We start from the raw sequence: 115343 nt of genomic DNA, 5'->3' as shown, positions 1-115343 counted from the left end.
AAGTCCCAGCTACGGATTACACCGGCAGTAGGTTGGAAGCGGGTTGACAGGGATTTGGCTCCCTGATAGAGCACCTGTTTATAAGCCTCATTGCCCGTCAGCCGGAAAGCATTCCCATAACTGCAGTTCAACTGGAAACCTACATCGTGATCTCTGGTCACGTACTGTATAGAGTCGAGTTTCAGCGTATTCTTCTCGGCCAGCGCCTTCACGGCATCGTTCCGGGTATATTCATAGATATACCAGAGGGAGCCGGGATAGAACCCGCTGCACCACCAATAGATATTCGAAGGGACAAACTCACCCTCGGCAGAGAGCGTGCGGGGAAGTGTCTTTTCCGTCAGGCGGGTATCCATATTCGTGTATTGTTGCTCTGCAACGGTAAACACACGGTCAATCAGCGCCTCCATTGGCTCCTGCCTGGAGCAGGATGCCAATGTTAGAAGTCCTAGTATAGATAATAATAAGATTCTCATACGTTCAATTCATTTTATTTGGGGGACAGGGTTGTAGTAAATGTGGCAGTCTGGTTGGCTGTGACCGTTGCTTCAAAGCCGACCATATAAGTACCCGGATTAGCCTGGTCATAAGAGTTTTCACTGGTAGTACTCCATGTTTTGTAGGTAGGCTTCACGGTTCCGCTGGCTGTGAGATACATCACTTTGCTTCCGTTAGTTAGTACGATGCGGTTACTTTCCACCGTCGGGACGGCAGGGGTCACCATACACCAGCGCACTTTGGCGGATTTATCCGTTCTTGCCCTTATCTCATCCATGACCACTAAATCTTTATCGTTCACGATTTTCACGGTACGGGTAGCGGATGCAGCCTGATCGGACACTACTTCTGTCAGATCGAAAGTGGCTCCCAATTCCGTAGCAGTGTTGATGGTAGTGGTCAGGGTAGCCGCACCGTCCACCCGGTGACGGGCATCATTGATTGAGATCGTGCTATGATTGAGATTATTCAGGCGGAATACATCCCAACGCATCGAATTCTGTCCCATATCCCAAAGATTACCACCCAAACCGGCCAGTACCGACTCAAGAGTTGTATAACTTTGCAGACCGAAATCCATCGACCAACGCACTCCATACGCATCGTATACAAATGAACCGGCATCCATGTGTCCATGACTAGAACCGGCCTTGCCGCCTTTGATACCGAGGTATTTATCCGTATCCGTGTATGTCCAGTCGGTATGCACCATCACGACGGGCGTTTCCCCTTTTCCACTCCATAGCTTATTGGAAGGGGCGGAGATCGCATCCAGATTCAGATTATTGGCGAAAGCCATAATCATTGGCAATAGGCGGTTTTCGGCACAGGAAGCATATTCACCGTTCTTCAGCATTTTCAGTTCATTATAGAGCAATGACGGGTTACTGTATTTATCGGCAAACCACCACGAAGCGAGTGCTGCGGTAGAAGAGGGAGCACAGTCCGAATAATTAAAGAACTTGCTGTTCAGCCCTGTCATATACAACATATATTCTGCCGTTTTGGAGAATCCCGGTGTATCGGAAAGTCCGTTATCCGTGCCAAGCGTACTGTTGAGGGCGGCAAGCATCAACACCTGATAAAGTGTGCCGTAACACCAGTAACCGCTGCCCTCCGGATAGTTGCCGTCGGGAGAATACATCACTTCCAATGCAGGTTTATTGGATGCTAAAGCCTTTTCAATCATGTCCTTTGCTTCGGAAGGATTGTTTTCATAAGAAGCCAGTGCCGCACAGACCAGTCCGCCATTACAAACCTGGTTCCAGTTGTTGGTAGCTTCATAGAAGTTCAGGTTCCAGTTCTTGTTCTGTGCCTGTTGGAAAGCAAACTTCAGCAATGCGTTGGCTGCTTTCGTACGGGTGGAGGCGCTTAGTTCGTTATAGAGCCAGTCGTAGCCGAAAGCAACGGCCGTAGCCATTTCGCCCACATCGAGAAAATGACGTTTCGAGTTCCAGTCGGGAAAGTTGCATACAGCATTGATATCGGTTTCCGCTTTAGTCAGGTATTTGGCATCGCCAGTCATCCGGTAGGCATAAGCACAGGTGAAAATACGCAATAGAGCATCACGGGAAACGTCGAGAATACGTTTGTTGCTAGCATCCAGTTTATAAGTCAGTGCCGTTGCATTCATCCCTTTGCTGTTGCACACTCCCATAATGGTGTTATGCAGCAAAGTCAGATTGGCACTCGTATTTGCATCCACTTTGGCTTTCAATGCAGTGAAAGCCTCGGCGTTCATCAACAGACGAGGATGGTTATCCGCAGTCAGTCTGGAATAATCCAGTCCACCCTCCGGCTCCGTAGGATTCGGTTTCTCATGGGTAGATCCCGGACGGAATCTGTTCTCATCCTCATCAGAACAACTTACGGCTGTTCCTACGAAGAAAGCTATGATGATTGTTTTAAAAAGAATCGTTTTCATGGTTCAATGAATTTATTTGTATTACTTCAAAGGAATAAGTCGTACTTTCAGTTGCGAGGCACGATGGGCAGGAATCACCGTTTCAAAGCCAACGCGGATGGTTCCCGGATTGCGGAAATCATATTCATGCGGGGGCACGTTGGACCAGATTTTCATTTCTACTTCCGTACCGGTATCTGCTGTCAGGAGCATCCGTTGTCCGTCTTTAGTCAATTCTATGCGGTTCTTGCCCGTAATCTTGGCTTCTGCCGGGGTGACCATCATCCAGGATACGGTAGCTTCCTTATCGCCCGTCTCCAACCGGTCTATTACCTCCAGATGGTCTTTCCTGTCCAATATCACGGTGCGGACAGCTTTCTTCACACTGTTGGCAAACACACTCGACAGGTCTACTTCCGCCCCTTTCTGTTTCTTCGACTCGAAAGTACGGGTAATCGGGGCATTGCTCTCTACCAAATGGCGTTCTCCGTTAATCGTCAACGTATTGTGAGCGATATTGCTTAACCGGAATACTTCCCAGCGTTGTCCGTTCTGCGACATATTCCACAGGTCCACTCCCTTACTTTCGAGTGTGATATAACTCTGCATCCCCAAGTCCATCGCCCAACGCACTCCGTCTCTCTCGAAGATAAACGACCCGGCATCCATGTGTGCATGAGAGGTAGAGGGCGAACCTCCTTTCACTCCCAGATAGGTGTCTTTCTTACTGTCCCATCCGCCACGGTAGATAAACACAGGCGTATCTCCGCGGTTAAACCAGAAGTTTTTCTTCGGCTTTCCGATCCGGTTCAGGTCGAGCTGTGAACAGAACACCATCAGGCTGGGCAGTAAACGGTCTTCGGCAAACTGCATATCCGGACGGTCGAGATACTGACGTTCAATCCACAACAGGGAAAGGTCTTTCTCCTTGCCTGCAAACCAGAACATCATCATGTTACATTCCGCCTCTACCGGAGAATCCGAGAAACAGAAGCAGTCTCCACTCGGAGCCGTCATATACTGCATGAAACGGGCAGACTTCTTAAATCCGGGGGCTTGGGAGAGCCCATTGTCTGTGCCGAAAGCACTTTCGAGCGCAGCAATGAGCATTACCTGAAAACTCGTCCCGTACCCCCAATATCCGAATCCTTCGGGATAACCTCCATCAGGACCATAGCCTACCATCGCTTTCGGATTTGTCTCCATGCATTTCTCGATAATACCTTTCGAAATCTCCGGAATCTCTTCGAAAAGAGCCAGTGCACCATACGCCAATCCACTATTACATACGGAATTCCAGTTATTCTTGGCAGTGTAGAACCAGGCATGACGAGTATTCTTTGCCGCATCAAATCCTTTTTCGATGATTGCTTCACGCACCACCCGGCGGGTGTCGGGCTGCAAAGAATCATAGAGCCAGTCGTAACCGATAGCCAATGCCATTACCATCTCGCCTACATCCAGGAAATGAGTAGGGTTCCAGTCCGTGAAACGGCTGACAGCGAGCATCTCCTGTTCCGCACGGTGAGCGTATTTCTTATCTCCCGTCATACGGTAAGCGTATGAGAGGTAATAGATACGCTTCAATGCGATGCGCGAAATCGCCAACAGGCGTTTGCCCTCCTTGATACGTTCCACAGGTGGTTCTGTAAGTGTCCGGTCGCAAAGTTCCATGATCCGTTGGTGAACTGCTGCCAACGGGGGATACTCCGCAATAGCTTTCTTAATAGCTTCTTCTCCGCCCTCCGGCAATAACAGACGGGGATGAGGCGCTATCTTGCCATAATCAAACTGTTGTGCAAACGCACCTGTGCAACCGAATACAAAAATGAGTAATAGTAAAAGTATTTTCTTCATCCTTATTCAAATCTTTATGATTAATACGCCCAACCGCTTCGTTTAGTCAGGTTCGGGTTCTTCTGCGTTTCAGAGATAGGAGCAGTCCACGGCCACATAGATTCGGTGTAATACCAGTTATACTCTACCATATCGCCCCACCAGGACTTGCCGCCATTCACGTCTTTCCCCTGGAATTTGGTTTCCTTATAGGTTCCCCAACGTACTTCGTCGAAGAAGTTGATTCCTTCCAGACAGAATTCCACGCGACGTTCATAGCGCACTCTTTCGAGCATGTCTTCTTTTCCGTTCACTGCGCACGGACCGCTTCCGCCCTCTGTCAACACAGGCATATGGGCGCGGGTACGTACTTTATTCACCAGGCGGATGGCTTCTCCTATCTGGTCGGTCTGTGCCAATGCTTCCGCATACTGTAACAATACATCGGTATAGCGAATCAACGGCCAGTCGGTATGACAACGGCTCCGGCTAATCAAGCGGCCTTTCTCAAACTCATTGTATTTACGATAGCAGTAGAAAGCGGAAGTACGTTTATCGAGCCAGAAGTCTCCTCCATTCGTGCCTTGTTCCTTCAACGGCCAGCGGAGTTGTTTACCGATTTGGTCGGCATCTCCGGCATAGTTAGGCTTGTAGCAATCTACCGGGATATAAGGGGTAACGACTGTCTGTTGCAAACGTGGATCGCGGTTGTCATACGCCTTTTTAATGCGGGCTTCGTTACCACTGTTCAGGTAGTATTTCTGATAAATATCTTCACCTACGCGTTTGATAAGGGCATTCTTTTGTGAGGACATGGATTCCAACCCGTCACGGCAGAAGAAGATTTCACGTTGTTGCGGAGTCAATAAGTCCCAATCTTCCAAACCGTCTACTTCCGACCATTTGAAGTCCGATCCGTCGGCATTCTTATAATAGTCTACAAAGTCTGCGGAAGGTTTTATTTCCGTCCATCCGTCATACGTATCACGCGCACCGGTCATTTGCTGAATGTTGTCACAGTAACCGGTTTCTTCGCTAAACTGGAGTGAGAAAATCATTTCTTTGTCTTTCTCGTTTTCATATTTGAAGAAGTCGGCATATTCGCCTGTCCACAAGCCGTAGCCGCAGGTTTCCACTTCTTTGAAATCGTTGCCTGCTTCCTTGTATTGCTTCTTCCACATATACACCATGCCACGAAGCGCATAAGCAGCTCCCTTGGAGGGGCGTCCGTAGTTTTCGTTCAGCGTGTTATGGGGGAAATCGGGATTATTGATACAATACGTCAAATCGTCCAGAATCACTTGCCAGACTTCATCTACCGAAGATTGACCACGCGTACAGTCTTCATTATTGATGGGTTCCAGATAAACGGGAACACCCTGATAAAGCATATTCAGCCGATTGTAGGCCCACGCACGGAGGAAACGGGCTTCGCATTGATAACGCGCCAGTTTACCGGCAGCCATATCCGCTTTATGCAGATTGGCAATCGCATCGTTACACGCATGGATGATGGTGTAACAGAACTTCCATTCATACCACACCTGAAAGTCATTGGCAGGTTTGGTAGCCAGCGAAAGCAGTTCCACCGGATAGTTGTTGGAATAATAATCGGTTGCGAAGCTCATGGCTTCGATTCCCTGGCGGTTCAAACCGTCGGCACGCCGGAGCTGGGTAGACGAGAGTTGGGTGGCATAGAACGGATAGTAGAGTCCTGCCATTCCCTTGTCGGCAAGCTCCTCCGTAGTCCACATGTTTTCACTTGCGATCTGGTCTTCCGGGGCTACATCGAGAATATCCATGCAGGAGGTAGCAGCCAGAGCCATCGTTAAAATCATTAATATCTTTTTCATATCAGATTCTGTTTTTTAGTTCTACATCATTAAAAGGTAATCTGTCCGCCAAAAGAGATCTGACGCATCAATGGGTAGCCGATTTCAGTTCCTATTTCCGGATCAAGTCCCGGGTAACTGGTAATCGTCAGGATGTTATCCATCGACACGAAAGCACGGAGCTTGCTTACAAAGAACTTACTGGAAATCCTCTGCGGCAATGTATAGCCTATCTGGATATTCTTCAACTTGAAATAGTCGGCCTTATATTCGTTCCAATCACTCTGGATTCTGTTATTATACGTAGTTCCATACGTCAGACGGGGGTATTTGCCCGACTGGTTGGTGCGCGAATCGTCCGGATTGGAAGGATCGAAGAAGTAATGATTGTCGGCAATATGTTCGATAATGCCATATCCGTGACTCACGAGCGTGGAGTTGTAGTAATCCGTATTCCAGTTGAGGTAATGTCCGAAAGCTCCCGACCACAACATGGAGAAATCAATATTCTTGTAAGAGAAAGCACAGTTGAAGCCCAGGTTGAATTTCGGCACACTGGTATGACCGGAGAAATCCCTGTCGTTCGTATCACCATAGTTCATATCCCCATTGCTGTCGGCATAGAGAATGTCACCATACCAAAGCTGGTCTTTGGCAATCGTCTTCATTCCTCCGAATGAATAACCGGAGTCAATCATGGCCTGTACCCATACCATGTCTTCCTTTGTACGTATCATTCCGTCCTTCGGTCCCGCATGGACGTCCACCGCACCTCCGGTATAGCCTTCGCCGGAACCTCTGTACACCTTATACATATAGGTTTCACCCAGTTGGCGACCTTCACAGATGTATCCTCCGAATCCGGATTCGGACACATCACTGAAGTTGTTGACATAGCTGACTTTGTTTCCCTGTGCATCATACGTCCAGTATTTCTGGAGATCGCCCTTGAATTTCATTACCTTATTGGCATTGAAAGAGAAGTTCATGCCTACCCGGTATTCAAAGTCTTTTCCGATACGGTCGTTCCAGTTCAGGGTAAATTCTACACCGCGGTTGCGCACTTCACCCAGATTTTCGGGAGCAGAGCCGACAACACCCATCGAGAGATAGAGTTCGGGATGGTAGAGAATGTCTGAAGTATATTTATTATAGTAGTCTATTTCACCCGTCAGGCGGTTGTTGAAGAAACCGAAGTCCAGTCCGATGTCGGTTGTTGCGGTACTTTCCCAATGCAGTTTGTCGTTGCTTAGTTTTTTACGTACCAGTCCTTTAGTTCCTTCACCATCGATTACGACATTGCCTGTGGCATAATTTGCCTGCCAGTCGTAGTTGCCCGTAGAGTTGTTACCTGTCTTTCCCCACGAAACACGCAGTTTCAAGTTGGAGAGATAGTCGGATGCTCCCTGCATGAACGATTCTTCCGAGATACGCCATCCACCGGAGAACGAGGGGAAATATCCCCAACGCTGGTTCACACCGAAACGGGAAGAGGCATCGGCACGGAGGTTGGCTTCGAAGAGGTAGCGTCCTTTATATCCATAGTTGACACGGCCGAAATAGGAGAGCAGTCCCCATTTGGCAGGTGCCGAGCTGGAAGAGCTGACGAGCGTTTCATAGGTGCTCAATTCGTTCAGTGTCCAGTCAGTAGCTCCTTTACGGGAAACGGCAAAGCTCTTGCTGTAATATTCCTGTGCGGAATATCCGAGTAATGCACCCAGATCGTGGTCTTTCTTGATGGTGGTATGATAGCGTACCAGTATTTCGGCACTCTGACGCCAGGTGCGCGCGCTTGTATTGGTAATGGAAGCGTTCTCCAGTGCGCTTTCGCTGACACGTTGGTCGGTCACGTAGTCCCAATAACCATTCTGGCGGCTATAGGAAGACTTGTCGGTAAATGTCGGCGAATAGTTGAATGTACCTTCGATGTTGAGGCCTTTATAAGGAGTGATAATTCCGTAGACTGAAGCGTTGAGACGCCATACGGTATTGAAACCGGTAGCTCCCGCCATCTGCCCGAAGATATTATTGGCATTGGAAGATTCTTCACTTGCCAGTGCGGGACGTCCCCAGTAGTTCGGTTCGCCCGGATATACACCCGGAGTAGTCTGGTAGAGATACTTGAATCCATTGCTGATGTTTGCCATCCCGTAATCCTGCTTTTGTCCGTAAAGGCGGGTACCGACGGTCATCCACTTCACAATCTTGGCTTCCAGATTGGTACGGAAATTGATTTTCTGCGTACTTGAATCGAGGTTCCAGCGGTTCATGACTCCCTGATTGTCGAGATAGCCCAAGGAAAGCATATACTTCACTTTCTCCGAGCTGCCGGAGACAGAGAGGTTGTGTTCCTGCGAATATCCGGTGTCGAATACTTCGTCGAACCAGTTCGTGTTCGGATAGGCCACGTAATTGGGCACTCCGTATTCGTTCAGTCCGTTCGGATCGGCAGAAGCAGCCCTCCAGCGGTCAATGCTTTCCTGCGAGAAAATGCCTTTGGTATTCACATTTTCGCAAGCCTCGTTGACCAGTCCCATATAGCGGGCGTAGTCGCTTACGAAAGAGAGGTTGTTGTAAGGCATTTGCACGACTCCCGAATAAGAATAGGAGATTTGCGGCTTGCCTTTTCCGCTTTTGGTGGTGATGAGGATCACTCCGTTAGCGGCACGCGTACCATAAATAGCTGTTGAGGCAGCGTCTTTCAGTACGGAGATGCTTTCAATGTCGTTGGGATTCACGTTGTCCATGCTCCATTCAATACCGTCTACCAGTACCAATGGGGAGTTGGTATTAAACGTACCGTTACCACGCACGCGGATGGTGGCGCCGTCCGATCCGGGTTGTCCCGAAGCCTGCGTCACGTTCATACCGGCAGCGAGTCCCGAAAGAGCGGAAGAAACACTCATGATGGGACGTCCCTCCGTCTGGTCGGCAAAGTTGATGGAAGTCACGGAACCGGTCAGGTTCACTTTCTTCTGCACACCGTAACCCACTACCACTACTTCATCCAGTACTTTCGTTTCCACCTTCATCCGGACGTCGAGTTTCGTGCGTCCGTTCAGGGGAAGCGTGGTGGTTTGATAACCAATGTAACTGAAAGAAACAGAAGGTTTGGCAGAAGTTGTTTTTAAGGTGTAGTGCCCGTTCAAATCTGTCAAGACACCGTTCGTTGTACCTACTTCGACGACGGAAACACCCGGCAGGGTTTCTCCATTCTCATCGATCACTACTCCACTTACTGTAGCAGATGTCTGTGCCCACACCACATCTGTCAGTAAAAAAGAGCGAAGCCAATAAAAATAATAGATAATGCTTCTTTTCCATTTGATTAGATTTAATGAAACAATTAGGTTGTTAAATACTCACAGTGCAAAGAAATGGGATATTTAACCAACCTAATAATACTGTTTAGGCGATTGATGCCACTAATTAAGAAAATTCGGCCGAGAATGAAAAGGAAAAACCAGCTTTTAAGATTTCGACTAGCTTTTATCAGAAAATGACCAGCTATTCTTATTCCATATTTAAAAATAGATTGTATTTTTGCCCGATACCTAATAACTATTCGTCGAATATCTAATAAAAAACAGTATGAAAAAACAATTTCTACTTCTGATTTTATCACTTTTATTCCTACCGCTTGCACAAGGCAAAGTAAAACTTCCCGCAATGATGGGAGATCACATGGTACTTCAACAGAACAGCTCCGTTAAATTATGGGGTTGGGCAGACGGCAAAAAAGTAACCGTCACTACTTCATGGAACAACCGGACTTATCAGGCATCTACCGACAAAGACGGGGCATGGCTGGTGAAAGTAGATACTCCCAAAGGAGGATATACACCTTATTCTATTACAATCAGCGACGGAACTCCGGTCACTCTCTCGGATATACTGATAGGGGAGGTGTGGATCTGCTCCGGACAGTCGAATATGGAAATGCGCATGATGGGAAATGCCGCACAGCCCATTGACAACTCGCTTGAAACGCTTCTGAACACAAGCAATTACCGCGACAGAATCCGTTTTATCACTGTCCCGAGAACAAAAGACGAGAAACAGCGGGCAGACTTCGAAGACAGGAAATGGGAAGTTCCCGCTCCTGAAACAACCATTGATTGCAGTGCCGCAGGTTATTTCTTCGCCCGCCAACTGACTGAAAGCCTTCATATCCCCGTAGGACTGGTTATCAACAGCTGGGGCGGTTCACGAATCGAAGCATGGATGGACGAGAAAACATTGGCTTCCGTTGAAGGTATGAACGTGAAAGCAGCCGGCAATCCTAAATTAAGTATGTCACAGCGGTTATCGGGACTGTACGACACCATGCTATGGCCTGTAAAGAACTTCACGGCACGCGGCTTCCTCTGGTATCAGGGAGAATCGAATATATCCAACTACCAGTTCTATGCCCCGATGATGACTGCTATGGTGCAGCTATGGAGAAATGTATGGGAAGCTCCTGATATGCCTTTCTATTACGTACAGATTGCCCCTCACCAATATAAAGACAGCCGTGACACAGGTGCCGCCTTATTGCGGGAGGCACAAATGGAAGCCTTGAAAACAATTCCCAACTCCGGCATCATACCGACCACCGATATCGGTGACGAATTCTGCATCCACCCATCCCAGAAAGAAGTAGTGGGCCTCCGCCTGGCTACACTTGCACTAACCAAAACTTACGGTGTGCGCAGGCTGCCATCTACCGGTCCGGTGATGACCAAAGTAGACTATTCCGGCAACAAGGCCATAGTGACATTCAATAACGCTCCTGCCGGACTGTTCCCCACTTTCTCTGAACTGGAGGGATTCGAGATAGCGGGAGCCGACAAGAAGTTCTATCCGGCAAAGGCAAAGATTATAGGACGCACCAACACGGTAGAAGTGTGGAGTGAAGAAGTTGCCCAACCGGTTGCCGTGCGCTATGCCTTCCGTAATTATGTAGGAAATATCACCCTGCGTAATACTTTCGGATTGAGTGCTTTCCCGTTCCGTACAGATACGTGGGACGACGTGAAGTAGAGACCTCTACAGAGGGGATAGTTACCCGGTTTACAGGATCTATATCTCCTGTAAACAGCATATAAATGAACCGAACCTGATAACAAAGAAAGGAAATTATGAAACGGTCCGTCTTATCCATATGCATACTGCTGGCATCGGTCTCTCTGGTCTTCGCCAATATCTACAAGAAATATGACGTTAGATCGGGGCTATCGGGCAATTGTGTCCGGAGCATCCTTCAGGATAGCATCGGATATATGTGGTTTGCCACACAGGACGGACTGAATCGTTTCAACGGCATCGAGTTTACCAACTACGGACATTCGTCAGAAAACGGCGGAAACAGTTATATGAATATAGTAACCATCTGCCGACATCCGGATAACAATCTGATTTGGGTGGCAAGCACGGAAAAACTGTATTTATTCGACTCGCGGGAAGAGAAATTTTCCGTATTCGACCGCCGGACAGAAGATGGAGTGACAGTCAACAGTGTCTTCGGGATGGCTTATGACAACTCCGGACAGCTATGGATCGGAACAGCCAGCGGATTGTTTGTCTACAACGAGAAAAGGGGAACATTGAAGCAGTATCTACATTCTCTCTCCGACCCTCACTCATTGCCGGACAACCATGTGTGGGTGGTCTGCAATGATTCATTCGGGACAATCTGGATAGGCACGCGGAATGGCCTTGCGAAATACAACCAGCGCACGGACAACTTCACAGGGTATATATCCGAAGAGACTTCTTTCGGACGTCCTGCCTGCAACGAAATTATTTCTTTGATGGAAAGTTCGCAGGGAGTGCTATGGGCGGGTACATGGTACGGAGGACTGGCACGTTTCAATAAGGAGACAGGGCAATTCCGCTATTACTTCGGAGAAGGGGACACACTCACCATCCCACGCATCCGCACCCTGTTTCAACGGACAGCCAACTCTTTCTATCTCGGCTCCGATGACGGACTTTACACATTCAACACCACCACAGGAGAGTGTCTGCCGACCGACGATGAACAAAGCAAAGAAAGTATCTATGCCTGTTATCAGGACAGGGAAGGGGGAATCTGGATCGGGACATATTTCAGTGGAGTAAGTTACCTGTCTCCCAAGCATAAGGATATCGAGTGGTATTATCCCAACGGTACGGAGAATTCTCTTTCGGGAAATGTTATCAGCCAATTTTGCGAAGATCCTGACGGCAACATCTGGATTGCTACCGAAGACGGCGGATTGAATCTCTTTGATCCCCGCACGAAGAAGTTTAAGAATCATCTATTGAGAAGCAATAATCCCAATATCGGTTATCACAATATCCATGCGCTGCTCTACAACGAAGGAAAGCTGTGGATCGGCAGTTTCTCACGGGGGTTATATATCCTGGATATCCAAACGAGAAAAACGAAGAACTATCGCCACAACCGTACTAACCCGCATTCCATTCCTAACGATCATATCTATTCCATTTATCAAACGAAAGATGGCAGTATTTATTTGGGCACTCTGTCCGGGTTCTGCCAGTATGATCCGAACAGTGATTCGTTCCGGACACTGGAACCTTTAAGTCATATCTTTATCTACGATATGGTGGAAGACCAGTATGGGGACTTATGGCTGGCAAGTAAAAGGGACGGCATCTGGCGTTATAATCGCCAGACCGGTAAGCTGCACAACTACCGTAACGATCCGGCTGACCCTGCTTCTCCCTGTAGCAACTGGGTTATCCGTGTGTATATCGACCATAAACAGAATCTATGGTTTTGTACCGAGGGAGGCGGCATCTGCCGTTATCACTATCAGGAGGACCATTTTGAAAATTTCTCTACCAAAGAGAATCTGCCGAACAATATCATTTACGGCATACTGGACGATCAATCGGGTAACTATTGGCTTTCTTCCAACAGGGGACTGATCCGTTATGAGCCGCAAAACAAGCGGGCACAACTTTATACCATTGAGGACGGATTGCAAAGCAACCAGTTCAACTTCCGTTCTTCCATGCAAGCCCGTGACGGGAAATTTTATTTCGGTGGGGTGAACGGATTCAACAGTTTCTATCCGTTCAAATTATCGATCAATAAGGTAAAGCCCACGGCATCTATTTCGGCAGTGTATATGCACAGTCCCGATGATAAGGTGAGCCTTAGCAAACGCATTCCTGCCCTTAGCGGACAGGTTACCATTCCTTATCAGGTAGTTTCGTTCGACATCACATTTGAAAGTCTAAGTTATGTGGCTCCCAGCAAGAATTTATATGCCTACAAACTGGACGGCATCCACAAGGAATGGATATACACGGACAAACATAACGTATCCTTTCTCAACCTGCCTCCGGGTGAATATACGTTCCGTGTGAAATCCAGCAACAACGATGAATATTGGAGCAATGACGACTGCTGTCTGCATATTGAAGTTCTTCCTCCACCCTGGAAGACGATCTACGCCAAGATTTTCTATTTACTAATTGCATGTGGATTCACTTATTTTCTGGTAAGGCTTTATCTGCGTAAGCAACAGGCCGTGAAATTAAGGAAGATGAAAGAGATGGAACAAATCAAGAATCAGGAATTGTTCCAGTCAAAGATAACGTTCTTTACACAGGTTGCGCATGAAATCAAGACTCCGGTAAGCCTTATCAAAGCTCCGCTGGAAGCTATTTTGGAAACACATGAATGGAACAGTGAAGTAGAAAGTAACCTGTCGGTGATACGGAAAAACACCAACCGCCTGATGGAACTTATCAAACAATTGCTCGACTTCCGCAAAGTGGATAAGGAAGGATATGCGCTTTCATTCAATGAGGTAAATATCAACCGGATGACCGAGGAAATCATCGACCGCTTCCGGGCCATCTCGCTGACCGGAATATCCTTCAGTGTCTCTCTTCCGAAAGAACATCTGCAATATAATGTAGATCAGGAAGCACTGACGAAAGTCGTCAGTAACCTGTTGACGAATGCCATGAAATATGCCCGCAGCCGTATTATGGTGATTCTGGACGAGCATTTGTCCGCCGAAGGACGTACTCTTTCCATCTGTGTACGCGATGACGGGCCGGGAATTCCGCAAGATGAATGCAGCAAGGTGTTCGAACCCTTTTATCAGGTGGGAAATGCCGGCAATAACGGATCGGGAGTAGGTATCGGGCTAAGCCTTGTCAAACTATTAGTCGAAAAACATAACGGGAAAGTTTTTATTAACCCTAATTATGCCGAAGGTTGCGAAGTGTGTGTGGAAATCCCTTATTTAGAGAAAAGTATTCCGGCAACCCACGCCGTCACTTCTATGCCCGATGAAGGTCCCGCTCCGGAAGAAGAAGCCGAATCCGGCGGTTACTCCCTGCTCGTTGTGGAAGATACGACGGATATGCTGGAATTTCTGGCTAAGAATCTGGGAAATGCCTATACCATCCACACAGCGACCAATGGCAAGGAAGCATTGGAATGTCTGGAAACAACGACAGTAGACCTTATTATCAGTGATATCGTCATGCCGCATATGGACGGATTCGAATTATTAAAAGCCATCCGTTCCGACAATATGCTTTGCCATATCCCGTTTATCTTGCTTTCGGCACTCGACAGCATCGATTCGAAAATTGCAGGTCTCGACTATGGAGCAGATGCTTACATAGAAAAACCTTTCTCCCTAAGTCATATGAAAGCCACTATCAATAATCTGCTGGAAAACAGGCGTATGCTGTTCAATCACTTCACAACCGTGCCGAATATGTCATACGACCAGACATTAATGAATAAAACGGATGTGAAATGGCTTACCACGATTAATGAAATTATTACCCGGAATTTCACCAATGAAGAATTTACCATCGACAAGATGGCGGAAGAAATGGCAATCAGCCGTTCTAATCTGCAACGCAAGTTGAAAGGATTGACCGGAATGCCACCTAATGATTATATCCGGTTGATACGGCTCAAAACGGCCGGAGAACTTCTGCGTGAAGGAGAATACCGGATTAATGAGGTTTGTTTCATTGTCGGATTCAATAATCCTTCGTATTTTGCCCGTTGCTTCCAAAAGCAATTCGGGATATTGCCGAAAGATTATGTGAAGAAAGGAGGATAAGATTCTTCTATTATACTTATATTTATGTATTTGTGCCGCCTCAACAAAAAGAGGCGGCATTTTATGAAAAAACTAATAAGAAGCTGTTGCCGAAATCCCTTCTTTCTCCAGTAAAGCTACAATACGGTCTAATTCTTCATGCGTAGCTTTCTGTAAGTCATGGTCGGGTGTTTCCCGGTCAATCGTATAAATCATCACTTGACGGGGAGCGATTTCCTTCACTGCTTCTATCCAGGGAAGCACATATTTATCAGATGTATTATCCATGTCCTTTCCCTGATAACCTCCTTTCAGAAACATCGTTTGCACAATGCAGTTTCCTTTGAACTCTTTCATCTTTCCGATGATCTTCTTAACGGAATATTTTCCATTAGGACGATCTAATAAATGAATATATTCTTCATCCACTGTATCCAGTTTCAATATATTATTATCTATCTTGTTCAGTGCTTCGAATACAGCAGGACGGTCTATAAATGTAGAGTTACTCAATACACTTACTTTCGCTTTCGGGAAATACTGATCGCGAAGCGCAAGCGTATCTTCTATAATTTCCGGGAAATGGGGATGAGCAGTCGGTTCACCGTTTCCGGCAAACGTCAGCACATCAGGGGCAGGACCGTTCGCCTGCATATCTTTCAGTTTTTCTTCAAGAGCCGCACGGACTTCTTCACGGGTTGGGAGAGGCTTCTTTGCACGATGATCGGCATTGAAACCACATTCACAGTAGATGCAGTCGAATGAACAGACCTTACCGTCACCCGGTAATAAGTTAATTCCCAAAGAAACACCCAGACGGCGGGAATGTATAGGACCGAAGATGGGTGAAGGAAAAATAATAGTCATCTTTTTATTATCATTTACTTCATAAATCTTTGCAAAGATAACCCAAAACTTACAGGTTATCCTACCTGTACCACCATTTTTTCATCATCCCCAATAAATCATCATTATTCAATGATACTCAAGAAACCACATGGAAATATTGGCTCATTCTTTCCACAAGCAAAATATACATATCACGCACTTCCACCTGGGGATGTGTTGTACTAAGCTTCTCCAACCTACCACACAGATGATACAATTCATCCTTTAAACGTTTCGCCATACCATTATGTTTAGCGTCTTCCTGTATCATATCCAGCCATGTTTCCAGACATATCAGCTGCATATCCATCTGTTCATAAGTAACGGCAGACGACGGATCAAAACCATTGAACAACCCTTCATAAAGATCCTGGAAAAAATCAATATCATCATAGGCTTTCCTGTCACTTCGCAATGCCTGCAATCGAAGAGCCGAAATTGTCTTAACACTCAACAATTGCTTAAACAATTTCACCAATTCCGGATATAGGATATGGTTCCTCACTTCCAACAAATTCTCTTTTACATAAGCACATTCCATCTTTTTAGCAGGATGAAATAAATATGTATCCAGATCAAGCATTGCCTGATGCTGTATCTCCGCCGGCTGAGAGCTGCCTACCGCTTTCGCTATTTCCACCAGATAACTTCCATACAAACGAATAGCCTTTCTATATATATCATTGAGTGAACTTCCCCTATCTCCTTTTTTTCCTTTATATACAATCTTATCCAACCGGCTTACTACGGTCTGCAAATCCGATATTCTTATTGCATAATCCTTTGAAAACCCAGTATCAAGCTTCTCTTCTTCTGATGATCGGAACAAACGAATACGATCCGGCAAATAATGATCTATCCATTGGCGAAGCTGCTCTCGTTCATCATAGCAGTTCTCACATCCTTTGAAAGGATGATAACCAAAGTAAACGGCCAGACAATCATCATCCCCAACTTTTAAAGTCGTCCCACATGAACTTTCCGACAAACTTCCGCGCAAACCCAAAAGATGCCCGATCTCTTCCGTTATTTCATTTTGCAGTAACTCTTTTTCCACTTCTTTAGAATAACGGTCAGCCAGAATACGCGGATCCGAGGCACCGCAACTTAGCAGATAATCATCTAATCGCCCTTTCAGAAATCCATGTCCGATATTCAGACGACATGAAAGTATCTCTCCCGTACGAGGATGATGTGTAAGGTCACTTTTTATCCCCGGCATTTTCAAGTCATAAGATATAAAAGCACGTTGTTCCGCCGGAATGATCTTCTTGTTTGCATACTTCACTTGCAAGGCATCATGGATGCCTGCCTTGCGGAATGCGGTATTCCATGCCGACACCCCTTCTTTCACCGCCTGAAAATATTCCTTCGGAAAAAGAGTATCTACATAGAAAGTGAGTGTCTTTGACATATCCCAACGAAGAATCAACGAATCTTCTGCCATACAGTAAGGATCTTGGGAATAATCTTTAAAACGTAATGTTTGATAAGGTATCCTGTAATCTGCCAGACGAATTCGATCCCTTTTCCGGGGAAGTAAGCGTATTACACAGGTAACCTCCAAAGGCATACTGCCGTCAGGCAATATGACAGTAGAACTGGAAAACATATATCTTTCCGATTCAGCTCCGTGATAGCGCCTGATTGTCAACGATACGCCTTCTTCGAAGGGATGTATTTTCGTTACTTCCGACAATTCCGGAACCAGAGAACGGATAAAACCATAATTATTATAACTGAACCAATCATCACCGTCCATCAGGTGCTCTGTTATCCGGATAACAGCTCCCCGCTCTTTTGAATAGGTTACCACCGGATAACTTTTACCGGCAGGTTGCACGTTTGACAAAGAGAAAGATGACTGATATGCGCTCGTTTCATCCAGAATACGTTCTGCATAAAAAGGTTTCTGAAAACAGATTGTAGCCTTATCAGGGGATACAATACGCACTACTCCCAGTCCGTCGACCGGACGATTCAGTAAATCAAACCCTCTATCTATCTGACCATTCACTTCGATTTCCCGACCGATATATTTTTCCGGTATTTCCAGATAGACTTCTTTCTCCGCCACATATACCGGAAATACACCGTCAAACTTATTCATCCCGGTAACCCAAAACTCATCGAATGGCTTGACGGAATTCTGCGCCTGAAGCAAAGCTGCAACACACAACAATATAAAAATTACATATTTTCTCTCCTTCATGAGTTTCTTTATTTGCTTTTCATCATTAAAATTAAATACTATCTACGAGAAACATTGCCCGTTTTTTAGCAACCGGATCCGTAATTCTATGACTATAATCAAGACCTTCTTCCTTCATTCTATTCAAAGTCTGCATAATGGAAACCAATAACCTCGACGAAGTTACCTTTTCTGATCTATCCAATAATTTAGAAAGTTTATTCACATAAAGTAGCTGCACTTTATATCGGGCATCACTTACAAAAACGTTATCATCCCATTCGGTAAATAATCCGTTATGTATGCTTTCCAGAAAATCATCTACAGACAACATATCCTCGCAGGCATTCTCCGTCTCCCCCACTTTCTGAAGAGAGCAGATTATTTCTGACATAAGCTCTTCATAAAAGCGGTCGAACTCACGACTACCATCTATTTCCAGATTGGTGGTCAATGTTTTATCAAACATCCACACAGGAGGCTGTAATACATAAGTCTGTATAAAGTTCATAACCTTTTGATTGTAAGCGGCTTTTTCTGGTATATAAATATTCTCATCCTCCGTTTCAGCAAGACGTTTCCCACCCAAATGAGACAAAACATGCCGCACCCACTGTTTATAATGATTTAATACCGCTTCATAACGTCCCTGCAATACGCGCAAAGACGTTTTATCCGTCACCTTCCAGGCATCAGGATGTTCACACAAATATTTCAGATTCTCTATCCCCTGTGCATTAACCACAACATGGTCATTACCTAAATCTTCCGCCTGCGCCCGTACATCCACTCCACCCGAGAAATGTAATGAAGAATCTTTCTGCTTTTCCTGATTCCACAAATCCCTGTTCTTCTCTCTTTCGGCAACATTCTTACCCGGGAATATGCGGTATCCCCATTCAATGGCCCATTTGTCATATTCACCGACACGTACCCACCTGTTTGTCAAATCAACCTTATCTTGAGGACGCAAAGCGTAATTACACCGCACATAGTCCATAATGGAACTTCCTATGCTATACCGGCTCAAAAAATCATTATCACGTAACTGGTCTATGGAATAATGGGAACTACCCAGAAAATTATGTTTCAACCCCAATGTGTGGCCGACTTCATGCGTCAGCACTTTTTTTATCTGTTCGTATTGCAAAGAGTCCGGCAACTCTATATTCCATGCCTGCGGATCATTCGCTCCACATTGAGCAAAATACCATTTCTGCTCCAGATTCAAGACACTGCTGAAAATTCCGATATGACACGCAATAATTTCACCGGACCGAGGTTCGCAAGGCGTTGGCCCATAGGCGTTATTTTGCCCTGATATTTTCCATGAAATAAACGGATAACTGCTATCATAAATACTAAAATCAGAATCTTCTTCAACGGTAGGAACCAGTCGCGCATCAATGGCGTTCTTAAAACCGGCTTTCTCAAAGGCCGGACGCCAGTCGCGCACTGCTTCAATGATACAGCCGATGTACTTTTCCGGTGTATTACGATCTATATAAAAGATAATAGGTTGTATGGGTTCCACCAATTCTCCCTTCATGTATTTTTCTTCATCTTCCGGCCTTATCTCCAGCCTCCATCGTTTGATAACAGCCTTCCGGTCGGCAGGCTGATCGCCCTGAAAGTAATTTTTGTCGATTACAAAATACGCTTCGGTATTAGCAAAAACGGGATCCAGCGGTTCTTTTGATAATAATTTTATGCAGATACCTGTATCCCAGTCTCCTATATAAGGAGGGGCAACAGGCTTACCGCGCATTCCCATTGATGAACTTTGATAAGTTCGTGTCGCATGTATCAACAGACGGTTATCAAATCCTTTGATTTCCTTGATACAGTCTTTTTCCCTTAAACGTGTACCTATCAACAAATCAAAAGACACAATATCAAGAGTAAACAAAGGAAAATCTTTTAATACTTCACCAATCTCTACCAGGTTACTTTCCGGATTCTTTGCTTTGACCGGCAATATTTTATAAAGTCTTTCATTTCCACGTCGGGCGGCGATCTTTGCATACACTCCTTCGGGATCTTCTATCACCCTTTCATGTTGTGGATCCAGCATCCACAATTCGTTCCCGTGTTTCCGGAAACTGAAGAATACCGGACCGATCATATCACCCGAATATCCGAATTTCTTTTCCATATCCCGATCCGGACGGGCAGGAGCAGCCAGAATAGTAGTCGTAACGACAAACTCGCGTCCAATCAATGAATCCGGAACTTCCCAATAGATACGACCGTTACTGCGATAAGTGGTAAACATACCGGGAATCACTTCTACAGATGCCCCTTCTTTAAAAAAAGCAGCAATGTCCGGCTGCTGACCGTACAGACAAGTACAGACAACAGCCAGAAATATTGCACCGATAATTCCTTTCAACATAAAAAACGATTTATACTATTCATAATTATAGGTAATATCTACAATCTTGCCAATGGGATGATCGGTGTCTTCGTACATACAAATACTATTCTCTTCACGCGAAACATCACCCGCCACCGTCAGTTGCAACTCTACAACTACACCTTTACCAGCAGTATTAATACCTAGTCCGATAGACATACCTATTTTCTCCTTATATTTGCCTGTCTCCTCATCATCATCTTCCGCTCTCACACTTTCAGGATCCTTAAATTTCAAACTGGCTATCTGTGCTGACGGATCTGCCCCGTAAGCATAAAGTTCAACCACCCTTCCACGATCAAGGTCAATGCGGTACAATCTATTACCTGACGTCATAAATATAAGATTTGCCGTATAAGCATAAGAAGCGGCGAATTTTGCTGTTTCTACATCCACTTCAGACGGCAGAGAAATTATATATCGGGCAGCACAAACAGGATCTTCATCCTGCGCACTGAATTTAAATACAGTCAATTCTTTCCCGTTTCGTGGAGCGGCAACTGCATAAGCGAAATTTCCCCAGTTTCCCCCTGTAACAATATCACGTACTTCTAAAGACGGATCAATCACATCCGGATCAAACACATTAGCTTCATCTGACATTGAATATGTGGAGACAGGTTTCTGGTCACTCCATTTAGTTCCATAATTACGTATATTTTGAGTGGCTGAATTCATCATATAATCACTGACACCTGGAATAAATGATCTAAGAAAGCAATGATTTTCAGGATCAAAAAATAGCATACCACCACTATACGAACCATAAGCGGAAATAGCAGGAAAGTCGCTCCCCTTTTTCACAGAGAATGGTACGCAAAATCCATCCATAGGAGCACAATATGCCCTTTCACTATTTACAAACAACTCACCATAAGCAGTCATCTTATAATATTCGATATTCAACGGTTCACCTTTTTCCACCGGTTCAAAAAGTATTTTATTTGAAGGATATTTCGTCATTAGTGTACTTGGAGTCAACAATGCCAAATCCTGATCCGTCACTAACATTAACGCCGGACTTACTTTAAAACCCATAAAAGACAGCATACCACTTAAAAGCGAATTCCCATACTCTTTTCTTGCACTTACCGCCAAAGGTTTCCCATCTAACGGAAAAGATTGATTCGATTCTGACTTAAATACATCCGGATAAACATAATATCCTTCCGGAGTACCTTCTATTGCTCCTAATACACCTTTTCCTTCTTTTTCCTGCAATACAAACCAGCAAGGATTCAAAGGACGGATAATTACAACCTCACCTGTCTGATACCAAGTTGTTCCGTTTATTTTATCCGTAATGACCAACATCAAACCTATATTTTCCGACTCATAAGCCTCGATTGTTACTTTACACTCTTTACCTATGGAATAATCTTTATAATCACTAAGTCTGTCCGAACCTGCTTTCTTCCCTTTTATCGTTTTCTTCCATTGAAACACTAGATTCTCCTCATTTTGCTCCAAAGTTTGAGAAATCTCGGGTATAATTGAAATTTCCACCGCTTCCTCCTTTGGCATACGCACTTTTGTTTCAGGTATTACGATGTCCATTGTATTCACATCATGATAATCGTAATCTCCCTTATCATCATAACAGCTTGTCTGTAACAAAGCTGCTCCAATAAAACTTACTATACAGATGATATATTTTCTCATAACGTTTCCTTTAATCTTATTCATATTCAATTTCATCACCATCGTCACCCAAAATGGGAGGATTTCCAGCCTCTATATACTCTTTATAAGCCTGCTGGATTTTTACCACGTCATCATCTTCCAAATCATCCCACACACGCTGGCACACATCCATAATAAACATATATTTATTATCACTATAACTGCCGAATCCTACATAATCACTCCATTCGGCCGGTTTAAGTTCCCATCTGACATTCAGCACCACCTGATTCTTCTCCACCAGTCCTTTATCAAACTGATGAAGAGGATTATCCAGATCAAATTCCAGATAACAACCATATACGTTTCTACCTGACTCTACTTTCGGACGATTGATCTTATAATAAAATACCTGATAAACAGTGTCCAGTTTGGTGTATGTATACTTATCTTCCAATATTACATCCACCGGATTTCGATAATCACTATTTGGAGTTACTTTCACACAGAAATCGCGATTTTCTTTTAAAAGGTCTCCTTGTATACTTACCGTAAAACTATCTATAGCATAAGGTTCTGTCTTCACATAATCTGTATCAACCAAAGTACGAATATATGTACTTCCATAAAAATTAATACGGGATGTCTGGCTATATAAGTCTATCTCACTCTCACTGCATCCTGCATAGATGCCGCAAACAAGAATAGCTAAAACAAAGTATATAATACGTTTCATAAGACTTCATCATTTAGAGTTGTTACCAAAAATATACTCATCATCCGGTAATGTCATCTGATAATGAGCTTCAGTCATTGCTTCCAGCCCACAACCATAATAAGTGCTATAATTATGTGCTTTCAAAAAATAAAAAAGCTGGCCTTCCGCAAAATATTCTTTTCTATATTCTTTCATGATTTCATTGATACGCTTAGTCTGGTCTTTATTTTCTTCCGAAATAATATCAAGATCATCATATCCGGTAGTCAGAATCTCATCACTGTAAGAGATACCACGTGCAAAACGCACAGTATTTAATGCGTCGGCACTTTCCGATGCCGAAGATGCACATTCTGCTACAATGTAATACATTTCGGGCAAACGGATCAAAGGAACAGCATCAGCACCGGAATAGGTATATCCGGCATTGAGGGGTTTTTGATTATATTTTCTGCAGAAAACGTTTGTGCTGCTTGCCCCATTAATGACCTGAAACATTTCCGTATTTTTTCTCCAGTCAGTATTCCCTACATCAGCTGTTTCATAGAAGAGACTGAATTTATCTCCATCCAAATAAAAATGTTGCTGAGTATTCGTATTTTCCATATCCATATAGTTTTCAATAAGCAGATTAGAAAATTCATTTACAGTGATTCCGAATATCTGCTCTGCGTAACGTATGGAATTATAATTAGAAGCAGTTTGTGATTTGTACAACGTAAAATACTTAGAAGCAGCAATCACTTGTTTTGCATATTCTGTAGCCAATCCACGGCTTTCAACATCACCTTTATAACAATATACACGAGCTAGCATCGCTTTTACTGCATACAGATTCATACGAAACTCACGATTAACAAGGAAATGGTTTTTCTCTCCATATTCCTCATCCGTTTGGTTTGTGAAGAAATCAAGCGGATCACTTTCCTTCAGCAATTCTTCAGCCTCATTCAAATCTTTAAGAATAGCGATAACCACTTCGCCGGCTGATAAAACAGGGGTGGCATCTTTATTAAAAGCAGTTCGATAGGGGATAGCCTTTGATGCAGGGTGTTCCTTATAAACAGGACCGAACATGCGCAACAAATCAAAATGAAGAAAAGCACGAAGCCCCAGTGCTTCTCCTTTCATTGTTCCGTAATACCGTTCGGTAACTAGAACATCTTTATTCCTGTCTACGTACTCCAGAAAATTATTAATGTTAGCAATGATATTATACATAGTCGAGTAAATTGCATTTTTCTTACTCAAGAACATATTTTCATAATCGAATACGATACTCTGTTCAAAAACAGCATTGGTATTATATCCGGGATAATCGGAGTATAATCCGGCCAATTCATCCAAGTAAGCATAAGTCAAATCTCCGGCGTATAAGGTAGTAGTTCCCAGCTTCAAATAAATACCTGTAAGAGCATCCTTGAATCCTGATTCCGATTCAAATTGTTTCTCGGTAGGGATAGAAGTCTTCGGAGATACATCCAACCAGTCGCTGCAAGACGTAAGCCCCAGCATTGTTGTTGTCAATAGTATATATATTATCTGTTTCATACAAATATGTTTTTAATTAGAAAGCAACATTCAAAGCAAATGTAAACTGACGGGAATACGGATAGTATAAACCTCTTTCGCGTTTCACTGTAGACCAATAGAAAAAGTCCTCCATATTAAACGTTACCTTAGCAGAACTCAATCCCCAATGAGTGATAAACTTCGTATTAGTACGGTCCATACGATAATAAACAGACAATGAACTTCCCTGAAATATATTTTCATCCATAATGAACCGTGAAGTAGCTTTCGTCTCCCATCCGCCAGGGTTAAGCCCACGGAATTGTGCCTTGTCACCCGGCTTCATCCAACGCAGTTGGGTCACCCGCCGGTCTACATTGTATTTCAAATTGGCATTTTCCACTTTGTCAAGCAGTGTCTGATTGTATACCTGACCACCAAATTGATACCTGAAACTAACATCTGCTCCCCATCCTCTGTACGTAAAAGAAGAATTAATATATCCCTGCCATTTAGGTTCTGTATTTCCAACAGGTACTACATCATTGGCATTCCAGTTAGTGGCATTTGTCATTTCTCCATTACTTTTCAGTAATATTTCATCTCCTGAAGCCGGGTCAATACCCAATGAACGCACTACCCAAATGCGAGAAAGAGATTCACCTTCTTCGTAGCGTGGCAGTGGTGTATCCTTTAGTTTTAATGCATTCTGATCGTTCACATATTTCATCGCTTCTGATATTTTGAGTAATTTGTCTGTATTATGAGAACCGTTTACCATAATTGTCCAATAAGCCTGTTTAGCAACGTTCTTATAAGGAATAGCAGAAAAAGAAAGTTCCCAACCCTTATTTTCAATCTTTCCCAGATTTTCCGGATAACTGCTAAAACCAAGAGAAGGAGCAAGACTTATATCTGTAATCATATTGTCTGTCACTTTCCGGTAGTATTCCACACGTGCGGTAAAACGCTGATCAAAAAGTCCTAATTCCAATGCAAGATTCGTGCTTTTTGTAGTCTGCCACTTTAAGCCTTCATTGTGCATGGCCAAAATTTCCGATCCTGTCGCATCGGATGAATAATAAGGAAGCAATAAATTGGAATAGGTGTAATAGCCATGTGCCTGATAAGGGTTGAAACCTTGTGAACCGGTCGTACCATACGTGCCTCTTAAAATCAAGTCAGAGATGAAAGAAACATCTTTCAGGAAATTCTCTTTTTTCAAATCCCAACGTAATCCCGTCGACCAGAAAGGTGCCCACCGATTGTCTTTTCCAAACTGGGAGGAACCGTCCAGACGCACATTAAAATCAAATGAATACTTATATTTATAAGAATAACCTCCGGCAACAACCCAACCAATGGAACGTGTTGTACTTTCCAACCCATCTACTTTCTCATTGTACTTCTTACCAAATAACAAGTTGTCCATATTATCATTCGGAAAACCCGTCACATAGTTTCCATACGTCTCCGAATTATTTTCCAATACACTCATACGGGCATTAGCGGTCAGATAATGATCTTTCAACTGTTTGTTCCAGCTTCCTGTCAAATCTATTCCCCACTTGACAGATTCACTCTGGCTTTTGCGATAATCACCTCTTAACGTAGGATCAGTCACATTATCAAAAAAAGTATGTTGCGCAGGACGGAACATATCGCGATGTCCCACACTTTTGGACAAAGAGAATGCACCTTCAAACCGCAATTCTTCAGTAGGATTATATTCTAACTTGAAAAGTTCGCGCACTGTAAAATTCTTACTCTGGTCTTTACTGTTGAACGTTGTATTATACATGGGGTTCAAATAACTCGATTCACCACCTAGTCCTTCAAAATTATCAAGACGTTTCTGTATCTCTCCATTTTCTCCATAAGGACGCAAATAAGGATTCAAGCGGGTGTATTCGCTAAAACTTCCCCATGGAGATTCATCAGCCACTGAATTATCCAATGTAATGCTATTCTTTAACAATACTTTTTTCAGACGATACTGAAAATCAAGCGAACCAGTCAATACATCACGATTACTGCCCTTCATCACACCCGGAGAACTGTTATATCCGACATACATACGATAACGCAAAGCTTCGTCACCTCCTTCCAGTGTAACTGTATGACGTTGTTGAAAAGAAGTCTGCAAAGGTTTATCCAACCAGTAGGTATTTACTCCCGCCAAAACTTCACGCAACTTTGATTGATAAAGTCTCCATTTTTCAACTGTTTCACCACCGTATGTATAAAGCCCGCTCTGTAATTCCGCATCTATCTTTTCTCTTGAATTCATCAGGTTATATCCAGTCATATCCGGAGCTTCAATACGAAGTTCACCGCCATAAGTTACCCAGATACGCCCCGGTTTAGGCGTCTTACTTTCGATGACAATTACCCCATTTGCCGCACGCGATCCATAAATAGCTGTAGCCGCCGCATCTTTTAGCAAAACAATGGAAGAAACCCGGTCGGGGTCCATATCGGCAAGCGCCTGTATACTGATTTCAAATCCGTCCATGATAAGCAATGGTTGATTGGCATAAGTCTCATATTCCCCTTGGACCGCCAATACGTCATTACTGGCTGAATTAAAGTCTACCGTAGCTTGTGCATTCAAATCCATATTTGCACTACCACGCATACGCATATCAGGTAGATTATTCGGATTTGACCCCATATTAATATTATCTACGATACGAAGCCCGGGAGCAACAGCCGCAATTGCTTTAGCTACATTATTCGTACTATATTTTTTCAGATCTTCGCCCTTTATAGTAACAGCAGAGCCGGTAAATCCTTCTTTTTTCCTATTAAACATACCTGTTACCACCACTTCATCCAGTGCTTTTGTATCAGACTTCATCACTACTGACATAAATGTTGAAGGATTCAACAACTGAGTTTCCAAACCTACATAAGAAATCCTCACCTGACTATCTTCCGGAACATCAGAAAGCTGGAAATTACCATTATTATCTGTGATGGTACGGATATTGGCATCTTCCACTATAATAGTGGCACCGATAACCGGAAACCCGTCTTCTTCGGAAAGCACTTTTCCTTTTACTTGTGAAATATTCTTTTTAGGATTCTTTTTAGTGATATTGATAAATTGTCCGTCAATGTGATATTTCAATGGATTTTTCCCGATAATCACCTTTAAAGCTTCACCAATAGTAGCTTTCTCAACTTTCCCGGTAGAAGTATAAGAACTAATCTCATCGTAGATAAAAAGAACTTTATATCCCGATACTTTCTCCAAATGTTTAAAAATAGAAGGTAATCCTTCATTTTTAAACTCCATCGTTATTTGCTTTTCTTTACCTGTTTGTGCTTCAATGCGCCACGAATACGCAAAAAGGAAAAGCAAGAACAAAACAATGAACTTTTGTGCCTGATTTTTTTTCATAAGCCTGAATAGTTAAATAGTATTTCATTCTTTTAATTGTATACGAAGTTTAAAAAAGAATGGTTACCCTTAAAAGAATTTATTTTCAGAAATATGTATTCCTATTCAGATTTATGACGTTTTGCTCGTTTTTTATTCAATAATAAGTTTTCCTGTTTCAAAATAGGCATGAATTCTCTCCATTCGATTCAATAATTCAATCAAATTAAAAATGTCTTGATGACGATTTGCAAAGAAATGCATACGGAGATCCATAATTTTACTGTTGCGGAATTCTATATCTATATTGTACCAACGCCCTATCTCTTTCATCATGTCAGCCAGAGGGATATCATCAAAATAGAAAAATCCTTCCTTCCAATACAAAAATGATTCTATATTAACTTCACTCACAGCAAATGTTCCGTCAGTAGAAAGTTGTGCACTTTGTCCCGGCTCCATTTCAACGTTATGAGTTCCGCAGGTATCGCTGACAGCTACTTTTCCTGTAATTAATGTGATACGGACATCGGCAGGAGAGTATCCACGTACATTAAACTCTGTTCCTAAGACACGAACCTGCACATTTCCGGTTTTTACAATAAAAGGATGTTCGACATCTTTACTTACTTTAAAATAAGCTTCCCCTTCCAACGAAACGATCCTCTCTTTTCCCTTAAAAACGGTAGGATAAACCAACCGGCTGTCCGAATTCAAAAAGACTTCAGTTCCTTCGGATAAAACAACTTTGAATGTTTCTCCCCTGGGAATACTTAATCTATGTATTTGTACTTTCTGTTTTCCGACCTCTTTATTTTCTGTCTGAATAGTACGATGATAGTCAATTTTTTGATCTTTCAAAGGTCTTATTTCCTTTTCGTCATCAATTTGCAAAGTAGCTTGTGCGATGGCATGGTTTGCTTCAAAAATTTTAATACTTTCCAGTTTTGGTTCCGGTGAAATCATCATTGTACGTAAAATCAGGATTACAATGACAGTTGCCGCTACTCCTGCAATAGCAGTCCACAGAATACGCGTATTCTTCTTTTTGTTATTATTCAAACGTTTATTATGAAAGTCTACCAATTCTTTCTGAACATTAATTGCCAGTGTATTTTGCTTTTGCCGCATCTCCATCACAACCTCTGCAATATCAACACATGCCTGGAAACATTCTTCATCTTTCTCCAAGCCATGTAATTGGTCAGAAGTTATATGGGAAACATTCTCCATAATTTTCAAAGCTTCTTCTTCCGACTTATTTATATTTATATTCTTCTCATCCATAAATAATTCATTCAATATATAATATTTACGTTTTAAAGTCCATCCCGGTTACCTTTCCGGCCTAATTCTTCACGAAGAATACGCAAAGCCTTCACTATATTCTTATGGATAGCCGCAACACTCACATTTAATTCTTCAGCTACCTCCTTGTACTTTTTATTATGAATATAACAAGCTTCCAGAATATGGCAGTTGTAAGGAGTCAACTTTTCCATCGCCTTGCGTATCTGAGAAATACGTGTATCTGTCTGCTGCGAACCAGACTCTATGATTTTATTGGTTAATCGTGAAGCAAATTCCACATATTCTTCATGAATATTTTGTTTACGAAGATAGTCGATACAACGCGTGCGGATAATTGTATAAAGATAAGTTTTTGCCGTAGCTTCTTCTATTTTATCATAATTACGCCACAAATATTCAAAAGCATCACTTACAATATCTTTGCATACTTCAACATCGCTTATAAAATAGTATGCAAAATACACGAATTGTGCATACCATTCATTAAACATTCTGTCAAAAGTAGTCCGGTCTTTCATTCAATATCGTATTCTTCTGTTATTTTTTGGCAGACAAATATACATTAAAACTTGATACGCAGTTGCATTTGTACATCTGCTTTTTTATTTCCACAGATCAAATTATTGCCGGAACCGATTTCGTTACGGTCGAAATAGACAGTTTCACCGAACTTGGTTATCAACAGGAAATGTTTGTTCAGTTCATATCTTAAACGAACGGCACATCGGAAGCCACGCCCTTGAAATGACGGAGTGTAAAACGTATAAAGCAGTCCGCTTTCCGAAACATATACACGCGAATCATAATCATCTGTAAAAAAATAACTGCCTTGAACGTCAGCAAACAGCCTGGCCCAAGGCAGTTGGGAGGATATCATTTGTGTAACCTGATATCCTTTATTAGCAGCTCTGTCCTGAGAATGAAAATGATTATAATCTAAAGTTGTACGACTGCTTAACACATCTCCCAAAGAATAGTTCAAACGATAGCGAAGCTGATGATGAAAAATAGGAAGCGTTAGCGTTCCTTTACTACCTGTCCAATCACGTTCTTTTTGTTTATAGCGATACTTTAGATACATGGATAGATTACTAAGTGGAGTGAAAGTAGCTTGAACCAGACCGTCTGTTCCACGGGAGGGTTTATTTATTCTGTATTTTTTCCATGGGAAGGAAAACAAATCGAATGATGCAAAGAACTTCCAATAGGCAAAAGGAGAAGTCTCCAATCCGATATAATATCCCTGTTCGTTTTGAGTCGTACTTCCCTCACCGAATGAATGGGTGAACATAGCCCAATAATTATAGGAATAGAACCGATGTATCAACATGATTTGGGTGTTTTGAACCGGTGAATACTGCAAACGGTTCAAAGAGGCCCAACCTTGTTTTCCTATCGCTGTCTCTCCCTGAAAAGAGAAACGATGCCAACGATAAGCATACTCTATTCCTAAATTGTAGAAGTTATTGCCGTGGAGATTGTATTTGGAATAGCCTGTTAATTCCGGTTCATAAGATCGGTTGAAAAGGTAGTAAATAGCGGTGATACCCAGTCTGATACGGTTGTGTTGATAACTCACATTTCCACCTGTTAATTGCATAGTGAACAGATGCTTTTTATCTGCTTCTTTCCGGCTCCGGTGTAATCCGGTTTTATAGATAGAGGTAATTTCTCCATCTGTTATCACGCCATCCAATGAACGATGCGAATAAAAACCGGAAATGTCCCAATCCTTAGATAAAGCAACTGTGGCAGCCACTCCTCTGAAATAATTGTATTCATCACTGGAAGAGTGTTTCTTTATCCTGCTGCTACGATTGTTGAAAGAAGAGGCATAGACTGTTTTTCCCATCAGATAATCAGTGCTAATCACCAATCCTTGTCCAAAACTAAGCCGATAGTTACCAACAGCTAATGCTTTTAATCGCCCACAATCTTTTAATAACAGATAAAAGGAATAATAATCGTAGCCATAGCGATTGTGTAAAGCTCCCAAAGGTTCTCCGGCATCTTTTTCTGCAACGACTCCTGCATAGAGTCGGTCACTATATCGGAAACTGTATTTCACAGAGTTATAAACAGAAGGTCCTAAATAAGTATGTTCATAACCTTTTCGTTTATAAAGTGGTATATCAAAGCGAGTTAACAGTTCATTTTTTCCATACTTCGCTGCGCTTTTCAACATAGTTTTCCACCGAAAAGAAGATTCATTGTTAATAGCTTTTATACAGACGAATGGTAGTAAATACTGAATTGTCTGCTTATCCATATCTTCCACTAGTTGAAGTTCATAGATAGTTTTCATCTGTCCGTGTATATAGATGTAAGCCAGCAGATGTTCAATCTGAATATCACTAAGGAAAGGAAACTGTTCGAGTTGTTCACGGGTAGCAACATTCAAATTAATAGGTTCTTGCAGACGATTGGAAAGTTCTTCCAATTCATTCTCCCAATTCAAGGTATTAACAGAGTTATTAATATCGTTATTAACAGATAAATCTTCAAGAACATCCTCTAAAAGACTTTCAGAAAGGTTTTGAGCACTACAAGCAGGAATTATGAACAGGCTGTTTATAATACTTATCAACCGGATTAGTTGAGTAGTTTTCATCAATAAAATGTGTATTATCTTCTCGCTTTTTTACATACAAGGGGGCAAAGATACTTTAAATAGGTTAACGTCTGAAAGATATGTCTGAATAATAAAATTTTAATTCTATTTTTGTATCGTGAAAAGAAGGCTTAACATAGTAGTAATGACACTGTTTGCCACTGTTTGCTGCTCACTACATTTGCAGGCACAGGAAAAACAAAGCATCAATGGATATTTGGTTCCGATGTGTATCTACAATGGAGATACAATCCCAAGTATCCAACTACCGACTGTGTATATCTTCAAACCACTTAAGTTCAAAAATGAAAAGGAACGTCAGGAGTACTATCGATTGATTCGGAACGTGAAAAAGGTATATCCTATTTCCAAAGAAATTAATCAGGCTATCATCGAAACTTATGAATATCTTCAGACTCTACCCAATGAGAAAGCCCGCCAAAAACATATCAAACGGGTTGAAAAAGGATTGAAAGATCAATATACTGCCCGAATGAAGAAACTCTCTTTTGCACAGGGAAAATTGTTGATAAAGCTTGTGGACCGTCAAAGTAATCAGACTAGTTATGAACTGGTAAAAGCGTTTATGGGACCTTTCAAGGCAGGGTTCTATCAAGCATTTGCCGCACTATTCGGGGCCAGTTTAAAGAAAGAATATGATCCGCAAGGTGAGGACAAACTAACGGAACGCGTGGTATTGATGGTGGAGAACGGACAAATCTGATACCACAAGTCTTTACCGGTGCAAAAGCAAGCTTTATCTACGTTTTTTTTGTTTATCTATATATCTTTTCAATTTGCTGGTCCAATCAGATACTCTCCCGTCGGACACATCTTTCAAAAACCATTTTTGTTGATATACCAAAGACTCTCCGGGTGACAGTTCTGTATATCTTCCGTGATTTTCAAGTTCCAGATACCGCCCCTTCGGTGCTACGAAAATCTCTGCTTCACCTTGTCCGGAAGGAACTTCACCGGGTCCAATGTCCGGGAAACATTTTATAAACAGAAGCTCCTTATAATAATGAGCGATCCAACCTTCATAAGCAGTCGAGTATAATTTCTGACCTCTCTCATTGGTACCATCCGGACATGGAACCCACATTATACCCTTATCCTCATATGCTCCCGTGACATCAGACTTATTCATCTGATCTGCCTCTCCTACAGGGAAAAAGCTCAAACCTCCATGCACTCTCACCACATCCCAGGGGGCAAATCTCTTTAGCTGGCAAGATACATTCCGAACAGAATAATTAATCAATATAGATGAATCTCTTTCTGATACAGAAAACTCCTTAATGATAGAGATACCGCTTAAAGAATCCGGCGAACTCACCAGTCGAAGAATTTGTCCGTCTATCTCTGCCTTATAAGGAAGCTCATCGACACACCGATATTGTGGCCAATAGTTTGACTGTGGAGATAACCAGAACGTTGCTCCGTAATACTTACTATGTACCAAATCAGAAGTCAGCAGTTCCTTATCTCTGCATTTAAAAGAAATAATCCGTCCCCCCTTTTTTGCCGATACGCTGAAAGAGAGGTCAGCAAAAGACAAAACATACACATCATTTTGCTTATTTATCCGGCTTTTTTTGGGCAAAGAAGACTTGCAACCAAAACACAAGCAAGATATAAACAGATATAACAGGAGCTTCAGACTTCTCATTATTCACTTAGAATTTCGGATAAAGACGGAGGTAAAACCGAATCCCCAAAGTTACCCGGAACCGAACCCATCGTAAATTCCAAGATTCCTCCATCCACTATATCGGTATGTGTAATAAAAAGCTTATTATAAACCTCACCATTAAGTTTCACCGATTGCACATATATGTTCTCATCATTCCACCCTGCTGTTTTCACTTTAAAGAGCTTGTTTCCAATGGTAATTTCAACATTTTCTACCATCGGTTTACCCAGAATATATATTCCTTCCGCGGGATTCACAGGATAGAATCCCATCGCGCTGAAGACATACCAAGCCGACATTTGCCCGCAATCCTCATTACCACATAATCCGTCCGGCCGATCAGTATACAAAGTAGACATGATTTCATGCAACCGTTGTTGAGCTTTATGAGGCTGGCCCGCATAATTATAAAGATAAGCTACATGATGGCTAGGCTCATTGCCATGTGCATACTGGCCGATAAGTCCGGTTATATCTATCGGCACATCATGGCCTGACATACCCATAGGCATGGAAAATAAGGTATCGAGAGCATTGACAAATTCCTCACTGCCCCCATATAGATTTATCAACCCTTGCACATCGTGAGGAACAAAGAAAGAGTATTGCCATGAATTTCCTTCCACCCAATCACATTCCCCATAAGATGAAAAGAAAGGATCAAACGGACGGCGGAAACTGCCTTTGCTCGAAAAACCGTTCATTAGTTTATATTCTTTGTCAAAATATGTTTTATAACCGGAAGACCGGCTTATAAAATAGTTATAATCATCCATCTTACCCAAGTCCTTGGCCATTTGAGCTATACACCAATCGTCATAGCAATATTCCAAAGCCGCAGAAACCGATTTATTGTAAATGTCATAAGGAATATAACCGTATTGTTTCAGCTCTTTCACACCAAAGTTATCCTGCATAGCCGATGTCCTCATGGCTTGATACGCCTTTTCCACATCATAATTTCTTATACCTTTGAAGTATGCGTCTACAATAACCGGAATGGCATGATAGCCAATCATACAATTTGTTTCACTCGACCATAATGGCCACACCGGCAGTAATCCATACTGATCATACTGCGCAAGCATAGATTGTACCAGATCGTTCGTTTTATCTGGAGCAATCAACGTTAATAACGGATTCTCAGCACGAAAAGTATCCCACAGCGACAACACTGTATAGTTATTGAACCCTTCGGCTGTATGTATCTGTTTATCAAGGCCCAAGTACTCTTTATTCACATCATTATACAAATAAGGGGCCAATAAAGAATGGTACAGCGCTGTGTAAAAAATTATTTTATTCTTATCAGAAGCTTCTACCTTAATCTTTGATAATTCTTTTTCCCATATCGACTGTGTCTCGCTAAGCGTTTTGTTAAAATCCCAATGCGGTATCTCTTCCGAAAGATTTTGAAGTGCATTTTCTGCACTTATAGCAGATATTCCCACTTTTACTAACACCATCTCATTAGAGGAAGTTTCAAAATTAAGAATAGCTTTTATATTTTTGCCGGAAGCTTGTTTTTCCTGAATAAACAGATCATCCACAGCAACAGACAAGTCAAATGCCTTAGATACTTTCAAAGCAAAAAACAATTGTTGTTCACTCCAGTATTTTTCTCCGGGCTCACCCCAGCCTTTTGTCCTCCTTTCACCTATTATTGTACAACTGTCTATCCTATTCATGGAAGTAAAAAGAACAGAATCAGTTGCGAAATGATGAGATAAATCCAATATAATATGAGAAGATTTACTTTCAGGAAAGGTATAACGATGAAAACCGCATCGAGGAGATACGGTCAATTCAGCCATAATATCATAATCTTTCAACCTTACTTTATAATATCCCGGAGATGCAGACTCCTCATCATGTGAAAAACGGGAGCGATATCCTTCATCCGGTTTATCTTTCGATCCCGGATTCAATTTCAAATTTCCCGTCGCAGGCATCAACATCACATCCATCAGATCGGAACGTCCTGTACCCGAAAGATGCGTATGAGAAAAACCAATGATGGAACTATCGGAATAATGATAGCCGGAACACCAATCCCATCCTTCAAGTCCTGTGTCAGGACTTAATTGTACCATTCCGAAAGGGTATGCTGCCCCCGGAAACGTATGTCCATGTCCACCTGTACCTATTAATGGGTCGACAAAGTCCAACAAACTATCTGCACTGATAGTACTATTTTCGTATCTGCACCCGGACAGGGCACATAACGCCATGATGGTCCATATTATTTTTCTCATCTTTTTCTTTAGATTATTATGAAGCAAATTTATCCCAAAATCTCCATATATATGTCTACAAAAAGCTAAGAAAGAAGAGAAAAAGGAAAAACAAAACGCGAACAAAACATAAACAAAGTACGATAATGACCACGCACATAAGCGATTGCTCCCAACCTTACCTCTATTTGATTTATAGCATCCCCAAAAAGAAACAAATTTCCGGTACAGTCATCCAATAATAGAATATATTTGTCTTGAACAAAGACGAGAGAAACCCTCTATTATCCGCCAAACCCTTGGCCAAAGCACTTTTGTTTGTATTTTGTTCATGTTTTGTTTTTACTTTATTGCTTTTTTCATTCGGTCACATTGATCTAAATGCAATACTTTTACAGCAAAATTCGTTTTGTATAACTTTAAAATTTAAAACAATGAAAAAGTACTTAAAAATTAAGCTTCTGATATTGATATTCCTGACGGGAATACAATATACGAACGCACAGGGTACAGCAGTCGTCAATGGAGCTGTTATTTCCGATCAGAATGATCCTCTGATAGGTGTTACAGTGACCGAGACGGGAACTACAAACGGGGTAATAACCGATATAGATGGTAAATTCTCGATTAAGCTGAAAAATGCTACCGGGAAACTGACTTTCAGCTATGTAGGATACATTACACAAACAATCGCTGTAAACAACCAAAGTAAAAATCTGAAAGTTGTATTAACAGAAGACTCTAAGCAGCTGGAAGAAGTCATCGTCGTAGGTTATGGTGTACAAAAGAAAGCGAATGTATCCGGATCTATTACATCTTTGGGCACACGAGACCTACATACGATGGCCACCAATGATGCCTCTCAAGCCCTACAAGGAAAAGCACCCGTCTATGTATCAAGGAAAAGCGGATTACCCGGTGAGGGTTCCTCTGTATATATGCGCGGTGTAGGAACACTAAATAATGCCGCTCCACTCTGGATTATCGATGGAGTGCCTGGAATGCCACTGGATAATTTTAATGAAGTGGAGTCTATCCAATTATTAAAAGATGCCGCATCCGCCGCCATCTATGGAATTGAAGCAGCCAATGGAGTCGTATTGGTGACAACCAAGAAAGGTGCTAAAGGAAGAATAGCCGTGAACTACAACGGATACGTAAAGATAAACCATGCCCTCGGACTTCCTGAAATGCTGGGAACCCAAGGTTACATTGATATGTACAAGGCCAGATGGATGTCCAACAATCCGGATAAGGGCGAACCTACAACTAATGATATTAAATCGTTCTATTTCCTGACTCCAAATGAAGTATCGCAATTACCTAATACTGATTGGGTAGACGTTATGTTTGGCACCGGAATAGAACATTCTCATAGCATTGACATCTCCGGAGCTTCCGATAGATCATCTTATTTCCTTTCTGCCATGTACGAGAATGACGAGGGTACCTATGTGAATACAAACTACGAGAAATGGGCCATTAAAACCCGATTCGAACAAACTCCATTGAAATGGCTAAAATTCAGTCAGACAGTAAATTTCAGTCACTCAAAAAGAAAACATAATGCATTGAACTGGCAACACGTCCTTCGCGCTAATCCAGCCATGAATGTATACGATGACACCAACCCGATGGGTACAGGATATGGATACTTCACTGATGAATTTGCAGGAACAATCGACTGGCAGGGAGGAAACCCATTGGAAAGCGCTGACTTGAAAGATCATTGGGAGAAATGGAACGTTGCATGGGGAAATTTGCAAGTAATCATCACCCCGATAAAAGGACTGGTATGGACTACCAACCTGACAGGAACTCTTAGCAATCATGCGACTTCAAGCTTCTTATATAATACATTTGGAGGCATATCAACCAACTCTATTGACTTTGTGGAAGGAAAAAACATCCAAGGACACCAATTGGATTATTCTCACAATCAAAGTACTTCCTACTTGTTGAATACATACGTAAACTATAATAAATTGATTGGTAAACACGATCTTGGAGCAATGGTCGGTTTCGAAGTAAGAGAATCACGTAATGATGACGCATCAGGATATGCTGAATGGGGTATACCGGCTCAAGACTTAAGAAGTACTGCTCTTACCGATCACAGAGACGGTACCAACTCTTGGGCTACAGGAAGTAGCTACTCCATATTCGGACGTGTTACCTATGCTTATGACAACCGCTATCTGCTAACAGCGAACTTTAGAAATGATGCCACTGATATATTTGCTCCGGGCAAAAGAAGCGCTTTCTTCCCATCTGTGTCTGTTGGTTGGAACATAGCCAATGAGAAGTTCTTTAAAGTAGAAAAGATTAATGACTTGAAACTAAGGTTTGGTATCGGAGAAATTGGCAACAACAGTATAGACAAAAACTGGTGGAGACAAGAATATAAATTACAAACGAATGGTACTTGGTTGGCCCAGAAAACTCCGAATAAAGACGTAACATGGGAAAAAACAAGAATAACTAACATCGGAATAGATCTTGGAGCATGGAATAATGCTTTTACAGCCACTATCGACCTATACAACAAGAAAACACGCGATGCATTGATTGAACAAAAAATGCCTTCACATATCGGTGTTGGTAGTAGTACTTATAAGTTGAACAAAGGAGAAATCAGCAACAAAGGTATTGAAGTGGCTTTGTCATACAGAGGATCAATCAATCATTTCAACTACCTCGTAAGTGGAAATATCTCGTACAACAAAAATAAAGTACTAAACATCGGTAATGCCAGCTATTTGTCCGGAGGAAGCTTCAATCGCACACTCGTAGACGGACCGGTAGCAGCATTTTGGGGATACGTAGCAGACGGATTGTATCAAACACAGGCAGAAATAGATGCCTTGAATGCGATATCAATGGAAAAATGGGGCGTAGCATACGATGCAGGAAATATAGGCCCGGGAGATATTAAATTTAAAGACCTGAATGGAGACGGACGTATCAATGATGAAGACATGACTTCAATAGGTAACCCTTGGCCAACATATGTATATGGATTCAATGTGAACTTGGAATACAAAGGTTTTGAGTTCAACATGAACTGGCAGGGGGTAGCTGACAGAGATATATACAACAATACCAAACAATGTCTTGAAAATATGAATGCTGACTGGAACTCAACTCCGGATGTGTGGAATGCATGGACACCCAACAATACCCAAACCAGCCAACCTCGTCTGGGTAATGCTACCCACAACTATCAATTGCCTAACTCATATATGGTTGAGGATGGTTCATACTTGAGATTAAAAAACATTCAGCTAGGATATAACTTTAAGAAATCGGTAGTATCTAAAATGAAATTATCAAAACTGAAAATCTATGTAGGAGTAGAAAATGCACTGACATTCACTAAATTCAAAGGATTTGATCCTGAATTTATAGGTAATAACAATGCCGAACAGGGAGTATATAGCTTAACTCAATATCCTCAGTCCCGTTCTATTTCATTTGGTCTTAATGTTGGTTTTTAATCAGATAAAAATATAAATATGAAAATTAAATATATGTTCATAGCAGGATGTCTGCTTCTGACATCAGCATGCAGTGATTTTCTGGATCATCCTCTAACAACGTCTGTATCAGACGATAATATTGGAGAAATCATACAAAAAAACCCCGCAAAGTTAGGCGAATTTTTGGGAAGCGCTTACAGGTCTCTAGGTTCTATCATGCTTTATGGAAGACAGACGGAATATATGTCAACCATGTCGCACGAAATGGATATTGATTGGCTGGGCGAAGAACAACGTAATCAATGGGCCATCAATGGGCTCACTTCCAGCAACAAGAATGTAGAAGAGGCCTACATAAAATACTATAAAGCCTTGGCTTCTGCCAATCTCATGCTAGACTTGATCGACCATGTAGACTTGGAAGCGCTGGATGAAGAGAAAAAAACAATGGTAATGAACTTCCAGGGTGAAAGTTTATTTTTAAGAGCATTCATACATTTCGATCTATTACGCCTGTTCGGAGAACAAGGACCTTCTTTCGGGGGAATGTATCCAAACAACAAGGATGCGAAAGGAATCATTCTGATGGAAGGTATTGCAGACGCTAGTAATGCAATTACAGCCAGATCAACTATTGAAGAATGTTATCAATTGATAATCAAGGATCTGAAAAAAGCCGAAACCTGCATTGGAGACAACCAGATCCCGGTCAATACTGCAGTACCCGGTCCCGGCTATACAGACACTGATTATACAAAAGACCAGGGATGGGCCCAAAAACCGGCTGTACATGCATTACTCGGGAAAGTGTATCTGTATATGAGCGACTATGCCAATGCCAAGACAGAATTTGAGAAAGTGATAGGCGACAGCCGCTTCAAATTGGACAAACCGGTCAACTTTACAGATTACATTCAGCATACGGACAACAATCCCGAATGTATCTTCTCCCTGCAATATTACCTCTCGTCAGGAAGTGCCTATGATGATGCCCCCCAACATCACCTGGTTCGTATCTTCGGAGGAGCTCCGGGTGCCTGGAACAACTTTTTCGTCGATCAACGTACTGCTGCACGATTCGGAGACGATCCACGTCTGTATGAAGCTACATTATACGATTATACATGGCAGGCTTGGAGTACAGCCACTACCGGCATTACATTTATAAAGGCGGATACGGATGTGCCCGATTACAGATATTACGCACGTAAGTATACCGACTTCTATAACGTGTCTTCACCTGTATTCTCAACCAAGAATGTAGATATCATCCGCTTGGCGGATATTTATCTGATGTATGCCGAAGTAATGCTCAAACTGAACTCTGTAGATGTGGCCACCGAATATGTGAACAAAGTCCGTCGCCGGGCATGGGGAGAAAGTAACTACGACGTACCCGGTACAAAAGGAGAAGATTTTTCGACTGTCACCATGGAAATCCTTCAGGAAGAACGTTACAAAGAGCTATTCTTTGAAAATATCCGTTGGTATGATATTTGCCGTTGGGGAATATTGGAACAGGAATTGGCCAAATATCCTTCAACAAAGGCAGGAACTGTACATTACGATCCACAAGACTATTATCTTCCGATACCTGAAAGTGAATTGAGAACGAATCCATTAATGAAACAAAGTAAAGGATATTAAGTATGAAAAAGCTGTTGATTTTACTGGCATTTGCTTTTCTGTTTCTCTCTCTCACCTCTGCGTCTTCTTTTGACGAGCGGAAAAAATATCTCCTTGATTATTACTCCAAAGCCCGTCCAAACGACCAATATTGGGGAGATAACGACATCAAGACAGCAATGGGATTTGTTTTAGCTCGCCTGGAAACAAAGAAAGATGTCAAGTATGCTCTGGATATGCTGAACCGGATGCAGGAAGATGCACCCTTCGACATGTTCGATTGTCATCAGAATATCGACGCGTATCTACGCTTTCAGTCTGTATACCCGAAAGAGCTGAAAGAGAAGGTACGGAAACGTATGACAAGCGAGGATTATTTGGCAGATGGAAGTACCGAAAATCATAGACTGATGTTTAAAACAGCTGGATATCTTACCGCACTGGCTTTCCCCGACTGGGGGAAAGCCGACACGGTAATGGCACATTGCCGTTCAGTACTTATGGATGTAATGGATAAGACGGTACGTTATGGTATCAAAGAGTTTGATTCTCCTACGTACGGCACATTCTATATCACTTGCCTTCTTTCTTTGTATGACCACAGCAAGGATGCTGAATTTAAGAAACAGGTACAAATGACTCTTGAATGGCATTTACTCAACATGGCACCCGAATGGTTGAATGGTTATTTCATATCTTCCTCTCTACGGGAATATTATTTTGCTTGTTCTCCTCATATGATGAGTCCTTATCCACTTTTAGGCTGGTTGTTTTTTGGTGGCGGTCCCAATCCGGTATTAGAGCAAAAGTATGAAAACGGAGAGTTGATTGTGAACAATGAAGGCTTTTACTCTGTACTGGCGGCCGTTTCTTCCTATCGTGTACCAGAGATTATACAGCATATAGCATCGGATAGAAAAAATGCATACGTACATAAAGAATCGCATGATATGACTCCATTTGCACAACTCAACTATCCATGGGGATTCAAGAAATATACATATATCAACAAAACGTATGGATTAGCCAGTCAATGGGATGGAATCAGTCTGGGATGGAGCGCGCAGATGCGCCGGTGGAAACTAGTATGGGAATCGGATGCACCCGCAAGTACTTTCTTCCTGACTCATATCAGTCATTATGGTAGATCAGCCGAAAGCCTTTTCGGAGCTACTTGTCGCGAACAAGTATTACAACATAACGGCACGTTGCTGGCCATGTATAAAATAGAATCGGAAGAACCCCATCCGTATGTGACAGGAGTAGTGCCTATTGATGCAATAAAACAAATGAAAGAGGACAAATCCGGCTGGATATTCTTTGACGGAGGAAGTGTTCTGTTTGCCGTAAAATTCTGTCATCCATACACATGGGACGAAGACCGGATGTTCCGCGGGGTAAAACATAAGATGTTACGCTGTGACCAACGTGGCACTGCCGCAGTCATAGAAACCTGTTTGCCGGATAAATATCAGCCTACAGGAACGCAAACAGCTTTGGACCTGTTTGCAGAAGATATACTGAAAACAACGAAACTGGAATACATCGTTACCAATCCGGAATACCGACAGACCATTTATCACTCACTTAGCGGTGATACACTAAAAATTATCTACAACTACGGACGTTTCGTCAACGGAGAAAAGGTGGATTATGAAAATTGGCCTTTGTATTCAAACCCATGGATGGAACAAGCGGTGAACGGACGTTTCCTGAATGTTTCGCATGGAAAAGAATCACGCGTGTATGACTTCAGAAATTGGAACGTGACAGATAGTAAAGAGGATTAATAATATGACGAAATCTATCTTATTCAGCTTGACACTGGTATTCATCACAATCGCTTGTTTTGCACAAGACTATTATGGGAACAACCGTAAGCAGTGGCTACAAAAAGCAGAGCAATATAAACCGAAACTTATAATCACAGAGAAAAAGCCACTGAAAGTAGTGGATATTGTACCCGACGCACAATCGTTTCAGAAATACAAAGCAGTAGATGTCAGTCCTATCGACTCCTTGTACTCTATGCCTTTCAGACTGAAAAAAGAAATTACGATTGACTTCGGAGAGCATCTGACCGGATATTTCAGTTTCTCTGTAAGGAGTACCGGGCTTGCAGCCGACGGTCCGTTAAGGTTGAAATTGACCTTCGGGGAAGTTCCTTCGGAAGTGGCTGTCCCTTTTGATTCTTATAAAGAAGGCTTAAGCAGGGCATGGCTGCAGGACGAAGTTGTTTCTGTAATGTATGTGCCGCAAACAGTCAATCTTTCACGCAGGCTGGCTTTCCGCTATGTGAAAATAGAGTTGCTGGGCAGTTCCCCTTATTATGATTTCAACATACATGATATAAAATGTATGGCTCAAACTTCTGCCAGAAACATACCTGAAGAGCTTCCGCAGACAGTTGATCCCATGATAAGGAAAATAGATCGTGTCGGACTCAATACACTGAAAGAATGTATGCAAACCGTTTACGAGGATGGTCCGAAGAGAGATCAGCGTCTTTGGATCGGTGATTTATATCTGGAAGCTCTTGGCAACAATTATTCTTACAAGCAGCACGACCTTACAAAACGGTGTTTGTATTTATTGGCCGGATTGAGCGATCTGAACGGATATCTGTTGGCTACTGTAATTGAAAATCCTGTGCCAAGAGCCCAGGACAAACAGTTTCTTTATGAATATGCGCTATTATATAATGTAACATTGAAAGACTACCTGGAAGCAACAGGCGATATGGAAACTGTCAAAGACTTGTGGCCTGTGGCTAAAAAGCAGCTGGATATTGTCCGTACCAATGTCAAGACGGACGGATTGATGGATTTTGAGAAAGTAAAGAAAGACTGGTGGGTATTTTTCGATTGGAAAGAGGATTTGTATAAAGAGGTTCCCTTACAAGGAGTATCCATATTCGCACTAAAGGAATCCTACAAGCTGGCTCAACTGCTCGGAAAAGAAAAAGAAGTTGCCGACTTGCCTCAATTAACTGATAAAATGATAAAGGCTGCCCGCAAAAACTTATACAACCGGAAAACCGGCTTTTTCGTCGGAACAGGCGACAAGCAGATTTCCTATGCTTCACAAATATGGATGATCTTAAGCGGAGTTGCCAGTAAAGCTGAAGGCAAAAAAGCTTTATCAGCATTGACTACAACACAGGATGTTTGTTATCCCGGCACTCCTTATATGTATCATTATTATATTCAGTCGCTGATAGATTGTGGAATGAACCTCGAAGCAAAAGAGGCTTTAGTCAATTACTGGGGAGGAATGATTGCCAAAGGAGCCGATACATTTTGGGAGGCATACGATCCTACAAACGACTTTATTTCTCCATACGATTTTTATCCTATCAACAGCTATTGCCACGCTTGGAGCTGTACGCCTGTTTATTTTATCAGGAAATACCCTGAAATATTTCAGAAGTAAGGTGTTCAATACAAACCACTAAGAATACTTTTAATTCTGTATATCGCAAAAATTTGGAAACGCTCTTTTTATGTTGTATATTTGTAGAACAAGGTGCGACAAGAAGTCGTACAAGTAATTGTTCAGCATAATGTCTGAACCTGTTGTTCCGTCAACAGTAGCCTAAAGAGGCGTGCTTTACGAGTAATTGTTTGGTGCGAAGCCCTCTTGACAATATGGTTCTATGCAGAAATATCCAATGTATAGGCTGTTAGGCTGACCGATATGAGTAACGTATGTGAACCGCTGCACCATCGTAACAAAAGAATAGCTTACGGATATTTACAAGCTATAGCCAAAATGGCGGGCAGTCAGGATAGTTCTCTCTTTTTCAGGACTACACGGATGCAGCACTGCCGGTGGATGGGCGGACTTTAAGTCGGTCGTAAGTTACTTGTACGGAACTTGGTAAGCCCGTATCTCTCCTGTCCTTTATCGGACAGGTAAGCCAATCGCAAGAGAAGCCGAATGATGTGCGGGTAAAGGATTGCGGAGAAAGCGAACGCTTCCGTGTAATGCGGAAGATAGAGGTTTAAACGTCACCTCATGCGAAAGCAGGCAGACTTCCGCAGGGTAATTCTTTGTGAAACGATTGTAGAACTTTAACGAAATGAAGAAACAGCAAAGGAGCAAGGCGAAAGCCGAGTGTGCATCTTCAGCCGAGCGTAACACAACATGGAAAAGCATTGACTTCTCCAAATGTGAACGAAAGGTCAGAAAGCTGCAAGTCCGAATAGCAAAGGCTCATAAAGAAAAGAGGTACAACAAGGTTAAAGCCTTGCAGCACCTGCTTGTCACTTCGTTCGAAGCCAAGGCATTGGCAGTAAGGAAAGTGACCTCCAATAAAGGTAAACGCACGGCAGGGGTTGACCACATAAAGTGGGATACCGATGCCAATAAAATAGAAGCTATACGTTCTTTGACACGGAGAGGATATAAAGCCCTCCCATTGAAAAGAGTTAACATACCTAAGGCAAACGGCAAGACAAGACCGTTGGGAATACCGACCATGAAAGACAGAGCCATGCAGGCACTGTATCTTATGGCATTGGAACCCATAACGGAAAGTGAAGCGGATGCAAACTCTTACGGATTCAGAAAGTTCAGAAGTACGGCAGATGCGATAGATGCGCTTCACAGATGGCTAAGCAGGGATTGCTCTCCCGAATGGATATTGGAGGGAGACATAAAAGGCTGCTTCGACCATATCAGCCATGAATGGCTTCTCGATAACGTACGAATCGACAGGCAGATATTAAGAAAATGGCTGAAAAGTGGAGTTGTATTCAACAGACTGCTTCAACCGACTATTGAAGGGACACCACAGGGCGGCATTATTTCACCGACACTTGCAAATGCAACTCTTGACGGCATGGAAAGGATGCTCAAAGAGAAGTACAAGGCAAGTTATGTCAATGGAAAACTTTACTGCCCCAAAGTCAATCTCGTAAGATATGCGGATGACTTCATTGTCACTGCTGACAAAAGGAAAACGTTACTTGAAATAAAGGAAATGTTGACAGTTTTTCTAAAGGAAAGAGGACTTACCCTATCCGATGAGAAGACACTGATAACACATATCAGTGACGGATTTGACTTTTTAGGTTTCAATGTCCGGAAGTACAACGGCACATTGTTAATAAAGCCGTCAAAGAAAAGTCAGAAACGTTTCACTGACAAGCTGCATGAGGTTGTGCTGACCAAAGGTAAGGCATCATCCCAGCAGGAGCTGATAGAGAAACTCAATCCTATAATAAAGGGATGGGGTAACTACTACAGCCATGTGGTATCAAAGGAGGTGTTCTGCCGATGTGACCATATCTTAATAAATCAACTTAAAAGATGGTCATATCGCAGACATACCGACAAGTCAAGGAAATGGATAAGGAAGAAGTATTTTATCCGAAAAGGTGGCAGAAATTGGATTTTCGGTTTTGAATATGTATGTGGAGAAATAAAGGATAAGTTCACATTACAGCAACTGACAGAAATTCCAATCAAGCGACACACAAAGATAAGATGCGAGGCCAATCCGTTCGACCCATCATGGGACGAATACTTCGAAAGGCGGAAACTCAAAAGTGCCCGTCAACGTGCGTGAAGAAAACTTTATCGGAAACAAGTCATCGCAAGATGATTATGAGCCGATTTAATTTTATGAGAATTAAATTTAGAATTATCGGAGCTGTATGCGGTGAAAGTCGCACGTACAGTTCTTAATGGGGAAAGCGGCAGCAATGCCGCCGACCTACATAACAATATAGATCATCAATCAAAAAAGACGAATAAAGTATGGATTTAAAAACAAATAAATTGAAACAAATAAACTAAGTAATTATATAAAAATACAGTGGACAGAAATCCTGTCAATAGCTAAGGCTGCGAAATTCTATGAATTCTGCAGCCTTTCTTGTTACATAAATTCAATATAAATGCCGATAAAATCTTCCATATAGTTTTTAATAAACTCAAACAACGTTTCTAATAAACTCTTCAAAAATCTATTAGAAACGATAAAGCTGTTTATGCATAAACAATAAAGATATTTCAATAAAATAAATATCGTAAGAAACAAACAACCGTGTACTATATATATAAACGATAAATTTATGATACATACACACTATTCAATTTATTATACAAATACACTTTCAGGACCGTGTACAGTTGGCCATTTTCATCACTGAATTCTAAATGACCAATGCTACACCTTATTCTGACGAGAGGATTGAAAGTTCCTGAAAAAAGAAATCACCTTTGCTACGATATGCTGTAGCAAAGGTGATTCATTAGATCAAGACTTTTCGGACGACCCTTTTATAAATTTAAAAGCTTATTGGACAGCCTTTTGATTAAGAACCGGATAAATACAAAAGCTAAAAGACACAGGTTCTGCAAAAAGTACATATTGTTCGAGTGGGGGGAGGTCCGCAACTCCTATTACCAATCGGATATGTTTTATAATCGATATTCCACGTGACGTTGTCAGTACGCTTTAATTGGCTCTCATCTATAGCTTCAGACAGGTTTTCAAGGGAGTAATGCATTACGCTGGATTCAATAAATGGCATACCTTCAACAATAAGTCCAATTCCCTCATTGTCGGTCAATGAAACCCATGAACAATGATATTTGTTTCCATTCTCTTGAGGATACGCATGATGCGTAAACTGTTCATCTACAGTTCCTGAGAATTTACCCAAACGAGCTCCCGAATGTCTGTCGTTATATGTGTCATACGGTCCGTAGCCATACCATGAAAAAGTATCATTGCCAGACTTTACAGTCATAGTATAGCCTATACGGGGGAAGCTGATTATATTGCCAAATGGCTTCAGATCAGTATCTATCTGTACTTTTCCGGAAGAATCAACAATATATTTAGTGATATATTCCACATACGACTTATTTCCCGTTTTTTGTGCAATAAATGTTGTTGCCACACTGACTGTACCATTCTTTTCTTCAGTCAGCTTAAACGATTTCAATTTATGTTGCAAACTATCTAGTCCGGCTTCTACCCATTGACGAGAAATTTCATTCTCTGTTTTAGGACGGTAACCGCCATCATTATGGGTCGGAGCCCGCCACAGACTGATTCGAGGACCTCTCTCCAAAAATTCCTTACTACCTACGATCCAACTTTGAATGAGCCCCGTTTTCTTGTTGAACACAATATTTATACGATCATTATAAATACCTATTTCATTCGCTTTCTTCTGTACAGTCAGCTTTCCGCCATTTCCTGTGTTTCCTTCCACCGTAGGATTTACCTTTCCTTCTTGCAAGGTGAATTGCTCCCATGCGATTTCAAATCCCTTAGGTGCCCAAATAGTACCCTTCTTTAAATAAGCACTGATTTCGAGTATGACTTCCCCTTTCTGTCCGGAATCAGGATATCCGGTATCTATTTTCACTCTGGCAGAAGTGCCCGGAAAAGCCTCAATATCGGTCAATTCGCCATTTTTTATCAATTCACCGTTTAGCATTAATTTCCATGAAAAATTAAATGCGGAAAGCGGCAGATAATTATATTCATTTTTGATAGTCAGTTCTCCGTTAGTATAATCAAAACGAATATGCTGATAGATCTTCTTACATTCATTAATAGCCGGCTTTATTTTCCGGTCTGCAAAAACAAGCCCATTAGTGCCGTTGAGGGAAGAGAAATATTCTTTGCCTGTTACATCGTCTTTTCTAATTACACTTTGATCCACCCAATCCCAGATATAGCCACCTATCAGGCGTGGATATTTTTTCACTGCATTCCAATATTCCTGATGATTACCCAATGCATTACCCTTAGCGTGAGCATATTCGCACATCAATACCGGACGTGTTTCACCTTCTTGAGTAGCAAGCTTTATAATCCCTTCTACAGACGGATACATGGTACTGACAACATCTACAGCCGGAGGTTCCGGAGGATTCACCGCCGGACGGTTGGTCTTCATAAAATCGATGCCATAACCATATTGCCTTGAACCTCCATTATGCATATAGGCCTCGAAATGTACAAGGCGGGTAGGATCGTAATCTTTGACCCACGAGGCTCGTGCGGCATTGTTTGCTCCAACACCCGATTCGTTCCCCAACGACCAGAAAATAATAGACGGATGGTTCTTATCTCTTTTTACCATTCCGGCAACACGTTCCATTTGAGCAAAAAGCCATAACTCATTATTTGAAAGTTCAGCATCTGCGCCACACGTTTCCACATTAGCTTCATCCATCACATAAATGCCATATTCATCGCATAAATCATAGAATGCCGGATCTGCAGGATAGTGGGAGGTTCTTACAGAGTTAAAACCGAACTGTTTCATTAAAGTCACATCCTGTACCATTCTTTCATAAGGAATGGTTTTTCCTTCCCAGGCGTCATGATCGTGCCTGTTTACTCCATAGATGTATTCACGTTTTCCATTCACGCACAGTTCATGGTTGTTCTTGAATTCAACTTTGCGAAAACCGATACGGGAACTTCTTGATTCTACTACGTTGCCTTTATTATCCTTTAATGTCAAGACTATGATATATAAGTTAGGCGTTTCGGATGACCATAATAAAGGAGCCTTTACATTTGTTTCCAGATATTTTGCCAATGAAAAATTCTGTTGATACTTTTCGGTCGTAATCGTCTTGACCGGCATTGACATATCTACTCCAAGAGCAGGATTACCTTCTTTAGTATATAATCTGGCTTCAAGCACCCAGTCCGAAACATCTACTGTTTTCTTGCTGGATATGACAGGGCGTATACGCAGTTTTGCGTCTTTATAATCCTTGTCCAAGTCTGTAATTACAGCAAAATCCTGTATGAAAACATCAGGGCGTGATTCAATATAAACATCCCGGGTGATGCCGTGAAAGCGCCAATGATCCTGATCTTCAAGATAGGAACCATCACTCCATCTCAACACCTGAACTGCCAATTGATTCTTTCCTCTTTTCAGAAAAGGAGTCATGTCGAATACTGCAGGCAGAGTGCCGCCATCTTCATTATAACCGACTTTTTTCCCATTGACATATAAATAGAAAGCCCCTCTGACTCCGGCAAAATGAATCAATACATTCTGTCCCTCCCATGATGCAGGTACTTCAAACGTCTTCCGGTACAATGCTATATGATTATCTTTACGTGGCACAAACGGAGGATTGACAGGACGAAATTCATAACCTTGTCCACAATAAACCTGATCGCCATATCCTTTCATTTCCCAGGTAGACGGAACAGGTATATTGTCCCAGGAATCATCATTTGTCTCTACTTTCATAAAATCAGACGGAAGATTGTCCCAATCTGTAATAAACTTGAATTTCCATGTTCCATTCAATGACTGATACCGGGAGGACGAAGAGCGTTTTACTTGCAACGCTTCTGTTTCAGTAGGAAATGAAATAGATGTTGCACCGTATGGTTCCCTGTTAATACTGTTGATTAAAGGGTTTTCAAATTCACTTTGCCCGAATCCTATGGGTGGCGTAGCATAGCTATCACTGCCATCAAAAGGTATTTGTGAAATCCCTTTAGCAGCCAGACATAATAGAAATATGATTATTAGTTGTTTTTTCATTTTCATTCTATCACTTTCAATAATTATCATTCCGATATCCTTTATTTCTCTACTCCAAACTCAACCTCGTTTGCCCAATGCTCTTTCCAGTCCGGATGGAATGCTCTGGAGTTTTTCTTCGAAACACTTCGTCCGCGTGCTATTTCCATACAAGCAGCCCCGGCGCCATCATCATTGATTCGGGCAGAGAATTTAATTTTATCGCCTTTATCAATGGCTTTTTTCACATCGGGTATTTCGGACCATGGAATGGCACATTCATAATACAATGTATTACCTTCACGTGTGGTAATCAATTTTCCATCTTTTACAGCCCCGTCAAATGGAGATTTGGGTTGGCGAGGATAGAAGTGTTTTCGCGGCATGCCCGGAACAAGCATTCTCCATATTTCAAAACCACCGCCATATTCGGGAGCAACAGTATTCAAGGCGTATTCATAATCTGTGCATTTATAACCGATGTAACGCGGCATGGTGCCTTTCGTTTCAGCTTCCATACCATCTTCGCCGATTGGAATTACATTAAAAGCAATAAGTATATTATCCGTTGCTATCCCATTGGTGCCATCCGGTAATGTCGGGCGTTTACGGTAAGTGAAACGACGTACCTGTTCCGGCCATACCAAAGGAACCAAATCATCTTGAGAAACAACATTGCAAGTAACATCTTGAGGCAAAGAAGAATCTGCACCAATCAGATAATATCCTAATTGCCCGTATTTACCAATCCAGTTTCCGACAGTATCAAAATCACGGTTTACAAGTTTTGCTGAAGCACCGGTATTACCCGAGTTAACAACATTGTCTGATGAATCAAAAAAGATACCTGATAATTTCGTTGTGTACCACCAACCATAAGATGAACAACGTATGCGCACATTACCACATAAATCCAATGTCAGATAAGTACCATTCCATAGCTTGTCTATCTTGGTAGAAAGTAATTCTTTGCCACTTTCTTTGTCATAAACAGTAACAGATAGCCCATTCTGATTTATACTTGGGAAATAAAGAGAAGTGCGGACATATTTATCTTTTGGCAAATGAATATCCATACCCATCGACAGAGTAGTAGATGTATTTTCCATATAATTCATCATGCGCCCTTTTGCCGAAGGCAATTGCAATGCTTTTGGATCGGATTCTGCCGCAGGCTGTGTCACTATGGTAGAATGCATGGCATATATGGTCTGCATATAAGCTGTGTCAGGATAGAAATAATCATCATCATTGCGAGTCTCAAATCTCAATGTTCCCTTATTAGGAGTTTTGTCCGCAACTTTTGCTGCAAAATAGAAATAGTCATCATCGTAAGCCAGGTAGGTATGTGCCAATCCTTCCGCATTACTATCAAACTTTTGATATGGATACCATGCAGCTTCCGTCAAAGAAATGCTGGCCTTGGAAGAACCTTCTATCGTTTGTGAGATCATATTTTGCCAGTCATTCAGATTACCATCTATCTTCATTGTTTTCTTTGCAATGTAATTGACATGCATATTTTCCCAATGTACGGCGAATCCATCTTTTCCGGCATCGAAATGAACTTCAAGCGGATAGTTATTATCTACACTGGCAGTCCCATTTGCCACTTTCACTCTGATTATTTTTGTCTCATTAGGCTTAAACGATACATTCTGCGGATAAGATATATCCAGATTACCAATAGAAACAGACAATACACCTTTCACCGGACGATTGAGGATATTGGTCAGTTGAAGTTCCATTTCCGGTTTGCTGGCAATGGGAGCTGTAAAGTCTTTCGCAATTATTTCTACAGGTTCATACCCCACGATGTCTGCCTTACTAATGGCAGAAACAAGTTTGTCAAAAGCTCCCTTCTCACCATTTACACGCATATAATATCCCTGATAATTAAGAGGGATTTCGTAGATTCCATTTTTAGGAGCAATGACATTTCCATAGAAATCATAAAGCAGGAAGGAGGGATTGGCTTTCAATATCATTTTCCCGTCAGTGATGGGATAGTAGGTATTCAGTTCATTTTCTATCTTTTTACGTTCAGCACTATTTGCAGGTAATGTTTTCAATTTATGATGCAAGTCGATTTTTTTTCTCGCTTCGCTTAGGCTACGCACATTTCTGAAAAGGATATTCTCTGCACCGAATGCTTCACCCAAATCTCCGGTAATCACAATTGTTCCGTCGTCTTTCTTATTTTCATACCCATCAAAGATCATTACCCAAGGCAACCCATTTTTAAAAAGAAGCCTGTCAAACTCTCTTTCTCCGATCATACTTTGTGCTGCTCCCACAGCAGCTGCCGCAGACCATGTATTGTGGAGTTTAGGCATTGTCTCCTTTCCTTTTTCGGTACGAACCTCCATACTACGCACTGACCGGTTCGGATCCCCGGAATACATATAACCTCCAAATATACCCATCGATCTGTCATATCCGGCGGAACGGTTGGCTGCAATAACAAGCCCCACACGGTCGTCGGTATTTCCTACCCAACTTTCGGTATCCCATATTTTCACACGCCCCTTGTTATCCTTACGCTTATTCCACTCGGGATATAATACCGGTGCCTCCATACCTTGATAGTGAATGGAGAGAAAATCAAAGATTGGCAACATATCCATTGTTCCATCAGCAAAAAACTTATCCAACGCATTCGAATTAGAGTCGCCTCCTCCCACAAGAACATCTATGTTTTTCTTCCGGGCTTCAAGCACCGCTTCAGCCATTTTCGTATATATCTCTTTATATCTTATCATATCAGCCTGCCAACCGGATATGGAAGTTCCTTCCCACGGTTCGTTCCACAAACAGACAGCCGTTACCGGTCCTTTGGGCCAGCCAAAATCAAGACATAATTCTTTTACGAATTTCTTAAAGTCTTCATCCAATTCGGGAAGCCATACCAAATCCTGCTTCGTATGAAGAAATTTTCCATTCTCATCCAAATGCGGCCTGGTAGTACCCAAAGGCATGGACTGTGCCATACGTCCCTCACCAAACATCAGCATAACAGTGATATTGTTATCCATGAAATCTTTCATCAATCTCTTCAACTCTTGTCGGAATCCTTGATAATCCGAACTATTAGTCGATACGAAAGGAATACCGTAGCGAATGGACTGAACACCTACTCTATTCAAAAAATCTACTCCCAAATAATCCAAAGATTGTTTGGGATATTGCATTTTCACTAATGACGGCTTCATGCTATAGACAAAACTTGTACCCAATCGACGCCCGTACTTTCCAAGATCAAACACAACGGCATATCCTCCAAAATCCTTAATATCGTCTACCGATACAGACGTATTGACATAGCCATTCGGCGAGATTGATAGGTGAACAGGAATCACTTTCTCATAATCAAGCTTAATCATCTGGGGCAACCAAATATCATTAGGGATTCCTTTCGTTCCATAGCGAAAGATATGTACTTTCGCATCTATATCTATTGATTGTGATGTGTTATTAATCAACTGAAACTTGAGCCGGATATCATCCTCCGGCCAAAAAACATTAGCAGGAGCAGACGATTCTATCAGATTTACATCGAAATCATAAAATCTTAGTCCATTTTTTACACCCATTATTTCTTCGTAGCCTACCCAGTCTTGGGGGTCTTTCATCTGTGCTGCCAATGTCGAGACAAGCATGAAAGACAAAGCCATTAGTACAAGTATCTTTTTCATAATATTATATTTGGATATCTATTTTTTTACATCAGTTATTTGGCGTATTCATCCATCATTCGCTGGACTTCTATACCTGCAAATATGACGGCAAACGATCCATGTGTATCATCATCGAAAAATGGACGGTTCATATAATAGTTTACATCTTCAGTACACATGGTTCCTATACAGATTTTATGTACCGTTCCATCGTCTTCGATCTCGGATGCCACTGCATCCCATCCTTTCAATGCAATTGGTATGAATTTTTTCTTATCCAGCCAGCCATACCTGATACCGCGTGCTATACCCATTGTAAATATGGCCGTACCCGAAACTTCCTTGAGAGAATCGCTACGATCGATTACATTATGCCAGAATCCGTCAGGACTCTGATATTTTATCAGAGAATAGACAAAAGTCTGATATTGCTTGAGTATTGCTTTGTATTTGGGATGACTCTTAGGCAATGCCATCAATACGTCAGACATAGCCCAAATAGCCCATCCATTGGCACGTGACCAATGAGGTAGTTTAATGCCGGGGCGTGATGTATAATTAGCATGCATATAAAGACGAGTGTCTTTGTTCCATACATGTTTCGTAAAATCTATAATCTGATTGGCTGCATCATCGAAGAATATCTTTCGCAACTCCGGTGAATTGCTATACAATCCAGCTTGTATCAAGAAAGGAATACCCATAAACATATCATCTACCCACACTGTATATTTTTCCGGAGTATCACGGGTATAATTGGTCATTCCTTCACTTCTGATTTGCCCGAAACGTGCATAGTTTGTCATTTTATCAATGTATGCCTGATAAATGTTTCTATTCTTAAAATCCTTATCTGTACGTAAACGGTATAGAATGGGAAGTGAGGGAGCTAATGTAAAATCAAGTAATGTGGAATTAATTACCATCGCATTGGCTGAATTATATGCCCGCAAATTGTTGACTTGATAGTCAACAAATGGCATGCCTTCCATTTGATAGTCGCAGAAGTCAGTTGCCCATTTGGTATATTTGTCTGCTCCGGTCAGTTCACCAAGTTGCTGCATGGCCCAGGCAACACCTCCATTATGGTAATTCCATTGGTAAGTAGTTCCCCAAACTTCGGGATCTATCATCTCTCCGAGTACCTCTATTTTAGGAATTGTCCAAGTCACCGGACAATGAAGTCCTTTATACATATATCCAAACTTGAATTCCTGTTCCGGTTCATGCACTACGTCAATGCCACCCCGAAAAGGTCCGATAATGAGCCAGTTGGTAAGGTTGGATACTTGTTTATCAACATTATTCAAATTGGTTAAACCTATTTGAGGATAACTTCGGACAATGGATAAAACGGCATCATTATCACTTGGTGGTTGTAAGAACACACACCATTCTTTGCCGAAAGTGGCCGACTTTATCAACACATTGTTATTACCACTTTTCAACGGAAGCAAGAATGAAGAAGTCATCTGCATACTTCGTTCTCCGCGGTTTATCTTAATATCCCGCTTCCCTTTATTTTCATAAACCAGTTGTCCGTTACACCAGATTTTACAGGCATCGTTATGCTCTGTTTCTACACGTATGGTGGTATCTCGGGGAAACGATAGCTGTGTATAGGCATAGGCCACAGCTTCTTGTCCCAAACCGAAGGTACGCCCGAAATCCACAAAGTTTAACGTGTTGAAAGAAGTACTACGAGAAGCAAGTCCCAGCTTGTAAGCAAAGGGAGTTTCTCTAATCAATTTATCACCAATCTTCTTTACTTTTTCTACAGGTGATTCTTTGCTCTGTTGAGGAAAAGCAGTGCCTACCCCCAACAATGCAGATAATAACAAGCATATCCATTTCTTCTTTTTCATCGGATCATTTCAGATTATATAGATTTAGTTAACGCGCCCAACAGGACAATGATAACAATTGCAAATCTATCCCAAATCATCCGCAACCATGCAAACAAAAGGCTAAGAAAAGAGAGAAAAAGGTAAAACAAAACAGGAACAAAATATGAACAAAACAAGACAACCACCTATGTATAAGATGGTTGTAAGAAAAGAGAGTACTATTTTCTTTTATCTGAATCGAAGTTTTCTTCATATACAACCTTACCATCAAGATTGTAGACTTTCACATAATCTACAGCTCCGCATCCCTTAAATCTTAACGTAAGTTCATTGGCATATCCCAAAGGTTCATTATAATCCATACCTAACACTTCTTCTCCATCTACGTAGAAGGTAGTTTTCTTATTCACTACTTTAATAGTCATGACATGCCATTCGGAAGAGTTAAAATTAAACCGGCTTAAGTTGTACTCATCTCCCTTAATTGTATTTTCTCCACTGATGAATTTTATATAAGCATATCCGTTTTCATTCATAGCAAAGCCATGCATAGCTGTATCCGAATGTATATACATGATAATATCCGAGCAAGGAACAGCATTCTCCTGTTTTGAATTGCGAACGCGTGCCTCGTATATGAAATTATCTCCGTCTATCAACTTTTCTTTATAAAACACATAACTGACAAACATGTGGTTAGTATGCGCTTCTTGTGGGACATTTTCTATTGGTAAACTTACATATCCCGAATCATTGTAAGCCTGCTCCATCGGAAAAACTCGAAATATTTTCTTTCTTTCCTCACGGACGAAAACCGACCACCCCGTCTTGCGGCACTCCACCGGAATGGTCTTTATAATTCTATCTTTATACTTCAGATGACAGAATGCTTCACCTTCATATATATAGGTGGCATTTATCTTATCTATATTTTCATTTAGTTTTCTTTCGGATACATCCCCATTAGCTTCTTCATATACAACAGTGATATCTTCAAATAATGAAGCTGGTATATGATAGGAGAATGTGACTGTAAGCGGGCATATTCCTTTTACTTGTGAAGTGGTAAATTCTATTTTTGAAATCAGATATTCCACATACATATCCTTCAATTTATATGTATACAACATATATCCGACTATTGCCAATAATAGTATAGCAGTAAAATTTACATACCATTTATTTTTCTTATAGATACGATTCGATACCTCTTCCGGATCTTTTGTCACTTTATTCGACGCGTTATCCAGCTGGGAACTATTTACATTTTTTTCTGTGTCATCTGTATGCTCCTTTGTTTCTTCAACAACGTCTTCCGTCTGGATACTGATAGCCTCTTCTTTCTTCGTTTTCTTCATTACAAAGTCGGTATACCCCGAATAACCTAAGAAACGACATAAAGCATCTTTTGTCGCCAACTGTGGATTGCCTGTCTTCTGCTGAAAAAATCGTTTAAGTGTATTAGCATTTACATCGATCTTCGTTGTTTCGAAGATCATATTTTCCAGTGTTTTAAATTGATTTAAGTCCCAGGACTCCGAAGAACCCCACGACTCTAATAAAATATTATATTCTTTTATTATTTCCTTTATGTACCTTTTATCCTTATATTCGTCCATCATTTATATTAAAATTAAACACGAACTAATTATTTAGAAATAAAAATCCGCTGTGAAAATACAAATAAAATCTAGTAATTGTCAAGCATAAAGTGGTTTATTTGCGTTTTGTCCGGATTTTGTTCTCATTTTATTCTCTTTTTTATTCAACTTCATCAATCCTATCCTATACTTTTGCAGTAAAGAATTTATTTTGTACTAATTTCAAATACAATGAAAAAATACTTCTCTACATTATTAATCATACTGCTTTCGAGCTTTACAACTGCTCCCCGTATAGTATGGTTAGATGAATTAGATCTCTCTAACGTCGATCAATCTGCAGGTAAAGCAATAGCCAATCAATCAATGTGGAAAACACCACTTTCTATTGCCGGAGAAAAATTTGACCGGGGTGTAGGTACACATGCCGCAAGCGTATTCCGCATAAAACTTGACGGCAAAACAATCTCCTTCAAGGCATCTGCAGGAATAGATGATTCGGCACCCGAACACGAATTAAAACAAGCCAGTGCCGAATTTATAATTTTAGGAGATGGTAAAATCATCTGGCGAAGTGGAATCATGCATGCAGGAGAAAAAGCAAAACAAATAGATATTTCTACTAAGGGTATAAAATCTCTAATCCTACGTGTCAATCATGCAGGAGATGGAATAGCCGGAGATCGTACCAACTGGGTAAATGCCAGGTTTGAAGTGAAAGGTGCCGATCCTGTTTCGGTAAAAAAGAACGTGAACAGGAATACATCCTAACTCCTGCTGTGGCAAGGCAGCCTATGATTAATGCTCCTTATATATATGGTGCCCGCCCGGGAAATCCATTTCTGTTTACAGTACCTGTTTCAGGAGAAAGACCACTAAATATAACTGCAACTAATTTACCCGAAGGATTATCCATCGATAGCAATACCGGCATTATTACAGGAAAAGCGATAAATCCGGGAACCTATACTGTTCATATCTCCGCTAAAAATCAATATGGAGAAACTACTAAAGACTTAACTCTTGAAATCGGGGAAAAGATAAGTCTGACTCCTCCTATGGGCTGGAATAGCTGGAACATTTTCGGAGCAGACATTGATGACAAGAAAATAAGAAGGATGGCCGACCGCATGGTAGAACTGGGACTCGTCAATTATGGATATGCTTATATAAATATCGATGATGGATGGCAAGGCGTACGTGGAGGAAAATACAATGCAATAATGCCGAACGATAAATTTCCTGATATGAAAGGTCTTGTTGATTATGTACATAGTAAAGGTCTCAAAATAGGAATATATTCTTCTCCGTGGGTACAAACTTTTGCCGGATACATTGGCAGCAGTGCTGATACACGTAATGGTAAAGTTGTCAATTCAAGCCGCAGATATGGAGAATTTTCATTTGCTAAAAATGACGTAAAGCAATGGGCAGAATGGGGATTCGATTATATTAAGTACGACTGGGTAACTAATGATATAGCCCATACAGCAGAACTATCATATCTTTTACGCCAATCGGGAAGAGATATTCTATATAGCATCTCCAATGCTGCCCCATTTGAACTGGCAGAAGACTGGAGCAATCTAACAAATGCCTGGCGGACAACAGGAGATATTTATGATTCCTGGTGTAGTATGACTACCATAGGTTTCCTTCAGGATAAGTGGCAACCATTTGCCAAACCAGGCAGTTGGAATGACCCGGATATGCTCATTGTAGGAAAGGTTGGCTGGGGAAAAAATATACATTCTACACATTTATCTCCTGATGAACAATATACCCATATCACTTTATGGAGTATTCTAGCGGCGCCTTTACTGATAGGATGCGATCTGGAACAGATGGATGATTTTACAATGAATCTATTAAGTAACAGAGAAGTAATAGCCATTAACCAAGATATTGCCGGTATACAAGGTAGCAGAGTATATGCTGATAATAATAAAGAAATTGAAGTATGGAGTAAACCATTAAAAGATGGTTCCATAGCAGTCGGATTATTCAATCTATCCGATAATAAACAGGACATATCTATTTTCTGGGATCAACTGAATATTCAAGGTAAACAGAAAGTGCGTAATCTTTGGGAGCAAAAGGATAAAGGAGTTTATATAAATAAATACCAATCTGACGTACCTTCACATGGTGTACTTTTCATAAAAATAGAACCTGTGAAATAAAACAACTTGATATAATTGGCAAGTAAAGACAAACTAATAAAACGTGTTGTGTTAGTGTTGATAGTGAAGAACAAACAGATTTGAATTACACATTCAATACTTATTAACCGACTTTATTAACCGGAGTTAGTAAAGTCGGGGTATAACCTTCCTTATACTCGATTGACCAATATTTATTCCGCTTTTACAGGACGTACATAAACAATATACAAGAGCTATAGATGCTACTTGCAGGAACTATAGATCCAATGTGCAGCGCATATATGTCCAATACGCAGGATATATATCCTCTGTAAACAGCATCTATATATCCTGCAAAGAGCATCATTACATCACTTGGATTCTACACTTATGAACAATTATAGATCTATTGATTATAAATAAATTAACTACATTATCCACCAGTTATCAACCTTTTATTAACCAATGGAGTTTTAAGCTGCTAGCGTAGCTTTTTGAATAAATCCCAGATTACAATACCGGTAGTTACGGAAACATTCAACGAATGTTTTGTACCATATTGAGGAATCTCTATACAGCCATCCGAATGGTTAATAACCTCCTGCTGTACCCCTTTCACTTCGTTTCCCATTACGATAGCGTACTTCTTGGTTTTATCCAGCTGAAGTTCATCAAGCATGATGCTTCCTTCCACCTGTTCTACAGAATAAACGATATACCCTTTGTTTTTGAGGTTATCAACAGCATCAACAGCGTTATTAACATACTTCCAATCAACAGTGAACTCCGCACCCAATGCAGTCTTATGCATTTCAGGGTGTGGCGGGGTAGCTGTTATACCACACAGATAGATACATTCAATACGGAAAGCATCCGAAGTACGGAACACAGAACCTATATTGTGCAAACTACGAATATCGTCCAGCACTACTACCAGAGGCAGTTTTTCAACTTGTTTAAACTCTTCGGCACTGATACGGTTCAGTTCTGTTATTTTCAGTTTACGCATACGTCTTTTCTTTTATTATGTTCTTGTCCACAAAGGTAATTCTTTTCAGTTAACAAGGTGTTGATAACGGTTTAAAACCTGTCAAAACTATCGGCAAAGATTTTGAAAAATAATTCTTGCATTATTCAAAAGAAGGTATAAGAGGCCTTCGTTATGAACATTCCAAAAAACTAACCCAAAACTTTCTACACAGACATAAACATATTTTTCAGCACTTATCTGCCTGTTTATATCCATAAAGTTTTTAACTTTGCACTTTATCAACAGGGAGTTAATAGCAAACTTCCATTTGATGGTATTTAACGATGCTTTCATTGATAATGAAGTAAGTAGGATAGAATATCTTGTCCTTTACATCAGTTCATAACCAACTCATAAAACAGAAGTATGGACTAATAACTTATCTGGCAAGAAAAATCATATTTATTTGCTAACATTATTAACAGGCTATCATCACTAACAAAGGATTTTTTTTAAAAGGAAAGAAATAAGAATATTATTATGAATGAACTCATAAAGGCTATTAACGAGCTAAAGAAAGAAAAGAATGCAATCATTCTGGGACACTACTACCAGAAGGGGGAAATACAAGACATCGCTGATTATGTTGGCGACAGTTTGGCATTGGCTCAATGGGCAGCCAAAACGGAAGCGGACATTATTGTGATGTGTGGCGTCCACTTTATGGGGGAAACGGCAAAAGTGCTTTGTCCGGACAAGAAAGTGCTGGTGCCCGACATGGCGGCAGGTTGTTCGTTGGCGGACAGTTGTCCGGCGGATCAGTTTGCGCAGTTTGTCAAAGAGTATCCGGGATACACCGTTATTTCTTATGTCAATACAACAGCTGCGGTGAAAGCGGTGACTGATGTGGTGGTGACTTCCACCAATGCGAAGCAGATCGTGGAAAGTTTCCCAAAAGATGAGAAAATAATCTTTGGCCCAGATAGGAATCTGGGGAATTATATCAACTCAGTTACGAACCGGAATATGTTGCTTTGGGACGGTGCCTGTCATGTGCATGAACAGTTCTCTGTTGAAAAGATTGTGGAATTGAAGACGCAGCATCCCGAAGCATTAGTGCTGGCACATCCCGAATGTAAGAGCACAGTTTTGAAACTGGCTGATGTGGTAGGATCTACAGCTGCTTTGTTGAAGTATGCCGTGAACCACCCGGAAAACACGTATATTGTGGCTACCGAATCGGGTATCTTGCATGAGATGCAAAAGAAGTGTCCGCAGACAACGTTTATTCCTGCTCCTCCGAACGATAGTACGTGCGGATGTAACGAGTGTAGCTTCATGCGGTTGAATACGTTAGAGAAGCTCTATGAGTGTTTGAAGAATGAAGCACCGGAAATAACGGTAGATCCGGAAGTAGCGAAGAAAGCAGTGAAGCCGATTCAGCGGATGTTGGAGATTTCGGCTGAACTGGGATTATAAACTATTGAGAATATATAATCTATAATTAAGGCTGTTTCAAAGATGCTTGGAACAGCCTTAATTTTTGGCAAACTATTATGTAAAAGAGATAATGATGACGCATTTGTATCAGTAATAGGCGTATTTGTGTTTTAGTAGACATCACTTCTTCTCTATCTTTGTGCTATTAATAATTGTAATATGGAAAACATAAATAATAGGGCAAGATGATTTTATTCATATTTCAATGAATGTAGATGATGAAATAACTATAACAACCTTTTAAATATAGAATGATGAAAACAATAAACCGACTTGTATTAGTACTATTATTCTCGATTCGTATTTTTTTATCTAATGCTCATGAACTAGTTGATTATGTGAACCCAATGATTGGCGCGACGACTTTGGATAACATAGGAAATACAGATCTTGGGTTAGGCAAAACTTTTCCGGGTGTATGTACCCCTTTCGGTTTGGTACAGTTAAGTCCGGATACGAAAACCGGTGGAGATAATGGGTCGGGATATTCTTATCATCATACAACTATTGAGGGATTTAGCTTTACTCACATGAGTGGCATTGGTTGGTATGGCGATTTGGGCAATTTTCTGGTCATGCCGACTACCGGTAAACTTCATACTTTTAAAGGAACAGAGGAAAATCCGGATGAAGGCTATCGTTCCAGATTTTCTCATGAAACGGAGTCGGCACATATTGATAAATATGAAGTGAAACTTGATGACTACGATATCAAGGTGGAATTGACTGCTGCACCGCGTTCGGGAATGATACGCTTCACTTATCCCGAACATGAAGAATCGCGTATCCAGATTGACTTGGCACGTCGTATAGGGGGGACTTCTACCGAACAATTTGTGGAAGTTGTTGATAATCATATAATTCGGGGATGGATGAAATGCACACCCGAAAACGGTGGCTGGGGAAATGGTGCAGGCCAGGCAAATTATACCATTTATTTCTATTGTTTGTTCAGCCGTCCTTTAGTGGATTTTGGTATTTGGAGTGCGGACATTCCCGAAGGTATTTCTCGCAAGAATGAATCGAATGATGACGAGAATTATTATCAGTATGTCAGAAATGCTGTTATTCATCCACAGGCAAAAGTGATGGAAGGTAAACATTTGGGATTTTATACTCAATTTCCAACCAGGAAAGATGAACAGGTTCTGATGAAATGCGGTATATCTTTTGTCAGTATAGAAGGCGCACAAAAGAATTTGGAACATGATATACCGGATTGGGATTTCAACAAAGTTTCTGTGTGCACGCGGAAGATGTGGAATGATGCATTATCTAAGATAAAAATAGAGGGAAACGAATCTGATAAGACTACTTTTTACACTGCGTTGTATCACACGATGATTGATCCGCGTTGTTTTTCGGATATAGACGGAAAGTATATAGGAGCTGACAATAAAGTTTATCAGACTTCTACGTTTACATACCGGACTATTTTTAGTGGTTGGGATGTGTTTCGCAGCCAGTTTCCTTTGCAAACGATAATTAATCCGGATTTAGTGAATGATGAAATTAATTCATTGATACAGATAGCGGAGAAAAGTGGAAAGGGGTATTATCCCCGGTGGGAGTTTCTGAATGCTTACTCCGGCTGTATGGTAGGCAATCCGGCTGTATCTGTTTTGACTGATGCTTATCAGAAAGGAATACAAAATTATCCGGTAGATAAATCCATTCAGTATGCTATCAACACCGTACGGACATTTGGCAATAATGAAGACGGATATGATTCCGGAGATTTATCTAAAACGTTAGAGTATGCTTATTCCGACTGGTGTGTCGGTACTTTGCTTCGTTCTCAAAATCGTGTTCAGGAAGCAGATATTTATTTGAAGAAATCAAAGGCTTACCGTAATGTATGGTGTGACAGTGTAAAGTGGTTCAGAGCACGCCTGTCAAAAGAAGAATGGTTGCCTTGGAAAGGGAAAAAAGTACATTGGCAGGGTTGTATAGAAAGTAATAACTATCAGCAAGGATGGTTCGTTCCGCAGGATATTGAAGGTATGATACAATTAATGGGAAAGAAATATTTTGAAGAGGAATTAATCGAATTCTTCAATGGGGCGGATGATGATTTTAAATGGGGAGACTATTACAATCATCCTAATGAACCTAATCATCATGTACCTTTCTTGTTGAATTATACTTCACAACCTTGGCTTACTCAATATTGGACACGGAAGATATGCCGCAATGCTTATAATAACACAGTTAACGGACTTTGTGGAAATGAAGATGTGGGACAAATGTCTGCTTGGTACATATTGGCGGCGATGGGGATGCATCCTATTTGTCCCGGAAATAATACATATGAACTCACATCACCGCTTGTTAATAAAGCTACGATTGAATTAGACAATCGTTATTATAAAGGAAAACGTTTTACCGTCATAGCCCGGAATAATTCGGAAGAAAATGTATATATACAATCTATAACTTTGAATGGCAAGAAAATAAACCGTTTATGGATTACTCATCAGGAAATAACTCAAGGAGGAGTATTGGAATTTGTAATGGGGAAATATCCTAATAAACAACTGAAAGGAAATCTATCATCCGGACAATCCAATTAATAAGGTAATACAGCACAGAACTATTTTACTGGTTGGAATCCTATGGTAATTTTACTCATTCTCCACATTTGTACAATGTTCCAATAAAACAGATTCTTTTGTGGAGATAGGGTAAATCCCATCAAAATAGTTTCCTGAAATTCGGATATTATCTGTCCAACGGGCATAGATTGCCTGTTTATCTTTCAGTGTCAGTGTAAAACGATTATTTTCGATACGGATCCCTTTATGAACAGTTCCGTTCGGACGGTTATTTTCGGGAGCAATATTGATAACCGGACTTCCACATTCTATGAAATGGTTGTTTCGGATGGTAAGATCATGTACGGGGCCTGACTCATACCAACTGCGAGCATCATTTGAGATAGCAATAGCACTCATTGGTGTACGATAAAATACGTTATTTTCGATTATAACTTTCCGGCGTGTCGTAACAAGTATTCCTCTTGTCGGTGTCCGGGCAAAATAGTTATTGCGGATTTCTACTTCCGGTGTCCAAGTGATATTTTCTATTACTACCTCCTGTTGTGGTAGGATAGAAGGAACGGAACCATTCAGTGTAAGTTTACAATCGTAGTCGTTTACTCTCTCCACTTTGAGTACTGATGCTTTATGCAGACATTGTAATGAATGTATTTCTGTAAATTCAACTTCATCTCCAGGAAAGAAAGCTTCAAATCCGTAAGATTGAGGATGCATGAAACGAACTACTATTTTATTTCCCGGTTCGTAAGCAATAACTTTCAGATGAGTTCCGTGTACATTGATCGGATCATCTTGTGCTCCTTCAAAACGAGAGTTGATGATACGGATTTTTCCTTTGCATCCGGACATTTGAACAAAGTCAGCAAAACTGGCACAGGTACGACCACTGCCATACTCCGGTTCACAGTTTAAATATTTGTAAGTCAGATTTTCGGAATATTGGCCGACAATTCCAAAGTTTCCTAGAAAATGCAGGTTCAAATGTTCAAGTATAATGTTTTTGCTCAAATGAATAAATCCACATGCTTCATCTCGGATGGCATCCCGCATCTGAAATATTTCTCCCGGATATAAAGTTATTTTCTTGTCGTATGTTGCGTGTATCTGATGATTTCCGATGTCGGTAAGAGAAACGACATGGTCGGTAGGCAGATTACAACGGTTTGTTATATTGGTATGTAGATTAAAAGTTTGGGCAATGCCACCGGTAAAACTCCATTCTGTTCCTATCCATTTTATCTGTTTATCTGCAATTTCATACCGGTCTTTGGGGTGAATTCTGAAAGTTGCCGTATAAGCTGTTGTATCAATAACTTTCATTTCCGTAACCGAAGGATCGGCAGCTTTCAAAGTAAAATTGCGGAGTGTTATATTTTCACTTTTGTCTATAACAAAAGAAGTCATTTCTCCGTGTGTAATCAGATGTGCGCCACCACCATCAATAATTAAGTTTTTCATATCCTTTATCCAAAGGCCAATGTGTTTGGTAGGGTCGGGATTTTCTTCTTTAGAGGCAGTGTTGGATATAAAATAAACTTGCTTGGAACTACTGTTGCGGTATAGATCATAGTTTCCTTGTTCAAGTTGAATCACTACTTTCTTCCCTTTCAAATGACGTGCTTGTTCTATGGCATTTTGTAGGCGTGGAGTTGCATCACCGGGTTGCGCTTTCACATAAATAGTTTCTTGTGCCGACAATATGCTGAATACACTTACTTGGAAAAGGAAGAAAATAATGATTCTGTACATAAGTTTACTTATTTGAATTTCAATATATCTTTAGCTTTCATGGATACGGTAATCAGTCCGTTGTTTATCACTGGGTTGATTCGTTTATTATTCAGCGTGATAGTGTAATTTTTCCCTTGTGGAACTTTTACTGTAAATGTATTGTCAGCAGTAGCTTTTAAAGTTGCTTCGTTAATCAACGACTGATTCCAGGCTGCTGAAACTTCCGCTCCTCCTTTCACACACAGGCCTTTATAATTTCCTACGTTCCATTGTTCGGGCAGACAGGGTAGGAATTCAATATATCCTTCGTGTCCTTGTACCAGCATCTCTGCTATTCCGGCCGCTCCGGCTGTATTTCCGTCAAGAATAAAAATATCATAGGGTGCTCCTGCAATACCGGCAGGAGAAATGCTCAACAGGTTCTCACGTGTGAATATACTCTCAAGAGTAAGGACACTTTGATAAGCTTGTTTGGTATCTTTCAGTCGGGCATAGAAACAAATCATATTGGCGCGACTCCATTCCGTGTCTTCCCAACCTTCCGCAGCCAGGCGGTCTTCGATTGTTTTGCGTGCACCTGCGGCGAGTTCGGGAGTTTTATCAAGGGTAATCTGTTCGTAAGGATAAAGAGCCAGTAAATGTGAAGTATGGCGATGATTAGGGTGTGCTTCGTCATAATCTTCCAACCATTCTCGTACACCTCCGTTAGCACGCAGACGGATGGGAGGGAATTTCTTGATGGCTTGTTGTAAACTATCACTGAACTCCTTATCAATGTTCAGGATTTGAGCTGATTGAATACAAGCATTGAATATTTCATAAGCTAATACACGGTCACAGGTGGGCATCATTGATGCACATAAATTATTACCTTCGTAAAGGAAAGAATTTTCCGGTGAAATGCTTGGTCCTGTTACCATATAACCTGTATTGGGATCTTCAACCATATAATCGAGAAGGAATTCTGCATTTCCTTTTAACAGAGGGTAAGCGGTTTTCGCTAGATAATCTTTGTCACGTGTGTATTCGTATTGAGTCCAGAGATGCGAGGCAATCCAACTGCTTGCTGTGGGAAATAATCCCCACAGGATGCTTCCTGAAGGAGCTGTGTATCCCCATATATTGGCTGTGGTGTGAGCTGTCCATCCTTTGCATCCATATATCTTTTGAGCAGTTTTCGCTCCATGAACAGATAAATCTTCGATATATTTGAAAAGGGGAAGATGGCACTCTGCCAGGTTGCCTACGTTTGCAATCCAGTAGTTTTGTTGTGTATTGATGTCCAGGTGATAATCATTTGTCCATCCCATGTTACATGCTAAATTATCATTAAAGAAACCTTGCAGGGCGGCTGGAAGAGGTGAATTTTCTCGCGATGAGGCTAGTAATAAATAGCGTCCGTATTGGAAAAGCAATACATCAAGGCCGGGATCATATCCGCCTTTTTTTACTTGTTCCCATCTTTTGTCAGTTGGCAGACCGGCATATTCTCCTGTTCCCAGTTGTAGGGAAACACGGTCGAACAGAGGAGCATAATCGTTGAGATGAGTTTTCTTCAGTTTTTCATAAGTCTTCTTTTCTGCTTTTACAACAGTTTCTTTGCAAAGAGATTTATAAGCGTCATTCTTATAATTCGTGCGTACATCTATTACAATAGTCAGCATATCAGCATCATTCACTGATATGGAAGAATCTTCAGCTTGTAGTGTTCCATTAGGCGCGGATATTGCAATACGGCCTTGAAAGCTGACACCACCGGGACCTTGCTTGGGAAAATTAACTGTTCCTTCAAAAATCAATTGATTACCATCGGTTGAAATTTCAGATTCCCGCAGCATACTTAATGATAGTTTTGCATTAATAGCTTTCTTCTTACTGGCGGACATTCGTAATACAAGAACGTCGTCCGGATTGGTTGCAAAACATTCGCGCACGTAATTAACGTCACCTATTGTATAATTGGTTGTACTGATAGCTGTACCTAAGTCGAGAGAACGACGGTAGTTACTGACTGTATTTTCCGGATAACTGAAAGTGAGTTTCAAGTCACCGATAGGAAGGTGTGTACCAAAAGAATGTCCATTACCATGTAGAAATTCTCCAGCAATTTGATTTCCTTCTTGTATTTTTCCTTCGAAAAAGAGTTTTCTTAATTCATTCATTCTTTCTTTTCCGAAAGGAATTTCCTGATTCTCGTCATATTGTCCTGACCACATGCTTGATTCATTCAATGCGATGGTTTCTTCTTCGATACCTCCGAATACCATTGCTCCGATACGTCCGTTGCCTATTGGTACAGAACTCATCCATTCTTTTGCGGGTTGTTCGTACCATAGTTCAACTTTATCCTTTGCTTCCAGATTCGTACATCCGGAAAGGGATATCATCATAATGGCTAGAGAAAAACTAATGGTTTTAATTTTCATGGCTCAAATATAATTAAATGATTAATATATAAATAGGAGTTGTTTTTTTATTATAGGACAAAATTAGTCCATCGTGATTTTATCTGCTCTATACAAATGATTCATAAAATAGAAAGAATACGTCCTGCAAGAAGCCTGGACGATATTTGAATCAAATATTCTATTTTTTGCAGCGTTCATAACTCAATTACTTGCTACATATCGGGTATATTTGCATTGCGTTTAAAGATAAATATTAGATCTAATAAAAAACATGAGATTCATTAAATACAATTTTGTTTTACCTATAAATTCAAACTACATGAAAAGAAGCTCGAAGGCGGTAATCTCTTTATTATTTGCCTGTTTATTGTTGGGAACTCCAACAAAGTCTTTAGCTTTGGAACCAACATCTGCTGTTGCTAATGACACGAAGGAGCGAAACTGGACTATCCAGGGACAAATACTTGAAAACTCGGTACAGCCTCTTCCTATTGCAGGTGTTAATGTTCTTATTAAAGGTACTACGATTGGTACTATAAGTGACACGAACGGATATTTCTCCATTAAAGCTCAAAAAGGAGATGTTATTGTGTTCACTTATCTTGGGTTCCGACCTTATGAATTTGTAGTATCCCGTGCTATCAGTAACTTGAGTGTCTCCTTATCCGAAGATTCTGAAGCATTGGATGAAGTGATAATTACCGGTTTTTCGGAAGAAAAGAAACTAAATTCAATATCCTCCGTATCTACATTAGATATTGCAAAAAATCTGAATTCCAAGCCTATCACTTCTATTTCGCAATCTTTGCAGGGAGGTGTCACAGGTCTGACGGTTACTCAAAGCTCCGGTATGCCGGGAGGAGACGGAGCTTCTATCAAGATTCGCGGTATCTCTTCATTACACACCAATAATGACCCGTTGGTTCTGGTTGACGGTATTCCAATGGATATGAACCAACTGGATCCGAATACAATTGAAAGCGTTACTATTTTAAAGGATGCTGCCGCAGCCGCTATTTATGGTGCACGTGCAGCCAATGGTGTGATTGTAGTAAAAACTAAACGAGGTACGGTAGGAAAGATTAATGTATCGTATGACGGTTACTTTGGTGTTCAGAAAGCAACTTATCTTCCTGATTTCGTGAATGCGGCAGAATATATGACTATGGCTAATATTGCCCAAAAGAATATTGGCGGTGATGAGTTGTATGATGGCGAGTTAATCAAAAATACAATTGCCGGTACCGATCCTTATAAATATCCGGATACAGACTGGGCAGATTTCTTATTTGGCACAGGATATGTACAAAACCATTCAGTGGCCGTTTCGGGTGGTGGTAGTCTGGCACGTTTCGCTTTGAGTGTAAACTATATGCAGAATGAGGGATTGACAGAGCATACAAGTTCTGACCGTTTGAATATCCGTGCCAATACCACTGTCAGTTTGCGGGATAACCTGTCTGTAAACATGGACTTCAATGCTTACCGTACCAACCGGAAGCAACCGAAAACAGACGCTGCTGATAAGTCATTGTTTGAATGGATGTATAAGACACCGCCCAATACCGTAACTCGTTATCCGAAAAAGGCAGGTAGTGATTTTACTTATTATGGCAACAGACCTAATATGACTAATCCGGCAGCTTATATCGATCGTGCGGGAATACGTGAAGATTATGAGGATAATATCAGTGTGAATATTTCTCCTCGTTGGGAAGTATTGCCAAATCTGGTACTGAAAGGTCAGTATTCTTATCGTATCAGTAGTCGCGGAGGTAAGAGCAAACGGGAAGCATATAATTTCTTTGATTATGATACAGATGCTTTACTGAATACTTGGGGAGCAGATTTTTCAGATTATAGAGATCATGATACCTATTATTATCTGGGTGGTACTGCTGAATATACGTATGATAAAGGCGATCATCGTCTGTTTGTCATAGGAGGTTACAATCAGGAGCTGACTCATCAGAACAGTTGGGACAGTTATTCAATGATTTCCATGTTTGCTAAAGCTAACTATACGTATGATCGACGTTATCTTATTGAAGGTACTGTGCGCCGTGACGGTTCTTCACGTTTTGGAGACGGTGAAAAGTTCGGAGTATTTCCTTCTATTGCTGCAGGTTGGAATGTGCATGAAGAAAAATTCATGAAATCATTAAAGAACGAAATCAATGAATTGAAGTTGAGAGCTTCTTATGGTTTACTTGGAAACGAAAATATCGGATTATATAAGTATCAGACTTTTATTGATATGGGTAATGGGGAGGAAAAAGAATATGGTAACCCTGAAATTACCTGGGAAAAGGTGAAAATGCTGAATATCGGTGCAGATATTCGCCTGTTCAAAGATTTGAGCCTGACTTTCGACTGGTACGAAAAAACGACTTCAGGAATGCTTATTACTCCTCCTATTTCTTCTATCGGTGGTACTTGGGCAACTGCTATTAACTCTGGAAAAGTACGTAACAGAGGTTGGGAATTTAGTGCAAATTACGACAAACAGTTTAAAGACTTTGGCTTCAGTATTCATGGTGGCCTGTCTCAAAATAAAAATAAAATCATAGATTTGTTTGGAGCACCTTATGATAACGGGTCTACAATCAACCAAATAGGTTATGCGTTAAATAGTTATTATGTTTATCCTACTGATGGTTTATTGCAGGAAAGTGACTTTACGAAAGATGCTTCAGGCAAATGGATACCCAAAGAGGGAGTAGTTATTTTTGATGGACAACAACCGGGTGACATCAAGTATTTGGATGTTTCCGGTCCTGACGGTACTCCTGATAATAAGATTACTACTGACGACCGCGTAATACGTGGAAATGACCAGCCTGACCTGAACTATTTTGCAAACCTTTCTTTTAATTATAAGAAATGGAGTTTTGAAGTTCTATTCCAGGGAGTGACAGGTGTGGATGCCTATTATAGTGCGCCTTTTTCTAACGGGCTGAACTTGACAGGAGACGGTTTGACGCCTATGAAAGCACAATTAGATTATTGGACGCCGGAGAATCCGGGCGCGCGTTATCCGAGACTGACGCCGTCTCCTGATTACGGTAATAATCATCATGCGTCCGATTACTGGCATTTTGACGCAAGCTACTGCCGTGTGAAATACATTCAGGTGGGATACACATTCGACCAAATGTCACTGAAGAAAGTAGGTATTTCCAGCATCCGCGTATATTTGAATGCCCAGAATCCGTTTACTTTTGCCAAAGAAAGCATGATTGATCCTGAAAACCGCGGTCAGATGGGTTCTTATCCATTGGTGAAAACTTATTCTGTAGGTCTTAGTTTGAACTTCTAATCATTAAAATATAGACATATTATGAAACGATATAATAAAATAATTTTTAAAGGTTTGTTTCTGGCCGGACTCATTGGCTTATTCAGTAGTTGTGAAGACTTTCTGACGAGAGATAAACCGAATGCTTCGACAGATAATGATTTCTGGAAAACACAACAGGAATGTGAATCGGCACTTGGTACTTGCAAGTTGTGGTTGAGAGGTGATTGGGGTGGAGATGAGATAGGTATGGTTTTTCAGGACGGAGCGTCAGACAACGTTTATTTTACAGGAAACTTTGACGTGCGTATCCAGCAGTTGGGAAATGGTTCTTTAGTGCCTCCGGCCGACAATAATAATCCCGGTCCATGGGAATATCAGTTTTACACCTGGAACCAATGTTACCGTAAAATCCGCAATTGCTGTCGATTGCTCGATAATATTGATAATGCCTATTTTACGAATGAGTCTGAACGCGACCGTATGAAAGCGGAGGCGAAAGTATGGCGGGCATGGTATCATATTCGTTTATTAAACTGGTATGGTAGAAATGATGGTATTCCGTATGTAGACAAGGCTTTGTTGCCTTCGGAGATTTATATGGCACGCACTCCGGTTAATGAATGTCTGGATAGAATTAATGCAGAGTTGGACGAAGTAATCAATTCGGAAGCTCTCCCGTTTATTTGGGATGAAGGAAGACGTGACCGCATGTCCCGTTCTATTGCCCTGACTTTGAAAATGGATGTAAATCTCCAATTCAAACGATATGATATAGCTAAAGCGGCTGCATGGGAATTGATAAAGAGTGGAGAATTTGAGTTGTATTATTCTACTGCTACCGACAATAATCCGGGTAAGAACTACCGCGACTTATTTACATATGTGGGTAAACAGAATAAAGAACGCATTTTATATAAGGGAGGCGGTTCGAGCGGTATATTTTCCCGTTGTATGTCGGGAAGTTTTGGCGGACAAGGAGTAATGAATGTATTGAAATCGTTTATAGATACTTATGAAACGATAGATGGACAAACAATTCAGTCTTTATCCACTTCTGAAAGAGAGGCTTATGAAAAAGATCCGTATCATGGAGCAAGAGATCCTCGTTTGAATGTCAGCGTTTTTGTACCGGGTGATAATACAGGACTCTCCAATTATACATTTAGTCCTTTCAATCCGGATTGTGGTGATTATATTGGCAGGAACGATGGTATTCGCAGCGGTTATATGGTGAAGAAATTTATGACTGAAGATGATCGTGGCAACAATGGACAAGGCAGTCTTGATTTCGTTATTTACCGTTATGCGGAAGTATTATTGGATTATGTTGAATGTTTGGTTGAAACCGGTGATTGGGATGATCCGAAAGTAAAGGAATATATTGATGCTATTCGTGTTCGTAGTGGAATGCCAAAAATGGATCAAACGGTTTATAATTCAGAGGAAAAGGTACGTGAATTATATCGTCGTGAACGACGTGTAGAACTTTGTTTCGAAGGCAAACGTTATGATGATATACGTCGTTGGGGAATTGGAAATGATGTAATGAACGGTCCTATTTATGGAGCATGGAATCCTGACACACAATCGTTTATTAAACTTGAAGAACGTCGCTGTACATTCCCGAAGTTTGATTCATGGCCGATTCCGCAGAAGGAAGATACTTCTAATCCTAATATAAGTCAACCTACGGGTTGGTAAACTTTTATTCTCCAATGAGAAACACTATATTTCTCATTGGAGAATACTACATTTGTTAATGTAATAATTAATAGAAATCAGATGAAACCATACCGCCTGTTAACAAGTTTAATTACTTTATTGTCTTTTAGCCTAGTATCCGCTTCCCCATATAATATTGCGCCTGATAGTCGTGTATCGGCCTCGTCTACATTAAATGAATCGTATGAAGCATCTAATGTTACTGACCGGATAATCCGTGTACCGGACAAAGGAGAATGGGCTTCTAAAAGCACTATGACGTTTTGGGGGCAGATTGATTATCCCTGGATACAATTAGACTGGGATAATCCGGTATGTGTTAACAAGGTTGTTTTGTATGACCGTCCCGATGAAAAAACACATATAGCAGGCGGTATATTGCATTTTAGTGATGGGAGTTGTATAAATGTGTGCCAAATACCTAATAATGGTAGCCCGAAAGTAGTTGAATTTTCTGCAAGAAAGACAAAATGGATCCGTTTTGAGGTAACTGACGGAGATGGGGTGAATCTCGGCTTATCAGAAATTGAGGTTTTTCCGGCTCCTGAAGATTATTCTGATTATGTGTCGTGGGTAGATCCCTATATCGAGTCGGCAAGAGGGAGATATTTCTTTTTTGTCACGGGGAGTCAGCCATTCGGGATGATAGGTGCTGCTCCTTTAACCCGGAATAAAAATCAATATGGCGGGGGATATAATTATAACTCTACCGATATACTCGGTTTTCCCCAGATACATTGTTGGATGTTGTCCGGTTTATCACTCATGCCTACCACTGGAAATGTGAACCCGACATTAGGTGAACAACATTGGAAATCTCACTTTACACACGATGGAGAGATTGTACAACCGGGTTATCACCGGTTATATCTGGAGAATTATAATATGTGGGTGGAGCAAACTGCAACAGACCGGGTTAGTTTTTACAGGTTGACATATACCGAACATGCATCAGCAAATATATTGTTTAATCTGGGAGGGTATGTTGGCACTTCCACTATGGTTAATTCCAAAGTGTATAAAACAGGCAATAATGAGATTACCGGATATTTTGATACAAAGGGACGTTTGTGGGGCGGACCGGATATTGTGAGAATATTTTTTGTAGCTCATTTTGACAAGCCTTTTGACTCTCTTGACGGTTGGGCTGATAAAGACTATTTTTCTGATATTGAGGAGTTTCAAGGAACTACAGAAAGTACGCCACGGATAAGTTCGGGATGGAGTTATCATGATGCTCCCACATCAGGAGTCAGTGCAAAATATGAAGTCCGGGCGGGAGATCAGATAAATGTTAAAATGGCAATTTCATATGTAAGTATTGCTAATGCGAAAGAGAATCTGAAAGAAGATTGTGATCATTGGAATTTTAATCAAGTTCGCCGGGAGTCACAAGATGAATGGAATCAATGGCTGGGTAGAATCGAAGTAAAAGGAGGGACGAATGCTCAAAGAATCAAATTATATACAGACTTGTGGCACACTTTGCTGGGACGTCATAAACTGGATGATTATAATGGCGAATATCCGGATTATACAAAAGGCGGAATACGGCAAGGATCACATACGGTAAATGTAAAACTGGCGGTTGGGAAATTGAAGAAAGACAGTCGCGGTAAGCCGATTCATCACATGTATAATTCAGACGCATTTTGGTTGACCCAATGGAATCTGAATACTTTGTGGGGACTTGCATATCCTTCCGTATTGGATGATTTTGCAGCGTCTTTGATACAATACGATGTCAATGGTGGTTTATTGCCCCGTGGTCCTTGTGCCGGAGGATATTCATATATTATGACTGGGTGTCCTGCCACATCACTTATCACTAGTGCATATCAAAGGGGCATAACCAAAAAGTGGTCGCCAAGGGCAGGTTATGAAGCGATGAAAAGAAACCATGCCAAGGGAGGTATGCTGGCGTTGGATATGGATAACGAACTTGATTTTTATATTCAAAACGGATATTGCCCTGATAATGCGGGATTGACGATTCAGTGGGCCTTTGAAGACTGGGCTTTAGCAGAAATGGCTGCTAAAATGGGTAAACGGAAAGATTATATCTATTTTCATAAAAGGTCGACAGGTTGGACGGAATCTTTTAATAAACAAGTAAATCTTATCCTACCTAGAAGAAAAGATGGAAGCTGGCTGCATACCGATCCTTTGAATGGTGCGGGATATGTGGAAGCTAATGCCTGGCAAGCTACATTCGGGTTATCTCATGATATACCTAAATTGGCGGAGCTTATGGGTGGTAGCGATAGTTTATGCTATATGTTGAATAATGCTTTTGAGCAATCCAGATCAACAGATTTTGTTTATGGTTACGGTGGTGGATATGTGAGTTATGCCAATCAGCCGGGATGTTCTAATGCACATGTTTTCACTCATGCGGGTAAGCCTTGGTTGACTCAATATTGGGTACGTCGTGTGAAGGAACAAGCCTATGGAGCAATAACACCGGATAAAGGATATGGCGGGCACGATGAAGATCAAGGACAGATGGGAGGTGTGAGTACCTTGATGGCAATCGGACTTTTCAGTTTGGACGGTGGTGCAAAACGTGATCCGGCTTACGATATAACAAGCCCGGTATTTGACGAGGTTATTATAAAATTGGATTCAGTTTATTATAAAGGTAAAGAGTTCAGGATAAAAACTTATAATAATTCGACAGAGAATTGTTATATACAGCGTACCTGTCTAAATGGCAAAGAATATGATTCTTATCAAATCCCGCACATTGATTTTGCTCAAGGCGGGGTACTCGAATTATGGTTGGGAAATGTTCCGAATAAGAAATGGGGAATTGCTGATTGATATATTTCATTTTATATATAATATTATGACGTTCGTTCGATATAAGAAAATTCGTGTATCTTTGCGTATGTAACGAATAATATTATCCATACTATGAAAAGATCTATACTCATATTGTCGGTAGTGTGTAGTTTGATACTTTCCGCAACATTTGTCAGAGCACAGGCATATTCTCAATTTTACTTTACTCATATTAATGGTGAAAATGGCTTGTCGGCAAGTAATGTCAAGGCAATCTTGCAGGATAGCTATGGATTCATGTGGTTTGGCACTAAGAACGGATTAAATCGTTATGATGGTACGTCTATTCTTCAACTTAACTGTGACGACCTGAAAGCAGGAATCGGAAATCATAATATCAGTGCTCTTTACGAAGACAAGGAACGTAAACTTTGGGTGGGAACCGACCGGGGAATTTATGTGTATGATCCCACAATGGATATTTTTACCCGCCTGAATCCAGAGTCACCGGATAAAATCACACCTGATAATTGGGTGGCGGAAATACTTGCTGATTCTGTCGGTAATGTATGGGTGCTTATTCCTGACCAGGGACTATTTCGTTTTGAAGGAACGAAGAAAGTCAGCCATTATCCTATCACGGGAAAAAGTAATTTTAAAAATGAAAGTCCCGAATGTATTGCCATTGACAAAAAAGGTGGAGTATGGGTAGGAACTTCCGGAGTAGGATTATTTAAATATAATCCGCAGAAAGATGCGTTTGAACAGTATCTGGAAGACCGTAACGGACATTCATTGGCTAATAAGAACATAATGAGTATGTGTTTTCGGGACGATGATACCGCTATTCTTGCTATTCATGAAGGAGAATTATTAAAATATAATACACAGTCTCGTGAACTGGCTACTATTCCTTTTCCGGGAGAACGGAAAACTTTTTTACGTGATGTGGTCTGTTTCGGAGATGAACTTTGGGTAGGTTCTCATCATGGGCTTTTCATTATTAACGAAAAGAAAAACAGTACATTGCATCTTAAAGAAGATTTGATGCGTTCGTTCAGTTTGTCGGATAACATTGTCTATTCAATTTATAAAGATACCAAAGGAGGTATCTGGATTGGGACAATGTTTGGAGGTGTTAATTATCTGCCTAAACATCGTCTTGTATTTGATAAATATGTTCCCGGAAGCGACGGACATTCTTTGAATACCAAACGCATCCGTGGATTAGCGGAAGATGATAACGGATGTATTTGGATTGGAACTGAAGATAACGGAATTAATGTGTTGAATCCTCAGACCGGAGAAGTACATCAAGTGTATGATAATGTACCGGGGCATCTTATCACTTTATGTGTAAGACATTATAATAATCATATTTATTGTGGATTATTCAAGCAGGGGATGAATGAAATCCGTCTGCCTGATGAACGGATCCGGTGTTTGTCAGAAGGGGAGTTAGGCATTGATGAAGGCAGTGTGTACGACTTTATGATAGATAGTAAAGGGCGTAAATGGATAGGAACCGGATGGGGACTTTATATGTCCGGACCGAATGAAAAGGAGTATCACAGGGTAGATGCTATCGGTTACAACTGGGCCTTTAATATCATGGAGGCGAAAGATGGTACAATTTGGGTGGCATCTATGGGAAACGGAGTCTGGAAATGCAGACCCGAATCAGGGATCTATCAGAACTACGCCTACGAGGCAGGTAAGAAAAATACGCTTAGTTCCAATTCCGTCAGTTTCATTATGCAGGACAGTAAGGGCAATATATGGTTCTCTACTGATCGCGGCGGAATCTGTCGCTATAATGAAGTACAGGATAACTTTACCTCTTTTGGAATTAATGAAGGATTGCCGGACGATGTCTGCTATGATATTCTGGAGGATGAACATTCTAATTTATGGTTTGGGACTAATAAAGGACTGGTACGTTTTAATCCGGAAAGTGGAGATGTAAGCGTATTCACCAATAAAGACGGATTATTAGGGAACCAGTTCAATTATAATTCGGCGCTTAAAGCACGCGATGGTAAGTTTTATTTCGGAGGGGTGGACGGACTGATTGCTTTTGATCCCAATACTCAGGATGAAAGCGGATCGCTGCCTCCGGTTTATATTTCCAAATTTAGTATTTATAATAAGGAAATCACTGTGCATACTCCGAATTCGCCTTTGAAACAGTGCATTGTACATACCAATGAAATAGAACTTCCTTATAATCAGTCAAATATCAGTTTTGATATAGCTATGCTTAGTTATTCTACTGCGGAGACCAATCAATATTATTATCGTATGGTACCGCTTGATAAAGAGTGGATACGTGCTGCCAGCAACAAGAATATATCGTATGCTAAATTGCCTCCGGGTAAATATACTTTTCAAATAAAGGCAACTCATCATGCGAGCAAATCCGATCCTTCAACCCGTTCGTTGACGATTGTTATTTTGCCGCCTTGGTGGCAGTCCGTATGGGCTTATATTGTTTATGCACTGGCTATTATCTTGTTTGTATTCTGTTGGTTTTTATGGTACAAGCATCGTAAGGAGCGGCAGATGGAAGAACGTCAGAAACTTTTTGAAATAGAGAAAGAAAAGGAATTGTATGAATCGAAGGTTGATTTCTTTACGGAGATAGCTCATGAAGTACGTACTCCGCTGACGTTGATTAATGGTCCGCTTGAGGCTATTCAGGAGGAGAATCTTCCGGAATCTAAAAAGAAGAAGTATATTAATGTAATAGTACAGAATACGAAGCGGCTGTTGGAACTGACAGGACAACTTCTCGATTTCCAGAAGATTGGTGCCAACAAGCTTTCCATGAAATTTGAAAGTGTTGACATTACGGCACTTCTGAAAGGAATCGTAGCTCGTTTTGAAGTAACTTTCAATTTGAATAACAAAGAACTGGTTCTGAAATTGACTGAAGAGGAAATATGGGCGGCAGTAGATAAAGAAGCAATAACTAAGATTGTGAGCAATTTGCTTAATAATGCATTGAAGTATGCCTGGCAGCATATACAAGTGGAACTGGAGAAAGACGATCTTTATTTCACGATTCGGGTTATTAGTGACGGAAATAAGATTCCGGAAGAAGCGAGCCAATATATCTTTGAACCTTTTTATCAAATGGAAAAGAAAGAAGCACCTAAGAACGGAGTAGGTATCGGACTTTCATTAGCACGTTCGCTGGCATCTCTTCACAAAGGGACACTTACCTTGGATACTACAAGAGAAAAGGATAATGTCTTTATTCTGACCATTCCTTTAAATAAGGAAGGTATCAGTCTGGAGAATAGCAAAGCGGTACAAAAAGATATAGTTGAGTTGGATGAGGAAACTTCTGTTGAAACAGATATGCACGGATACACTCTGTTGTTGGTAGAAGATAATGAAAGTATGCTGGCCTTTATCTCTGAAAGGTTATGTGAGTGTTTCACTGTGGAGACGGCGAAGAATGGTGCGGAAGCAATCGAAATATTGAGAAGCAGTCATGTCGATTTGATCATTAGTGATATTATGATGCCGGTGATGAATGGCTATCAGTTGTGTAAGGAAATCAAATCAGATCTTGAGCTTTCTCATATCCCTGTTATCTTCCTGACTGCCAAGAATGATATTGACAGTAAAATCAATGGCTTGAAGTATGGGGCGGAAGCCTATGTGGAGAAGCCTTTCTCGTTCGGTTATCTCAAAGAACAGATATTATCATTACTCAATAACCGTCGACGGGAGAGAGAGGCATTCTCGAAACGTCCGTTCTTCTCGGTAGATAATATGCAGATGAACAAAGCGGATGAGGAATTTATGAATAAGGTGATCCGGATTATTGAAGACAATATAACCGATGATAATTTCGGAGTAGAGAAAATGGCGGATATTCTCTGTATGAGCCGCTCTAGTTTGTTGAGAAAAATCAAAACGATATTTAATCTCTCCCCACTCGACTTCATTCGCCTGATTCGCCTGAAGAAAGCGGCGGAATATATTCAGGAAGGCAAATACCGGATTGGAGATATCTGCTATATGGTGGGCATTAATTCTCCGTCTTATTTCAGCAAGTTATTCTTGAAACAGTTTGGTATGACTCCGAAAGATTTCGAGAAACAGTATCAAAGTGGAAAACAAACAATCATTCCACAGGATATAAGGAATACGGATACTATAAATGATGCGGATAAATAGAAAATTTGCGGATTCAGAGAGATTGTGAAGCATATTGCCGTAAATCTTTCATTTTTTGACTTGTTTACGCCAAGCCATACTTCCGGCAATGCCTATCTTTGGGGAACACTTTTATTCTATTTAAAACCATATTCATTGTGCCATATGAAAAACAGACTTCGACAGTTTAAAATCATTTTCGGAACTATGTTCCTGTTATTCACTTTATCCGGATATGCTGCCGGATATAAAGGTCTGACGACGGGCGGCTGGCAAATCCGCTTCGATGATCAGAAAGGGGGAGTTTCACTTTATAAAAAGTCAAAAAATATTTGTGAAGGACTATATGCTTCTTACCTATGGGGAGAGCAGACGGTTACTACGCGTGACTATGCACGCCATAAGGTTAGTATTCGAAAAATATCAGATGCTTTCGGTAAAGGAACTCTTTATAAGATTGAACATACAGATAAATCTTTGCCTAAGTTGACACAGTACTTTTATCTTTATCCGGATAAAGAGTATATATTGACGGAGTTTAGTATAGAAGGAAAGAATAATGTCGCTTCCAATCGGATGGCACCTGTGAATGTAGACCGCATGGCTGAATTACTTCCGGCAGGTGACAATCGTGCTTTATTTATGCCTTTTGATAATGATAAATGGATCAGATACCAGTCTCATGCACTTAATTTCGACACATTGACCAGTTATGAGGTAACGGCTGTTTTTAATAATGAAGGGCGTAGCGGACTTGTTGTAGGTTCTGTGGAGCATGACAATTGGAAAACGGCTGTAATGTTAGGTAAAGGAGACCATAGAAACATCGGCTCTTTGACTTGTTACGGTGGAGTAGCTGATGAATTGACGCGGGATGTGAAACCTCACGGAGCATTGAAAGGCAAGAAGATCAAGTCGCCCAAAATATTACTGGGATTCTTTGAAAACTGGTGCGACGGATTGGAAACTTATGCAAAAGTTAATGCAATCATATCACCTCCGAAAGAGTGGGGAAAAGCGGTTCCATTCGGTTGGAACAGTTGGGGAGCTTTGCAATTCAACCTGACTTATGAAAAAGCGATGGAGGTTTCGGACTTTATCAAACAAAATCTTCAAAATAATCATTTTGTCAATCCGGATCACACGGTTTATGTCGGATTGGATTCCGGTTGGGACTGTATGAATGAAGAACAATTGAAGTCATTCATTGCAAAATGTAAATCGAACGGCCAGATTGGAGGGATTTACTGGACTCCGTTTACCGACTGGGCGCGTGACCCCGAAAGAACGGTGGATGCTGCTCCTGAATATAAATACAAGGATATCTACCTTTATGCTAACGGAAAACCACAGGAACTGGACGGTGCTTATGCCATTGACCCTACTCATCCTGCTGTAGAGGCAATGATGAAAAAGACGTCTAGCTTGTTTCACCGAACAGGATTCGAGTATGTGAAAATGGATTTTATGACCCATGGAGCGATGGAGGCTGATAAATGGTATCTTCCTGAAGTGACAACGGGTATCCAGGGATATAATTATGGGATGCAGTTGCTGGATAAATATTTTGGGGATATGTATATCAATCTTTCTATTTCTCCGGTATTTCCGGCACAATATGCACAGTCGCGTAGAATTGCCTGCGATGCATGGAACAAAATCAAGGATACCGAATACACACTGAATGCATTGTCTTATGGATGGTGGCAGAAGTATATCTATCAATTCAATGATGCAGACCATATTGTGTTGAGAGATGCTACAGATGGTGAAAATCGGGCGCGTATCACTTCCGGAGTTATTACAGGTATCTATATTGGTGGAGATGATTTCAGTGCTGCCGGAGGAAAAGATGGAAAAGAAAAAGCGTTGAAATATCTGACGAATCCTGACATCAATGCTCTTGCTACAGGTGAAGTATTTCGTCCGGTAGAGGGGAATGGAACTCAATCGGAACAGATCTTTGTAAGAAAGGAGAAAGATGGAACTTTTCATTGCGCACTTTTCAATTATTCGGAACAGGAACAGACAGTGACACTTTCGTTGGATAGAATAGGGCTGGAGCAAACACACAGTTATCAGGTGAAAGAATTATGGAGTGGCAGCCGGACTACTGCCAAAAATAAGATAGAGGTTACTATACCTGCCAAGGATGTGAAAGTGCTGGAATTCAACTAATAGCCGATAATCAATAAACTAACCGAAAAAATGAATAAATATAGAATTACTCTTATGGCCCTGTGCATGGCTATTTGTACACAGGCTAAGGTAACTTTACCATCGTTTTTCACCGATAATATGGTGATACAACAAAAGAGTACGTTGATATTGCCCGGAAAAGCAAAAGCCGGCAAGCAAGTCACAGTAAAAACGAGTTGGGATAACCGAAAATATACAGTTAAAGCGGGAGTGGATGGAAGTTTTACTTTGCAGTTACCTACTCCTGCTGCCGGAGGTCCTTACCAGATTGAGCTTTCAGACGGCGAAATGCTGACTTTGCGGAATATAATGGTGGGAGAAGTCTGGTTTTGTTCCGGACAATCCAATATGGAAATGCCAGTTGCCGGATGGGGCAAGGTTATGAATTATGAGCGGGAGGTGGCAGAAGCCAATTATCCGTTTATTCGTCTATTACAGGTAAAAAAGACTGTATCTTTAACTCCGCAGGATAACGTAGAAATGAACGGAGGGGGTTGGCAGGAATGTAGCCCTTCCTCTGTTCCGGAGTTTTCATCTGTCGCTTATTTCTATGCCCGCCAATTGTGGAAAGAATTAAATGTACCTGTTGGTGTGATAGATTGTACCTGGGGTGGCACTCCGGCCGAAGCGTGGACAAGCTTCGGTACCTTGCAACAGGTGATGGGTTTCCAGGAAGAAACAGCTAAAATGAAGAGACTGGATTTTAATAAAGAAGCTCTTTCTGCTGTTTATCAACAGGAGATGAAGGACTGGCGTGAACAATTTATTATCCGGGATGCTGGTTTTACTCAAGGGACTCCGCAATGGATTTCGGCTTTACAGACTGGGAAAGAGTGGAAGCCTATGGAGTTACCCGGTTATTGGGAAGAAAAAGGACTGGATGGGCTTGACGGTATTGTCTGGTTTCAAAAGGAGATAGATATTCCTGCCGAATGGGCAGGAAAGGAGGTAACTCTTAGTCTGGGAATGATAGATGATGAAGATATTACTTATTATAATGGTAAGGAAATAGCCAGAGGATCGGGGTTTGCCACCCTCCGGAAGTATACGATTCCGGCTGGGGAAGTTAAACCCGGCAAAGGAATTATCACAGTTCGTGTATCTGATTTCGGGGGAGAAGGTGGTATTCATGGAAAACCGGAAACTTTGTATGCGGAAATGGGTGGACAGAAAATATCATTGGCCGGAATCTGGAACCATCACATCGGATTAACTTTGGATGAATTACCATCTGCGCCCATGTCACCGGAGGGTTCCAGTTATCTGTCTGTATTGTATAACGGAATGGTTCATCCTTTTACGATTTTTCCAGTTAAGGGTGTTATATGGTATCAGGGCGAAGCTAATGTAGGCCGTGCCCGTCAGTATTCCCTTCTTTTTCAGTCGCTGATAGCCGACTGGCGGAAACAATGGAAACAGGAGTTACCTTTCTATTTTGTGCAGTTGGCAAATTACTTGCGTAGTCAGGAGATACAACCCGATTCGAAATGGGCTGCATTGCGTGAAGCACAGTCTGATGCACTTTTTATGGAAGGCACGGGTATGGTATCGGCTATTGATCTTGGTGTAGCGCATGATATTCACCCAAAAAACAAACAGGAAGTGGGAAGACGGCTGGCTCTCCTGTCGTTGGCAAATACTTATCAGAGGGGCACGTATGATGTACCGGCTTTTCTGGAATACCGTATTTCGGGAAATAAACTGATACTTAGTTTCGATTGTGAGGTGAAGACTGCGACAGGCGAACCCAAAGGATTCATTATTGCCGGACCAGATCAGGTGTTCTATCAGGCAACTGCTACTATCCAGGGAAAAGAGGTTATCCTTGAATCGCCGGAAGTGGAAATACCTATTGCGGCACGTTACGGATGGGCAGATAATCCGGAGTGTAATCTTTATGGAACTGCCGGACTTCCGGTTGCTCCGTTCCGTACTGATAAATAAGAAATGATTGTAATAACATTAAATAAATATACCGTGAAAGTAAAAGTTATTTTTTTATTCTGTCTTTTGGGCATCTCCTGTATGTTGAAGGCAGCTGACAAACCTATTATTAAGATTGAAACAGATTGCACAAGCCTGATTTTCCAGGTGGGAGACAACGGTCGTCTATACCAGCGTTATCTGGGTAAAAAACTGAATCATGAATCAGACTTTGTCTACTTGCCGCAGGGAACCGAGGTTTATATTACACATGGGGCAGAGGATTATTTCGAACCGGCTATTCAAGTGCTTCATAATGATGGAAATCCATCTTTATTGTTGAAATACGTAGAACATAGCAGTAGCCGACAAAATGACGGAAGTGTAGAAACAGTGATTACCCTAAAAGATGATAAATATCCTGTGACTGTGAAATTGCACTATATAACGTATGCTGCGGAAAATATCATCAAGACATTCACTGAAATCAATCATCAGGAAAAGAAACCTATTGTATTGAGCAAATATGCTTCTTCTATGCTTCACTTTAACCGTGATAAGTATTTTCTCACGGAGTTTTCCGGTGACTGGGCACATGAGGTCAACATAGCCGAGCGTGAACTGGCATTTGGTAAAAAAACGATTGATACCAAGTTGGGTGCGCGTGCCAATATGTTTGTTTCTCCATTTTTCCAGTTGTCTCTGGGTGCTCCGTCGGAGGAAAATTCAGGAGAGGTATTAGTCGGTACTTTGGGGTGGACAGGTAACTTCCGTTTTACCTTTGAAGTGGATAACAAGAATGAACTTCGTGTCATTTCCGGTATTAATCCGTACGCTTCGGAATATAGCCTTCCTGCTAAAGAAACCTTTCGCACCCCGGACTTTTATTTCACTTATAGCTTGAACGGTAAGGGAGAAGCTAGCCGCAACTTTCATGATTGGGCGCGTAAGTATCAGATTAAGAAGGGTGACCAGACCCGTATGACACTGCTCAATAACTGGGAAGCTACTTATTTTGATTTTGATGAGAATAAGTTGGTTGGATTGATGGATGAGGCTGTCAAACTGGGAGTGGATATGTTTCTACTCGACGATGGATGGTTTGGTAATAAATATCCGCGTAGCGGCGATCATCAAGGGTTGGGTGATTGGAAAGAAACGGCGGATAAACTGCCGAATGGTGTAGGACGTTTGGTAGAGGAGGCGCAAAAGAAAGGTATTAAATTTGGAATATGGATAGAGCCTGAAATGGTGAATCCGAAAAGTGAACTGTATGAAAAGCATAAAGACTGGGTGATTCATCTGCCTAATCGGGATGAATATTATTTCAGAAATCAGTTGGTACTTGATTTGAGTAACCCGGCAGTGCAGGATCATGTATTCGGTGTGGTAGATAAATTGATGACAAACTATCCGGGCATTGCTTTCTTTAAGTGGGATTGTAACAGTCCTATCACCAATATCTATTCTTCTTATCTGAAGGATAAACAGTCGCATCTGTATATCGAATATGTGCGCGGGCTGTATAAAGTGTTGGAGCGTGTGAAAAATAAATATCCGGATTTACCGATGATGCTTTGTGCCGGTGGTGGCGGACGCTCTGACTTTGAAGCATTGAAATATTTTACGGAATTCTGGCCTAGTGACAATACTGACCCTATCGAACGTTTATTTATTCAATGGGGATTCTCACAAATATTTCCTAGTAAGACGATGTGTGCACATGTTACGACTTGGAATCGGGGAACCAGCATTAAGTTCCGTACTGATGTAGCTATGATGTGTAAACTGGGCTTTGACATCAAATTGGATGATATGAACGAGAATGACCATATCTATTGCAATCAGGCGGTAGAAAATTATAATCGTTTGAAACCTGTTATCCTTGATGGCGATCTGTATCGTTTGGTTTCTCCTTATGGCAGTAACCATACCTCTTCTATGTATGTAAATAAAGGTAAGAGTAAAGCTGTATTGTATGCATTTGATATTCATCCGCGTTATGCAGAAAAATTATTACCGGTACGTTTGCAGGGATTGGATGCTGACAGAATGTATCGTGTGAAGGAAATCAATTTGATGCCAGGTAGCAATTCTTCGTTTCAAGGTAATAATCAACTATATTCAGGAGAGTATCTGATGAATGTGGGATTGGAAGTGTTTACAACCCAACAACTGAACAGCCGGATTGTAGAAATCACTGCTGAATAAATTAATATTATGCGTTGATTTATAACAGACTTCCAACATTTGTTTTGTTGCTTTTTACATATATGGGCTGCTTATTAAAGCAGCCCATATATGTTTTTACTTAGACTCTTCCGAACTTTGAAGCATCTGAAACAACTTATCCAGTTTCGGAGCCATGATAATTTCCGTACGGCGATTCTTACTTCTGCCTTCGGCTGTTTCATTATCATCCACAGGCATATATTCACCGCGACCACTAGGCTGAATCTGCAAAGGATTCACATTGTAATTCTTGATGAGGATACGAACTACGGAAGTGGCACGGATCACACTTAAATCCCAGTTATCTTTGAATTGTACAGTATTGATCGGTTTGTTATCCGTATGACCTTCGATAAATACATCAATGTCCGTCTGCTTGTTTAGTACTTCCGCCAGTTTACCGAGAGCTTCTTCTCCGCGTTTATCCAGGCGGGCACTTCCTGATTGGAATAATAGTTTATCGGACATAGCTACATATACTTTTCCGTCTTTCTCACGAACGGTCAGCTCGTCGGTACTGAAACCAAGTAAGGCATCTTTTACATTGCTCAAAAGATTCTGTACCTTATCGTTCTGCGCTTTAATCATATCCTGCAACTCATTGATGGTACGCTCTCTTTCGTTAAGCTCGTTTTTCTTCTGGCTCAACAGGGCATTCAGCTTTTCCTGTTCGGTCATATTCACGTTCAGCATGCTTTGATACTGACGGATACTGTTTCCCATTTTGGTCGTATCACGCAAAAGGTTCTTGATTTGTGCCGACATTTGCGCGTTTATATTTCGGCAGTCGGTCAATAATCCTTGCAAACTATCTTTGCTTATAGTAGCTGCCATTTCTGCCTGCATGAACTTCTTTTTTGTTACACATGAAGTACATAACAGTAACGTAAGTAAAGTAAATAAAGTAATTTTCTTCATTGTGTTTTATATTTTAAGTGGGTATGTATAATTAGCTTTGCAGAAACTCACAAAGTTTCTGTACAGCCAGTGCACGATGGCTGATTTGGTTTTTTATATCATTTCCCAATTCGGCAAAAGTCCGGTCGTAGCCTTCAGGCTTAAATACAGGATCGTAGCCAAATCCGGAATCACCACGTTTTTCTTTGATTATTTCGCCTTTTATCACTCCTTCAAAGAGATACTCCTTTCCGTCCAATATCAACGAAATAGCGGTGCGGAATTGCGCTTTACGGTTTCCCTTTCCGTCCAGTTCGTGAAGGAGTTTGAGCATATTAGCCTGGGCGTCATGTCCTTCACCTCCTGCATAGCGGGCGGAATAGACTCCGGGAGCTCCGTTCAAGGCTTCCACTTCCAATCCTGTATCATCGGCAAAACAATCCAGATGATAGTTTTTATAGATATAGGAAGATTTTAATAGCGCATTTCCTTCCAGTGTTTCGGCAGTTTCGGGAATATCTGTTTGGCAACCGATATCATTGAGACTTAGTAATTCCACTTGATCTCCTAAGATAGCGGCTACTTCTTCCAGTTTATGAGCGTTATTGGTAGCAAATACAAGTTTGCGTTTCATCATCTTATTTTTTTGTTTTAACAAGGTGGTTCAATACTTATCAACCAGTTATTATTTCACTTTCAGTTTATCGAATCCTTCGCCATACACGCCGATAACAGAACTTTGAGAGATAAAAGCATTTGGATCAATGCGTTTTACCAAACGGAAAATGTCGAGTGACTGACGTTTCTTGGCAAGTACTACCAATACTTTCACATTGTTTTTACTGTACCATCCCGTACCGTCGAGTACTGTTACTCCCCGGTCGGCATCTTTAATAATCCGGTCGGCTATTTCATCATATTTCTTGGAGAAGATGAAGAATTGAACCGATTGACGGGCACTGTTGATAATCCAGTCGAGCACAACGCCGATGATAAACAGAGTGACAAAACCGAAAATAACCCGGCGCCAGTCATGAAATATAAAGTAACAGGAACTGATAATGAATACATCACAAATCATAATCATTCGTCCGAGTGATACATCTTTGTATTTATTGACGATAGCGGCGATAATATCTGTTCCACCCGTACTTCCATTGTAGTTGAAAGTGATACCCAGACCTACACCGCACATGGCTGCACCGATAATGCAGGCCATGAAATCCTGCCCTGTACCGAGTAGCAACGGTTTACCGTCCGGCGTCATATCCGGCGCTTCTACATAATTGTTCACCACCAACTGGAATAACCAAAGCAGAAAAGTCAGTGTAAAAATAGCATAAGTGGTTTTTATACTAAATCTTGGACCTAATACCCGGATGGCAAAGGTCATCAGAACTGCATTAATAATGAAGTATGACCATTGGATTGGAAATCCCGTTGCATAATAGATAATAGCTCCGATACCGGTAGTTCCTCCGGTAGTTATCTGATAAGGTAACAGGAATGCAGCCCATCCCAAAGAATAGCTTATCAATCCGAGAGTGATGTAGATATAATCTTTCACTTCTCTCATTACTTCTGCTTTTGATAGTTTATGCATAGGATTTTAAGTAATAGGATTTTTAAAGTATTAGGTATAAAGTATTAAGTATTAACCTGGCGGATATATTGGGATAGCGGCTACGGATAATACTTAATACTTATTACTTAATACTTTAAATTACAACGTTTACAATCTTCTTCGGAACGACAATGATTTTCTTTGGAGTCTTGCCGTCAATCCACTTCTGCGAACGTTCGTCGGCCAATACAGCCGCCTGAATAGCGTCCGAAGCTTCATCTGCTGCAAATTCCATATTGAAACGTGCCTTTCCGTTGAAAGAGATGGTATAGTTGACAGTATCTTCTTTCAGATATTCTTCATTGTATGCAGGCCATTGGGCGTCGCATACGGAAGTCTCGTGTCTCAATACGTCCCACAACTCTTCGCAGACATGCGGAGCGAAAGGAGCGAGCGTGATAACGAGCTGTTCCAGAATCTCTTTCTTGCTGCATTTCAGGTTGAAGAGTTCGTTTACGCAAATCATGAATGCGCTGATAGATGTATTGTAAGAGAACTGTTCAATATCACCTGTCACTTTCTTAATCAATTTATGAAGGCTCTTCAACTCTTCTTTCGTTGCAGGTTCGTCCGTTACCAGATATTCATCCGTACGGCTGTAGAACAGCGACCAGAATTTGCGGATAAAACGGTGTACACCGTCAATTCCGTTTGTATCCCACGGTTTGGATTGTTCTACCGGGCCGAGGAACATTTCGTACATACGAAGCGTATCTGCACCGTATTTCTCAACAATCATATCCGGATTGACTACATTGAACATAGATTTACTCATCTTTTCAACTGCCCATCCGCAAACGTATTTTCCGTCTTCGAGGATAAATTCGGCTGTTTTATATTCAGGACGCCATGCTTTGAATGCTTCCAAATCCAAAATATCATTAGATACGATATTTACGTCTACGTGAATAGGGGTAACTTCGTACTGATTTTTCAGGTTCAGTGAAACGAAAGTATTGGTGTCTTTGATACGATATACAAAGTTACTGCGACCTTGAATCATTCCTTGGTTTACTAACTTTTGGAATGGCTCTTCCATTACAGACACACCCATGTCATACAGGAATTTATTCCAAAAACGAGAATAAATCAAGTGCCCTGTTGCATGTTCGGTACCACCTACATATAGGTCTACATTTTTCCAGTACTGGTCAATTTTCGGATCAACTAATGCCTTATTATTATGCGGGTCCATGTAGCGGAGATAGTAAGCCGAAGAACCGGCGAATCCCGGCATGGTGTTTAGCTCCAGCGGGAAGACAGTTACATGGTCAATCTTCTCATTTTCTATTACACATTTGTTTATTGTATCCCAAGCCCATTTAGTTGCGTGTCCTAATGGAGGTTCACCTGTTTCGGTAGGCAGGAATTTAGCGACTTCCGGAAGTTCAAGCGGCAGGCTGGCTTCGTCGATCATATAAGGCATTCCGTCTTTGTAGTAAACAGGGAACGGCTCACCCCAGTAACGCTGGCGGGAGAAGATAGCGTCACGCAGACGGTAGTTCACTTTCACACGGCCCAGATTGTGGTCTTTTACATATTTCTTGGTCGTTTCTATCGCTTCTTTGATAGTCAGTCCGTTCAGTGAAAGATCACAGTAAGGAGTGACATCCGGACGCGGAGAGTTACACACGATACCTTCTTTTGCATCGAAACTTTCTTCGCTAACATCACAACCTTCTACCAACGGACGGATTTCTAATCCGAAATGTTTGGCAAATGCATAGTCGCGGCTATCATGAGCAGGTACAGCCATAATAGCTCCTGTTCCGTATCCGGCCAGTACGTAATCGCTGATCCATACGGGTACTGCTTCACCTGTGAACGGATTGATGGCATACGAACCACTGAATACACCGGTAACGCTACGGTCGGCAATGCGTTCACGTTCCGTACGTTTTTTGGTACGGTCGAGGTAAGCGTCTACTTCTGCTTTTTGTTCAGGAGTCGTTAATTGTGCCACCAATTCACTTTCCGGAGCTAATACCATAAAAGTAACACCGAACATGGTATCTGCACGAGTGGTGAAAATTGTGAATTCGAGGTCACTGTCTTTTACTTTGAATTGCACTTCAGCACCTTCCGAACGTCCGATCCAGTTTCTTTGGGTTTCTTTCAGAGAATCTGTCCATTCGATCGTGTCCAATCCATCAAGCAAGCGTTGTGCATACGCAGATACACGCAAACACCATTGGCGCATTTTCTTCTGGATAACAGGAAAACCGCCACGTTCGCTGACTCCGTCTACTACCTCGTCGTTAGCCAGTACAGTTCCTAATTCGGCACACCAGTTTACCATTGTTTCACCCAGATAAGCGATACGATAGTTCATCAGGATTTCCTGCTTTTCTTTTTCGCTTTTGGCGTTCCATTCTTCGGCAGTGAAACTGATTTCTTCGCTGCAAGCGGCGTTCAGTCCTTTGTTTCCGTAGATGGCGAAGGCTTTTTCCAGTTCTTCGATAGGACGGGCTTGCTGTTCATCGTTGCAATAATAGCTGTTGAACATTTTTTGGAAGGCCCATTGCGTCCAGTGATAATATTCCGGGTCGCACGTGCGGATTTCACGGTTCCAATCGAAAGAGAAACCTATTTTGTCCAACTGCTCGCGATAGCGGTCGATATTGTTGACGGTAGTGATTGCAGGATGCTGTCCGGTCTGGATGGCATATTGCTCGGCAGGCAAACCGTAAGCGTCATATCCCATCGGGTTGAGTACATTGAAGCCCTGCAGTCGTTTGTAACGGGCGTAAATATCCGAAGCAATGTATCCCAGCGGATGACCTACGTGTAGGCCGGCTCCTGATGGATAAGGAAACATGTTTAGTACATAAAATTTTTGCTTCGAATCATCTTCCGTAACTTGGTAGGTTTTCTCTTCTACCCACCTTTTCTGCCACTTCTTTTCAATTTCTCTGAAATTGTACTCCATAGTGATAAAGTTTTTATTTATAGTGATTTATACTGTTATTTCTAATTCGAGGCACAAATTTACGTGTTTATTTTCAGATAACCACGCTTTCCCTATTGACTTTCTTCTTTTTATTTTGTATATTTGAGGTCAATAATAATAAAGAAATAACAATGAAATATATAAATTTTATTACATAAAGTTCAATAGGTTAATATGCGAATTGCATAACGAGGATAACGAATGGGCAAGAAACTGTGAAGGTTCTTGCCCATTTTTGTTGCAATAATTCTATTTTAGGTATTGAAAGTGTCAAAAAAGAGTTTATAATAAACTTGGATACCGTTTATAATAAACCTCTTCGTTATTTATTAAAAACTTGAATAGAGTTTATTCGATTTCGAGGATTTCGTGTAAAGAAGAAAGAATGATTGCAATGAATAACTGGCATCTTCTTTTCTTATTTGGTAAATAATAGGTACAATAGGCTGAATGATTGTATTGATTATATTATTTTACAATATATCATTGTTTTGCTTGATAATCGATCATTCAATGTACAAAGCTCCTGTCGTCTGTTCAATCAGATCGGACTTATGAGTCAGTTCCGGATTGAATAGAAACCAGCATTGAGTCAAAAAAAATGCAGAAATCGTCTGTCATATCATATAATTCTGTAATTTTGTTGTGCAAGCCCTGTAAAACTAAACAGCATTTCCAAGTTAATCTTTTAATACTAAAAAATACATATAAGTATGAAAATGAATCTTCATTGTTTTGCGAATCTTATCCCGATAATGATTCTCGCGCTTTTCTCGAATAGCGGACTGATAAACGCAACCGAGGTTGGAAAACGTACTGACCCATTGGAAGCGTCAGCCTGGAACGAATCCAAATGGATTTCAGCAGTAGATGCCCCTGTAGTGAAAGGACATAACAACGGTCGTGCGGCCGATGGCGCGAGTTGGTTTGTGTCCACCGTGAAAAACGAACAGAAAATTGTCTCCGCCAAGTGGATGACTGCTGGACTGGGAGTTTACGAGTTGTATGTGAATGGGAAACCTGTAGGTGGGGAATTCCTGAAACCGGGCTTCACACACTATGCCAAGACCAAACGTTCTTTCACCTATGATATTACAGACGTTATCCATACCAAGCCAAACGCCGAGAACATGCTTTCCGTACAGGTGACGCCGGGATGGTGGGCTGATAAAATCATAACCCCCGGAGGACATGACGGCATGATAGGCAAGAAATGTGCCTTTCGCGGTGTACTGGAACTGACTTTTTCTGACGGAAGCAAGAAGCGCTACGGTACCGATCTCGAAAACTGGAAAGCCGGAATTGCCGGTCCGGTGAAACATGCCGGTATCTTTGACGGAGAAGAGTACGATGCACGCGAACCGATGGGCTTCGAATGTGTGGACAAACTCTCCATACCCGAAGAGAACACCGAATTTTCTGGCGACATTCTGCCTTCGGACGGAGCGGAAGTCTATCTGCGTACAGATCTTGCTCTTGCTCCTATCAGAGCATATATTTGGAAGAATATAGAAGGAGCGAAAGAGAACGAGTTCGGTAAGGTGATTATCGCCCGTGAGTTCGCATCGGGCAAGGAGATGACCGTAAGTCCGGGAGAGACGTTAGTGGTGGACTTCGGGCAAAACTGTGCCGGTGTACCCTCTTTCGTATTCAAAGCTGCCGAGGGAACAGTGTTGATCTGCCTTCCCGCAGAGTTGCTCAATGACGGCAACGGTGCTAAGATTCGTGGCATGGACGGTCCGGAAGGAAGTTGCCATCGCGAAAATCTGCGCATCCCCCACACCGGTATTCGTCTGGATTATACTTTTGCTGCCGGAGATAATTATGTGACCTACTACCCTCATTGCACCTTCTTCGGCTACCGCTACGTCTCCATAACTGCCACCGGAAATGTCTCTATCAAGTCGTTGAAGTCTATCCCCGTTACTTCCATCACAAAGGAACTGGAAACCGGCACTATCACCACAGGTAACGACCTTGTGAATAAGCTCATTTTCAACACCTATTGGGGGCAGCTATCCAACTACCTCTCAATACCTACCGACTGTCCGCAGCGCGACGAGCGCTTGGGCTGGACAGCAGACACACAAGTGTTTGCCGAAACCGGTACGTTCTTTGCTAACACCATGAAGTTCTTCCACAAGTGGATGCGTGATATGCGCGACACCCAAAACAGTTTGGGCGGATTCCCCGGAGTGGCTCCCTTGGCACAATACGGTGATGAGAAAATGCGTTTGGGTTGGGCCGATGCCGGAATCATCGTGCCCTGGACGGTATGGAAGCAATTTGATGACACGCAAATCATCGAGGAGAACTGGAACGCCATGGACCTGTTTATGAACCATATCAACGACACCAAGTATAACCACGAGACCCTCTGCGGCGAGAACGGCAACTACCAATGGGCTGACTGGTTGAGCTACGAACCGCTGGAAAGTTGTAGCGGACTGGCTTTCTCTCCCCAAGGTCCGCTTCCCGATGCTATTAGTTACTGGAACTATTTGAGCGCTTCCTATTGGGTAATAGATGCTTTCATGATGCGAGACATGGCTGCCGCTACTGGCCGCAATGCCTCCAAGTACCAACAAATGGCCGACTTGGCAAAGGTATACATCAAAAAGAACTTCCTCAACGAGGACGGCACCTTCAAAACCGCCATCCTCAACACCATGCAAACTCCTGCCTTGTTTGCCCTAAAGAACCAGCTTTTGGAAGGCGAACCCAAAGCGAAGATGATAGACCGCCTGCGTGAAAACTTCGCACAGCACGATCTTTGCTTGCAGACCGGATTCTTGGGCACATCCATCCTCATGGCCACCCTCACGGAGAATGGCATGGAAGACATTGCCTATGAACTCCTCTTTCAACGTAAGAACCCAAGCTGGCTATACTCTGTGGACAATGGAGCCACCACCATTTGGGAACGGTGGAACAGCTATATGATAGACAAAGGAATGGGACCACGCGGTATGAACAGCTTCAATCATTATGCCTACGGATGCGTATGTGAATGGATTTGGGAAACTGTTGCCGGCATTGCAGCCGATCCTGCTACTCCCGGCTTCAAGCATATCATTATGAAGCCCATTCCAGACAAGCGATTGGGACACGTAACTGCCGAATACCGTTCCGCCGCCGGACTCATCAAGAGCGCTTGGAAATACGAAGGAGATACCTGGATTTGGGAATTCACCATTCCTAAGGGTGTTACCGCTACCGTAACCCTTCCCGGAGAGATGAAGTCAAAGGAGTATGGAAGTGGAACTTACAAGGTGACCAAATAGTTTTTCATGTAAGAATATGATATCAAGGAGATATCTAGAAACTCTCTTTTGACGTGATTACCCTCATTACAGCTATCTGTGATGAGGGTAATTCTTCATTTTTACAATATATGGTTATATCTTGTCTTTCTCTTCTTTTTCTATCATCTCGTCGTAATACGCTATGCGTGCAGCACATTCCCGGATAGTTACTTCGCGCAGCACCTCTGTTCGTGCCAGCATATACTCGTATTCCTCTTTGTTAACGGTGAACAGCCGGTTGTATCGCGCTTCGATATATGCCCTGCATAATTTATCAAACGCTTTATTTTCTTCGGGAGTATTGGTAGGAAACACATTAGCAAATCCTCGTGAACAGCTTCTGACCATCGCTCCTAGTACTTTCAATTCATGAGATTTAGGGCGAATACCGCTATACACAAGAGTAAACGTTTTGTAGTAACGTTCGCAGGCTTGATGTAATAAGAAAGAGCCATATTTAAAATTACCTTTTTCGTAAGCAGTATGCCCCGAATCTAGAAAACATTCTCCCATGTAGAAACATTCTTCATATTCTTCCTCTGCATATTGCTTAATCTCCCGATACGGCAACTTCTCAGGTTTACCAATCTGAAACGTACCATTGTCATACAATAGAATTCCGTCTTTTATAATTTCATAAAAGAAATAATGCTTCCTTCTTATAGCTCTATTAATAGTCACTGGAGTTTCTACAATAATATTAGGCGGTGCCGGATGCCGCTTTCCTTCCATTCTTGTATCATATTTAGGAACGATCACCTCGCGCGCATGCCTCTCTGCTTTATTTGCGTCTCTCGTATCACATATCACCAGAATATCCAAGTCACTTTGGTAGTAAGTAGTTACTCCACGTTCGTCGTATATTTCATCCCAGATGACATATTTTCCCCGCGCATAACTTCCATACAAGATAATCATACGCACATTCGTAAGATTTGACAATATCAGCTCTTGCAACACCGCCAACTCTTCTTGCGTGCGTTTGGGCAAACGTTTTATTGATCTTTTCATATTGTTAGCCTATCTGTTAAACCTCTTCACATACCGGCATATCCATTCCTTTGTACACCACCACAATCTTATGAAGCTGTGTAGTGCCGACTGCTCTCTTTACCGTATCAGTGTCAGCATAACGATTCGCTTGGGCAATAGCTTCCTGTCGCAGTTCTTCCACGCGGTTTTCAGGGTCTTTATACTTGGCATATTTCAGTTCCACAATGTAGCTGTGCTTCATGTCTGAATAGATATCCAGTAGCGGACAGAGGAAAATGTCGACATAGCCTGCCTGTGTGTCCTGTTCGGAAATGGGACGGTAGAAACGGTTTTGTGCCGTCATGGCAAGCGTAAAGCCGTGGACAAAAAATTCACCTTTCTGCTTGTCACGCTGGGAGGTGTAGCGTTTCAGGCAGTCAGCAATATAACCGAAATAGGCTTTCCAGTCGCCTCGGTAGGCAAGGCCGCTGGCAAGTTCATTTTTCTCGTAACTACTGAAATTGAGTTCGGCTTCGTTATAGGTACTTAGCAGATAAGTGTAGATTTGTTCGCGGACTACCTGATTAGGGATGGTGAGTTTGGTCCTTCCTTCATACGTGCCGCTAATGGTGAGCATACCGAAATAGTAGAGTAGGCTCACAAAGTTGTCGGGGTTGGTGATATTGACGGCAGGAAAACCTTTTTTCAGTTCTCCGGTGACGTAGCCTTCGCTCACCAATGTCTGTATGATGGAGGCATCATGGGCAAACTCTTTGTCCTTCCGGATGAGCATACGTAATTTTTCGTAGTCGATACGGATATTGTCTTCTACCATATCCCGGGGGGCTTTGCCTCGTTGGATGTAGTTCTTGACGAAGTAGAGTACCATGTTGGAGTTGTACATAGTGGTTTCACCGTAACATTCTTCTGCAAAGCAGTAGTTGTCATACCAGGGTTTCATTATTTCTATCAATTCGTCCACACTGTGGTTGAATGGACTGGTGGTGGAATAATAAGTGAGCATTTGGCGCACTTCTTCTTCCGTGAAACCTATCATCTCGTTGAATTCCGGTGTGAGCGAGTAGTTGGTTCCGATATTGAAACCGCTTGTGAGGTCGTCCATTGTCACGGGGCTTACGCCGGTAATGAAACAACGCTCGATGCTGGAATAGGTTCCGGCTTTGATTTTATTGAAGAAGGCGCGCAGATAACCTTCGCCATGTGTTTCGTCCGTATAGCGGTGCAGGCTTTCTATATCCGAGAGGATGGCATTGGTGAAATGGTCGTATTCGTCGATAAAGAGGTAAATACGTTGGTTGGTCTTATTACATTCTGTGAACAGATATTCAAATTGTTCGACAGCTCCTTCTTTTTTGTCGAGTTCTTCCTTGATGCCTTTGGGGAGATAGTCGGCGTAAATGTCACAGAAGTAGTCGAACATTGTTTGGCAATGCGCGTCCAGTCCCTTGCGGTAGTTGTGCAGTTCGCCTACTATTCCGGAGAAGTTGAGGTATAGTACCAGATAGCTGTTCCGGTCGCGTGTAGGGTGCTTCCCAATGTAAAGGTCGCCAAACAGCGCTTCGAACTTATCCTTGGCAAGTATATCATAATAGTGCTGCAACATATTTACTGTGAGACTTTTGCCGAAACGGCGCGGGCGAATAAAGAAGAAAAACTTGTCCGCTTCTTCTATCATGGGTATAAACCGGGTTTTGTCCACATAATAACAGTCGTCGCGGCGGATTACTGCAAAGTTCATCATACCATAGGGGATACGTTTCCTGTCCGGAGCTATATATTCTTCCATAACTTATACCTTATTTTAGGAGTTTTCTTTGAACATAAACAAAGGTACGGGCTTTTTGTTACTTCTCCAAACAAACATTCCATAACTTCTCGCTATCTTTGCACTCTATTAAACAAACATCACCACCATTATGGAATTGAAGCATGGATATTACCATCTGATTGCGATACTTGTAGTTGCTATCTGGGGATTGACTTTCATATCAACCAAAGTATTGATTAATCACGGACTGACCCCACAGGAGATATTCTTCTATCGTTTTCTCATTGCTTATCTGGGTATTTGGGTGATTTCTCCCAAACGTCTGTTTGCGAGTAATTGGAAAGACGAACTTTGGTTGATGGCAGGAGGTTTCTTTGGTGGTTCACTCTATTTTTTTACAGAGAATACAGCTTTGGGAATTACGCAAGCATCCAATGTCGCTTTCATCATTTGCACAGCTCCCTTGCTTACTACCATTCTTTCTCTTCTCTTTTATAAGAGTGAAAAAGCCACCAAAGGTTTGATTTATGGTTCCATATTAGCTTTAATCGGGGTGGGGCTGGTGGTCTTCAACGGTAGTTTTGTACTCAAATTATCTCCGGTAGGGGATTTGCTTACTTTACTTGCTGCCCTGTCGTGGGCATTTTATAGTTTGGTGATAAAGAAAATGACAGGGCGTTACCCCACAGTATTTATCACCCGCAAAATATTCTTTTATGGAGTATTAACCATACTTCCCGCCTTTCTTCTTCATCCACTGCAACCGGATTTCGATGTACTTTTAAAACCGGTTGTATTATCCAATCTCTTATTTTTGGCCGTCCTGGCATCCTTGGTTTGTTATGTCCTCTGGAATGTGGTATTGAAACAGTTGGGAACCGTTAGAGCCTCCAATTATATCTATCTCAATCCGTTGGTAACAATGGTGGCATCCGTAATCATTCTTCACGAACAAATCACATGGATTACATTATTGGGAGCAGGTTGCATTATTTTTGGAGTCTATCAGGCAGAGAAAAAATAAGAAAGAATTTCTTATTTTCATATAGAAGAAATTCTTTCTTATTTCAGTTTGAATGACAGATCTGTTTTATATCTTATTTAGCGAGTAATTGGAGAATTTTATTACTAACATCGCTGTTTTCCTGAACACCACCAAAAAGCTTGGATTGTGGACCGTATGCAAACAGTGGAACCATGATTGGTGTATGTCCTTTAGATACAAACATTGCTTTCATTTTGCCTTCTTTTATGTTTCCGTCACGTAAAGCTAATGCTCCGGTTTCATGATCAGCTGAAATAATCACTAATGTATTTCCATCTTTTTCTGCAAATCTGATAGCAGCTTCTACCGCCTTGTCAAAGTCCAATACTTCACGGACAACTGCCGAATAATCATTACTGTGCGCACTTTTATCTATTCGGGCACCTTCTACCATTAAGAAGAAACCGTTAGTACTCCTGCTCGAAAGATAGTCAATAGCCATTTGGGTGGTAGACGGAAGGAAATCTCCCCGGTTTTCGTTTACAGAAGCTGTTTTGCTTTTTGTGGGTAAGTATCCCAGTTTTTTAGATTTCTTGATAGCTTTGTCATTCGGTTCCTCTATGATGGTAAACTCTTTTTTGATTTCCTTTTGAACGTTTGGTACTTGTTTTTCAAATAGTTCATAACTACCGGCAGAAAAGAATGTCAGCTTACTGTTAGGAAGATCCGCCCAAATTTCTTTAGACATTCCACGCTCCGGTTGGTGAGCAAAAAAAGCAGCAGGAGTAGCTCCGTCGAGATTGTCAGTGGTAACAATTCCTGAAATGTAGCCATAGCCGGATAACTTCTCCGGTAAGTTTGGAATAACTTGGTTATTTTCATCCATTCCGAGCGCTCCGTTTTTAGTTTTTTTTCCGGTTGAGTAAGCAGTTCCGGAAGCAGCTGAATCTGTTGTAAACTTGTTGGCGGATTGCGTTCTGACGAAACCGCATGTTTTTAAATTAGTGATAGTAAGCTGTCCTTGATTGGCATACATTCCTGAACAGATATGTGCCAGTCCCATGCCGTCACCTATCATTAAGATGACATTCTTCACCGGTTTGTCGGTAGCATCCATGTCAAATGAAGGAACATACGAACTTTGTGGATTTTCGTTCTTAAAATCTCCTTTGACGATTTCTTGTGCTGATAGATTATAGCAAAAGAATAAGGAGAGAATAAATAAGTGAGTTTTAAATTTTACATTCATGGCTAATATGTTTTAATTAGAAGTAAGTAATTCGGATATGTTGACTGTATCGTATGGCTTTTCTCCAAATGCGGCATAATATTTTAATTGCATCTGGTTGTTTTCTTTGTCAATAGAAAGGATGCCGTAGCCCGGTAAATCCATTTGTTTGAAAAAACGGATATGGGGAGTTTCTTTATCAATCCATTCCATACGCTGTTGTAGAGTAGAAGGTTGCCATTGTGGGTGTGCCGTTACTAATTTAGGACTATAGTCTGTAACTACATTTTTCGGAATCAGCATATTTTTATCTTTGATGACACTGTTGACGAGAATCTGAACGATAGGTCCCCAAGGAGTGTCCCGACAGATAACGGAGTATAGATGCAGATGTGCACAGAGTACGATTGCTTGTTGACTGGCGATGATTTGCAGTAATTGTTCCCTCTTGGCATTGTCTTGTCGGAATACATGCCAGCATCTTTCGTTTACCGGAATCACAGGCTCGTGTAACATGACAAACTTGTAAGTAGCCTTCGAACCGGCTAGTGACTTTTCTAATTGTTGTAGTCCTTCCGGATTCTGATCCCATGGATCATAACACACAAATAATACATCATCAAGAGTAGTAGTGTAATTGGCTGACTGTAAGGATGGATATCCTGCCAATCTTGCCATATTGGGTAAGTAGACTTTTTCAAAAGCTTCTTTAGCCCCTGGCCCTGTGATATCATGATTACCTTTAGTCATAATGAAAGGTACTTTCAGATTCATTTTGTTGACAGCTTTAAAGGCACTGTTAGCCATCTGTATTGCTTTTTGTGGAGAACCGGCTAATCCTTCTGACAAGTCCCCCATTTGCAGAACAGCTTTTATTGACGGCTGGTGTTTTTGAACTTTCCCGCTGATTATCCGGGAGAATTCCGGCCATGTATTTTTCGTGAATACTGAATATTCTTTGGTAACTTGGCGCAGATCATCCGGTTTGGTGGATAACCATTCCATATCGTGATCTTCCAATAAATCATAGTGTATATCTCCCAACAAGAGAAATGAAACTTCTTTTTCATTTTGCTCTTGGGAGTATGATTGCAGAGAAGTCAAAAGCGATAAAAGGACAAATAATATTTTATTCATATTCTGTTATTTATTCATTTCAAAAGAAGGGGGCACACTGTCTGCCGCCCAATTCTTATTGGGAGTGTTTCCCATTGTAAATTCCAGTTTGCCGCCATTCATCAGTTCTTTATGTTCGAACCAGGACTGGTTCCAATCTTTGCCATTTAATTTGGCTGATTGGATATATTTATTTGTCGGCGAATAGTTGTGCGCAATGACTTCGAATGATTTGCCAGCTCCTGTTTCAATAACTGCTCTTTCGAACATAGGAGTTCCGATGACATAAATAGGCAAACCAGGAGTAATAGGATAGAAACCTAGCATGGAGAAGACTACAAATGCTGACATTCCTCCGCCATCTTCGTCGCCCGGAAGTCCCATCAGGTCATTTCTAAACCATTCATCGAGCAATGTCCTTACTCTTTTTTGAGTTCTCCAGGGTTCTCCTATATAATTGTATAGGTAAGGAATGTGCATACTGGGTTCATTAGCCATTGAAAATTGGCCTACATTACCCGTATGATCCGGTAATTGCGCATAAAATACATATTTGGCTTCGCCCAATGGGGTGTTATACATCGTTTCAAGATTATTTCTGAATGCTTCTTTCCCTCCCATCAGTTCAATTAAATCAGCAATATTATGGGGAACATCCCATCGGTATATCCAACCGTTATTCTCGCCGTATGCTTCACGAGCACCTAATCCGCCGGCAGTGGCATAATCAAAGGGTTCTATGAATTCGCCTTTTGCATTTTTGGGATGGAAGAATTTTGTTTCAGGATTGAAAATATTCCGATAGTTTTTACTCCCTTGTAGAAAGTAGTTATAGTCTTTTTCATATCCAAGTTGTTTGGCTATTTGTGCCAGGCACCATTCATCGTAAGACGTACCTAGAGTGACGGCTACCGGTTGGCGTTTTTCAAATGGGTGTACTTCGTCAGCTGTTTCTTGTTCTCCCGGTGCCAATGCCGGTAAATATCCGTTTTCCCAATAGAATTTTGTGATTTCACCTCCCTTTATGCCTGACCACGGGGCTAACGTTTTTTCTGTAATACCAAGTTTGCAGGCTTCGTAAGCAGCTGATAAATCAAAGTTACGGATCCCTTTTATATATGAATCAATAACAGTGGCTACACCGTGATTGGAATTCATTCTACGGCTGTCTCCCGTCACTTCAGGAAATGTAGGCATCCAGTTATATTCCATTTGCTGTGCCATTCTGATAAAAGACTGAATCATGTCAGCTTCCATTTGTGGTTCGATGATGACACGTAAGGGGTGGACTGCTCTATACGTGTCCCAAATCCAATCGTCGGTATAAAATGGGACAGAATCTTTGTGGATACTGTTGTCGAAAGCACTGTAATAGCGGTTGTCTTCCGAAAGGCAAATCATCCGTTCGTAAGTCCGGTAGAGGGAAGTATAAAATATTGCTTTTGCATTTTCGTCTATTCCTTCCACTTTGATTTTACTTAATGTTTGGTTCCAGATGTTTTTGGCAATGTTCATTTGGTTTTCCACATCATAATCTTTTATTTCCCGCTGTAGGTTGGCTTTTGCTTGCTTTTCATCAATGAAGGAAATGCCGTAGCGAACTTTGATTGTTTTTATATCTGTTGAATATAAGAGAGCGATACCCACGTTCTTGCCTTTTATGGCAGTGTGGCTGTGATTTATTTCTTCTTTGCTGACAGTCATCGTTTTTTCCGGTAGTGCGGAAGTCTCCATATAAACATATACTTTGGTTTGATGATCTATGTTCTGATAACCGGAAATGGTATTCTCCGTAGTTTTAAGCTCACCATTGGTGGTACTAAGTATTAAATATGGAGCATCGTTTTTCCGGAAACTTAGTTCATAGATTCCTGCCTGGTGGGAGGGAGCAAATTTAGTGGAAACCTCTTCTTCTTCAAAATAGGAAGAATAGGAATAGGGTTTTATCACTTCATTATCATAACAATAGTAATATACCGGTTGTAATCCGCTCTCTGCTCCCTGATAGAAAGACAGGCTGAATGCAGACTTTCCCCGATGCGAGGTGACAATGACCGGTAAGCCTTTTATTTTATCAGAGGTGTAATCTGCTCTTTCCGGATAGATGCGGAGCATACTATTGGGAAGATGGACAGTTGGGTAAGTAGGAACTAACAAATGGCTGATATTCCCCATATAAGGATTTACATAGTCAACCGGAGTTAACACTACCTCTTGCTTGTTGCTGCATCCATTGACGATTAAAATCATTAACAGTACTAACGGAATGAATTTTCTCTTGTACATAAACAGATTTTTTTATTTTTCGATGGTTTTAATTAGATTTGCTGTAAATATAGGATGGTTTGATTAATGAAAACTTAATGTAACCTTAAAATCTATCTTCTACAAATATTTTTTTTGTAAAGTCCCGCCATTAAGAGAATATTAATCTAATATTAATCACCATAAAATATCTTTGGTTCATCTTTAATGCATTAATCAATACTGTATTCTTTAATTTAATAATTAAGTATTATGAAAAACTACTTCCTATTCTTATTCTTTTTAGTAATAAGTGTATCGGGTTATGCGCAAGGAAAGCGTATAACGGGTAAAGTGACAGATGCTGCGGATGGAATGCCTATCATAGGAGCTACGGTGGTAGCTGTTGATCCGGATGGTAAGACGAATGCTAAATCGGTAGGTACAATTACCGATATAAATGGTATGTTTACACTTAATGTGCCTAATGGATGTCAAGAATTGAAATTTTCGTATGTCGGAATGGAGACGAAAACGGCTAAAATTACCGGTTTGACTCATATCAATGTATCTTTGGCTAGCACGGCGAAGGCTCTTGATGAAGTGGTTGTTACCGCTCTCGGAGTGACGCGTGAAGCTAAGAGTCTTAATTATTCACGGCAGAGTGTAAATGCGGAAGCCTTGGCAGAAAATAGTAGTGGCAATCTGATATCTTCTCTTTCCGGTAAGGTGGCGGGGGTTACCATTACTCCTCCGGGAACGAGCAATGGTAGTGCGCGCATTGTCATTCGCGGAACAAGCTCACTGACTGAAAACTCACAGCCCGTATTCGTGATTGATGGTATGATTATTGAAAACGAACCGGGTGATACAAGTGTGACCGTTGATGGTGGTACAGGTTCTACCGACCTTGGTAATCCGGTAGCGGATATCAATCCGGATGATATTGAAAGCATTGAAATCCTGAAGGGACCGAATGCTGCTGCACTTTATGGTTCGCGTGCAGCACAGGGGGTTGTATTGGTGACAACTAAACGTTCGAGCACATTCGAAAAAACAAAAGTATCTTATAGCGGAAATTTTCAATTTGAAAAAGTGAACCAGTTTTTAGATTATCAGAATGGTTGGGGAACAGGAGAGAACTCTTATTTGCTTGACCATAAATTGACGCTTCAACCTAATGGTAACAGGTTGCAAACAGATTTACCGAATTTCAGTGGTTATAATTCTTCTGCAGGTGCTAAATTGCGTAGCTGGGGAGCACCTTTGTGGGATCAGGTTATCTATGGACATGATGGCGTACTTACTACTCATTCTTCACATCCGGACAATGTGAAGGATTTCTACGAAACCGCCCATCGGTACACGCATACATTAGCTGTGGAAGGTGGTTCGAAAAAGAATAATTATCGCGTATCGTATACGAGAAGTAAGGGGAATAGTGTGGTACACGGTATCAATGAAAGCTTTAAAGATATATTCAATCTCCGGTTGATGAATACGATTACCAAATGGATGACTTTAGATTCTAAAATGACTTACTCACATGAAAAGGTAGACAACCGTCAATATATGAATGGTTCGGATAAGAATCCTATATATGCGTTTGTTACTCTTCCTCGTTCGCTTTCTATTGATGTATTGAAACATTATAAGGATGAAAATGGAAATGAAATGATTCCGATTGGTGAACGTGGTTATAATCCGTATTGGAATATTTATGAAAATACGAACTCTGACACGCGTGACAGGGTGAGTGGATCGATGAATCTGGAAGTAAAATTACTTCCGGGCTTGAAGGCGGTAGGTAAAGCCGGACTGGATGCTTATTGGTGGAAAGGAATGGAGTTCTTTAATCTGGGTGCACGTAGTGATGTGGACGGTGGTATGAAGAACTGGATCAATAACAGTACTTCTACTAACTTTGAAGCTTTATTGATGTATAATAAAACATTTCATAAAATATCAGTCAATGCCATTGCCGGTATTAGCCGATATGAACGCAACTCGGAGAAAAGAACGGAAAGTGTGAATAGTATATTGGTTCCTGATTTCAAGAATATTTCTAACTCGAATGAGTATCCTAGTGCCACTCAACTGCAATCTAAGAAGATAATCCGTTCTGCTTACGGCTCGGTGTCATTAGGTTACAATAGTTATGTTTATTTAGATGTAACGGCCCGCAATGACTGGTCGTCTACTTTACCACTGGATAATTGCTCTTATTTTTATCCTTCTTTTGGTGCTACGTTTATTTTTACCGATGCATTTAAGATCAAATCACCTATCTTGTCGTTCGGTAAGATTCGTGCTTCTTTTGCTTATGCCGGTTCTGACACAGATCCATATCGGATTAATCAAACCTATAAGTTGGGTAGCATTTATAATGGTTCACCTTTGCAAACTATTAGTACAACTTTAAATAATGATCAACTTTTGCCGGAACGTAACCGTTCTTTGGAACTTGGAGCTGATCTCCGCTTTTTCCATAATCGTTTGGGTGTAGATGTAACTTATTATCGTTCTGATGCCTATGACTTGATAACGAAAGTCGCTTTGCCGGTGCCTAGCGGTTATAGTTTTAAATTCTTGAATACAGGTCATGTACGTAATCAAGGATGGGAAGTTGTGTTGTCTGCTACTCCCGTCAAGACTAAATTGTTTGAATGGAATGCGAATATCAACTGGGCGCGTAATCGGTCGGAAGTGATTAAGGTAGTGGACGGAAATCCTAATGTGCAATTATTGAAATCAAGCAATGTCAGTATCATGTTGGAAGAAGGTATGCCTTATGGAGTCATTCGGGGACGTGCTTGGAAACGTGATGACCAGGGACGTAAATTAGTCGATTCTTCAGGTAAAATATTGGTAACGGATAATACGCAATATTTAGGCTGTGCCGAGCCGAAATGGACGGGAAGTTTTGGAAGCAATTTCAGAATCCAGAATTTTACAGTTAGTTTTCTGTTTGATGCACGTATTGGAGGAACTCTTTATTCGGGAACATGGAATAGAGCGACAACAGCCGGTGTTGTTGCCGAATCTGCCGAAGGACGTGAAGGATATTATTTGAGTAATGTGATCTATGGTGAGAGTAGCGCGAAGGCAACTTCCGGTTATCAATATCCGGACGCTTATTTTGAAGACGGAACGCCTTGTCTCTTGTTTGTCAAACCTAATAACCGCTATGCTAGTTTTGATGAAAGATCTGTATTTGATGCTTCCTATATTAAATTCCGTGAACTTTCTGTTGCCTACAGTCTTCCGAAGTCTATCATAAAGAAATTGCCGATTAGTGGTCTACGACTGGCTGTGGTAGGACGTAATTTGGCTATTCTTCATCAAAATACTCCTAAAGGCATAGATCCGGAGGCTTCTTCTTCATCAGGAAATGCTCAAGGTATAGAATATGGAGGAATGCCGCCCGTAACTTCTGTCGGATTTGATATTAAACTAACCTTCTAAAGATAGAATATTATGAAACAGATTAAAATATTATTAGCCGGATTTGCAGCAATGGCCATTTCTTTCGTTTCGTGTACGAATGACTTTGAATCTGCCAATGCCAATCCCAATGAACTTAATGAAATTAATCCTGAATATTTGTTCAATACAAGTTCTTATTATACGCTGAATGCTTTTTGCGGAAGCATGAAAAAAGTGTTGTTGGCCAACTATAGCCATTATTATGGTGGAGCTGCCGGCGGACAGGTACAACGGTATGGAAATCAAGGTTCAACCAATGATTCATATTGGAAGAATGTATATAATTATGCTATTTTTCCTGTTCACTTTATACAAACGCAAATGGAAAATGACGAGCAATATCACAATCGTGTACTTATTGCTAAAATATGGGAAAACTATCTTTTCTCACAAGCAGTTTCTATTTGGGGAGGTATTCCTAAAAGTCAGGCTTTTAATGCCGGCGAGAGAGTGCCTTACGATAAGGAATCGGATATTTATTATGCTATGCTGAATGATTTGAAAGCATGTGCCGACGGGTTGAAGATGGATGGAGATGTTTATAAAGCAGACCCTATTTTTCCTTCAGGACAGAAATCCAGCGATTTATTGAAATGGAAGAAGTTTGCCAATTCACTACGTTTGCGTTTGGCCGTTCGTATTTGTAATGCTGACCGTTCGAAAGCGACTGAAGTGATTGATGAACTTATGGAAAATGAACAGAACTTGATGACAAGTAATGAAGATAATTGTCTTTTGCAATGGGGAGATAACGCAGATACAAGAAATTATTTTTATGATTATCTGGTTATCAACCGTGAAAGTAATTTGGATAAGCTTCACTCTGCCGGCGAATCGATTCTGATGTATATGGCTCCCTATGCTGATCCGCGGTTGGAGAAGTTTTTCACTCCTGCCAATGCTGCTTCTATGCCTGATAACTTCCATTGGGCACCTTATTGGGGACAACCGAAAGTTTCTAATTTGCCTTCGGGAGTCAGCTTGTCTCCCAATCCGCATAGTGGAAAGACGGCGGATGATTACTCTCAATTACAGGATAAATTCACGGAGCAGAGTTATGCAGAAGTAATTATGAATTATGCAGAAGTGTGCCTGTTGAAAAGTGAATTGGTTCATAAAGGTTTGGGAAGTGGTTCGCAAACAGCCGAGGCTTATTACAATGCTGGTGTGAACGCTTCAATGGCTCAATATGGCGTAGACGGTGGAAAAGTAAATAATTATCTTCAGACTCCGGGAATTAAATGGAATACATTGACAGATCTCACAGTCACAGAAGAAGGTGAAGATTATTATAAAGATTTTATCGGCATTGTATCTTCTGCTATTACCTCTGATGAACCAGATCCGATTTATCGTCAGATTATCATGCAGCAATATATAGCTATGTTTTATCAATCGTTGGATGCGTGGACACTGATTCGCCGTAGCCAAGTATTGGAATTCCCGCCGCATTTCTCGCCGGAAACCGGATATGGCGCTGTAAATGCCGGTACCAAGGATAATCCTTATGCTTATATTCCACAGCGATTGGTATATCCCGATAGCGAGAAAACAAACAATGAATATGAATTGACGAAAGGTATTACGAATCTCGATGGTGGACAGGATGCAATGTCGACTAAGTTATGGTTTGCATTGCCGACTAAGACTAACCCTTATTTGACGAATAATTAAAAAATGAAGGATATGAAAAAGATAACTATTATATTGCTCGGATTCATCGCTTTGTTAGCTGTATCTTGTGATAAAGACGATCATTTGGCTCCTGATAAGAGCAAATATGTGTATGATATACCACAGACAGATTTACCTGTGGATGCGATAGTCGGTGCTTATTATACCAATATAACTTCCTCTTCCAGCTGGTTAAAGTCCGGTAATAAAATATATGCCGGTACTCCTTTGTTGGGTGAATATTTGTCTACAACCAGTGGCGTGTTACAGCAACAGCTTGCTTGGGCGGATGAGGCTGCCTTGGACTTTCTGATAGTAACTTGGGATGCTGCTTCAGCAGATAATACATTGATTACAAACTTTAAGTCTGTACGTACGGCAACCAATGCAAAAGTCCGCTTGGTGATCAATTATAACACCAAACATCTGAAAGTATCTAATGACAAACCGCTTCAAGAGGAAGAGAATTTGAATAAGATGATCAATGACTTTACGAATACTTTAGTGCCTTTATTTAATGATGAGGCCTATTATAAAATGAACGGAAGACCGGTTATTCTAATAACTCCGTCTAACCTTTCTTCTTCTGCATTGAAGAGTATTGATTATTCTTTGGTCATCCCGGCATTAAAGAAGGCTGTATCAGAATTGGGGTATGATCTTTATACGATTGGAGAATTTACTACCGGTTGGGTAGCTCCGGTGAATTATGAGGAACATCAGATTGCTTCTTTTGATGGAGTGACAGTGAACGACTGGTCAACGAATATGTATGACCGTTATTATGCCTTTTTCAGTTTTGTTGATTTGAATTGGGCCAATTGGAAGACTACAATAGCCAAATGGAATACAGACTTTGTTCCTTGTATCTTTCCTTCTTATAATGACCGTATCAATTCAACTTCAAGTTATAAATATACTTTCGGGCAAGATGGAGAGACTGCTGATTATATTAATTTCTGTAATGTAGCTAAACGGAATATCGGAAGTAAAAACATTGTGTTAGTCAATTCATGGAATAATTACCAGAAAGGAACGAATTTGGAACCGACGGAGGAAAACAAATCTGAATTTCTGAAGATAACCAGAAATCAATTTAAGAAGTAATAGTTATTAATAACGGGATACGATGTATCAGGCAGATCGTCGTATCTCGTGATAACAATAAATAATTTATGAGAAAGAAAATAATATCAGTCGTTTGTTTTCTCTTGGCTGTTTTTGTATCTCATGGGATAGCTGCGGATTCTACTCCCTTTTTCTTTTTGCAATTAAGTGATCCCCAATTTGGCTTCATGGATAATAATAAGAGTATTTCGGCAGAAACAGAGGCTATGAATAAGGCTGTGACAGCTATAAATCAGTTAAAACCTCCGTTTGTGGTGATAACCGGTGATTTTGTAAATAATTCGAAGAGTAAGGAACAGATTGCTGCTTATAAGTCAATGATTGCTCAAATAGACTCTTCAGTAAAGGTTTATATGATTCCGGGAAATCACGATATAGGTAAGGTCAGCCGGGCTTCTATAGATAATTATAAAAAAAACTACGGAGAAACCCATTTTTCATTCAGGTATGGTGATTGTGCATTTATAGGTATTGATTCAAATATAATAAAAGAAGAGGACAAGGAGAGGGAAGAAGTTCAATTTAAGTGGCTGGAACAGGAATTACAGAAAACGAAGGATGCCAGATTCAAGTTTGTTTTTACTCATTGCTCTGTTTTTCTAAAGCGGATGGATGAACCTGTGAATTATTCGAATTTCTCTTTGCCTATGCGAGAGAAATATGTGCGTTTGTTTCAGAAATATGGAGTAAACGCAATATTTGCGGGGCATTTACATAACAATGCTTATGGAAAGGTTGGCAATATGGAAATGATAACGATAGGTCCGGTAGGAAAGGTGTTGGGGACAGGGTATCAAGGGATGAATCTTGTGAAAGTATATCCGGATCGGTTTATCAGTGAATTTATTGGTTTAAATCAGTTTCCTAAAGAGGTGGTGATGTCTGATCCGGCGACAAAAACGACGGAGTCAATGAGTCGTGTCCGTTTCAAATCAATAAGGAGTTTAGTGATGGCAGGGTATCAGGGTTGGTTTAATACTCCTGAAGACGGTGCTGGTTTGGGTTGGAAACATTTTGAAAAAGAAAAAGAGTTCAAACCGGGTAAGTGTACTATTGATCTTTGGCCGGATGTTTCTGAATATGAGAAAACCTATGAAACGGCTTTTAAGTTACCTGATGAGACACCAGCAAAGGTTTTTAGTTCGTATGATGCTTCTACTATAGATCTGCATTTTAAATGGATGAAGCAATATGGAATTGATGGGGTATTTATGCAACGTTTTGTTGTTTCTATACTAAATCAGAAAGGGAAGGATAATTATAATAAGATACTGAATAATGCTATTCTTTCGGCAGAAAAGTATGACCGGGCAATTTGCCTGATGTATGACCTTTCCGGTATGGAAGCCGGTGAAGAAGATATATTGATACGTGACTGGAAAGAGCTGTGTGAGAAGTATAAACTAGTTTCCCGGAACAACAATCATTATGTTTATCATCATGGTAAACCGTTAGTTGCTGTTTGGGGAATAGGGTTTAATGATCGCCGTAAATATGGATATGAGCAGGTAAAGAAAATCATTGATTTCCTGAAGAGTGAAGGTTGTTCTATATTGGTAGGTGTACCTACTCATTGGCGGACATTAACGATAGATGCTGTTTCTGATACGAGATTGCTTGAACTGGTAAAACAGGCGGATATTGTTCATCCATGGTTGGTAGGACGTTTTGATAATAATACGTATGAGCCATATCGTAAATCGATAGAGGAAGATATAAAGTGGTGCAAAGCGAATGGTAAAGATTATATGCCGGTGTTGTTTCCGGGCTTTAGTTGGCATAACATGAAAAAGGATGCTCCGCAAAACATGATTCCGAGATTAGGGGGATGTTTCTTCTGGAAACAGGTGAAAGGTGCTGTAGGTGCAGGAGCAGAAAGCCTTTATTTGGCAATGTTTGATGAGATAGATGAGGGGACAGCTTTCTTTAAATGTACAAATACACCTCCGGTGGGTGAAAGTTCTTTTATAACTTATGAAGGAGAAGCCCCCGATCATTATCTTTGGCTGGCAGGTGAAGCTGCTAAATATTTGAGAGGAGAACTGCGTTCATCCCGGATGCCGGTTCGATAAGGATGTGGAGTATAATAGCCGGATATATTTCGTTATTGGTGCAGAGTAACTATATTATTTTAATATCCTAAGATTGAAAAAACATATTTTTTATATCTTTGCTTCAAATAAGCTTTTGCTATGAAATATATCCGACTGTTATTTTATATTTTATTTATCTCGAAGACTATAGTCACTTGGGGTGGTGAAAATATCGGAGGCCTTTCTTTTCGTGCTTATGAATATTCAAAAGATGAACGTACTTCATTAATCATACCGTCCGGCAATCAGGGAGTGAGATTCAAAGATTATTTATCTGTTTCTTTTGATTTGAAGATTAGGGAAAAAGGCGAGCATTTTGGTTATGTATGCCGTATGATTGTTGACAATAGAAATAGTCTCAATCTGATATTGGTTAATCCTGTGAACGAAGAGCCTTATTTATGTTTGATAAAAGACCAGCAATATTTAGGAAAGATACATTCTTCTGCGACTATCGATATTCATGAGTGGAATAGGATAAAGATAGAATTGGAGTATAAAAATGATACGTTATATGTCAGAAATAATGGTTTTCTTATTTCTAAAGAGAAAGTTGCTGCCCCGGATAATCATTCTGTTAAAGTCTGCTTTGGTGCTAATAAATTAGCTTCTTACACAACTTCGGATGTGGCACCTATTATTTTGAAAGATGTACAGATCGGTCTGGAACCTGGGAGCATAAAATATGAATGGTCGTTGGAGCAAGCAGTATCTGACACTTTGCTTCAGGACAAGTTTCGGCAGATGACAGCTTTTATATCAAATCCGGAATGGATTATTAATAGTCATATATATTGGAAACATAGGAAAACGTTATCTTTTTCATCCAAGACTTTTCCTGTCCCGTGTGAAGATCAGTCGGCATGTTATTTTATTGCAAAAGATCGTATTGTCAAATATGATTTAATACGGAGTACAACTAAAGAATATGTTTTCTCGCCATTGATTGATGTAAATCGGATCACTAACCAGTTTCTTTTTGTTCCTTTGAAAGATAAAGGTAGCCAGTTGGTTTATTATGACTTTGAGAAGCCTGATGGGGAGAATCTGTCTTTTTTCAATTTTCAAACAAAAAGTTGGTCTATTCCTATCCAACGGAAAAGGCAGTCTTCTTATACACAACATAATCGGTTTTTCAATCCAAAAGATTCATCGATTGTACAAATTCTGGGATATGGATTTCATTTGTATACCCGTGAGTTGAATAGAATATCTCTGTCGGGTGAAGTGATAAAGGGAGAGTTGCCAGATGTGATTACTCCTCGCTATTTGAGTGCCATAGGGAAGGCCGATTCGCTGGTTTATATTTATGGAGGATTGGGAAATGACTTGGGCAAACAGGAGTATGGGGTCGTTCATTATAAGGATTTGTATAAATTGAACTTGAATGATTATTCTTTGGAAAAAAGGTGGGCTATACCGGAGAATCTTTGTGATGAGGTAGCTGCTTCTACGTTGATAGTTGATGAAGTAGAAAAAGGTGAACATGCAAAAGGATTGTTTTTTTCTTCAGGCCGTTTTCTATCTTCTTTAGTTTTAAAAGATTTAAATTTGGAGAATGGGCAAGAAACTGTTTTAGGTGATACAATACCTTATACTTTCTTAGATGTTAATTCTCATGCAGATTTAATTTATCTTGCTTCAGAAAAATGTTATTATGCTGTAACAGTTCACCAAGTAGAGGGGAATAATTATGAAGCTAATATTTATTCTATTGCATCTCCAGTGTTGCCTATTCAAAATATAACAGTACAGGAAAACAAGGGGACTTGGTGGAAATTACTGTTTATATGTATTTGTGTAGCAGGTTTAGGGGGAATTGGGTGGAGATTAAGGAATAGCAGAAAGCATGATAAGAAAGAAGCTATATCTATTTCGCAACAGGATATTTGTGAAAAAGAAAAAGGGGTCGTTTTAGATATAAATAGTGAAAAAGAAATTCAAGAAAATGACCATCTATATTCCTCGTTTGAAGCTCCTGTATTGAACACCACACCAGGAATTTATATGCTAAACGGATTTCAGGTAATTAATCGGGATTTAAAAGACATTACCGGAAAATTTACGCCTATCATGCGTCAATTATTATCTGTTATTATTCTTTATTCCAATCAGAATAATAAGGGGATTTCTAATATCAAGTTAAAAGAATTGTTGTGGTATGATAAGTCAGAGGAGAGTTTCTCTAATAACCGTAGTGTAAATATACGTAAGATACGTCTTTTGTTGGAAGAGGTAGGAGATACGGAGATATCATCAGCAAATGGTTATTGGTACTTTCTTAATAAGGGGCATGTATATAATGATTATACTATAGCAAATCAATTGATGCAAAAGATGGCGCCTTTAGATGTGGTCCATAAGGAAGATCTGGAAAAATTATTGAGTCTGGCTTCATTTGGTCAATTACTTCCTAACATGCAATTTGATTGGGTAGATAGTTTTAAAGCAGATTATTCCGATTCAATGATTGATCTTTTGAGTCGGTTAAGAGATAGCAAGCAATTTGTAGGAAATGATAACTTGAGAATACAAATCTCAAATTGTATTCTGCGATTTGATTCATTAGATGAAGAGTCTGTTCGCGTTAAGTGCTGTGCTTTAGTGGATTTGAAACGTATGGGAATGGCATATACTGCATTTGATCAATTCACCAAGGAGTATAAGCTAATATTGAATGAGGATTTTAAATATAGTTTTGAGCAGTTTATAAGTGAAGTGTAAT

At 41.0% G+C, this 115343-nt stretch carries 59 protein-coding genes and 1 pseudogene (1 of these 60 running past the window's edge); 27 read left to right on the top strand and 33 right to left on the bottom strand.

Features of this window, described 5'->3' with window-relative positions:
* From NXV01_RS04575 to NXV01_RS04555, 5 genes and pseudogenes are all read right to left on the bottom strand, one after another.
* Nucleotides 1-476 carry the 5' end (the start) of a glycoside hydrolase family 88 protein gene (locus tag NXV01_RS04575; protein ID WP_117933363.1) on the bottom strand. 706 nt of this gene lie to the left of the window's left edge, so the window shows 476 of its 1182 coding nt (coding positions 1-476); it begins with the start codon at nucleotides 474-476; its stop codon lies beyond the left edge, outside the window.
* A 14-nt stretch (nucleotides 477-490) separates the two neighbouring features.
* On the bottom strand, nucleotides 491-2422 hold the full coding sequence (locus NXV01_RS04570; protein ID WP_259021806.1) for a heparinase II/III-family protein: 1932 nt from the start codon (nucleotides 2420-2422) through the stop codon (nucleotides 491-493).
* Nucleotides 2423-2443: 21 nt separating this feature from the next.
* Nucleotides 2444-4258: a heparinase II/III family protein gene (locus tag NXV01_RS04565; RefSeq protein ID WP_259021805.1), complete on the bottom strand. Its 1815-nt coding sequence runs from the start codon at nucleotides 4256-4258 to the stop codon at nucleotides 2444-2446.
* A 20-nt stretch (nucleotides 4259-4278) separates the two neighbouring features.
* Nucleotides 4279-6090 (bottom strand): RagB/SusD family nutrient uptake outer membrane protein, encoded by a 1812-nt coding sequence (locus tag NXV01_RS04560; RefSeq protein ID WP_259021804.1) that lies wholly within the window; start codon nucleotides 6088-6090, stop codon nucleotides 4279-4281.
* Between the two features lie 29 nt (nucleotides 6091-6119).
* Nucleotides 6120-9393: pseudogene (locus NXV01_RS04555) on the bottom strand (SusC/RagA family TonB-linked outer membrane protein).
* Between the two features lie 267 nt (nucleotides 9394-9660).
* Between NXV01_RS04555 and NXV01_RS04550 the strand changes: the two are divergent.
* Both NXV01_RS04550 and NXV01_RS04545 read left to right on the top strand, forming a co-directional pair.
* The gene (locus NXV01_RS04550) at nucleotides 9661-11094 is read left to right on the top strand and encodes a sialate O-acetylesterase (protein WP_148367713.1); all 1434 of its coding nucleotides are present in this window, start codon (nucleotides 9661-9663) and stop codon (nucleotides 11092-11094) included.
* Between the two features lie 98 nt (nucleotides 11095-11192).
* Nucleotides 11193-15164 carry a hybrid sensor histidine kinase/response regulator transcription factor gene (locus NXV01_RS04545; RefSeq protein WP_259021803.1) on the top strand — a complete coding sequence of 1324 codons (3972 nt, stop codon included), beginning with the start codon at nucleotides 11193-11195 and terminating at the stop codon, nucleotides 15162-15164.
* Between the two features lie 72 nt (nucleotides 15165-15236).
* On the opposite strand, the gene NXV01_RS04540 is transcribed toward NXV01_RS04545, so the two are convergent.
* From NXV01_RS04540 to NXV01_RS04495, 10 genes are all read right to left on the bottom strand, one after another.
* Entirely contained in the window at nucleotides 15237-16010 is a 774-nt protein-coding gene (locus NXV01_RS04540) for a radical SAM protein (RefSeq protein WP_148367711.1), read from the bottom strand.
* 118 nt (nucleotides 16011-16128) lie between these two features.
* On the bottom strand, nucleotides 16129-18243 hold the full coding sequence (locus NXV01_RS04535) for a DUF5117 domain-containing protein (RefSeq protein WP_217723021.1): 2115 nt from the start codon (nucleotides 18241-18243) through the stop codon (nucleotides 16129-16131).
* 31 nt (nucleotides 18244-18274) lie between these two features.
* Complete coding sequence (locus NXV01_RS04530; RefSeq protein ID WP_259021802.1) at nucleotides 18275-20617, bottom strand: zinc-dependent metalloprotease; 2343 nt, start codon at nucleotides 20615-20617, stop codon at nucleotides 18275-18277.
* Nucleotides 20618-20632: 15 nt separating this feature from the next.
* Nucleotides 20633-22300, bottom strand: a complete 1668-nt coding sequence (locus NXV01_RS04525; protein ID WP_195648683.1) for a PKD-like family lipoprotein — start codon at nucleotides 22298-22300, stop codon at nucleotides 20633-20635.
* Nucleotides 22301-22316: 16 nt separating this feature from the next.
* Nucleotides 22317-22997 (bottom strand): DUF4843 domain-containing protein, encoded by a 681-nt coding sequence (locus tag NXV01_RS04520; RefSeq protein WP_148367707.1) that lies wholly within the window; start codon nucleotides 22995-22997, stop codon nucleotides 22317-22319.
* A gap of 9 nt (nucleotides 22998-23006) precedes the next feature.
* Nucleotides 23007-24530 (bottom strand): RagB/SusD family nutrient uptake outer membrane protein, encoded by a 1524-nt coding sequence (locus NXV01_RS04515; RefSeq protein WP_217723018.1) that lies wholly within the window; start codon nucleotides 24528-24530, stop codon nucleotides 23007-23009.
* 16 nt (nucleotides 24531-24546) lie between these two features.
* A complete protein-coding gene (locus tag NXV01_RS04510) occupies nucleotides 24547-27897 on the bottom strand; it encodes a SusC/RagA family TonB-linked outer membrane protein (protein ID WP_217723016.1) in 3351 nt (1116 codons plus the stop codon).
* Nucleotides 27898-28029: 132 nt separating this feature from the next.
* Nucleotides 28030-29163 (bottom strand): FecR family protein, encoded by a 1134-nt coding sequence (locus NXV01_RS04505; RefSeq protein ID WP_259021801.1) that lies wholly within the window; start codon nucleotides 29161-29163, stop codon nucleotides 28030-28032.
* A 32-nt stretch (nucleotides 29164-29195) separates the two neighbouring features.
* The gene (locus NXV01_RS04500; RefSeq protein ID WP_148367703.1) at nucleotides 29196-29705 is read right to left on the bottom strand and encodes a sigma-70 family RNA polymerase sigma factor; all 510 of its coding nucleotides are present in this window, start codon (nucleotides 29703-29705) and stop codon (nucleotides 29196-29198) included.
* Between the two features lie 44 nt (nucleotides 29706-29749).
* Complete coding sequence (locus NXV01_RS04495) at nucleotides 29750-31798, bottom strand: helix-hairpin-helix domain-containing protein (RefSeq protein WP_259021800.1); 2049 nt, start codon at nucleotides 31796-31798, stop codon at nucleotides 29750-29752.
* 145 nt (nucleotides 31799-31943) lie between these two features.
* Between NXV01_RS04495 and NXV01_RS04490 the strand changes: the two genes are divergently transcribed.
* Nucleotides 31944-32522 (top strand): DUF4294 domain-containing protein, encoded by a 579-nt coding sequence (locus NXV01_RS04490; RefSeq protein WP_148367701.1) that lies wholly within the window; start codon nucleotides 31944-31946, stop codon nucleotides 32520-32522.
* 33 nt (nucleotides 32523-32555) lie between these two features.
* On the opposite strand, the gene NXV01_RS04485 is transcribed toward NXV01_RS04490, so the two are convergent.
* Nucleotides 32556-33368, bottom strand: coding sequence for a DUF4380 domain-containing protein (locus NXV01_RS04485; protein ID WP_259021799.1), 813 nt, complete (start codon nucleotides 33366-33368; stop codon nucleotides 32556-32558).
* Nucleotides 33369-33469: 101 nt separating this feature from the next.
* Nucleotides 33470-35749, bottom strand: coding sequence for a GH92 family glycosyl hydrolase (locus NXV01_RS04480; RefSeq protein ID WP_195648687.1), 2280 nt, complete (start codon nucleotides 35747-35749; stop codon nucleotides 33470-33472).
* A 413-nt stretch (nucleotides 35750-36162) separates the two neighbouring features.
* Here NXV01_RS04480 and NXV01_RS04475 point away from each other — a divergent pair, with 413 nt between their 5' ends.
* The 6 genes from NXV01_RS04475 to ltrA all read left to right on the top strand — a co-directional run bounded on the left by NXV01_RS04475 (nucleotide 36163) and on the right by ltrA (nucleotide 46405).
* The gene (locus NXV01_RS04475) at nucleotides 36163-39225 is read left to right on the top strand and encodes a TonB-dependent receptor (RefSeq protein ID WP_195648688.1); all 3063 of its coding nucleotides are present in this window, start codon (nucleotides 36163-36165) and stop codon (nucleotides 39223-39225) included.
* A gap of 18 nt (nucleotides 39226-39243) precedes the next feature.
* Nucleotides 39244-40854 carry a RagB/SusD family nutrient uptake outer membrane protein gene (locus tag NXV01_RS04470; protein WP_148367697.1) on the top strand — a complete coding sequence of 537 codons (1611 nt, stop codon included), beginning with the start codon at nucleotides 39244-39246 and terminating at the stop codon, nucleotides 40852-40854.
* A 2-nt stretch (nucleotides 40855-40856) separates the two neighbouring features.
* Entirely contained in the window at nucleotides 40857-42623 is a 1767-nt protein-coding gene (locus tag NXV01_RS04465; protein ID WP_148367696.1) for a hypothetical protein, read from the top strand.
* Nucleotides 42624-42627: 4 nt separating this feature from the next.
* Nucleotides 42628-44265 carry a glycoside hydrolase gene (locus tag NXV01_RS04460; RefSeq protein ID WP_259021798.1) on the top strand — a complete coding sequence of 546 codons (1638 nt, stop codon included), beginning with the start codon at nucleotides 42628-42630 and terminating at the stop codon, nucleotides 44263-44265.
* 264 nt (nucleotides 44266-44529) lie between these two features.
* Nucleotides 44530-44682 (top strand): hypothetical protein, encoded by a 153-nt coding sequence (locus tag NXV01_RS04455; RefSeq protein WP_167511788.1) that lies wholly within the window; start codon nucleotides 44530-44532, stop codon nucleotides 44680-44682.
* 232 nt (nucleotides 44683-44914) lie between these two features.
* Nucleotides 44915-46405, top strand: coding sequence for a group II intron reverse transcriptase/maturase (gene ltrA / locus NXV01_RS04450; RefSeq protein WP_258978446.1), 1491 nt, complete (start codon nucleotides 44915-44917; stop codon nucleotides 46403-46405).
* Nucleotides 46406-47180: 775 nt separating this feature from the next.
* Here ltrA and NXV01_RS04445 read toward each other — a convergent pair.
* The 4 genes from NXV01_RS04445 to NXV01_RS04430 all read right to left on the bottom strand — a co-directional run bounded on the left by NXV01_RS04445 (nucleotide 47181) and on the right by NXV01_RS04430 (nucleotide 57383).
* Nucleotides 47181-50381, bottom strand: coding sequence for a glycoside hydrolase family 2 TIM barrel-domain containing protein (locus tag NXV01_RS04445; protein ID WP_259021797.1), 3201 nt, complete (start codon nucleotides 50379-50381; stop codon nucleotides 47181-47183).
* A 41-nt stretch (nucleotides 50382-50422) separates the two neighbouring features.
* Complete coding sequence (locus NXV01_RS04440; protein WP_259021796.1) at nucleotides 50423-54055, bottom strand: hypothetical protein; 3633 nt, start codon at nucleotides 54053-54055, stop codon at nucleotides 50423-50425.
* 35 nt (nucleotides 54056-54090) lie between these two features.
* Nucleotides 54091-55902, bottom strand: coding sequence for a glycoside hydrolase family 105 protein (locus NXV01_RS04435; protein ID WP_259021795.1), 1812 nt, complete (start codon nucleotides 55900-55902; stop codon nucleotides 54091-54093).
* Nucleotides 55903-56102: 200 nt separating this feature from the next.
* Entirely contained in the window at nucleotides 56103-57383 is a 1281-nt protein-coding gene (locus NXV01_RS04430) for a hypothetical protein (protein ID WP_259021794.1), read from the bottom strand.
* A 333-nt stretch (nucleotides 57384-57716) separates the two neighbouring features.
* Between NXV01_RS04430 and NXV01_RS04425 the strand changes: the two genes are divergently transcribed.
* Nucleotides 57717-58256 (top strand): NPCBM/NEW2 domain-containing protein, encoded by a 540-nt coding sequence (locus tag NXV01_RS04425; RefSeq protein ID WP_259021793.1) that lies wholly within the window; start codon nucleotides 57717-57719, stop codon nucleotides 58254-58256.
* Between the two features lie 23 nt (nucleotides 58257-58279).
* Nucleotides 58280-59668, top strand: a complete 1389-nt coding sequence (locus NXV01_RS04420; RefSeq protein ID WP_259021792.1) for a putative Ig domain-containing protein — start codon at nucleotides 58280-58282, stop codon at nucleotides 59666-59668.
* A 442-nt stretch (nucleotides 59669-60110) separates the two neighbouring features.
* Here the strand turns inward: NXV01_RS04420 and NXV01_RS04415 are convergent, their stop codons facing one another.
* Nucleotides 60111-60638 (bottom strand): RNA methyltransferase, encoded by a 528-nt coding sequence (locus NXV01_RS04415; RefSeq protein WP_115483856.1) that lies wholly within the window; start codon nucleotides 60636-60638, stop codon nucleotides 60111-60113.
* A 501-nt stretch (nucleotides 60639-61139) separates the two neighbouring features.
* On the opposite strand from NXV01_RS04415, the gene nadA reads away from it, so the two are divergent.
* Nucleotides 61140-62078, top strand: a complete 939-nt coding sequence (gene nadA, locus NXV01_RS04410; RefSeq protein WP_259021791.1) for a quinolinate synthase NadA — start codon at nucleotides 61140-61142, stop codon at nucleotides 62076-62078.
* Between the two features lie 272 nt (nucleotides 62079-62350).
* Nucleotides 62351-64672 (top strand): GH92 family glycosyl hydrolase, encoded by a 2322-nt coding sequence (locus NXV01_RS04405; RefSeq protein ID WP_195648696.1) that lies wholly within the window; start codon nucleotides 62351-62353, stop codon nucleotides 64670-64672.
* A 51-nt stretch (nucleotides 64673-64723) separates the two neighbouring features.
* On the opposite strand, the gene NXV01_RS04400 is transcribed toward NXV01_RS04405, so the two are convergent.
* Nucleotides 64724-66406, bottom strand: a complete 1683-nt coding sequence (locus NXV01_RS04400; RefSeq protein WP_234131785.1) for a right-handed parallel beta-helix repeat-containing protein — start codon at nucleotides 66404-66406, stop codon at nucleotides 64724-64726.
* Nucleotides 66407-66414: 8 nt separating this feature from the next.
* Nucleotides 66415-68814, bottom strand: a complete 2400-nt coding sequence (locus NXV01_RS04395) for a glycosyl hydrolase family 95 catalytic domain-containing protein (protein ID WP_234131786.1) — start codon at nucleotides 68812-68814, stop codon at nucleotides 66415-66417.
* 301 nt (nucleotides 68815-69115) lie between these two features.
* Here NXV01_RS04395 and NXV01_RS04390 point away from each other — a divergent pair, with 301 nt between their 5' ends.
* From NXV01_RS04390 to NXV01_RS04360, 7 genes are all read left to right on the top strand, one after another.
* Complete coding sequence (locus tag NXV01_RS04390; RefSeq protein ID WP_195648699.1) at nucleotides 69116-72115, top strand: TonB-dependent receptor; 3000 nt, start codon at nucleotides 69116-69118, stop codon at nucleotides 72113-72115.
* 21 nt (nucleotides 72116-72136) lie between these two features.
* Complete coding sequence (locus NXV01_RS04385; RefSeq protein WP_195648700.1) at nucleotides 72137-73798, top strand: RagB/SusD family nutrient uptake outer membrane protein; 1662 nt, start codon at nucleotides 72137-72139, stop codon at nucleotides 73796-73798.
* 81 nt (nucleotides 73799-73879) lie between these two features.
* Nucleotides 73880-76642: a GH92 family glycosyl hydrolase gene (locus tag NXV01_RS04380; RefSeq protein WP_259021790.1), complete on the top strand. Its 2763-nt coding sequence runs from the start codon at nucleotides 73880-73882 to the stop codon at nucleotides 76640-76642.
* A 93-nt stretch (nucleotides 76643-76735) separates the two neighbouring features.
* Entirely contained in the window at nucleotides 76736-80794 is a 4059-nt protein-coding gene (locus NXV01_RS04375; protein ID WP_234131789.1) for a hybrid sensor histidine kinase/response regulator transcription factor, read from the top strand.
* A 144-nt stretch (nucleotides 80795-80938) separates the two neighbouring features.
* Entirely contained in the window at nucleotides 80939-82951 is a 2013-nt protein-coding gene (locus NXV01_RS04370; RefSeq protein ID WP_258978875.1) for an alpha-galactosidase, read from the top strand.
* A 30-nt stretch (nucleotides 82952-82981) separates the two neighbouring features.
* Nucleotides 82982-84916 carry a sialate O-acetylesterase gene (locus NXV01_RS04365; RefSeq protein WP_258978874.1) on the top strand — a complete coding sequence of 645 codons (1935 nt, stop codon included), beginning with the start codon at nucleotides 82982-82984 and terminating at the stop codon, nucleotides 84914-84916.
* A gap of 3 nt (nucleotides 84917-84919) precedes the next feature.
* Nucleotides 84920-87106, top strand: coding sequence for an alpha-galactosidase (locus tag NXV01_RS04360; RefSeq protein ID WP_371826250.1), 2187 nt, complete (start codon nucleotides 84920-84922; stop codon nucleotides 87104-87106).
* A gap of 96 nt (nucleotides 87107-87202) precedes the next feature.
* Here NXV01_RS04360 and NXV01_RS04355 read toward each other — a convergent pair whose 3' ends face one another.
* The 4 genes from NXV01_RS04355 to leuS form a co-directional block, all read right to left on the bottom strand.
* Complete coding sequence (locus NXV01_RS04355; RefSeq protein ID WP_004302804.1) at nucleotides 87203-88045, bottom strand: OmpA family protein; 843 nt, start codon at nucleotides 88043-88045, stop codon at nucleotides 87203-87205.
* Between the two features lie 31 nt (nucleotides 88046-88076).
* On the bottom strand, nucleotides 88077-88658 hold the full coding sequence (locus tag NXV01_RS04350; RefSeq protein ID WP_258981879.1) for a non-canonical purine NTP diphosphatase: 582 nt from the start codon (nucleotides 88656-88658) through the stop codon (nucleotides 88077-88079).
* Nucleotides 88659-88709: 51 nt separating this feature from the next.
* On the bottom strand, nucleotides 88710-89627 hold the full coding sequence (locus NXV01_RS04345) for a YitT family protein (RefSeq protein ID WP_004302802.1): 918 nt from the start codon (nucleotides 89625-89627) through the stop codon (nucleotides 88710-88712).
* A 115-nt stretch (nucleotides 89628-89742) separates the two neighbouring features.
* Nucleotides 89743-92577: a leucine--tRNA ligase gene (gene leuS, locus NXV01_RS04340; protein ID WP_259021789.1), complete on the bottom strand. Its 2835-nt coding sequence runs from the start codon at nucleotides 92575-92577 to the stop codon at nucleotides 89743-89745.
* Nucleotides 92578-93311: 734 nt separating this feature from the next.
* On the opposite strand from leuS, the gene NXV01_RS04335 reads away from it, so the two are divergent.
* Complete coding sequence (locus tag NXV01_RS04335; protein ID WP_259011272.1) at nucleotides 93312-95882, top strand: glycoside hydrolase family 78 protein; 2571 nt, start codon at nucleotides 93312-93314, stop codon at nucleotides 95880-95882.
* 114 nt (nucleotides 95883-95996) lie between these two features.
* Here the strand turns inward: NXV01_RS04335 and NXV01_RS04330 are convergent, their stop codons facing one another.
* Complete coding sequence (locus tag NXV01_RS04330; protein ID WP_217724037.1) at nucleotides 95997-96914, bottom strand: HEPN domain-containing protein; 918 nt, start codon at nucleotides 96912-96914, stop codon at nucleotides 95997-95999.
* Between the two features lie 16 nt (nucleotides 96915-96930).
* Nucleotides 96931-98682 (bottom strand): ATP-binding protein, encoded by a 1752-nt coding sequence (locus NXV01_RS04325; protein WP_258978872.1) that lies wholly within the window; start codon nucleotides 98680-98682, stop codon nucleotides 96931-96933.
* 130 nt (nucleotides 98683-98812) lie between these two features.
* On the opposite strand from NXV01_RS04325, the gene NXV01_RS04320 reads away from it, so the two are divergent.
* Nucleotides 98813-99688 (top strand): DMT family transporter, encoded by an 876-nt coding sequence (locus NXV01_RS04320; protein ID WP_259011271.1) that lies wholly within the window; start codon nucleotides 98813-98815, stop codon nucleotides 99686-99688.
* A gap of 73 nt (nucleotides 99689-99761) precedes the next feature.
* On the opposite strand, the gene NXV01_RS04315 is transcribed toward NXV01_RS04320, so the two are convergent.
* From NXV01_RS04315 to NXV01_RS04305, 3 genes are read right to left on the bottom strand one after another with little or no spacing between them, the layout of a single operon-like run.
* On the bottom strand, nucleotides 99762-100898 hold the full coding sequence (locus tag NXV01_RS04315) for an alkaline phosphatase (protein ID WP_250701382.1): 1137 nt from the start codon (nucleotides 100896-100898) through the stop codon (nucleotides 99762-99764).
* 12 nt (nucleotides 100899-100910) lie between these two features.
* A complete protein-coding gene (locus tag NXV01_RS04310; RefSeq protein ID WP_250701383.1) occupies nucleotides 100911-102014 on the bottom strand; it encodes a metallophosphoesterase in 1104 nt (367 codons plus the stop codon).
* Nucleotides 102015-102020: 6 nt separating this feature from the next.
* On the bottom strand, nucleotides 102021-104279 hold the full coding sequence (locus NXV01_RS04305) for a GH92 family glycosyl hydrolase (RefSeq protein ID WP_259021788.1): 2259 nt from the start codon (nucleotides 104277-104279) through the stop codon (nucleotides 102021-102023).
* Between the two features lie 231 nt (nucleotides 104280-104510).
* Here NXV01_RS04305 and NXV01_RS04300 point away from each other — a divergent pair, with 231 nt between their 5' ends.
* From NXV01_RS04300 to NXV01_RS04280, 5 genes are all read left to right on the top strand, one after another.
* Entirely contained in the window at nucleotides 104511-107702 is a 3192-nt protein-coding gene (locus tag NXV01_RS04300) for a SusC/RagA family TonB-linked outer membrane protein (RefSeq protein WP_259021787.1), read from the top strand.
* Nucleotides 107703-107714: 12 nt separating this feature from the next.
* The gene (locus NXV01_RS04295) at nucleotides 107715-109397 is read left to right on the top strand and encodes a SusD/RagB family nutrient-binding outer membrane lipoprotein (protein WP_259021786.1); all 1683 of its coding nucleotides are present in this window, start codon (nucleotides 107715-107717) and stop codon (nucleotides 109395-109397) included.
* A 12-nt stretch (nucleotides 109398-109409) separates the two neighbouring features.
* Nucleotides 109410-110504, top strand: coding sequence for a glycoside hydrolase family 99-like domain-containing protein (locus tag NXV01_RS04290; protein WP_032852583.1), 1095 nt, complete (start codon nucleotides 109410-109412; stop codon nucleotides 110502-110504).
* Nucleotides 110505-110572: 68 nt separating this feature from the next.
* The gene (locus tag NXV01_RS04285) at nucleotides 110573-112597 is read left to right on the top strand and encodes a metallophosphoesterase (RefSeq protein ID WP_259021785.1); all 2025 of its coding nucleotides are present in this window, start codon (nucleotides 110573-110575) and stop codon (nucleotides 112595-112597) included.
* A gap of 120 nt (nucleotides 112598-112717) precedes the next feature.
* Complete coding sequence (locus NXV01_RS04280; protein WP_259021784.1) at nucleotides 112718-115342, top strand: hypothetical protein; 2625 nt, start codon at nucleotides 112718-112720, stop codon at nucleotides 115340-115342.
* Nucleotide 115343: the final 1 nt, after the last annotated feature.

It is taken from the genome of Bacteroides sp. BFG-606, assembly GCF_024788145.1.
Lineage (GTDB): Bacteria > Bacteroidota > Bacteroidia > Bacteroidales > Bacteroidaceae > Bacteroides > Bacteroides vicugnae.
This window is presented reverse-complemented; position numbering and strand designations above follow the sequence as displayed.

Bases quoted from the DNA above. Each gene is read 5' to 3' on its own strand.
- NXV01_RS04570 (WP_259021806.1), bottom strand. From the start codon at position 2,422: ATGAAAACGATTCTTTTTAAAACAATCATCATAGCTTTCTTCGTAGGA.
- NXV01_RS04565 (WP_259021805.1), bottom strand. From the start codon at position 4,258: ATGAAGAAAATACTTTTACTATTACTCATTTTTGTATTCGGTTGCACA.
- NXV01_RS04560 (WP_259021804.1), bottom strand. From the start codon at position 6,090: ATGAAAAAGATATTAATGATTTTAACGATGGCTCTGGCTGCTACCTCC.
- NXV01_RS04550 (WP_148367713.1), top strand. From the start codon at position 9,661: ATGAAAAAACAATTTCTACTTCTGATTTTATCACTTTTATTCCTACCG.
- NXV01_RS04545 (WP_259021803.1), top strand. From the start codon at position 11,193: ATGAAACGGTCCGTCTTATCCATATGCATACTGCTGGCATCGGTCTCT.
- NXV01_RS04540 (WP_148367711.1), bottom strand. From the start codon at position 16,010: ATGACTATTATTTTTCCTTCACCCATCTTCGGTCCTATACATTCCCGC.
- NXV01_RS04535 (WP_217723021.1), bottom strand. From the start codon at position 18,243: ATGAAGGAGAGAAAATATGTAATTTTTATATTGTTGTGTGTTGCAGCT.
- NXV01_RS04530 (WP_259021802.1), bottom strand. From the start codon at position 20,617: ATGTTGAAAGGAATTATCGGTGCAATATTTCTGGCTGTTGTCTGTACT.
- NXV01_RS04525 (WP_195648683.1), bottom strand. From the start codon at position 22,300: ATGAGAAAATATATCATCTGTATAGTAAGTTTTATTGGAGCAGCTTTG.
- NXV01_RS04520 (WP_148367707.1), bottom strand. From the start codon at position 22,997: ATGAAACGTATTATATACTTTGTTTTAGCTATTCTTGTTTGCGGCATC.
- NXV01_RS04515 (WP_217723018.1), bottom strand. From the start codon at position 24,530: ATGAAACAGATAATATATATACTATTGACAACAACAATGCTGGGGCTT.
- NXV01_RS04510 (WP_217723016.1), bottom strand. From the start codon at position 27,897: ATGAAAAAAAATCAGGCACAAAAGTTCATTGTTTTGTTCTTGCTTTTC.
- NXV01_RS04505 (WP_259021801.1), bottom strand. From the start codon at position 29,163: ATGGATGAGAAGAATATAAATATAAATAAGTCGGAAGAAGAAGCTTTG.
- NXV01_RS04500 (WP_148367703.1), bottom strand. From the start codon at position 29,705: ATGAAAGACCGGACTACTTTTGACAGAATGTTTAATGAATGGTATGCA.
- NXV01_RS04495 (WP_259021800.1), bottom strand. From the start codon at position 31,798: ATGAAAACTACTCAACTAATCCGGTTGATAAGTATTATAAACAGCCTG.
- NXV01_RS04490 (WP_148367701.1), top strand. From the start codon at position 31,944: ATGACACTGTTTGCCACTGTTTGCTGCTCACTACATTTGCAGGCACAG.
- NXV01_RS04480 (WP_195648687.1), bottom strand. From the start codon at position 35,749: ATGAGAAAAATAATATGGACCATCATGGCGTTATGTGCCCTGTCCGGG.
- NXV01_RS04475 (WP_195648688.1), top strand. From the start codon at position 36,163: ATGAAAAAGTACTTAAAAATTAAGCTTCTGATATTGATATTCCTGACG.
- NXV01_RS04470 (WP_148367697.1), top strand. From the start codon at position 39,244: ATGAAAATTAAATATATGTTCATAGCAGGATGTCTGCTTCTGACATCA.
- NXV01_RS04465 (WP_148367696.1), top strand. From the start codon at position 40,857: ATGAAAAAGCTGTTGATTTTACTGGCATTTGCTTTTCTGTTTCTCTCT.
- NXV01_RS04460 (WP_259021798.1), top strand. From the start codon at position 42,628: ATGACGAAATCTATCTTATTCAGCTTGACACTGGTATTCATCACAATC.
- NXV01_RS04455 (WP_167511788.1), top strand. From the start codon at position 44,530: ATGAGTAACGTATGTGAACCGCTGCACCATCGTAACAAAAGAATAGCT.
- ltrA (WP_258978446.1), top strand. From the start codon at position 44,915: ATGAAGAAACAGCAAAGGAGCAAGGCGAAAGCCGAGTGTGCATCTTCA.
- NXV01_RS04445 (WP_259021797.1), bottom strand. From the start codon at position 50,381: ATGAAAAAACAACTAATAATCATATTTCTATTATGTCTGGCTGCTAAA.
- NXV01_RS04440 (WP_259021796.1), bottom strand. From the start codon at position 54,055: ATGAAAAAGATACTTGTACTAATGGCTTTGTCTTTCATGCTTGTCTCG.
- NXV01_RS04435 (WP_259021795.1), bottom strand. From the start codon at position 55,902: ATGAAAAAGAAGAAATGGATATGCTTGTTATTATCTGCATTGTTGGGG.
- NXV01_RS04430 (WP_259021794.1), bottom strand. From the start codon at position 57,383: ATGATCTTCGAAACAACGAAGATCGATGTAAATGCTAATACACTTAAA.
- NXV01_RS04425 (WP_259021793.1), top strand. From the start codon at position 57,717: ATGAAAAAATACTTCTCTACATTATTAATCATACTGCTTTCGAGCTTT.
- NXV01_RS04420 (WP_259021792.1), top strand. From the start codon at position 58,280: ATGATTAATGCTCCTTATATATATGGTGCCCGCCCGGGAAATCCATTT.
- NXV01_RS04415 (WP_115483856.1), bottom strand. From the start codon at position 60,638: ATGCGTAAACTGAAAATAACAGAACTGAACCGTATCAGTGCCGAAGAG.
- nadA (WP_259021791.1), top strand. From the start codon at position 61,140: ATGAATGAACTCATAAAGGCTATTAACGAGCTAAAGAAAGAAAAGAAT.
- NXV01_RS04405 (WP_195648696.1), top strand. From the start codon at position 62,351: ATGATGAAAACAATAAACCGACTTGTATTAGTACTATTATTCTCGATT.
- NXV01_RS04400 (WP_234131785.1), bottom strand. From the start codon at position 66,406: ATGTACAGAATCATTATTTTCTTCCTTTTCCAAGTAAGTGTATTCAGC.
- NXV01_RS04395 (WP_234131786.1), bottom strand. From the start codon at position 68,814: ATGAAAATTAAAACCATTAGTTTTTCTCTAGCCATTATGATGATATCC.
- NXV01_RS04390 (WP_195648699.1), top strand. From the start codon at position 69,116: ATGAAAAGAAGCTCGAAGGCGGTAATCTCTTTATTATTTGCCTGTTTA.
- NXV01_RS04385 (WP_195648700.1), top strand. From the start codon at position 72,137: ATGAAACGATATAATAAAATAATTTTTAAAGGTTTGTTTCTGGCCGGA.
- NXV01_RS04380 (WP_259021790.1), top strand. From the start codon at position 73,880: ATGAAACCATACCGCCTGTTAACAAGTTTAATTACTTTATTGTCTTTT.
- NXV01_RS04375 (WP_234131789.1), top strand. From the start codon at position 76,736: ATGAAAAGATCTATACTCATATTGTCGGTAGTGTGTAGTTTGATACTT.
- NXV01_RS04370 (WP_258978875.1), top strand. From the start codon at position 80,939: ATGAAAAACAGACTTCGACAGTTTAAAATCATTTTCGGAACTATGTTC.
- NXV01_RS04365 (WP_258978874.1), top strand. From the start codon at position 82,982: ATGAATAAATATAGAATTACTCTTATGGCCCTGTGCATGGCTATTTGT.
- NXV01_RS04360 (WP_371826250.1), top strand. From the start codon at position 84,920: ATGATTGTAATAACATTAAATAAATATACCGTGAAAGTAAAAGTTATT.
- NXV01_RS04355 (WP_004302804.1), bottom strand. From the start codon at position 88,045: ATGAAGAAAATTACTTTATTTACTTTACTTACGTTACTGTTATGTACT.
- NXV01_RS04350 (WP_258981879.1), bottom strand. From the start codon at position 88,658: ATGAAACGCAAACTTGTATTTGCTACCAATAACGCTCATAAACTGGAA.
- NXV01_RS04345 (WP_004302802.1), bottom strand. From the start codon at position 89,627: ATGCATAAACTATCAAAAGCAGAAGTAATGAGAGAAGTGAAAGATTAT.
- leuS (WP_259021789.1), bottom strand. From the start codon at position 92,577: ATGGAGTACAATTTCAGAGAAATTGAAAAGAAGTGGCAGAAAAGGTGG.
- NXV01_RS04335 (WP_259011272.1), top strand. From the start codon at position 93,312: ATGAAAATGAATCTTCATTGTTTTGCGAATCTTATCCCGATAATGATT.
- NXV01_RS04330 (WP_217724037.1), bottom strand. From the start codon at position 96,914: ATGAAAAGATCAATAAAACGTTTGCCCAAACGCACGCAAGAAGAGTTG.
- NXV01_RS04325 (WP_258978872.1), bottom strand. From the start codon at position 98,682: ATGGAAGAATATATAGCTCCGGACAGGAAACGTATCCCCTATGGTATG.
- NXV01_RS04320 (WP_259011271.1), top strand. From the start codon at position 98,813: ATGGAATTGAAGCATGGATATTACCATCTGATTGCGATACTTGTAGTT.
- NXV01_RS04315 (WP_250701382.1), bottom strand. From the start codon at position 100,898: ATGAATGTAAAATTTAAAACTCACTTATTTATTCTCTCCTTATTCTTT.
- NXV01_RS04310 (WP_250701383.1), bottom strand. From the start codon at position 102,014: ATGAATAAAATATTATTTGTCCTTTTATCGCTTTTGACTTCTCTGCAA.
- NXV01_RS04305 (WP_259021788.1), bottom strand. From the start codon at position 104,279: ATGTACAAGAGAAAATTCATTCCGTTAGTACTGTTAATGATTTTAATC.
- NXV01_RS04300 (WP_259021787.1), top strand. From the start codon at position 104,511: ATGAAAAACTACTTCCTATTCTTATTCTTTTTAGTAATAAGTGTATCG.
- NXV01_RS04295 (WP_259021786.1), top strand. From the start codon at position 107,715: ATGAAACAGATTAAAATATTATTAGCCGGATTTGCAGCAATGGCCATT.
- NXV01_RS04290 (WP_032852583.1), top strand. From the start codon at position 109,410: ATGAAAAAGATAACTATTATATTGCTCGGATTCATCGCTTTGTTAGCT.
- NXV01_RS04285 (WP_259021785.1), top strand. From the start codon at position 110,573: ATGAGAAAGAAAATAATATCAGTCGTTTGTTTTCTCTTGGCTGTTTTT.
- NXV01_RS04280 (WP_259021784.1), top strand. From the start codon at position 112,718: ATGAAATATATCCGACTGTTATTTTATATTTTATTTATCTCGAAGACT.